110 protein-coding genes and 1 pseudogene are annotated in these 115343 nt (G+C 67.7%); 86 read left to right on the forward strand and 25 right to left on the reverse strand.

Annotated features, from left to right (window positions below):
- Positions 1–368: pseudogene (locus LOZ83_RS18685) on the forward strand (acetyl-coenzyme A synthetase); the annotation flags it as partial.
- On the opposite strand, the gene LOZ83_RS18690 reads toward LOZ83_RS18685, so the two are convergent.
- The 3 genes from LOZ83_RS18690 to LOZ83_RS18700 form a co-directional block, all read right to left on the reverse strand.
- Entirely contained in the window at positions 331–1446 is a 1116-nt protein-coding gene (locus tag LOZ83_RS18690; protein ID WP_236792120.1) for an FAD-dependent monooxygenase, read from the reverse strand. The pseudogene LOZ83_RS18685 and the gene LOZ83_RS18690 sit on opposite strands and share 38 nt — an antisense overlap.
- Before the next feature lie 10 nt (positions 1447–1456).
- Positions 1457–2926 (reverse strand): MFS transporter, encoded by a 1470-nt coding sequence (locus tag LOZ83_RS18695; RefSeq protein ID WP_236792121.1) that lies wholly within the window; start codon positions 2924–2926, stop codon positions 1457–1459.
- A gap of 106 nt (positions 2927–3032) precedes the next feature.
- Positions 3033–3698 (reverse strand): GntR family transcriptional regulator, encoded by a 666-nt coding sequence (locus tag LOZ83_RS18700; RefSeq protein ID WP_236792122.1) that lies wholly within the window; start codon positions 3696–3698, stop codon positions 3033–3035.
- 168 nt (positions 3699–3866) lie between these two features.
- Between LOZ83_RS18700 and LOZ83_RS18705 the strand changes: the two genes are divergently transcribed.
- The 20 genes from LOZ83_RS18705 (at position 3867) to LOZ83_RS18800 (ending at position 24145) form a co-directional block, all read left to right on the forward strand.
- Positions 3867–5006, forward strand: a complete 1140-nt coding sequence (locus LOZ83_RS18705; RefSeq protein WP_236792123.1) for an acyl-CoA dehydrogenase family protein — start codon at positions 3867–3869, stop codon at positions 5004–5006.
- Positions 5003–5998 carry an acyl-CoA dehydrogenase family protein gene (locus LOZ83_RS18710; protein ID WP_236792124.1) on the forward strand — a complete coding sequence of 332 codons (996 nt, stop codon included), beginning with the start codon at positions 5003–5005 and terminating at the stop codon, positions 5996–5998. The genes LOZ83_RS18705 and LOZ83_RS18710 overlap by 4 nt, the downstream gene beginning before the upstream one ends.
- An 11-nt stretch (positions 5999–6009) precedes the next feature.
- Positions 6010–6759 (forward strand): enoyl-CoA hydratase/isomerase family protein, encoded by a 750-nt coding sequence (locus LOZ83_RS18715; RefSeq protein ID WP_236792125.1) that lies wholly within the window; start codon positions 6010–6012, stop codon positions 6757–6759.
- Positions 6760–6844: 85 nt separating this feature from the next.
- Positions 6845–7933, forward strand: coding sequence for a YncE family protein (locus LOZ83_RS18720; RefSeq protein ID WP_236792126.1), 1089 nt, complete (start codon positions 6845–6847; stop codon positions 7931–7933).
- 46 nt (positions 7934–7979) lie between these two features.
- Positions 7980–8813, forward strand: a complete 834-nt coding sequence (locus tag LOZ83_RS18725; RefSeq protein WP_236792127.1) for a mycofactocin-coupled SDR family oxidoreductase — start codon at positions 7980–7982, stop codon at positions 8811–8813.
- 257 nt (positions 8814–9070) lie between these two features.
- Entirely contained in the window at positions 9071–10102 is a 1032-nt protein-coding gene (locus LOZ83_RS18730) for an ABC transporter permease (RefSeq protein WP_236792128.1), read from the forward strand.
- A gap of 1 nt (position 10103) precedes the next feature.
- A complete protein-coding gene (locus LOZ83_RS18735; RefSeq protein ID WP_236792129.1) occupies positions 10104–11624 on the forward strand; it encodes a sugar ABC transporter ATP-binding protein in 1521 nt (506 codons plus the stop codon).
- A complete protein-coding gene (locus LOZ83_RS18740) occupies positions 11621–12583 on the forward strand; it encodes a sugar ABC transporter substrate-binding protein (protein WP_236792130.1) in 963 nt (320 codons plus the stop codon). The genes LOZ83_RS18735 and LOZ83_RS18740 overlap by 4 nt, the downstream gene beginning before the upstream one ends.
- A 191-nt stretch (positions 12584–12774) precedes the next feature.
- Positions 12775–15180 (forward strand): xanthine dehydrogenase family protein molybdopterin-binding subunit, encoded by a 2406-nt coding sequence (locus LOZ83_RS18745; RefSeq protein WP_236792131.1) that lies wholly within the window; start codon positions 12775–12777, stop codon positions 15178–15180.
- A complete protein-coding gene (locus tag LOZ83_RS18750; RefSeq protein WP_236792132.1) occupies positions 15177–15995 on the forward strand; it encodes a xanthine dehydrogenase family protein subunit M in 819 nt (272 codons plus the stop codon). The genes LOZ83_RS18745 and LOZ83_RS18750 overlap by 4 nt, the downstream gene beginning before the upstream one ends.
- On the forward strand, positions 15992–16507 hold the full coding sequence (locus LOZ83_RS18755; protein ID WP_236792133.1) for a (2Fe-2S)-binding protein: 516 nt from the start codon (positions 15992–15994) through the stop codon (positions 16505–16507). The genes LOZ83_RS18750 and LOZ83_RS18755 overlap by 4 nt, the downstream gene beginning before the upstream one ends.
- A gap of 14 nt (positions 16508–16521) precedes the next feature.
- Positions 16522–17094: a cupin domain-containing protein gene (locus LOZ83_RS18760; protein ID WP_236792134.1), complete on the forward strand. Its 573-nt coding sequence runs from the start codon at positions 16522–16524 to the stop codon at positions 17092–17094.
- Positions 17095–17103: 9 nt separating this feature from the next.
- The gene (locus LOZ83_RS18765; RefSeq protein WP_236792135.1) at positions 17104–17913 is read left to right on the forward strand and encodes an SDR family NAD(P)-dependent oxidoreductase; all 810 of its coding nucleotides are present in this window, start codon (positions 17104–17106) and stop codon (positions 17911–17913) included.
- A 36-nt stretch (positions 17914–17949) separates the two neighbouring features.
- The gene (locus LOZ83_RS18770; RefSeq protein ID WP_236792136.1) at positions 17950–18576 is read left to right on the forward strand and encodes a GDSL-type esterase/lipase family protein; all 627 of its coding nucleotides are present in this window, start codon (positions 17950–17952) and stop codon (positions 18574–18576) included.
- Positions 18573–19559, forward strand: coding sequence for a hypothetical protein (locus LOZ83_RS18775; RefSeq protein ID WP_236792137.1), 987 nt, complete (start codon positions 18573–18575; stop codon positions 19557–19559). Before LOZ83_RS18770 ends, LOZ83_RS18775 begins: the two co-directional genes overlap by 4 nt.
- A 151-nt stretch (positions 19560–19710) precedes the next feature.
- Positions 19711–20991: a cytochrome P450 gene (locus tag LOZ83_RS18780; protein WP_236792138.1), complete on the forward strand. Its 1281-nt coding sequence runs from the start codon at positions 19711–19713 to the stop codon at positions 20989–20991.
- A gap of 27 nt (positions 20992–21018) precedes the next feature.
- On the forward strand, positions 21019–21213 hold the full coding sequence (locus LOZ83_RS18785) for a ferredoxin (RefSeq protein WP_236792139.1): 195 nt from the start codon (positions 21019–21021) through the stop codon (positions 21211–21213).
- A 36-nt stretch (positions 21214–21249) separates the two neighbouring features.
- Positions 21250–22014: an alpha/beta fold hydrolase gene (locus LOZ83_RS18790; RefSeq protein ID WP_236792140.1), complete on the forward strand. Its 765-nt coding sequence runs from the start codon at positions 21250–21252 to the stop codon at positions 22012–22014.
- Between the two features lie 58 nt (positions 22015–22072).
- Positions 22073–23332: an NAD(P)/FAD-dependent oxidoreductase gene (locus tag LOZ83_RS18795; protein WP_236792141.1), complete on the forward strand. Its 1260-nt coding sequence runs from the start codon at positions 22073–22075 to the stop codon at positions 23330–23332.
- Between the two features lie 117 nt (positions 23333–23449).
- Positions 23450–24145: a GntR family transcriptional regulator gene (locus LOZ83_RS18800; RefSeq protein WP_236792142.1), complete on the forward strand. Its 696-nt coding sequence runs from the start codon at positions 23450–23452 to the stop codon at positions 24143–24145.
- A gap of 6 nt (positions 24146–24151) precedes the next feature.
- Here LOZ83_RS18800 and LOZ83_RS18805 read toward each other — a convergent pair whose 3' ends face one another.
- The 4 genes from LOZ83_RS18805 to LOZ83_RS18820 form a co-directional block, all read right to left on the reverse strand.
- On the reverse strand, positions 24152–25417 hold the full coding sequence (locus LOZ83_RS18805; RefSeq protein WP_236792143.1) for a CaiB/BaiF CoA-transferase family protein: 1266 nt from the start codon (positions 25415–25417) through the stop codon (positions 24152–24154).
- Between the two features lie 41 nt (positions 25418–25458).
- Positions 25459–25926, reverse strand: coding sequence for a thioesterase family protein (locus tag LOZ83_RS18810; RefSeq protein ID WP_236792144.1), 468 nt, complete (start codon positions 25924–25926; stop codon positions 25459–25461).
- Entirely contained in the window at positions 25923–27059 is a 1137-nt protein-coding gene (locus LOZ83_RS18815; RefSeq protein WP_236792145.1) for a zinc-binding dehydrogenase, read from the reverse strand. Before LOZ83_RS18815 ends, LOZ83_RS18810 begins: the two co-directional genes overlap by 4 nt.
- A gap of 77 nt (positions 27060–27136) precedes the next feature.
- A complete protein-coding gene (locus LOZ83_RS18820) occupies positions 27137–28063 on the reverse strand; it encodes an amidohydrolase family protein (protein WP_236792146.1) in 927 nt (308 codons plus the stop codon).
- A 100-nt stretch (positions 28064–28163) separates the two neighbouring features.
- Here LOZ83_RS18820 and LOZ83_RS18825 point away from each other — a divergent pair, with 100 nt between their 5' ends.
- The 5 genes from LOZ83_RS18825 to fdhA all read left to right on the forward strand — a co-directional run bounded on the left by LOZ83_RS18825 (position 28164) and on the right by fdhA (position 33887).
- On the forward strand, positions 28164–29102 hold the full coding sequence (locus tag LOZ83_RS18825) for a LysR family transcriptional regulator (RefSeq protein ID WP_236792147.1): 939 nt from the start codon (positions 28164–28166) through the stop codon (positions 29100–29102).
- 87 nt (positions 29103–29189) lie between these two features.
- The gene (locus tag LOZ83_RS18830) at positions 29190–30680 is read left to right on the forward strand and encodes an aldehyde dehydrogenase (protein ID WP_236792148.1); all 1491 of its coding nucleotides are present in this window, start codon (positions 29190–29192) and stop codon (positions 30678–30680) included.
- Positions 30681–30737: 57 nt separating this feature from the next.
- On the forward strand, positions 30738–32231 hold the full coding sequence (locus LOZ83_RS18835; RefSeq protein WP_236792149.1) for a CoA-acylating methylmalonate-semialdehyde dehydrogenase: 1494 nt from the start codon (positions 30738–30740) through the stop codon (positions 32229–32231).
- 22 nt (positions 32232–32253) lie between these two features.
- The gene (locus tag LOZ83_RS18840; RefSeq protein WP_236792150.1) at positions 32254–32634 is read left to right on the forward strand and encodes a carboxymuconolactone decarboxylase family protein; all 381 of its coding nucleotides are present in this window, start codon (positions 32254–32256) and stop codon (positions 32632–32634) included.
- A 32-nt stretch (positions 32635–32666) separates the two neighbouring features.
- Positions 32667–33887, forward strand: a complete 1221-nt coding sequence (fdhA, locus tag LOZ83_RS18845; protein ID WP_236792151.1) for a formaldehyde dehydrogenase, glutathione-independent — start codon at positions 32667–32669, stop codon at positions 33885–33887.
- Here the strand turns inward: fdhA and LOZ83_RS18850 are convergent.
- Entirely contained in the window at positions 33859–34749 is an 891-nt protein-coding gene (locus LOZ83_RS18850) for a helix-turn-helix transcriptional regulator (protein ID WP_236792152.1), read from the reverse strand. The two genes, fdhA and LOZ83_RS18850, sit on opposite strands and share 29 nt — an antisense overlap.
- A 58-nt stretch (positions 34750–34807) precedes the next feature.
- Here LOZ83_RS18850 and LOZ83_RS18855 point away from each other — a divergent pair, with 58 nt between their 5' ends.
- Positions 34808–36229, forward strand: coding sequence for an MFS transporter (locus tag LOZ83_RS18855; protein ID WP_236792153.1), 1422 nt, complete (start codon positions 34808–34810; stop codon positions 36227–36229).
- A 7-nt stretch (positions 36230–36236) separates the two neighbouring features.
- On the opposite strand, the gene LOZ83_RS18860 is transcribed toward LOZ83_RS18855, so the two are convergent.
- Entirely contained in the window at positions 36237–37382 is a 1146-nt protein-coding gene (locus tag LOZ83_RS18860; protein ID WP_236792154.1) for an acyl-CoA dehydrogenase family protein, read from the reverse strand.
- 181 nt (positions 37383–37563) lie between these two features.
- Here LOZ83_RS18860 and LOZ83_RS18865 point away from each other — a divergent pair, with 181 nt between their 5' ends.
- The 12 genes from LOZ83_RS18865 (at position 37564) to LOZ83_RS18920 (ending at position 53333) form a co-directional block, all read left to right on the forward strand.
- A complete protein-coding gene (locus tag LOZ83_RS18865) occupies positions 37564–38430 on the forward strand; it encodes an SDR family NAD(P)-dependent oxidoreductase (protein ID WP_236792155.1) in 867 nt (288 codons plus the stop codon).
- A gap of 148 nt (positions 38431–38578) precedes the next feature.
- A complete protein-coding gene (locus LOZ83_RS18870; RefSeq protein ID WP_236792156.1) occupies positions 38579–40333 on the forward strand; it encodes a sigma-54-dependent Fis family transcriptional regulator in 1755 nt (584 codons plus the stop codon).
- Positions 40334–40485: 152 nt separating this feature from the next.
- Positions 40486–41409, forward strand: a complete 924-nt coding sequence (locus LOZ83_RS18875) for an alpha/beta hydrolase (protein ID WP_236792157.1) — start codon at positions 40486–40488, stop codon at positions 41407–41409.
- A 10-nt stretch (positions 41410–41419) separates the two neighbouring features.
- Complete coding sequence (locus tag LOZ83_RS18880; RefSeq protein ID WP_236792158.1) at positions 41420–42187, forward strand: enoyl-CoA hydratase-related protein; 768 nt, start codon at positions 41420–41422, stop codon at positions 42185–42187.
- Positions 42184–43329, forward strand: coding sequence for an acyl-CoA dehydrogenase family protein (locus tag LOZ83_RS18885; protein ID WP_236792159.1), 1146 nt, complete (start codon positions 42184–42186; stop codon positions 43327–43329). The genes LOZ83_RS18880 and LOZ83_RS18885 overlap by 4 nt, the downstream gene beginning before the upstream one ends.
- A gap of 68 nt (positions 43330–43397) precedes the next feature.
- Entirely contained in the window at positions 43398–44438 is a 1041-nt protein-coding gene (locus LOZ83_RS18890) for an acyl-CoA dehydrogenase family protein (RefSeq protein ID WP_236792160.1), read from the forward strand.
- Positions 44439–44480: 42 nt separating this feature from the next.
- Positions 44481–45569 carry an LLM class flavin-dependent oxidoreductase gene (locus tag LOZ83_RS18895; RefSeq protein WP_236792161.1) on the forward strand — a complete coding sequence of 363 codons (1089 nt, stop codon included), beginning with the start codon at positions 44481–44483 and terminating at the stop codon, positions 45567–45569.
- On the forward strand, positions 45566–47227 hold the full coding sequence (locus tag LOZ83_RS18900; RefSeq protein ID WP_236792162.1) for an AMP-binding protein: 1662 nt from the start codon (positions 45566–45568) through the stop codon (positions 47225–47227). The genes LOZ83_RS18895 and LOZ83_RS18900 overlap by 4 nt, the downstream gene beginning before the upstream one ends.
- A 24-nt stretch (positions 47228–47251) precedes the next feature.
- The gene (locus LOZ83_RS18905) at positions 47252–48997 is read left to right on the forward strand and encodes a CocE/NonD family hydrolase (protein WP_236792163.1); all 1746 of its coding nucleotides are present in this window, start codon (positions 47252–47254) and stop codon (positions 48995–48997) included.
- Between the two features lie 7 nt (positions 48998–49004).
- A complete protein-coding gene (locus tag LOZ83_RS18910; RefSeq protein ID WP_236792164.1) occupies positions 49005–50603 on the forward strand; it encodes an AMP-binding protein in 1599 nt (532 codons plus the stop codon).
- 154 nt (positions 50604–50757) lie between these two features.
- The gene (locus LOZ83_RS18915; protein WP_236792165.1) at positions 50758–51234 is read left to right on the forward strand and encodes a (2Fe-2S)-binding protein; all 477 of its coding nucleotides are present in this window, start codon (positions 50758–50760) and stop codon (positions 51232–51234) included.
- Positions 51231–53333 carry a molybdopterin cofactor-binding domain-containing protein gene (locus LOZ83_RS18920; RefSeq protein WP_236792166.1) on the forward strand — a complete coding sequence of 701 codons (2103 nt, stop codon included), beginning with the start codon at positions 51231–51233 and terminating at the stop codon, positions 53331–53333. The genes LOZ83_RS18915 and LOZ83_RS18920 overlap by 4 nt, the downstream gene beginning before the upstream one ends.
- Positions 53334–53341: 8 nt before the next feature.
- Here LOZ83_RS18920 and LOZ83_RS18925 read toward each other — a convergent pair whose 3' ends face one another.
- Positions 53342–53968, reverse strand: coding sequence for a DJ-1/PfpI family protein (locus LOZ83_RS18925; protein ID WP_236792167.1), 627 nt, complete (start codon positions 53966–53968; stop codon positions 53342–53344).
- A 30-nt stretch (positions 53969–53998) separates the two neighbouring features.
- Positions 53999–54718, reverse strand: coding sequence for a TetR/AcrR family transcriptional regulator (locus tag LOZ83_RS18930; RefSeq protein WP_236792168.1), 720 nt, complete (start codon positions 54716–54718; stop codon positions 53999–54001).
- A gap of 116 nt (positions 54719–54834) precedes the next feature.
- Between LOZ83_RS18930 and LOZ83_RS18935 the strand changes: the two genes are divergently transcribed.
- Positions 54835–55740, forward strand: coding sequence for an SMP-30/gluconolactonase/LRE family protein (locus LOZ83_RS18935; protein ID WP_236792169.1), 906 nt, complete (start codon positions 54835–54837; stop codon positions 55738–55740).
- A 25-nt stretch (positions 55741–55765) separates the two neighbouring features.
- Complete coding sequence (locus LOZ83_RS18940; protein ID WP_236792170.1) at positions 55766–56752, forward strand: LLM class flavin-dependent oxidoreductase; 987 nt, start codon at positions 55766–55768, stop codon at positions 56750–56752.
- Positions 56753–56805: 53 nt separating this feature from the next.
- On the opposite strand, the gene LOZ83_RS18945 is transcribed toward LOZ83_RS18940, so the two are convergent.
- The gene (locus LOZ83_RS18945; RefSeq protein ID WP_236792171.1) at positions 56806–57525 is read right to left on the reverse strand and encodes an SDR family oxidoreductase; all 720 of its coding nucleotides are present in this window, start codon (positions 57523–57525) and stop codon (positions 56806–56808) included.
- Between the two features lie 105 nt (positions 57526–57630).
- Here LOZ83_RS18945 and LOZ83_RS18950 point away from each other — a divergent pair, with 105 nt between their 5' ends.
- A complete protein-coding gene (locus LOZ83_RS18950; protein ID WP_236792172.1) occupies positions 57631–58230 on the forward strand; it encodes a TetR/AcrR family transcriptional regulator in 600 nt (199 codons plus the stop codon).
- A gap of 7 nt (positions 58231–58237) precedes the next feature.
- On the opposite strand, the gene LOZ83_RS18955 is transcribed toward LOZ83_RS18950, so the two are convergent.
- The gene (locus tag LOZ83_RS18955; RefSeq protein ID WP_236792173.1) at positions 58238–58348 is read right to left on the reverse strand and encodes a nitroreductase/quinone reductase family protein; all 111 of its coding nucleotides are present in this window, start codon (positions 58346–58348) and stop codon (positions 58238–58240) included.
- Between the two features lie 176 nt (positions 58349–58524).
- Complete coding sequence (locus LOZ83_RS18960; RefSeq protein WP_236792174.1) at positions 58525–59298, reverse strand: IclR family transcriptional regulator C-terminal domain-containing protein; 774 nt, start codon at positions 59296–59298, stop codon at positions 58525–58527.
- Positions 59299–59464: 166 nt separating this feature from the next.
- On the opposite strand from LOZ83_RS18960, the gene LOZ83_RS18965 reads away from it, so the two are divergent.
- The 13 genes from LOZ83_RS18965 (at position 59465) to LOZ83_RS19025 (ending at position 72304) form a co-directional block, all read left to right on the forward strand.
- The gene (locus LOZ83_RS18965; protein WP_236792175.1) at positions 59465–59986 is read left to right on the forward strand and encodes a nuclear transport factor 2 family protein; all 522 of its coding nucleotides are present in this window, start codon (positions 59465–59467) and stop codon (positions 59984–59986) included.
- Between the two features lie 46 nt (positions 59987–60032).
- Positions 60033–61208 (forward strand): serine hydrolase, encoded by a 1176-nt coding sequence (locus LOZ83_RS18970; RefSeq protein WP_236792176.1) that lies wholly within the window; start codon positions 60033–60035, stop codon positions 61206–61208.
- A gap of 2 nt (positions 61209–61210) precedes the next feature.
- Positions 61211–62041, forward strand: a complete 831-nt coding sequence (locus LOZ83_RS18975; RefSeq protein ID WP_236792177.1) for a mycofactocin-coupled SDR family oxidoreductase — start codon at positions 61211–61213, stop codon at positions 62039–62041.
- Between the two features lie 26 nt (positions 62042–62067).
- Positions 62068–62886, forward strand: coding sequence for a cupin domain-containing protein (locus tag LOZ83_RS18980; protein ID WP_236792178.1), 819 nt, complete (start codon positions 62068–62070; stop codon positions 62884–62886).
- Complete coding sequence (locus LOZ83_RS18985; protein ID WP_236792179.1) at positions 62883–63857, forward strand: fumarylacetoacetate hydrolase family protein; 975 nt, start codon at positions 62883–62885, stop codon at positions 63855–63857. Before LOZ83_RS18980 ends, LOZ83_RS18985 begins: the two co-directional genes overlap by 4 nt.
- A gap of 20 nt (positions 63858–63877) precedes the next feature.
- Entirely contained in the window at positions 63878–64714 is an 837-nt protein-coding gene (locus tag LOZ83_RS18990) for a mycofactocin-coupled SDR family oxidoreductase (RefSeq protein ID WP_236792180.1), read from the forward strand.
- 14 nt (positions 64715–64728) lie between these two features.
- Positions 64729–66717: an acetoacetate--CoA ligase gene (locus LOZ83_RS18995; protein ID WP_236792181.1), complete on the forward strand. Its 1989-nt coding sequence runs from the start codon at positions 64729–64731 to the stop codon at positions 66715–66717.
- A gap of 59 nt (positions 66718–66776) precedes the next feature.
- Complete coding sequence (locus LOZ83_RS19000; RefSeq protein WP_236792182.1) at positions 66777–67886, forward strand: LLM class flavin-dependent oxidoreductase; 1110 nt, start codon at positions 66777–66779, stop codon at positions 67884–67886.
- 2 nt (positions 67887–67888) lie between these two features.
- Positions 67889–68842, forward strand: coding sequence for a 3-carboxyethylcatechol 2,3-dioxygenase (locus LOZ83_RS19005; protein WP_236792183.1), 954 nt, complete (start codon positions 67889–67891; stop codon positions 68840–68842).
- A 47-nt stretch (positions 68843–68889) separates the two neighbouring features.
- Positions 68890–69594 (forward strand): dienelactone hydrolase family protein, encoded by a 705-nt coding sequence (locus tag LOZ83_RS19010; RefSeq protein WP_236792184.1) that lies wholly within the window; start codon positions 68890–68892, stop codon positions 69592–69594.
- An 11-nt stretch (positions 69595–69605) separates the two neighbouring features.
- Positions 69606–70409 carry an alpha/beta fold hydrolase gene (locus tag LOZ83_RS19015; RefSeq protein ID WP_236792185.1) on the forward strand — a complete coding sequence of 268 codons (804 nt, stop codon included), beginning with the start codon at positions 69606–69608 and terminating at the stop codon, positions 70407–70409.
- Positions 70406–71167 (forward strand): 2-keto-4-pentenoate hydratase, encoded by a 762-nt coding sequence (locus tag LOZ83_RS19020; RefSeq protein WP_236792186.1) that lies wholly within the window; start codon positions 70406–70408, stop codon positions 71165–71167. Before LOZ83_RS19015 ends, LOZ83_RS19020 begins: the two co-directional genes overlap by 4 nt.
- A gap of 102 nt (positions 71168–71269) precedes the next feature.
- Entirely contained in the window at positions 71270–72304 is a 1035-nt protein-coding gene (locus tag LOZ83_RS19025; RefSeq protein WP_236792187.1) for an AraC family transcriptional regulator, read from the forward strand.
- A 1-nt stretch (position 72305) separates the two neighbouring features.
- Here the strand turns inward: LOZ83_RS19025 and LOZ83_RS19030 are convergent, their stop codons facing one another.
- The gene (locus LOZ83_RS19030; protein ID WP_236792188.1) at positions 72306–73616 is read right to left on the reverse strand and encodes a TetR/AcrR family transcriptional regulator; all 1311 of its coding nucleotides are present in this window, start codon (positions 73614–73616) and stop codon (positions 72306–72308) included.
- A 146-nt stretch (positions 73617–73762) separates the two neighbouring features.
- Between LOZ83_RS19030 and LOZ83_RS19035 the strand changes: the two genes are divergently transcribed.
- The 9 genes from LOZ83_RS19035 to LOZ83_RS19075 all read left to right on the forward strand — a co-directional run bounded on the left by LOZ83_RS19035 (position 73763) and on the right by LOZ83_RS19075 (position 84377).
- Positions 73763–75376 carry a hypothetical protein gene (locus LOZ83_RS19035; RefSeq protein WP_236792189.1) on the forward strand — a complete coding sequence of 538 codons (1614 nt, stop codon included), beginning with the start codon at positions 73763–73765 and terminating at the stop codon, positions 75374–75376.
- A complete protein-coding gene (locus LOZ83_RS19040; RefSeq protein ID WP_236792190.1) occupies positions 75373–75864 on the forward strand; it encodes an SCO family protein in 492 nt (163 codons plus the stop codon). The genes LOZ83_RS19035 and LOZ83_RS19040 overlap by 4 nt, the downstream gene beginning before the upstream one ends.
- A 49-nt stretch (positions 75865–75913) precedes the next feature.
- The gene (locus tag LOZ83_RS19045) at positions 75914–76303 is read left to right on the forward strand and encodes a tautomerase family protein (protein ID WP_236792191.1); all 390 of its coding nucleotides are present in this window, start codon (positions 75914–75916) and stop codon (positions 76301–76303) included.
- A 198-nt stretch (positions 76304–76501) separates the two neighbouring features.
- On the forward strand, positions 76502–77323 hold the full coding sequence (locus LOZ83_RS19050) for an IclR family transcriptional regulator (RefSeq protein ID WP_236792192.1): 822 nt from the start codon (positions 76502–76504) through the stop codon (positions 77321–77323).
- A gap of 70 nt (positions 77324–77393) precedes the next feature.
- On the forward strand, positions 77394–78971 hold the full coding sequence (locus LOZ83_RS19055) for a carboxylesterase/lipase family protein (protein WP_236792193.1): 1578 nt from the start codon (positions 77394–77396) through the stop codon (positions 78969–78971).
- Positions 78972–79127: 156 nt separating this feature from the next.
- Positions 79128–80471, forward strand: coding sequence for an MFS transporter (locus tag LOZ83_RS19060; protein WP_236792194.1), 1344 nt, complete (start codon positions 79128–79130; stop codon positions 80469–80471).
- A gap of 148 nt (positions 80472–80619) precedes the next feature.
- Positions 80620–81714 (forward strand): LLM class flavin-dependent oxidoreductase, encoded by a 1095-nt coding sequence (locus LOZ83_RS19065; protein WP_236792195.1) that lies wholly within the window; start codon positions 80620–80622, stop codon positions 81712–81714.
- A 44-nt stretch (positions 81715–81758) separates the two neighbouring features.
- Positions 81759–83075, forward strand: coding sequence for a M24 family metallopeptidase (locus LOZ83_RS19070; protein WP_236792196.1), 1317 nt, complete (start codon positions 81759–81761; stop codon positions 83073–83075).
- Positions 83076–83135: 60 nt separating this feature from the next.
- Complete coding sequence (locus LOZ83_RS19075; RefSeq protein ID WP_236792197.1) at positions 83136–84377, forward strand: flavin-dependent oxidoreductase; 1242 nt, start codon at positions 83136–83138, stop codon at positions 84375–84377.
- A gap of 13 nt (positions 84378–84390) precedes the next feature.
- Here LOZ83_RS19075 and LOZ83_RS19080 read toward each other — a convergent pair whose 3' ends face one another.
- On the reverse strand, positions 84391–84564 hold the full coding sequence (locus LOZ83_RS19080) for a hypothetical protein (RefSeq protein WP_236792198.1): 174 nt from the start codon (positions 84562–84564) through the stop codon (positions 84391–84393).
- A gap of 17 nt (positions 84565–84581) precedes the next feature.
- Here LOZ83_RS19080 and LOZ83_RS19085 point away from each other — a divergent pair, with 17 nt between their 5' ends.
- Positions 84582–85223, forward strand: coding sequence for a hypothetical protein (locus LOZ83_RS19085; RefSeq protein WP_236792199.1), 642 nt, complete (start codon positions 84582–84584; stop codon positions 85221–85223).
- Positions 85224–85240: 17 nt separating this feature from the next.
- Here LOZ83_RS19085 and LOZ83_RS19090 read toward each other — a convergent pair whose 3' ends face one another.
- Positions 85241–85807: a YbhB/YbcL family Raf kinase inhibitor-like protein gene (locus tag LOZ83_RS19090; protein ID WP_236792200.1), complete on the reverse strand. Its 567-nt coding sequence runs from the start codon at positions 85805–85807 to the stop codon at positions 85241–85243.
- A 65-nt stretch (positions 85808–85872) separates the two neighbouring features.
- Between LOZ83_RS19090 and LOZ83_RS19095 the strand changes: the two genes are divergently transcribed.
- From LOZ83_RS19095 to LOZ83_RS19140, 10 genes are all read left to right on the forward strand, one after another.
- A complete protein-coding gene (locus LOZ83_RS19095; RefSeq protein ID WP_236792201.1) occupies positions 85873–86334 on the forward strand; it encodes a MarR family winged helix-turn-helix transcriptional regulator in 462 nt (153 codons plus the stop codon).
- A gap of 75 nt (positions 86335–86409) precedes the next feature.
- Positions 86410–86616 (forward strand): hypothetical protein, encoded by a 207-nt coding sequence (locus LOZ83_RS19100; protein ID WP_236792202.1) that lies wholly within the window; start codon positions 86410–86412, stop codon positions 86614–86616.
- The gene (locus LOZ83_RS19105) at positions 86613–87278 is read left to right on the forward strand and encodes a response regulator transcription factor (RefSeq protein ID WP_236792203.1); all 666 of its coding nucleotides are present in this window, start codon (positions 86613–86615) and stop codon (positions 87276–87278) included. Before LOZ83_RS19100 ends, LOZ83_RS19105 begins: the two co-directional genes overlap by 4 nt.
- A gap of 52 nt (positions 87279–87330) precedes the next feature.
- Complete coding sequence (locus LOZ83_RS19110; protein ID WP_236793481.1) at positions 87331–88059, forward strand: GntR family transcriptional regulator; 729 nt, start codon at positions 87331–87333, stop codon at positions 88057–88059.
- Positions 88060–88195: 136 nt separating this feature from the next.
- Positions 88196–88975, forward strand: a complete 780-nt coding sequence (locus LOZ83_RS19115) for a hypothetical protein (RefSeq protein WP_236792204.1) — start codon at positions 88196–88198, stop codon at positions 88973–88975.
- A 4-nt stretch (positions 88976–88979) separates the two neighbouring features.
- Complete coding sequence (locus LOZ83_RS19120) at positions 88980–89597, forward strand: nitroreductase family protein (RefSeq protein WP_236792205.1); 618 nt, start codon at positions 88980–88982, stop codon at positions 89595–89597.
- Positions 89598–89751: 154 nt separating this feature from the next.
- On the forward strand, positions 89752–90468 hold the full coding sequence (locus LOZ83_RS19125; protein WP_236792206.1) for a GntR family transcriptional regulator: 717 nt from the start codon (positions 89752–89754) through the stop codon (positions 90466–90468).
- A 170-nt stretch (positions 90469–90638) separates the two neighbouring features.
- Complete coding sequence (locus LOZ83_RS19130) at positions 90639–91766, forward strand: extracellular solute-binding protein (RefSeq protein WP_236792207.1); 1128 nt, start codon at positions 90639–90641, stop codon at positions 91764–91766.
- A complete protein-coding gene (locus LOZ83_RS19135) occupies positions 91763–93472 on the forward strand; it encodes an iron ABC transporter permease (protein ID WP_236792208.1) in 1710 nt (569 codons plus the stop codon). Before LOZ83_RS19130 ends, LOZ83_RS19135 begins: the two co-directional genes overlap by 4 nt.
- 12 nt (positions 93473–93484) lie before the next feature.
- Entirely contained in the window at positions 93485–94597 is a 1113-nt protein-coding gene (locus LOZ83_RS19140; protein WP_236792209.1) for an ABC transporter ATP-binding protein, read from the forward strand.
- A 2-nt stretch (positions 94598–94599) separates the two neighbouring features.
- On the opposite strand, the gene LOZ83_RS19145 is transcribed toward LOZ83_RS19140, so the two are convergent.
- The 3 genes from LOZ83_RS19145 to LOZ83_RS19155 are packed head-to-tail and all read right to left on the reverse strand — an operon-like array spanning position 94600 to position 97440.
- Positions 94600–95145: a 3-phenylpropionate/cinnamic acid dioxygenase subunit beta gene (locus LOZ83_RS19145; protein WP_236792210.1), complete on the reverse strand. Its 546-nt coding sequence runs from the start codon at positions 95143–95145 to the stop codon at positions 94600–94602.
- 12 nt (positions 95146–95157) lie between these two features.
- Positions 95158–96507, reverse strand: coding sequence for a Rieske 2Fe-2S domain-containing protein (locus LOZ83_RS19150; RefSeq protein ID WP_236792211.1), 1350 nt, complete (start codon positions 96505–96507; stop codon positions 95158–95160).
- 39 nt (positions 96508–96546) lie between these two features.
- On the reverse strand, positions 96547–97440 hold the full coding sequence (locus tag LOZ83_RS19155) for a VOC family protein (protein ID WP_236792212.1): 894 nt from the start codon (positions 97438–97440) through the stop codon (positions 96547–96549).
- Between the two features lie 302 nt (positions 97441–97742).
- Between LOZ83_RS19155 and LOZ83_RS19160 the strand changes: the two genes are divergently transcribed.
- Both LOZ83_RS19160 and hcaB read left to right on the forward strand, forming a co-directional pair.
- Complete coding sequence (locus LOZ83_RS19160) at positions 97743–98591, forward strand: alpha/beta fold hydrolase (protein ID WP_236792213.1); 849 nt, start codon at positions 97743–97745, stop codon at positions 98589–98591.
- Between the two features lie 40 nt (positions 98592–98631).
- Positions 98632–99417: a 3-(cis-5,6-dihydroxycyclohexa-1,3-dien-1-yl)propanoate dehydrogenase gene (gene hcaB / locus LOZ83_RS19165; protein ID WP_236792214.1), complete on the forward strand. Its 786-nt coding sequence runs from the start codon at positions 98632–98634 to the stop codon at positions 99415–99417.
- A gap of 19 nt (positions 99418–99436) precedes the next feature.
- Here hcaB and LOZ83_RS19170 read toward each other — a convergent pair whose 3' ends face one another.
- Complete coding sequence (locus LOZ83_RS19170) at positions 99437–100678, reverse strand: NAD(P)/FAD-dependent oxidoreductase (protein ID WP_236792215.1); 1242 nt, start codon at positions 100676–100678, stop codon at positions 99437–99439.
- Positions 100679–100719: 41 nt separating this feature from the next.
- Positions 100720–101562, reverse strand: a complete 843-nt coding sequence (locus LOZ83_RS19175; protein ID WP_236792216.1) for an IclR family transcriptional regulator — start codon at positions 101560–101562, stop codon at positions 100720–100722.
- A 116-nt stretch (positions 101563–101678) separates the two neighbouring features.
- On the opposite strand from LOZ83_RS19175, the gene LOZ83_RS19180 reads away from it, so the two are divergent.
- The gene (locus tag LOZ83_RS19180) at positions 101679–102281 is read left to right on the forward strand and encodes a TetR/AcrR family transcriptional regulator (RefSeq protein ID WP_236792217.1); all 603 of its coding nucleotides are present in this window, start codon (positions 101679–101681) and stop codon (positions 102279–102281) included.
- A gap of 99 nt (positions 102282–102380) precedes the next feature.
- Positions 102381–102689: a bifunctional 3-phenylpropionate/cinnamic acid dioxygenase ferredoxin subunit gene (locus LOZ83_RS19185; protein WP_236792218.1), complete on the forward strand. Its 309-nt coding sequence runs from the start codon at positions 102381–102383 to the stop codon at positions 102687–102689.
- A 105-nt stretch (positions 102690–102794) separates the two neighbouring features.
- Here LOZ83_RS19185 and LOZ83_RS19190 read toward each other — a convergent pair whose 3' ends face one another.
- Positions 102795–103979, reverse strand: a complete 1185-nt coding sequence (locus LOZ83_RS19190) for an LLM class flavin-dependent oxidoreductase (protein ID WP_236792219.1) — start codon at positions 103977–103979, stop codon at positions 102795–102797.
- A 206-nt stretch (positions 103980–104185) separates the two neighbouring features.
- Positions 104186–104689 carry an NAD(P)H-dependent oxidoreductase gene (locus tag LOZ83_RS19195; protein WP_236792220.1) on the reverse strand — a complete coding sequence of 168 codons (504 nt, stop codon included), beginning with the start codon at positions 104687–104689 and terminating at the stop codon, positions 104186–104188.
- 101 nt (positions 104690–104790) lie between these two features.
- Here LOZ83_RS19195 and LOZ83_RS19200 point away from each other — a divergent pair, with 101 nt between their 5' ends.
- The 4 genes from LOZ83_RS19200 (at position 104791) to LOZ83_RS19215 (ending at position 109037) form a co-directional block, all read left to right on the forward strand.
- On the forward strand, positions 104791–105651 hold the full coding sequence (locus LOZ83_RS19200) for a PaaX family transcriptional regulator C-terminal domain-containing protein (protein ID WP_236792221.1): 861 nt from the start codon (positions 104791–104793) through the stop codon (positions 105649–105651).
- 69 nt (positions 105652–105720) lie between these two features.
- Positions 105721–106935: an acetyl-CoA C-acetyltransferase gene (locus LOZ83_RS19205; RefSeq protein WP_236792222.1), complete on the forward strand. Its 1215-nt coding sequence runs from the start codon at positions 105721–105723 to the stop codon at positions 106933–106935.
- Positions 106936–106973: 38 nt separating this feature from the next.
- Positions 106974–108404: an aldehyde dehydrogenase family protein gene (locus LOZ83_RS19210; protein WP_236792223.1), complete on the forward strand. Its 1431-nt coding sequence runs from the start codon at positions 106974–106976 to the stop codon at positions 108402–108404.
- A 51-nt stretch (positions 108405–108455) separates the two neighbouring features.
- Entirely contained in the window at positions 108456–109037 is a 582-nt protein-coding gene (locus tag LOZ83_RS19215) for a TetR/AcrR family transcriptional regulator (RefSeq protein WP_236792224.1), read from the forward strand.
- Between the two features lie 53 nt (positions 109038–109090).
- Here LOZ83_RS19215 and LOZ83_RS19220 read toward each other — a convergent pair whose 3' ends face one another.
- Positions 109091–109942 (reverse strand): SMP-30/gluconolactonase/LRE family protein, encoded by an 852-nt coding sequence (locus LOZ83_RS19220; RefSeq protein ID WP_236792225.1) that lies wholly within the window; start codon positions 109940–109942, stop codon positions 109091–109093.
- 473 nt (positions 109943–110415) lie between these two features.
- Here LOZ83_RS19220 and LOZ83_RS19225 point away from each other — a divergent pair, with 473 nt between their 5' ends.
- From LOZ83_RS19225 to LOZ83_RS19235, 3 genes are read left to right on the forward strand one after another with little or no spacing between them, the layout of a single operon-like run.
- On the forward strand, positions 110416–111675 hold the full coding sequence (locus LOZ83_RS19225) for an ABC transporter substrate-binding protein (RefSeq protein ID WP_236792226.1): 1260 nt from the start codon (positions 110416–110418) through the stop codon (positions 111673–111675).
- Positions 111676–111705: 30 nt separating this feature from the next.
- The gene (locus LOZ83_RS19230) at positions 111706–114528 is read left to right on the forward strand and encodes a branched-chain amino acid ABC transporter permease/ATP-binding protein (protein WP_236792227.1); all 2823 of its coding nucleotides are present in this window, start codon (positions 111706–111708) and stop codon (positions 114526–114528) included.
- Positions 114525–115259, forward strand: a complete 735-nt coding sequence (locus LOZ83_RS19235) for an ABC transporter ATP-binding protein (RefSeq protein WP_236792228.1) — start codon at positions 114525–114527, stop codon at positions 115257–115259. Before LOZ83_RS19230 ends, LOZ83_RS19235 begins: the two co-directional genes overlap by 4 nt.
- Positions 115260–115343: the final 84 nt, after the last annotated feature.

Genomic DNA, 115343 nt, shown 5'->3' on the forward strand with positions numbered 1-115343 from the left:
CCACCGAGGTCGAATCCGCCCTCGTCTCCCACCCCACCGTCGCCGAGGCCGCCGTGGTCGGCGCCACCGACCCGACCACCGGGCAGGGCATCGTCGCGTTCGTCATCCTGCGCGGCAACGCCGCCGACGGCGGTGAACAAGCCGTGCAAGACCTCCGCAACCACGTCGCCAAAGAAATCGGCCCCATCGCCAAACCCCGCCAAATCATGATGGTCGCCGAACTCCCCAAAACCCGCTCCGGCAAAATCATGCGCCGCCTCCTCCGCGACGTCGCCGAAAACCGCCAAATCGGCGACGTCACCACCCTCGCCGACTCCACCGTCATGGACCTCATTGTGCCGCGCCACGGGGCGCGAACGAATGACTGAAACCCTGACCCGAGTGGACGAGTTGCCGAGCCGGGTCCAGGCGCCTTGCCTCGTATCGGCGCAGTGCCTCGGGGATACTGCTGCGATTTCCTTTGCCGTCAAGCGCTTCGGCGAGGGCGAGAGCGTCTTGCGCCGACGCGCTGAAACCGCTGCCCGTCATCGGTGAGGGCAGGTGAGCGGCATCGCCGACAAGGCACACCCGCCCGGAGACGAGTCGCCGCGGCAGGTATTCACCGATCGGCGTGCCGATGACCTCTCGCCGGGAAATACATTCGAGGATGACTTCCCGCCACGGGTTGGGCCAGATTTCCCTGGCCTCGTCCGCGAGTTCGTCGAAAGTCGCGTCAGGAATGTCGGCGGATCGAAGCGAGCGCTGGACGATATCGTCGACCACGGCGCCACATTTGCGTAAAAGGTCGTTGCGGCCGGAGTCGTACCATCCCCAGCCGAGTCGCCGCCTGCCCGGGCTGACCGACCCGTCCGCTCCCGGCAGATAGTAGGCGTTGAGGCAGTAATCCCGTTCGTAGAGGATCGCGAGATCCGATGACCACGGCCGTGACCGGATTTCGCGCTCGTCGATCAGACCCAGCCAGATCACGTAGCCGGAAAAGGTCGCGTCGGGTGCTTCGGGGATGGTGTGGCGCCGCACGACACTCGCGTGGCCGTCGGCACCGACTACGAGGTCCGCGTGATGGGACTCCCCGTCGTCCGTCACGGCCCACGCTGATCGGCGGTCCTGACCCACGTCGGTCACACGGGCCGGCGAACGGTGGGAAATCCTGGGGTCGGCTTCCACGGCCGCGCGAAGGCTGGCGTGCACGTCAGCCCAGGCCTGGGCGCCTGACGGGACGACGGCTGCTCCTCGACCGGGACGCCGGCCTGTCAGGCGCTCCAGCAGCCCGTCGCTCACGGGTAGCGCGGCGCCGGTCCGGACCTTGCGGGTCGAACGCTCCAGCATCGTCACCCGCATCCCGATGCGCGACAGGGTGAGCGCGCTCATCAGGCCGGCCAGTGAGGCACCGACGACGATGGCGGAACCGCGGGTCCCGGGGTGCGATTCGTGCTGGTCTTCTGTCATGGATGACTTCCTAAAGTTGTTGTCCTGAAACGACTTCGGTGTGCTCCCGGGCCGGGCGCAGTGCCCAGGCGGTCAGGATCGCGCCGATGAGCGCGAGCACACCCAGGCCGATGACGACGATGTGCAGCGCGTCGGCGAACGCGTGACCGGTGGGCTCCGGCACGTGCTGGCCCTGCACCGCCGCGACAGCGTCGGCGGTCGAGGTGCGGGCCGCTGTGACCGAGATGAGGACCGCCGCGGTCGCGGCCACCGCGAGTGACTCGCCGGTGATCCGCATCGTGTTGAACATTCCGGCCGCCGCCCCGGCCTTGTCCACGGGGACCGTGCTCAGCGCCGCGTTGTCCATCACCGAGAAGGCGATGCCGACCCCGACGCCGAAGAGCAGGAGCGACAACGCGTTCACCCACGGTGAGGAGCCACGGTCCATCACGATGAGCCCGAAACTGCCCACCGCGATCAGGACCGGACCCGTGACCAGCAAGGTCCGCATCGACCACCGGGACGTCAGCCACCGGGCCGTCAGCGGCACGAGCAGCACCGGGACCTCGATCGGGATCAGCTCGACCGCGGCACGCCACGGGCTCGCGCCGCCGCTCTGCAGGAAGACGGGGAGGAACACGTTCAACGCGGCCAATCCGAACGTCACCGAGAACGGCATGCACATCAGCGCGGTGAACGCGGAACTACGGAACAGGCGGACGTCGAACATCGGGTGGCTGCTGCGGAGTTCGACCAGGACGAACGACCCGAGCAGCACGATCGTCGCCACGAAAGCCAGCAATGTCCACAGGTTCGACCATCCGGCCTCGCCGGCCTGGATGAACCCGAGCGACAGCACGAGCAGCGCGCCGCCGAAGCAGGCCATGCCGGGCAGGTCCGGCCGGGCCGCGGACGGGTCGCTGGACGGCGGTGTGTACCGGGAAGCGACGAAGGCGATGGCGGCTCCGGCGGCGATCACCACGAAGATCGACTGCCAGCCCAGTGGCGCGAGCGCGCCGGCGATGAGCGGCCCGGCAGCCGTGCCGCCACCGAAACTCGCGCCGAGCAACCCGAACACACGAACCCGCTGCGCTCCGGAGGTGGCGTGCGCGAGCACGGCCGAACCGGCGGACACCACGGCACCGGCGGCGAGCCCCTGGATGCCGCGCAGCACGTCGATGAGCACGATGCTGGGCGAGATGGCGATCAGCGCCATCGCCAGGCCGAACGTGGCGATGCCGGCGCGTAACACGAGCCGCCGCCCGAAGCGGTCCGCGAGGCTCCCGGTGGCGAGTACGGTCGCGGCGAAGATCGCGTTGTAGGCGTTCTGCACCCACTGGGTGCCGGCCGCCGAGGCGTTGAGGTCGGCCGCCATGTCGGGCAGCACGATCGCCGGTCCGGTCACGGCGAAAGGCAGGAAGAACGAAGCGAGCAGGACGGCGCCGAGCGACGCTCGGAAGGTGGCCGAAGAGATCGTCGGCGCGGGCGGATCGGAGACCATGTGTCCAGACTGGAAGATCCCGGCGCGGCTATTCAGGGCCGGTAGGTACGGCGGGTCGCGCGACCGGGGCACTCCTGAACCTGGGTACTCGCAAGACCACCCAGGTTCAGACGACCTGCGCGCTGTCGGGAAGCCGGGTGCGCCCCAGCCGGCGCACCACCGTCATCTCGGTCAGGTGGCGGTGCTCGTCGGAGAGCCGGACGAACCGTTCGTGGTCCCGGTCCTCGATCGCCGCGATGAGTCCGGCGTGCTCGCCGTACAGGCTCTCCGCGCGATCATCGACGTAAAAGATGAAGGCACGATAGAAGCCCGACATGTACCAGAGACGATTCACCTCGTCCCGGACCCGCGCGAGCGGTGAGGCTTCGAAGGCCGTGAAGTGGAAGTCCTTGTTGACTCGCTGAAAGCCCAGCGGGTCGGCCAGCGGATCGATCGTCGACAGGTGCTTGTTGAGCTCCTTCATCCGGTCGACGTCGACGAGCGCGAGTTCGGCCGAGCGGATCAACTCGGTCTCGAGGAGGCGCCGCATCAGGTAGATCTCCACGAGATCTTCACTGTTGAACCTGCCGACCGTGAAGCCGGTGTTGGGCCGATGGTCGAGGATGCCCTCGGCGTGCAGTTGCGCCAGCGCCTCACGGAGCGGGATGCGGCTGACACCCAGCGTGTCGGCGAGGTCCTTCTGCAGAACCTTCTGACCGGGCAGCAGTTCTCCGGAGAGCACCATGGACCGGATGCGGGTCAGGCATCGTTCGACGCCACTCTCGACTGCCATGAGCCTCCACCTTGGTTCGGCTTGAGTCAGCTCTCGTGCCGGAGTATATACCGATCTGCATACGCGATCGTGTCATGCGGCGGCCTGGACGGGCAATCTCCTGTGGTATAACTTCTGGCACGCACAAATGTATAATCATTGCGCTGGAAGGCTTGGGAGGAAAGCGAGTTGACAGCCAGGAAGGGCCACATCGCCGAGTTCCCGCCCACGGACCTCTCGCCGGCCGAACTGAGGTTCAAGCAGGAGGTCGCCGATTATCTCGATGAGCGGCTGCCCGTGGGCGGTTACCGCCGGAGCCTCGGGATCGCCGCTCTCGTGGACGCGAAGTTCTCCGCCGATCTGGGGGCGCGCGGGCTGATCGGCATGTACCTGCCGGCCGAGTACGGCGGGTCGGGAAAGACGGCCGTGGACAGGCTCGTCGTCGCAGAGGAGCTACTCGCCAGGGGCGCTCCCGTTGGGTACCACTGGATCGCGGACCGGCAGATGGGTCCCTCGATCCTCGCCAACGGCACCGACGCTCAGCGCGGCGAGTTCCTTCCGCGGATCGCGTCCGGTGAGCTGTCGTTCTCCATCGGCATGAGCGAGCCGGACGCCGGCTCGGACCTCGCCGCGCTGCGGACCAAAGCCGTGCGGGACGGCGACGACTGGGTCGTGTCGGGCAGCAAGATCTGGACGAGCGGTGCCGCCACCGCGACCCATGTCCTCGCGGCCGTGCGGACCGGACCGGGCAAGCGCGACGGAATCACGCAGTTCATCATCGACCTGCACCGGCCCGGCGTTCGGGTCGCACCGATCGAATTCATCGACGGCACCCGGGACTTCTGCGAGGTTCACTTCGACGACATGCGGGTTCCGGACGACTGCCGGCTCGGCGCGGTCGGACAGGGGTGGACCCAGAACACCGGTGAACTCGCGCTGGAGCGCGGCGGCGTCGACCGGTGGATGTCGCTGATGCCGCTGCTGGACGAGTGGTCCGGCCGCTGCGATCGCTCGGACCGCGCTGCCATGGAGTACCTGTCCGCCGTGTGCTGGGGTCTGCGTGGACTGTCGCTGTCGATCGCCCGCCAGGTGGACAGCGGCCATTCGCCGGTCGTGGAGGCGGCGCTGGTCAAGGAACTCGGCACCACCTTCGAACAGGAATGCCTCCGGTTCCTGAGCGACGCGTTCGGCGGCACACCGAAACCCGATGCCGCCGACGAGTACGAGGCACTGCTGGCCAAGGCGCTGCTGATCGCACCGTCGTGGACCATCCGCGGGGGCACGAACGAAGTACTGCGCACGATCGTCGCGAAGGACATCCGGTCATGAGCGAAACGACCATCTCGACCGGCGACCCCGAATTGGTGGCCCTCGTCCGGACGCTGAACCAGGACCTGGCCGAAGAGAACTCGCCGTTCAACAGCGAGCTGTGGTCGGCCATGTCCGACGCCGAACTCCAGTTGATCGGGATCCCGGAAGACGACGGTGGTCCCGGCGGCACGCTGTCCGACCTGGTGGCCACCGTGTTCGAGTGCGCCCGAGCCGCCGCGGCCATCCCCCTGGTGGAGAACTGGCTGGCGCAGTACCTGCGGGCGAAGGCTGGGCTCGGTATCCGGCCCGGGGTGTCGATCTGTGTCGGGCCCGCGGAGCTCGGGCGAACCGCGCTGTCGATCGATGGGCTCACCTGGGCGCCGCACGCCGACGAGCTCCTCGTGATCGAGGGGAGTGAGCAGGCTTCCGCCGTGAGGCCGGTGACGTCCTGGATCGCGGACGCGACCACGCGATACGACCTGGCCGGACAGCCCGCCCAGGACGTCGAGATCCCGCTCGAAGGTCTGGGGGAGCCGGGACCGGTCGCGCACGGCGAGTTCGTCACGGTGACCAACCTGCTGCGCGCGGCTCAGCTCGGCGGTGCGATCCGCGGCTGCTTCGACCTGACTCGGGGTTATGCGGCCGAGCGCCACCAGTTCGGTGTCCGGATCGATTCGTTCCCCGCGGTGCAGCAACACCTGATCCAGCTCGCGCAGGCGGCCGCCATCACCCGCGTGTCGGTGTTCCGCGCCGCCGCGGCGACGGAGGCCACCCAGGCGGCCAGGGCGGCTCGTCTCGTGAGCAACGAGTTCGCCCGCGTCGCGATCCGGTGCGCGCATCAGGTGCACGGCGCGATCGGCATGACCCGCGAGTACCACCTGGCGAGCCTGACCCAGCGACTGCACTGGTGGCGGCAGGCCGACGCGCACCTCGCAGCGAAACCACACGAAGGGCAGACGATGTTCATCGACGACGTATGGCTCGACACGGCCGAGGCGGCGCAGCGGTGAACCAGGTGACCATGACCCGGGTTGACCACGTGGCGGTGGTCGAGTTCGCCGGCGGGCCGGGCAACTACTTCACCGTCGAACTGCTGAACCACATCGCGGACCGCCTGGAGCAGGCCGCCGACGAGGGGGCACGGGCGGCGGTGCTGACTTCGCCGGGGCGGCATTTCTGCGCCGGCGCCGACTTCTCGTCGATCGGGTCTTCGGTCGAAGAACGAGGCGAGGTGGCTGACCGTACCTACGCCGCGGGAGCCCGGATCTTCAAGCAGCCGCTGCCCGTGGTGGCCGCTGTCCAGGGTGCCGCGATCGGGGGTGGGCTCGGCCTCGCATGCGCGGCCGATTTCCGGGTCGTCACCCCGGAAACGCGGCTGGAGGCGAACTTCACCCGCCTCGGCTTTCATCCCGGTTTCGGGCTGAGCGTCGTGTTGCCTCGCCTCGTCGGCCCGCAGAAAGCCTTGATGCTGCTGATGGAGGGGCGGCGGGTCGACGGCCGGGAGGCTGTGGGCCTCGGCCTGGCCGACCAGCTCGCCGACGCGGACGGGCTCATCGACGCCGCGATCGACCTCGCCGTGCGACTCGCCGCCCGCGCACCGCTCGCCGTCCAGGCCGTGCGCGCGACGCTCAGGCGCGATTTGATCCGCGACGTCGAGCAGGCGATGACGTGGGAAGCCGCCGAGCAGCGACGCCTGTGGGCCACGGAGGACGCGAACATCGGGCTCGAGGCCGCGCGGCGCCGGGAAACACCGAACTTCGCCGGGCGCTGAGCATTGACAGCGTCGTGTGCGTTTATGTATACAATGCTTGGTGTGTGCGGCGCCACATCTGATAGCTCGCGACAGGGAGGGCATCATGACCGCAACCGGGTCAGCCGGGAAGCTCCTGGTTTCCAGTTCCACGGCGAAGAATCTGGACTTCTTCGATCTCCGGACCGGTGAAAAGCTCGATACGATCACCGATCTGATCGCGGAGCCGCACGAAATGGCCTACGACGCCCGGCGGCGGCGCGCGTACATCGCGCACACCTATCGCGAGGGTGTCTACGACCAGGATGTGCCCAAGGGCCACGAGATCACCGTCGTGGACGTCGATACCCACCGGGTGGAAAAGGTCATCGACGCCGCGCCCTACTACGCTCCGCACGATGTCGAATACGACCCCGAGCTCGATCTGATCCTCACCGGAATCGAGGATTTCGAAGGCAGGCGCGGGGTGGTGCTGATCGACGCCGAGTCGCACGAAATCGTCGGCAATGTTCCCACCGAAGCCCGGAACTGCCATTGGCTCGCACTGGTTCCGGGACGGAAGGTGTTCGTGACGCACAAGGAGGCGCCGATCATCTCCGTCGTCGATCTCGTCAATCGCAGGCTCGAAGCATCGATCGAGGTGCCGGGTGGCGCGGAGGAGATCGACGCCTCGCCGGACGGTGACTTCGTGTACGCGGTCACGCCGCGCATGAAGGTGGACGTCGACCTCGGCGGAAGCGGGCATTTCTTCCGTCCGCGGCGCGATCCGTCGGATCCGGTGCCACGCCTGGTCAAGATCGACGTCGAGACGAACCAGATCGTCGGCGAGATCGAAATGGACGATTATCAGATCGGCCTGCGAGCCGGCCACGACGGAATGCTCTACGCGAGTTGCATGAACAACATGGAGCGGCCCGGAGCCAGCGTCGACCTGAAGACGTTGCCGCGCAACGACGGCAAGCTCAACATCGTCACCACGAAGGACATGTCCCTGGTGGGCTCGGTTCTCGTGGACGCGCTGCCGATGACGATCCGGGTGACTCCGGACAATTCCACGGCGTGGGTGGCGAGTCTCGCCACCGGGCGCGTGACGGTGGTCGATGTGCGGACGCGGCAACGCATCGATGATCTCGACAACAACGCGGGCGGGGCCTATGGCGGCACGCACGGGATGATCCTGTTGCCTCCGTCCTGACCGGCGACCCGCCCACTGATCAACCACGAGAAGAAGGAGCACACCGATGGGCCGCTTGGACGGCAAGGTGGCACTCGTAACGGGTGCGGCGCGCGGGCAGGGACGCGCCATCGCGGTGCGGTTCGCGCAAGAAGGTGCCGCCGTGGTCGCGCTGGACGCCTGCACGACGTACGCCCACATCGACTACCCGTTGCCCACCCCGGAAGACCTGGACGAGACGGCCGCGCTCGTCAAGGACGTGGGGGGACGGATCGAGACGGTTCTCGCCGACGTACGCGATGCCGACGCCGTGCAGTCCGCAGTCGATGTCGCGAAGGAGGCGTTCGGCGGCCTCACGACCGTGTGCGCGAACGCGGGCATCGGTGGCGAGCGCGGAAAGATGTGGGACACCCACGAGGACGTGTGGCGGACCGTCCTCGACGTGAACCTGCTGGGCGTGTGGAAGACGGTGCGGGCCGCCGTCCCCGCGCTGATCGAGTCCGGCGGGGGCTCGGTCGTGCTCACGAGCTCGCTTGCCGGGATCCAGGGGATCCGGCACACGTCCGCCTATGTGGCGGCCAAGCACGGTGTCGTCGGGATGATGCGCGCACTCGCGAACGAAGCGGGCGAATTCAACATCCGGGCCAACGCCATCCTGCCCGGCAACACGAACACGCCACTGCTCAACAACAAGGCCACCTGGCGGCTCTTCCGGCCCGACCTCCCGGACCCCTCGGTGGAGGACGTGAAGGAGACGATGCGGGGACTGGCACTTCTGCCCACCCCGTGGGTCGAAGCCGAGGACATCGCCAATACCGCGCTGTGGCTGGCCAGTGACGAGTCGCGTTTCGTCACCGGAGTCTTCATTCCCGTGGACGCGGGCTGGCACGTGCGAACCTGACCGCCCTGCGATAGAGGTGATCGCCCACGCCCCGCCGGGACAGCCGGCGAGGGCGTGGTCGTCGTTCCGGTCCACGAAGGAGCCGGCGAAGAGTGCTTCGCCGGCTCTTTCTGTTGCCGAGCAAAACCGCTCTTGACGTGACTGTAGTCACCTCCTACGTTATGCACATCATCACACAGAAAAATATGCAATCTGGGTGAGAGATGGCAGGGCGCCGGCGTGGCGGCCTGACCCGGGAACTCAAGGAGGAGTTGACCGTGAGCGAGGTGCGAGATCGCGCGATCGAAATCGGCGGGAGTGGCGAGAGCGGCCACCCGGGCAAGGCGTCCGTCGCGGCCTCCGTGCGGGCGAGGATCGGTGCCCTCCCGCCCTGGGCCGGCATCGTCACGGCCACCGTCATCCTGGTGATCGCGCTCTCCGCCTCGGAGCCGCTCTTCCTGACCTCGCGCAATCTGGAATCGGTGCTGACCGGGATGTCGCCGGTCCTGGTCATGGCGGCGGGCACCACGATGCTCATCACGCTCGGCTATGTGGACCTGTCCATCGGCTCCCTGATGGCCCTGTCGATGGTCCTGCTCGCCGGCATTTCGGGGCTCGGCTTACCCGGGATCGTCGTGGTGCTCGCGGTGATCGCGTTCGCCGGAGCGGCGTCAGGGCTGACGGCCGGGTTCCTGGTGGGCAAGGTTGGACTGTCCTTTTTCGTCGTGACACTGGGTTTGCTGACCATCTTCCGGTCGGCCGCCCAGATCCCGACGAAGGGCATCCCGCAGCCCCTGCGGGGTTCCGGTGCGGCGGTCGTGAACTGGATGAGCAACGCGACCCCGGGCGGCATCCCGGCCGCCTTCGCCATCGCGTTCGTCGTCGTCCTGCTCGCCGCCCTTCTCATGTCTCGCACGGAGTTCGGCAATGCGGTACGGGCAATCGGCGGGAACGCGGTCGCGGCCCGGCTGGCGGGCATTCCGGTCGGCCGGGTGAAGCTCCTGGTCTTCGCCCTGAGCGGGCTCACCGTCGGCATCGCCGCGATCCTCTTCGCGGGGCGCGGCGCGTCGGCGGACCCTAATGCCGGCGTCGGCTTCGAGTTGTCCGTCATCGCGGGAGTGCTGCTCGGCGGCTCTTCTTTTCAAGGCGGCAGCGGCACGTTCACCGGCAGCCTGTTCGGCGTCGCCTTCGTGGCGTTCGTCCAGAACGGCTTGGACCTCAACGGCGTGGAACCGTTCTGGCAGGGAGTTGTGACCGGTGTGGTGCTGATCGCGGCGGTCGGGCTCGAGCTGCTCAGGAAGCGGGCCTGACATGCTCGATCTCGAAGCCATCGACAAGAACTTCAGCGGTGTCCGGGCACTGCGCGGGGTCTCACTTCGGGTGGAACCCGGGGAAATCCGGGCCCTTCTCGGGGAGAACGGATCGGGTAAGAGCACGCTGGTCCGGATCCTCGCCGGTGAGGTCGCGCAGGACCACGGCAGCGTCCTCGTCAACGACGTGGTCCTGCCGCCACGGGACGTGCCCAGCCGCAAGGTGGCGTCCGTCGGTGTTGTCGGGCAGACCGCGGAGGTCTGCGCGGAGATGACGGTCGCCGACAACATGTTCCTGTCCGACCGGCGGCGCGCCGGCCTGCGGGGTCTGAAGTCCAGGCGGGCGGCCGCACGCGCCCAGAAGATCCTCGACGAGTGGGGGATCGAGCTGGACGCCTGTGCGCGGGTCGGTGATCTTTCGCAGGATCAACAGCACCTTGTGGAGGTGGCGCGGGTCATCGCACAGGACGCGAAGATCGTCGCGTTCGACGAGACGACCGCGTCCCTGACCGAGGACCACGTGCGGCGCCTGTTCACGATCATTCGGCGGATGGGCGAGCGGGGTGCCGCGATTCTGTTCGTGACCCACCGTCTGGTCGAGGTGTTCGAACTGTGCGACAGCGCCACGGTCCTGCGCGACGGCGAGCATGTGGAGACCGCGCCGGTCTCGTCCCTGGACACCGATCGCATCGTGCGGCTGATGGTGGGGCGGAGCATTCGCGACCAGTTCTTCCGGCCCGCCGCCGAACAGGGTTCGGTGATGCTCACCGTCGACGGTGTCATCGAGACGGCGAAGGGCGAGTCGTACCAGCTGCGGGTTCGCGCCGGTGAGGTTCTCGGTGTCGCCGGTCTGGTCGGCAGTGGACGGAGCAACCTGCTCGAAAGTATCTACGGGCTGCGGCGCCGGCAGGGAACGGTGACGTGTGGCGACCGCCGGGTGCGCATTGGCAGCCCGGCCGCGGCCATGGACGCCGGCATCGGATTGGTTCCCGAGGATCGCCGGCGCCAGGGCCTGGCGGTGGGTCAATCGGTGCGGCAGAACGCCAGTCTCCTCGACCCCGCGCGGCGCGGGCTCGCGCACGTGACGTCGTACGCCCGTGGCGAGCGGCATGTGACGACGATGCGTGAGCGGGTTCGCCTCAAGGCCCCCAATGCGCGGAACGCGGCGGGCACCCTGTCCGGCGGAAACCAGCAGAAGATCGTCCTGGGCCGCTTGCTGGAGGCGGCGCCCGGTGTGCTGCTTCTCGACGAGCCGACCCGCGGCATCGACGTCGGCGCGAAGCGGGAGATCTACGACCTGATCCACCAGCTGGCCGAACGAGGAACCGCCATTGTCCTCGTCGCCTCCGAGTTGCCGGAGCTGCTGGGTCTGAGCGACCGGATCGTCGCGCTGCACTCGGGTCGCGTGGTGGAGGAATTCCCGCGGGGCGTCGACGCCGTGGCCATCGGGCGGGCCATCACCGGAATTGGTCAGGTCGTCACCGACGCCGACCGAAATCCATTTTCGAGAGGAATGAAATGACTGGAAAACGGCATTATCTCGGCTATGCCGCATTGTCGGCCGCGCTGGTGGCCGCCCTTGCCGGGTGTGGATCGGGCGACGCGGCGAGTGGTGCGAACACGATCGCCTATCTGCAGCCGTTCGGGGCCGACCCGGCCGTGCAGTCGGTGACCTTCGGCGTGCAGTGCGCCGCCAAGCAGCATGGCGACAAGGTGCTCCTGTACGACGCCGCGCTCGATCAGAACAAGCAGATCAACCAGTTCAACACCGCGATGACCCAGGGTGCGACCGGGATCATCTCGCACACGGTGAACCAGGCGGCGATGTATCCCTCCTACGCGCGGGCGCACGACCAGAAGGTCCCCGTCGTCGACTTCGTGGGCGCCGACCACAACCCACCCAACGCGACCTATGTGGGTGAAGACCCGGCGGCTGTCGCCCAGGTGACGGTGGACGCGATCCTCAAGGCCATCCCCTCCGGCGCGAAGGCCGTCATGATCGGCGGGCCGCCCTCGGCGTCCGGTGTGACGCCGCGGCAGGACGCCTTCAAGGTGGCGGCCGAAAAGGCCGGGATCACGATTCTCGGCAAGGAAGACAGTCTCACCCTGACGCCGGACGACATCCAGAAGAAGGCATCCAGCCTGCTGCTGCAATACCCCACCGCGAACGTCATCTGGGGTATCACCGCGAATACCGCGGCAGTCGCGGGACAGCTGGCGAAGCAGCAAGGCATCCCGGTCGGAAACGGTGTGGTCAGTGTCGGCGCCGGCGCCACTGTGGACGTGGCCGACAAGGTCCGTGACGGCGCACTGACCATCATGGTCGACACCATGGGCTACGAGTGGGGTCAGGCGATGGTCGGGCTGCTGAACGACGCGATCGCCGGCAAGCAGATCAGCAATCCCGCGTTCAACTACCAGCCGTACACGAAGGACAACATCAGCACGTGGCTCGATCCCGCGAAACGGTGCGCATCCTGATCGCTTCGGGAACCACCCGGCACTCGGGTGGTTCCCGAAGCCTTGTGAGGCATAGTGAAGTGTGTACAATTACGCATACGTAATGCTTCCGGTGCACTGAACCCGGTTTCCTGCCGTCTAGCATGGATGCCGGTGCGACCTGGCGATCAAGGGAGACCACCGAGGTGGATGTGTTGCAATCCTCGAATAGCGTGACTCGCGTCGACGGCACCGCCGAATCAGGCCGCCACGAGGATCAGCCCCGCCGGCAGCACGGAGACCGGATCCTGACGGGCCGGGAGCAGTACCTCGACGACATCAGCGTCCCCGGCATGCTCCACGCGGCCCTGGCGCGCAGCCCGCACCCGCATGCGCGGATCGTTTCCATCGACGCCACCGCCGCTGAGGCGATTCCCGGCGTCGAGGTGGTCCTCACCGGGGAGCGCGCCGCCGGGATGGCCAAACCGGTACCGCATTTCATGGACCCCGGCTTGGCGGGCGGCCTCAATACCGCGGACTTCGGGGTGCTCGCCGTGGGCAAGGTCCGCTGGGTGGGAGAACCGGTGGCAGCGGTCGTCGCCGACTCACTGGCGACCGCGGAGGCGGCGGTGACCGCGATCGCGGTGGAGTACGAGATTCTGCCCGCCGTCTTCGAAGCCGAGGACGCGATGCGGGCGGAGGCTCCCCGGCTTTTCGAGCACTGGCCGGACAACGTCATCGGTCACCTTCCCAATACCGAGGGCGACGCGGACGCCAAGATCAGGGACGCCGAGTACCGTGCCTCGGCGCGTATCACGTCCGGACGGCATCAGCCGGTGCCCATGGAGACCAGGGGCTATGTCGGATCGTGGGTGACACCGGACCGGATCGAACTCTGGGCCGCCACCCAGAATCCCCATGTGCTGCGGACGCGGCTGGCGGACATGCTGGGGCTGTCCGAAGAACGGATCCGGGTCATCGCCCCGCGAATGGGCGGATCCTTCGGATACAAGTTCGTCGGCTTCCCCGAAGAGGTCCTGGTGTGCCTGCTGAGCCGGCTCACCGGGGCACCGGTGAAATGGATCGAAACGCGCGCCGACGAACTGCTGGCCGGCGGCCGCGAGTTCACCCACGACGTCGAGTTCGGTTTCAACGCCGACGGGGTTCTCGAAGGATTCAAGGTACGCAGCGTCGGAAACGTCGGATGCCTCGCGTCATGGAGCGGGTGGGGAATGGCCGCGCAAGGCTGCTTCACCTACCCGGGTGTCTACAAATGCGCCGACTACGCGGTCGAGGTCATTCCCGTCGTGACGAACAAGGCGCCGTGGTCCGGGTTTCGCGCCTACGGCAAGGAACAGGCGAACCTCGTGCTCGACCGGATCATGGACCTGATCAGCACGAAGCTCGGCATCGACCCCGCGACGGTCCGGTTCCGGAACTTCCAGTCCTCCGAGGGGATGCCGGGCTGGGTCCACAACAAGCACATCGACTCGGCGAACTACGCCGGGGCACTCACGAAGTTGCTCCAGTTCGCCGACTACGACGGGTTGCGCCGGCGGCAGGCCGAGGCCAGGAAGCAGGGCAGGCTGCTCGGCGTCGGATTGGGCTACGAACTCACCCCCGAGGGCGGCGAGATGTTCGACAGCCTGACCCGGGGCCACGACAGTGCCACGGTCCGGGTGCATCCCTCCGGCACCGTCACCGTCGCCACCGGCATCACCAGTCCGGGAACCGGCAACGACACCACCATCGCGTTCGTCGTGGCGCGCGAGTTCGGGATCGACCTGGACCGTATCGACACCATCCAGGGGGACACCGACCGCGCCCCGTACGGCTTCGGCATCATGGGCGGCCGGGCCGCCATGGCCGGCACAGCCGCCGCGGCCGACGCCGCCCGGGAAATCCGCCGGCACATGATCACGTTCACCGCGGCGGAATGGGGATGTGCCCCCGAGCAGATCGTGTTCGGCGGGGGCTCGGTCCGGGCCACCCACGACGAGTCGAAGTCGATGTCCTTCGAGGAGCTGGCCTCGTCGATCTACCGGCGCGGCTCGAACGGTTCGAGTCAGAGCGGCATCACACACGCCGACCTCGAAGCGACGAAGGTCGCCGGTCCGGACAACTTCCACCACGAACCGGACGAGCAGGGACGGATCAACTTCTATGCCTCCTATCCCTATTGCGCGGCCGTCGTCGTGGTGGAGGTGGACGGCGAGACCGGTGTCGTGACGGTCCAGGAGTGTTCGGCCGTTGACGACTGCGGTGCGGTCCTGAACAGCAACTTCGTCGACAGCCAGCTCTACGGCGCGCTGGCGCAGGGGATAGGCGGAACTCTCTGGGAGGACCTGCCTTATGACGAGACCGGCATTTCACAGGCACAAAGCCTGAAGGAGTACCTGCTGCCGCGAGCCAGTGACCTGCCGGCTTTCCGGGTGGCGCATCAGGAGACGCCGAGTCCCTTCACCAGGTTCGGGACGAAGGGGGCCGGTGACAGTGGCATCGGGTCGGGGATGGCTGCGGTGCTCAACGCGGTCAACGACGCCATCGCCCCACTCGGCGCGCAGATCCATCACCTGCCATTGAGCCCCCCGAGAATCCTGAACGCCATCAAGGCGGCGGGGGAGATGACGCACCCGTGATCCGCACACGCATGCGGTATCACCGGCCGCGGAGTCTTGAAGAGGCCAGCCAGGTGCTCCTCGAACACCACGGCAACGCTGCCGTCGTCGGCGGCGGAACGTTCCTGCTCCCGCGGATGACCCGTCATCTGCTGGAGTATGAGCACGTGGTGGATCTCAAGGATCTGGGGCTACGGCAGATCACGAGCACCGACGGCGAGATCGAGATCGGGGCCAGTGTCAGCTACGTCGATGTGCTGGAATCGGATCTGCTGCGGTCGAACCTGGCCCTGCTGCCGAGAATGGCCCGTGGCATCACCGGCGGCCGGCAGATCACCCAGCAGGGCACCCTGGTCGGTGCCGTGTGTTTCCATTTCCCCACGACGGATGCGCCGGGTGCTGTGTTCGCCCTCGACGCCATGGTCGACATCCACGGTCCTGACGGTCGTCGTTCTGTCCCGATCTCGGATTTCCTGATCGACGCTTTCGTCGTGGATCTGCGGCCCGGGGAGTTCGTTTCGTCGATGCGGTTCGCGCCACAACCGTCCGGTGGTTACTGCAAAGTCAAGCACAGCACCGGATCCTGGCCGATCGTCACCGCCAGCGCCGTTCCCGGACCGGGCGGGAGCGTTCGGATCACCCTGGGTGCCGTCGAGTCCCTGCCGGTGGTGGTGACGGTCGAGGACCCGCTCGACCGGACGGAGCTGAAGCACCGAGTGGACAGCGCCATCACCGCACCGTGGTCCGATGTTCTCGCGCCCGGCAGCTACCGCGCCGACATCGCGGCGGCCGTCGCGCGCCGGGCGGTCGAAGACCTCATGGGAGTACCGAAATGACGACAACAGAGCCCGACGACGAGGTCCCGACGCGCACGATCAGGCTCCGGGTGAACGGCCGCCAGCGCCGGGTCACGATCGAAGACCGCCAATTGCTCGTCGACGTGCTTCGCCATGAGTTGCATCTGACCGGTACGCATGCCGGTTGCTACAACGGCGACTGCGCGGCCTGCACCGTGCGCGTCGACGGCCGGATCGCCAAGTCGTGCCTGCTGCTGGCGGCCAGTGTGGACGGTTGCGAGCTGCGGACGATCGAAGGCATCTCGCCGGAAGGCGAGCTGGGGGACATTCAGCAGGCCTTCTGGGACTCGGACGCGTTCCAGTGCGGATTCTGCATCGCGGGGCATCTCTTCGCGATCGAGGATCTGCTCGAGTCCAACCCCGAGCCGTCCGACTCCGACGTCCGCCAGGCACTGACGGGAAACCTCTGCCGGTGCACGGGTTACACGAACATCGTCAAGGCGGCGCAACTGGCCGCACAGCGCCGCCGTGACGCGGTCGAGCACACATGAGAAAGGACGCTCCAGTGAGCAGCACCCCAACGGAAGGCCGAGGTCTCAAGCCGGTTCGGCGGGTCGTCACCGGTCTCGACGCCGAGGGCCGGTCGACCGTGGTGAGCGACGAGATCTGCCCCTTCAGCTTCGCGTTCCCCGGCATCCCGGACTACGGGGCGACGGATATCTGGCGGACGCCGGTGCCCGCCGACAACTCGGACCCGGCCGAGCCGTGCTACACGCCGTTCGAAGTCGAGCCCGCCGCGGGCGGGCTGGTCTTCCGGGTCTCGCAGTTCCCGCCGGACGAATTGTTCGTCGCGGACTTCGACCGGGAGGCCGCGTGGGGTGCCATGCCGGGGACCAAGCATGTAGCCGAGGGCGCCACGTTCGGGAACGGCACGATGCACGTCACGACGACCGTCGACTGCGCGGTCATCATCTCCGGCGAGATCTATGCGCAGCTCGAAGACGGCGAGGTCAAGCTGAGTGCGGGGGACACGCTGGTGCAGCGTGGCACCGTCCACGGGTGGAGCAACCGCAGCTCCGAGAACTGCGTCATCGTGTTCGTGCTCATCGACGCCGGGCTCGCGGCCCGCCAAGGCTGAGGTCGATCGATGACGACTTTGAGCGTTCCCGTACTGCCCGTGAGCTACGAGGGCAAAGTGGTGCTCGTGACGGGCGCCTCTCGGGGGATAGGACGCGTGCTGGCCAAGGGATTCGCGGCCTCCGGCGCCAAGACGGTGTTCGTGGCCCGTCGCGAACCGGAGCTCCGCAGCCTGGAGAAGGAGATCGCCGATGCGGGGCAGGACGGTCGCGGCCTGGTCGCGGATCTCGCCCATCCGGCCGGCGTCGAGGCGATGCTCGAGGCGGTGCGCAAGGAGTACGGGGATGTCGACGTCTTGATCAACAATGCCGGCATCGCCGGCCCCATGGCGCCGATCGAGGAGACCTCGCTCGAAGGCTGGGAAGAGACGCTGGCCGTCAATCTCACCAGCGTCTTCCTGGCGATTCGAGGCGTCGTGCCATCGATGAAGAGCAGGGGTGGCGGTTCGATCCTCAATATCGGCTCCATCAACGGCAAAACCCCGTTCGCCAACCGGTCCTCGTACGCGTCGAGCAAGATGGGCATGATCGGGCTGACCCGGACACTGGCGCTGGAACTCGGGCCGAGCGGCATCCGCGTCAACTGCATCCTGCCCGCCAACGTCGCCGGGGAACGGGTCGACGAGATCCTTGCCGCGCAAGCGAAGGCAAAGGGCGTCACGGTCGACGAGGCCCGGGAGCAGGTCCTCGCGCTCTCACCGCTGCGCACCCAGGTCGCGCCCGAGAGCATCCTGAACACGGCGCTGTTCCTCGCTTCCGACTACGCGCAACACATGACTGGACAGGACATCAATGTCACCGCCGGCATGCTCATGTCCTGAGACGCCGGCCGGCGACGTGAGGGGAGACAGGCGAGCGTGACCCACCGCGACGTCCGGATCTGCGTCTTCGGCGACTCGTTCACGGTCGGGGTCGGCGATCCGGCCGGCCTCGGCTGGGTCGGCCGCCTCGCCCGGCAAACCCGGGACGACGTACTGCTCACCACTTACAACCTCGGCGTGCGTGGAGACACCTCAATGCACCTGGTAACCCGTTTCGACGGCGAATTGACGCGGCGCCTTCGCACGGACGTCGAGACGAGAGTGGTCGTGTCGTTCGGAGTCAACGACACGTTGCTTCACGACGGCGCACCCACTGTGAGCACGGATGAGTCTTGCGCCGGTCTCGAAGCCTTGATCGACACGACGGCGCGTCGCCGGCTTCCGTTGCTGGTCGTCGGACCCACACCGGTCGCCGACGAGGACCACAACGCTCGAATAGCACACTTGAGCGCCCGGCTCGACGAGGTCTGTCGCCGGCTTGCGACGCCGTTCGTCGACGCCTACGCGACCTTGATCGGCTCGGCCGCCTGGATGACCGAGGTGCGCCGCGGCGACGGCGCCCATCCGAACGCGTCCGGCTACCAGGAACTGGCCGATCTGCTACTCCCCGGCTGGTCCCGGTTGCAGGACTCATTTTTCCCGGAAAAAGGCAGGAATCGATGACGGAACCACACCTGCACGCAGGCGGGCACACGTTCACCTGGCAGGAGGGCTGGGCCAAGCCACCCGACGGCCCGCTCGGCGACGTGGGCTGGGCACACCACGCCCTTGTCGTGACCGGAGACGGCCGCGTGATCGGTGCGCAGTCCGGAGGGGCCGCCGTGTGCTTCTATGCCCTCGACGGTCAATTGCTCGGCTCGTGGGAGTCCGGGCTCACCGAGATCCACGGCATGGCGCTCGACGGCGACCGGCTCTGGATCGCGGACCCGGCACTCAAGGCGGTGCCCGACGGCGCCGGTGGCTACGAGGCGGCCACACCGGGCGCGCACGGTCTCGTCGCGTGCTTCGACCTCGACGGCCGGCGCCTGCGTGATCTGCCACTTCCCGATCACCCCGCGTACGCGGAGAACCGGTACCAGCCGACGGCGGTCGTTGTCGCCGACGACGGCGCGATCTGGGTTGCCGATGGTTATGGGCAAAGCCTTGTGCACCGGTACTCGCCCGATGGCACGCTCACCCTCACGTTGACCGGCGAAGAGGGCGTCGGCCGTTTCGACTGCCCGCACGCGCTGTTCGTGGACCATCGCACCGACGTGCCGCGGCTGTACGTCGCCGACCGGACGAACGCCCGGCTGCAGGTTTTCGGCTTGGACGGCGCGTTCCTGCATTCGGTGACGGACGGCCTCAATTCGCCGAGTGCGATGGTCACCTACCACTCGCAACTGGTCGTCGCGGAACTGCAGGCGCGGCTGGCCGTGTTCGACATCGACGATCGTTTGGTGGGCCATCTGGGGGAGGACGACGCGGCGGCGGACCGGCCGGGCTGGCCCAATGCCGTCGCGGCCGACGGATCCATCGTGCGCCCCCCGGGACTGCGTCCCGGTGAGTTCAACAGCCCGCACGGGCTGGCCGTGGACGCACGCGGCGATCTTTACGTGGCGGAATGGCTCGTCGGCGGGCGCATGGTGCGCCTGCGCCGAGACTGACACCCGCCGAGCCCGCTAATGAGTTACAGCAGCGTGTGTTGACAGTCACAAGTTGTGTATGCATTATTGGATGCTACGGACGTGGGCGTCTCATGTGTGCAGGCAGAGACGCCACCAAATGAGGAGCACAGCGTTGACGACCATGAATGTGATGACGTTTGCCAGTGGTACCCCCGACCGGCCCTACGACCCGGTCGATCTCTCGTCGACGGCGTTCTGGTCCACCACGATGGACGAGCGGGAGCGCGCGTTTTCGCAGTTGCGGAAGCGGGGCACGCTGACCTGGCACCGTCCACTCGAGGACCAGGTGTACGAGGTTCCGGACGACTACGGGTTCTGGGCGGCCACCACCTACGACGACGTCGTCGAGATCACCAAGCGCAGCGGTGACTTCATTTCCGAGGCCGGGATCCTGCTGGAGAACCTGACTCCGGAGATCCTGGAGATCTCCACGTCCATCATCCAGATGGACCCGCCGCGGCACACCAGCATGCGGCGCCTGGTTTCCGCCGCCTTCACGCCCAAGCAGATCAAGCGCATCAACGACCGGATCACGGCCAACGCCAGGACGGTCGTCGACAACCTGCTCGCCAAGATCGACGAGGGTGGCGGGAGCGCGGACTTCGTGGCCGAATGTGCCCAGCTGCTGCCGATGCACAACATCAACGACATGATGGGCGTCCCCGACGGTCTGCGGCAGCAGGTCACCGCCGAACTGAACATCGCGAATGGCTGGGGCGACTCGGAACTGGCCGGGATGACCAAGGACCAGGTCGTCGACCGCATTTACCAGGCGGTGAGGCACGTCAATGACGTCGCGGTGTCGCTGGCCGCCGAACGGCGTGACGACCCGCAGAACGACCTGATCACCGCGCTGGCACAGGCCGAGATCGACGGTGAAAGGCTCACCGACAAGGAAATCGGGTCGTTCTTCCTGCTGATGGTCAGCGCCGGCAACGACACCACCCGTCAGTCCACCAGCCATGGCCTGCGGGCATTGACCACGCACCCAGAACAGCGGGAGTGGTTGCTCGAAGACCTCGAGGGCCGCATTTCGACCGCGGTCGAGGAGTTCGTGCGCTGGGCCACGCCCATCATGACCTTCCGCCGTACCGCGGCACGCGACATCGACTTCAAGGGCGCGCAGATCCGCCAGGGCGACAAGGTCGTCATGTTCTACAGCTCGGCCAATCGCGACGAAACCCGCATCGACCGCCCGCACGAGTTCGACCTTTCCCGCCATCCCAACCCGCACATCAGCTTCGGCGGGGGAGGGATCCACCACTGCCTGGGCAACCAGCTGGCCCGCTTCCAGCTTCGCGCCCTGTTCACGGAGCTACTGACCCGGGCTCCGCAGCTCAAGGCCGGCGACCCCGAACTGCAGCCGGGCACGTTCTTCCACGTCGTCAAGTCCATGCCGGTGTACCTCTGAGGCTCCGCGAAGGAAAGGAAAAGCGTCATGCGCATCGAACTCGACGAAGGCAAATGCTGTGGGCTGGGCATGTGCGAAGCGGAAGCCCCGGACCTGTTCGAGGTGCAGGACGACGGGTCTCTCGCCGTCCTCAATGCGCGGCCAGGGCCGGAGCAGCTCGAGCGTGCCCGCGCCGCCTGTTCGGCCTGCCCGGCCGGGGCATTGCAGCTGGTCGAGGCCTAGCCGGGACCACCGAACCAGCATCCGGAGCGAGAACGCATGCACTCTGTCGTGACCGGACCGGTCGCCTCACACGGGACCCTGCTGCTGCACGGAGCGGGAGGCGCCCCGGCGGCGAACTTCCCGTTCCAGGCCGAGCTACCGGGCCGGGTGGTCGCCCCCTATTACCCCGGCACGGGGCCGGTGCCCGTCGCGCCGTCCGTTGACGTCGACAGCCTTGTCGCGAATGCTTTGAGCGCGGCCGACGACGCGGGACTGGCGACGGTCGACGTGGTCGGCTACTCGCTCGGCGCGGCCGTTGCCGTGCGGCTCGCCGCCCGCCGTCCGGACCGCGTCCGGCGCCTGGTGCTCGCCACCGGGTTCGCGCAGGCGAGTCCCTCGCTGCGGATGGCCTGCGCCACTTGGCTTTCCTTGCTGGAGCGCGCCGGCGACGTGGAGCAGGCACGGGCCGTCGGCCGGTTCCTTGCTTGGGTTTCCTCGAGTGAGCAGCACTGGCAACGGGCCGGCCTGGATCCGGACGAGGTGGCGTCGTTGATCGCCGCGGACATCCCGCCCGGGACGGCCGCGCTGGTGGACCTGATCCGCCGTCTCGACGTTCGTCCCGATCTCGGGCAGGTGCGGGCGCCGACCGTGATCATCGTGCCCACGGGGGACCGGCTCGTGCACCCCGCCCACGCCGAGCAGCTCGCGGCGGGCATCGCCGGGGCACGGCGGGTGGAGGTCCGCGCGGGTCACAATCTCGGCTGGGAAGCCCCGGACGAGTTCCGGACCGCCATCGCCGAGCACCTGGCCGGTACCGGGTGAGGCAGCGGATCTTCCCACTCGTGCTCGATCGGCAGGATCCGAAGGGATTGTCTTGGTTATGAACGACCTGGTTGTGGTCGGCGCGTCGCTGGCGGGCCTGCGGGCCGTCGAAGCCGCCCGCGCGGCGGGTTTCGGCGGCAGGATCACGTTGATCGGCGCCGAACCGCATCTTCCTTATGACCGGCCACCGCTGTCCAAGCAGTTTTTGGACGAGGTGGCCGCGGGTGCCGACGAACCGAGCACCGTCTTTCACGACGAGGCCCATTTCGTCGACGAGCTGGGGGTGACCCTGAGGCTGGGCGAGGCCGCCACGGCGCTGGACCCGGCCGGCCGGCGTGTCATCCTCGGCGCCGATACGGTCCCGTATGACGCCGTCGTGATCGCGACCGGCGCGCACGCTCGAACGCTGCCGGCAGGCCGTGGGCTGGCCGGTGTCCACGCGCTGCGCACCGTCGACGACGCGCACTCCGTCCGGCGGGCGATGGACACCGCCGAGCGCGTGGTCGTCATCGGCGCCGGGTTCATCGGCTCGGAGGTCGCCGCCTCGGCCCGCAAGCGGGGGCTACCGGTGACCATCGTCGAAGCCCTGGCCACCCCGCTGGTGCGTGCGGTCGGTCCCGAACTCGGCCTCGCGATCGCTCAGCTGCATGCCAAGCACGGCACCGACCTGCGCTGCGGTGCCGGTGTCGAGCGCCTGCTCGGCGAGGAGAAAGTGACCGGCGTGCGGCTCACCGACGGCACCGAACTGCCGGCGGACCTGGTCGTCGTCGGTGTCGGCGCGGACCCGGCGACCGGCTGGCTCGAGGGTGCGGGACTGACCCTGGACAACGGCGTCGTGTGCGACGAGTACCTGTGTGCCGCGCCGGGCGTCTACGCGGCCGGCGACGTCGCGAGGTGGCACAACCCGCTCTTCGGCCGGCTGCAAAGGCTCGAGCATTGGACGAGCGCCGCCGGCCAGGGCGAAGCCGCGGCCCGGAACGCGCTCGATCCGGAGAATGCGAAGCCCTATTTGACGGTGCCGTACTTCTGGTCCGACTGGTACGACAGCAAGATCCAGTTCGTGGGCATTCCCGACGCGGACGAGACCCGGGTGGTCGACGGGGACGTCACCGCTGACCGCCGGTGGATCGCGCTCTACCGTCAGGGCGACCGGATCGTGGGCGCACTGGCGGTCAACGGCCAGGCCGACATCATGAAGTACCGCAGGCTGATCAGTGAGCGCGCGAGCTGGCAGGACGGTCTGGACCTCGCCGAACGGCGCAGGCGATCGCTCGCGGCCAAGTCGGCGGAAGCGGTGGGGTCCGCCACGCGTTCGTGACACCATCGCGTCGACCGCCGTACCTCGAAGGCCTTCCGTCACCGCGAATGCAATAATCGTGACGCGCACGGGCCGCATCAGGGAGACTGCGGCGCAGGTCGACAGGTGAGGTTAGTGATGAACAGCCCGAACAAGGGAACCGCTGAAACGGCCGGATCCGGCGTCGACAAGAGTCTCGAGCAGATCCGGTCGATGGTTATCTCGGGTGAGCTATTGCCGGGCGAAAAGGTCCAGCAGTCCGCGCTGGCGGAACGTCTCGGTGTCAGCCGCATTCCCGTGCGCGAGGCCTTGTCCAAGTTGCATTCCGAAGGCGTCCTCGATCACCGGCCCAATACCGGTTATACGGTGGCGCGCTTCAACAGCGAGGACCTCTCCGAGATCTACCTGATGCGGCGGCTGCTGGAGACGGTGCTGCTCAAGTCCGCGGATCTGGCCCAGGTCGACCTGCGCACGCTGCAGGATCTGCACAAGAAGATGATGACCGCGGCCAAGAACCACAACCCCGACGAGTTCCAGCACTGGAACAAGAAGTTCCACTTCGAGATCTTCACCGCCTCGCCGCTGCAGGTCGTGCTGCAGGAACTGGAGCGACTCTGGTACATGTCGGGTTTCTATCGATCGATGTACCTCTACGAACCGGAGACCACGTCGATCACGATTCAGGAGCACCAGGGGATCATCGAAGCCGTCAAGGCCGGTGACGTCAAAGCCCTGATCAAAAGGAGCGACGCACACCGGTCACGGGCCGAACGCATCGTCGTGCAACGGCTCGGACGCAGCCGGACGCCGCACAACCGAGCGCGCCAGGCCTGAGCCGAATCACGAGGTCGACGACCCCGCCACCTGTGCCCTCGCGCGGATGACCGGATCGGCGGCTTCGATTTCGGTCAGCTCGTCGATCACATCCTCGGTGTCCTGCCCGATCAGCGGTGCCGGGCGCGGCTCGGCGAAATCGCCGGCGCCGAACCGTGCCATCGCCGGAATGACCCGGTAGGTGCCCGCGACGGGATGCGTGGCGGTCGGGAGTTCGTCGACCAGATCTTGGAGCGTGAGCACCCGCGTCGCCGGAATACCGATATCGCGGCAGTATTCAAGCCATTCATCCGTCGTCCTGAGCGGAGCGATCTTGCGGATGTCCCGGTAGAGCGAGTCGGAGTTGCGTAACGCGGCACGCTGGTCGACGTACCGCTTGTCGTTGTCGTCGCGAATGCCGACCTCGGTGAAGATCGCTTGATAATGCTTCGGCAGGTACGGAAAGAGATGAATCTGCCCGTCCTTGGTCTTGTGCGGCCGCCTTTCCGGGGACAGGACCCGCGGGTAGCCCGCGGCCGGGAGCCCGTCGTAGCTCACGGGCGGCACGCTGATCGCGCCCGACCCGTGCTCGGTCAGCATGAAGGCCGAGGTGGCCTCCTGCATGGCGACTTCGATGTGCTCGCCTTCGCCGGTGCGGGCATGACGCACGAGTGCGGCGGTGACGGCCTGCGCGATGACGAGCCCGCACACCTTGTCGGCGAAGATGGTGGGCATGAGCGCCGGTCGTCCCCAGACGCGTTCGATCATGTCGGAGACGCCGCTGGCCGCCTGGATGATGTCGTCGTAGGCCGGTTCGGTGGCGCGGTCACTGGCCAGCGGAAAGCCCTGTGCCTGGCAGTACACGAGGTCGGGCTTGAGTTCCGCCAGGGTGTCGTAGTCGATCTTCAGCCGGGTGAGCACCTGCGGGCGCATGGTCGTCACCACCACGTCACAGGTCCTCACGAGCCGGTGGATCAGGTCAAGGCCTTGGGGGGACTTGAGATCGAGGTCGACCGACCGCTTGTTGCGGAGCAGGTTGAGTGAGATCCCGGAGAGTTCGCTGTGCGGCCCTGGGCCCATGACACGGCTGGTATCGCCGCCCTGGGCTTCGACGAGGATGACGTCGGCACCCTGATCGGCCAGTATCTGCGTGCTCAGCGGTCCCATGACGACCCGTGTCAGGTCGAGGACTCGGACACCACTGAGCGGTCCGGTTGGCATCGCACTCGATCCCTTCGTCAGGAATGATCCCAATTTCAGATACACTAACGTATACGCGGGTGGATGCACCATGGTTTGCGCGGACGCTCGTCGTAGCGCTTCCCGGTTACCCGCTAGGAAAGATGCCGCTGCAGGGCATCGGAGACGACGTCAGGAATGGCGGTCGGCCGGCGTGTGACGGCATCGACGTACACGTGCACGAACCTGCCGAGCGCGCGCGGGCCGGATTCGATTTCGCCGGTCTCGTCCTGCACGAAAGCGGCGACCTGGTAGACGACGCTGCTGTTTCCCCGGTGGGCGAGGCGGATGCCGATGTGCACCTGGTCGGGAAAACTGATCTGGGCGAGGAATCGGCACGAGCTTTCGACGACGACTCCGATCGCGGGCAGCAGACGCGTGTCCGTACCCGTCGCTTTGATCAGCCAGCCGTTGACCGCCGAATCGAAAAGGCTGTAATAGACGACGTTGTTGAGATGCCCGTACACGTCGTTGTCGGCCCAGCGGGTCGGAGTGGGGTACAGAATAGGGAAAGCATCCCGGGTCGGAATGTCGTCCGGGCGCGGGTCCCGCACCGAGGTCATCGACCGCTCCACTCGGGCTTCAGTGTTTGACGCAATGCCGTGCCATCGGCGAGGGCCTCGAACGCCTCGTTGATCATCGACAGGGGAAGTTCGGCGCTCTTGAGACGATCGACCGGTAACCGGCCGGCGCGCCAGAGCGAGATCATGGCCGGAATGTCGCGCTGTGGCTGGGCCGAACCCATGTACGAGCCGAGGATGCGCCGGTTGGTGGCCACGATGCTCAACGCCGGCATCGTGAACGTCGCGTCCGGGTGTGGAAGGCCGACCGCCACGGTCGCGCCGCCGCGTCCGGTCGCCGCGTAGGCCGCTTCGAGGACCTTGGCCGATCCCGCCACCTCGAATGCCCAGTCGACACCGCCATCGGCGTACCGGGCAAGGTACGCGGCGGCGTCCTCGGGAGCGCAGGCGTGCGTGGCGCCCAGTTCGAGCGCGAGGGTCTGCTTCGCGGGAATCGGGTCGATGGCGATGAGGGGGTTGGCGCCCGCCGCGGCGGCCGACATGACCGCGGCCTGCCCCACGCCGCCGAGTCCGAAGACGGCGACGGAGTCGCCGGGGCCCACCGACGCCGTGTGTGTCACCGCGCCGAACCCGGTGAGCATCGCGCAACCGAAGAGCGCCGCGATGTCGTCGGGTACGTCGTTGCCGACGACCACCGCCGAGTTGCGGTCGACGACGGCGTGCGACGCGAACGCCGAGACGCCCAGGTGGTGCCGGATGGACGACTCGTCCGGCGCGCGGAGCCTCGAGCCGCCCCGCAACAGTGTGCCTTCACCATTCGCCGCGGCCGCTGCCGTGCACAGCGCTGGACTGCCCGCGTTGCAAAACTGGCAGACGCCGCATGAGGGCACGTAGACGAGAACGACTTTGTCACCGACTTTCACGTCGTGCACACCGGTCCCGATGTCCACGACCGTGCCGGCGGCTTCGTGTCCCAGCAACATGGGCAGCGGCCGGGGGCGGTTGCCGTCGATCACCGACAGATCGGAGTGGCACACCCCCGCGGCGCCGATGCGGACGAGCAGCTCACCGGGCTGGGGAGGATCGAGCGACACGCTTTCCAGGGACAGCGGACGGCTGGCAGTGTAGGGACGGGTCGCGGGTGCCTCGCGGAGGACGGCGCCGATCGCTTCCAAGTGACTCTCCTCGGCCGACGGATACTGCCTGGGTCGCGCACGAGCGGCGCAACTTTGCATACATGATTGTACGCATATCAGGTCAGCCCGGCACGGACCGCGTTGCCCCCGAGGATCGCCCGCCGCTCGTTCTCCCGCAGCGTACTGGTGCGGATGTCGTCGACCGCCCTGGCCAGCCGTCCGCGTTGCGGATAGTCCGAGCCGAGCATGATCTTCTCGGCCGTCACGGTTTCGACCGCACACCTGAGCGCGGGCGGGTGGAACGAGCAGGTGTCGAGCAGGCAGCGCTCCCGCAGGTAGTACGCGCAGTCTTCGCGTGCTTGCCCGGTCCCGCTGAGATCGATCAGCCGCTGTGCGACATAAGGCAGGACACCACCGAGATGCGGTACGACGAGAGTCAGGTCCGGCACTCGGTCGAGCAGGCCCGACAGCATCATCCGGGCGACGACGGCCGATGACTCCAGCATCATCGCCAGGCTGCCGCCGAGGGTGAACCCGTCGAAGATCGCGTGGTGGGCGAGGTCGCCGAACTGTGGATGCACCTGCAGCGGCAGGCCGTAGGAGGCGATCGCCTGATGCACCGGTTCCGCCGCATCGAGGGCCGGGCCGGTCGTGTTGGCGAAGGCCACCACGCCGCGGACAAGTGGGTGGTCGCGCACGCGTTCGAGTTCGGTGACGCACGCTTGCGGATCCGGGTCCCCGAACGGGAGACAGACCATCGCCCGGAACCGATCAGGGCGGCGATCGGCGCCGGCCAGCAGCTCGTCATTGGCGCGACTGAGGAGTTCCCGGTAACGAGGCAGGTCGTCGCCAGGATCCAGGAGCGGTCCGGGCGGTGGCATGGAAAGCACGGCGACGTCGACACCGGCACGGTCCAGCTCGCCGACGCGGTCGTCGAGCGTGGTGACCTCGCCGCCCAGGTAACCGTGGACTTCCGGGCGCTCCGCGACCGCCGCGGCGAGCATCGTGGGCGGCGCGTAGTGCTGGTGGGTGTCTACGATCATGCATACCTCCGCGTCTCAGGTCGGAGTGTGCAGGACCGCGTCGCGCTGCGGTACGCCAAACCCCGAAGGTAGCCTATAGACGCGATCTATAGGAGGATCGATGACGGACCCGGGACCGCTGCGCAACCTCAATCTCAACCTCATGTCCCATTTGGACGCGCTGCTGACCTTTCGCAGTGTCTCCAAGGCCGCGGACCATCTCGGGCTCAGCCAGCCCACGGTGTCTTCGGCGCTGCAGCGACTCCGGCGTCACTTCAAGGACGAACTCATCGTCCGGGACGGCCCGAGACCCGAGCTGACACCGTTGGCGGCCGAGTTGCTACCGCTGGCGACCGCGGCCCTGGGCGCCGCGGAACGGCTCTTCACGAGTACCACGATTTTCGACCCCCGGACTTCCACCCGCGAGTTCCGGCTTGTCGGTGGCGACTACTGGGTCGCCTCCGTGGGGGCCGCGTTCGCGGCGTCCGTCGCCGCCTCCGGCTCGCGCGTCCGGATCCGGTTCGGCAAACTCGGCTCCGGCCAGGCTGGCCGGATTCTCGACGTGCTGCGCACGGTGGACGGCATCCTGGCGCCGCATGGCGACTTCCGGGACCTGCCGCACGTGGACCTGTGCTCGGCGGAGTGGGTCTGCCTCGTCGACTCCGCCAATGCGCGGGTGGGTGACGAACTCACCCGCGCCGATCTCGCTTCGCTGCCGTGGGTCGCCGTCACCGGCGATTCCGGGCCGAACGCGCCGTTGTGGGAACCCCTTGCGCTGCGGCGGCTCCGGCAGGCCGGGATCGAGCCGAACATCGCGGTCGTCGTCGACTCCTATCTTGCCGTGCCGTGGTTCGTCGAAGGCACGGACCGGATCGCCATCGTCCACAAAGGAATGCTCGAGCGCTTCGGCGAGCGCAGGCGCCTGCGCGTTATGCGCTGCCCAGTCGACCTGGACCCGCTGCTGCTGGCGTTGTGGTGGCATCCCCAGTTCGGCGAAGACGGCGGCCATCGCTGGCTGCGTACCGAACTGCGCTCCGTCGCCGAGGGATTGCCGGTATAGATCGCGCCTAAGTGGACCATCGGCCGTTCGCCGTTCCGGTGCGGCACCGGCTGGGGACACGCTGGGGCCGACACCAAAGGAGGCGCCATGACCGCAACCCCGACCCGGCAGCTGATCCGAGTGCGCTGGTCGTCGACCAACGACGAGGACGCTTTCGACGTCCAGAACCCGGCGACGGGCGAGACGATCGCCGTCGTCCAGGGCGCGGGCCCCGGCGAGGTCGACGCGGCGGTGCGGGCGGCGCACGCCGGCCACCTGAAGTGGAAGGAGCGCCCGCCGCTCGAACGCGGCCGCTACCTGCATCGCATCGCCCAGGTCGTGCGAGAGCACGCTGACGAAATCGCGGCACTGGAAACGAGCGACAACGGCAAGCCGACGACGCAGGCGCGCAGCTTCGATCTCGAAGCCGCGTCCGGGCTCTTCGAGATGTATGCGGGCATGATGGCGGCGCATCCGAGCGCGGCCACCAACAATGGACCGCTGCTCGACATCACCACGCTCGAGCCGTACGGGGTGATCGGCGCCATCGTGCCGTTCAACTGGCCGCCGAACCACACCGCCGGCAAGATCGCGCCGGCGCTCGCGATGGGCAACGGCGTCGTCCTCAAACCGCCGGAGCAGGCGCCGCTGTCGGTGCTGCGCATGGTCGAACTCATCCAGGAGGTCCTGCCCGACGACGTCGTGCAGGTCGTTCCCGGCCGCGGACCGGTCGGCGCCGCGGTGGCGCGCCACCCGCTGGTCCGGAAGATCTCGTTCACCGGGTCGCCCGAGACGGCCACCGCCGTGCTGAAGACCGCCGCGGACAATCTGACCCCGGCGCTGCTCGAACTGGGCGGCAAGAACCCGTTCGTCGTGTTCGACGACGTCGATCTGGACGAGGTCGTGCCGTGGATGGTGGAGGCGGCTTTCTTCAACCAGGGGGAGGCCTGCACGGCGGCCTCCCGTCTGCTGGTGCACGCGAGCATCTACGACGAGGTGGCGCGGCGGCTGGGGGCGGCGGTCTCCCGCCTGCGTGTGGGTGACGGCGCGAGCCCGGACACCCACGTCGGGCCGATGGTCACCGAAGCCCAGCGGAAGCGGGTACTGAACTACCTCGACATCGGGGTGGCCGAAGGGGCCGTCATCGCGGCACAGGCCGGCCTGCCCGATGACCCGCGCCTGTCCGGCGGCTACTTCGTGCGCCCGACCCTGCTCACCGGGGTCACCCCGGACATGCGGGTGGCGCAGGAGGAGATCTTCGGGCCGGTCACGGCCATGATCCGGTTCGAAGACGAGGCCGAGGCGATCAGCATCGCCAACGGCACCGCGTTCGGTCTGGTGGCGAGTGTCTTCAGTCGCGACAACGGGCGCGCGATGCGGGTCAGCAACGCCATGCGCTGCGGGATCGTGTACGTCAACCACTACAACCGCAAGTCGGTCGGAGTTCCCTTCGGTGGCGTCGGCGCGAGTGGGTACGGCCGGGAACACGCCCTGGAGACCTTGGGGGAGTTCGGGTTCAGCAAGAGCCTGCGCATCCCGAACGGGCTCGGTGAAATCCCTTCCTGGCCGCCGTCGCACGAGGTCGTCGCTGAGTCCTGATTGCCGTCCGGCCAGAACGTATACTAAGATGGATACACCCGACGCGAAGGAGCGGTTGTGCCGACCATCAAACATTGGATCGCAGGCGAGACCGTCGCCGGCGAATCCGACCGGCGGGCCCCGGTCTTCGACCCCGCCACCGGCCGGCAGCAGGCGGAGGTCCTGCTCGCGTCCACTGTGGACGTGGACGCCGCCGTCTCGGCCGCCACACAGGCCTTCGAATCGTGGTCGCAGACTTCGCTCAGCCGGCGGTCCCGGATCTTGTTCTCCTTCCGCGAATTGCTGGCGCAGAAAGCCGGTGAGTTGGCGGCGGTGATCACGAGCGAGCACGGCAAGGTGCTCAGTGACGCGCTCGGTGAGGTGCAGCGCGGCCAGGAGGTCGTCGAGTTCGCCTGTGGGATCCCCGCATTGCTGAAGGGGGAGTACTCCGACCAGGTGTCGACGAACGTCGATGTGTTCTCCTATCGGGAACCGCTGGGTGTCGTCGCGGGCATCACGCCCTTCAACTTCCCGGCGATGGTGCCGATGTGGATGTTCCCGATCGCCATCGCCTGCGGGAACACCTTCATCCTCAAGCCGAGCGAGCGTGACCCGTCCGTATCGATGATGATCGCCGAGCTCTGGAAGCGGGCCGGGCTGCCGGACGGCGTCTTCAATGTCGTTCACGGCGACAAGGAAGCGGTCGACGCGATCCTCGATTCGCCGGGCATCGCCGCCGTCTCGTTCGTGGGGTCGACTCCCATCGCCAAGTACATTCACGAGCGGGCCTCCGCCACCGGAAAGCGCGTGCAGGCGCTCGGGGGCGCCAAGAACCACGCCGTCGTCCTGCCGGATGCCGATCCCGAGTTCGTCTCCGATCACCTGTCCGCCGCGGCGTTCGGTTCCGCGGGCGAGCGGTGCATGGCCATCTCCGCGGCGGTGACGGTGGGCAGTTCCGCGGACCGGGTACTCGACAGCCTGAGCCGGAAAGCGCGCGAAGTTCGTGTGGGTGCCGGCAGTGACACCGGCAGCGACATGGGACCTGTCGTCACTCGCGCGGCCCAGCAACGGATCCTGGGTCTCATCGATCGCGGCGAGGAGCAGGGCGCCAAGGTCGTTGTGGACGGACGAGGCCTGAGCGTGGCCGGGTATCCCGAGGGTTTCTGGGTCGGCCCGACCGTTCTCGACGGTGTGACCACCGGAATGGACGTCTACCGCGAAGAGATCTTCGGGCCGGTGCTGTCCGTCGTCCGGGCCGAATCGCTGGACGAGGCCATCGCTCTCGTCAACAGCAATCCCTATGGCAACGGAACAGCCATCTTCACCTCGAACGGCGCGGCCGCGCGGCGCTTCCAGCGTGGCGTTCGCGTCGGCATGATCGGCGTCAACGTCCCCGTTCCGGTGCCCATGGCGTACTACTCCTTCGGCGGCTGGAAGGACTCCCTGTTCGGGGACAAGCACGTCCACGGCCCCGAGGGCGTGAGCTTCTACACGCGCGCCAAGGTCGTCACGGCACGGTGGGAGAGCACCGGCACCACGGAGGCGAGCTTCGCCTTCCCCACGAGCAGCTAATCAACGAGAAAGTGCGGCGACTGTGGACGAACTGCTGAGACGGCGCACGAAGGAAACGGCGCACACGCTTTTCCACACCTTGCGGAATGGCGTCGGGTTCGAGACCTGGAAGCGTTTCGACAAGGACCTGGCGCGCGAGCTGAGCATGTTCTTCACCGGCAAGCTCTACAGCCGGAACGTCATCTCGCAGAAGGAACGCGAGATGTGTGCGGTCGCCTCGCTCACGGTGCTCAATCGCCGGAACGAGTTGCGTGCGCATGTCCACGCGGCGCTGAACGTGGGCGCCACCCGGCAGGAGGTGGCCGAGGTGATCTTTCAGCAGGTGACCTATGGCGGGATGCCGGTGGTCGTGGAGGCGCTCGAAGTGCTGAAGGCCGTGCTGGACGAGTGCGGTGACTGGTAGGCCGTTGTCGGAGAGCGAATAGGAGTGCGCGCATGACCAAGAACAGGGCAGTGGCCTACCAGGGTCCCGGAGTCGTGGAAGTGGTCGACACGGAGTTTCCGGCGTTCGAACTCAAGGACGGGCCCGGGGTCAATCCCGCCAATATCGGGCGCAAGGTCAACCACGGCGTCATTCTCAAGACGGTCGCCACCAACATCTGCGGCTCGGACCAGCACATGGTGCGCGGGCGCACGACCGCCCCGGTCGGCCTGGTGCTCGGGCACGAGATCACCGGCGAGGTGGTCGAGGTCGGTCCCGATGTCGAGTTCCTCGCTGTGGGGGACATCGTGTCGGTCCCGTTCAACATCGCGTGCGGGCGCTGCCGCAACTGCAAGGAGGGCAAGACCGGGATCTGCCTCAACGTCAACCCGGACCGGCCCGGCAGTGCCTACGGCTACGTCGACATGGGCGGCTGGGTCGGCGGCCAGGCGGAGTATGTTCTCGTGCCGTACGCGGATTGGAACGCCCCGAAGTTCCCCGACCGCGATCAGGCATTGGAGAAGATCCTCGATCTGACAATGCTTTCGGACATCTTCCCGACCGGCTTCCACGGCGCGGTGACTGCCGGTGTGGGTGTCGGGTCCACTGTGTACGTCGCGGGAGCCGGCCCGGTCGGTTTGGCCGCGGCCGCCTCCGCCCAGTTGCTCGGTGCCGCCGTGGTGATCGTCGGGGACCTCAACGAGGACCGGCTCGGGCAGGCCCGCAGCTTCGGTTGTGAGACCATCGACGTCGGTGCCGGTTCTGTTCCCGATCAGCTCGAAGCGCTATTGGGAGTGCCTCATGTCGACGCGGGAATCGACGCGGTCGGTTTCGAAGCGCGGAGCCAGGGACACGGCGCCGGCGCCGTAGAGGCTCCCGCCACCGTCCTCAATGCACTGATGGCGGCCACCGCGGCCGGTGGCGCCATTGGCATCCCGGGTCTCTACGTCACCGACGATCCCGGTGCCGTCGACGAGGCGGCCAGGGCCGGCGCCCTCTCGCTCAGCCTCGGCACCGGCTGGGCGAAGTCACTGTCCTTCACCACCGGGCAATGCCCGGTCATGAAGTACAACCGGCAGCTCATGATGGCCATCCTGCACGACAAGGTGGAGATCGCGAAGGCGGTCAACGCCAAGCCGATCCCGCTGGAAGACGCGCCGCGCGGATACGCGGAGTTCGACGCCGGTGCCGCCACCAAGTACGTGCTCAATCCCAACGGGTATCTGCCGCTCTGACCGAACTCGCGGGCCGTTCAGCGGCGATCATCGAGCCGAGCAGATCGAGCGCGTGTGCCGACGGCGAACCCGGCTCCGCGGTGTAGGTGACCAGCATCTGACCGGGCGAAGCCGGTGTCGTCCACGCGACATAGGTGAGATCGATGTCGCCGAGTTCGGGATGCCGCATGAGGTTGAGACCACTGGACTTCTCGAAGACGTGGTGCTCCGCCCAGAGCCGGCGGAACGTCTCACTGCGCACGGCCAGTTCCCCCACCAGCGCGGTCAGCGCGGGGTTGTCCGGGTCCTCGCCCGCGGTCATCCGCAGGATGCCGACGGTCCCGCGCGCGGACTCCTCCCAGTCGCGATGACGGGCCGCGAGTTCTTCGTCCAGGAACAGCAACCAGGCGTTGTTGCGTTCGTGATCAGGCCGGGCGGCGAAATCCGTGAACAACCCGCAAGCCAGGTCGTTCCAGCCGATGACCTGCATCGTGCGCGTCATGACGAGCGCGGGCACAGTGAGGGTTTCGAGCAGGTTCCGGGCCGGTTCGGACACCCGTTCCTCCACCACGCGGCGCCGCGCACGGCGTCGCGGATGAGCCAAGTGGTACAGGTGCTGCCGCTGGGTGTCGTCGAGCTGCAGGACGCGGGCGATCCCTTCGAGCATCGACTCCGACGGCCGTCCCCCTCGGCCCTGCTCGAGCCGCACGTAGTAGTCGGTGGACAGCCCGACCAGCGCGGCGACCTCCTCGCGGCGCAGCCCGGGAACGCGCTGGCGGCCGGTGTCGGGCAGTCCCGCGGCGGCCGGCGAGACAGCGGCTCGCCGCGCCTGCAGGAACTCGCCCAGCTCGGACTTGGATTCCGTCGGTTCGGACTTGCTCATGTATCCATAGTGCCGCGAAAACGTCGATCGAGGGTGGGCCTGTGAGTACCCAGGTTGTGTGAACACCTTGATCGCCGCTGGTATGTGTATACTAATCTGTACTCAAAATGCGAGGTCATGGAGACACATGAAGACGCCGGTGATGACCGCTCGTCAACGAGTGATCGGCGTACTTCTCCTCGGCGCCAGCTTCATGTTGTCCGTCGACTTCTCGATCTTGAATATCGCCTTGCCCGTGGTGGGGCACGCCGTGGGTCTGGGCATCCACGATTTGTCGTGGGTGTCGACGGCGTTCGCGCTTCCCGCGGCGGGGCTCGCTTTGCTGTTCGGGCGTCTCGGTGATCTGTTCGGTCGCAAAGGAATGTTCCTGACAGGCCTTGCGATTCTGGCCGTGGCGTCCCTGCTGGGCGGTATTGCGACCAATCCGGTTCTGCTCCTGGGGGCTCGCGCCCTGCAGGGAGTCGCCGCGGCGGCGACGGCGCCGGCCGCCCTGTCGCTGCTGATCACGAGCTTCACGGACAAGCGCCTGCGGGCACGAATGCTGGGCCTCAACGGCGCGCTGCTGTCCGGCGGCTTCACGGTGGGCGCGCTCGCCGGCGGCCTGCTGGTGGGAACGTTGAGCTGGCGCTGGGCCTTCCTGATCAACGTCCCCGTTGCCATCGCGATTCTCGTGGTGGCCCCGTTCGTGGTGCCGGCAAGCCGGGCGCCCGAAGGTGTACGGCTCGACGTCGCCGGTGCCGCCTCCGTGACAGCTGGGCTCTTCGCTGTCGTCTTCGGTATCACGGAGCGTTCTCTGCCCTCGCTCGCGGCCGGGATCGTTCTGCTGATTGCCTTCTTCTGGATCGAGCGGCGCGTCAAGGCACCGTTGGTCGCGCTCGATCTGCTGGCACGACGGTCGGTCAGATGGGGCAACCTCGCGGTGCTGACGATCTTCTCCATGGAAGCCGGCCTGATCTTCCTGATGACGCTGTACTTGCAGGACGTTCTCCACTTCGGCGCGCTCACGACGGGCCTCGTCTTCGGCGTCCCCGGTCTCGCCTCGATCGGGGCCGGCATCCTGGCCGGACGGATCGTCGGCAAGCGCGGTGCGCGACGAGTGCTGCTGACGGCACTGGCGGTCCAGGGTGGGTTCACCGCGCCGCTCGTCCTGCTCGGCCACGCGTCGGGGTCGTTGTGGCTGCTGATCCCGGCCCTGTTCGCCGGGTTCTTCGGGCACATCACGTCTGTCGTCGCCGCGACCGTGACGGCCACGTCCGACGTGCCGGATTCCGACGCGGGTCTGGCCGCCGGCCTGGTGACCGTGAGCCAGCGAGTCGCGACCGCGCTGGGTGTGCCCGTGCTCGGTGGGGTGATGGCCATCCGGAGCGATCTTCTCGACGGCATCCACCTTTCCGTTGTCGTGGATGCCTTGCTGACGCTGGCGGTCATCGTCATCGTGGGTGCCGGCCTCAAGAAGGCTTCGCCCGACAGTCCACAATAGAGCGTGCTCAGGTGCCGTGGGCGAGATGGCGCGCGATCACCAGGCGCTGGATCTGGTTGGTACCTTCGAGAATCTGGAGCGCCTTGGCCTCGCGCATCTGACGCTCGACCGGGGAGTCCTTTGTGTAGCCGAAACCACCGTGCACCTGCACGGCGTCGGTCGTCACCTTCATGGCCGCGTCGGTCGCCAGTAGCTTCGCGATCGCCGCCTGCTGAGAGAACGGCAGGCCGCGATCGCGACGCCGGGCCGCGTCGAGCATCGCTCCGCGAGCGCCGGCGACCGCGGCCGCCATGTCCGCAACGAGAAAGCCGAGGCCCTGGTGTTCGATGATCGGCTTGCCGAAGGTTTCCCGTTCTGTCGCATAGGCCACCGAGTGGTCCAGGGCCGCCTGCGCGAGCCCCACGGCAACGGCGGCGATGCCCAGGCGGCCGCTGTCCAATGCCTCCAGCGCGATCTGCAGTCCTCGGCCTTCTCCACCGACCAGCCGCTCGGACTCGAGCCCGACCGCGTGGAAGTCGACCGTCGTGGTGGTCGAGCCGGACAAGCCCATCTTGCGCTCCGGCGGTTGAACGACGAGGCCTGGCGAGTCGGCAGCGACCAGGAAGCAGGAGATGCCGTGCGAACGGTCATCCGAGGTGCGCGCGAACACGGTGTAGAAGTCCGCCTCGCCGCCATGGGTCACCCACGCCTTGCTGCCGGTGAGCTCGAACCCGTCCTCGGTGCGGCGGGCCCACGACCGCATCGCGGCCGGGTCGGAGCCGGCGTGTTTCTCGGAGAGGCAGTAACCCCCGAGTTGCCCGCCCGACAGCATGCCGCCGAGCCAGCGTCCGGACTGGGCGGGCGTCCCCCAGGTGGCCAGCGGATAGCATGATGCGATGTGGACACTGAGCCCTAGACCGACGCTGGCCCAAGGTCCACTGATCTCCTCTAGTGCCTGCAGATAGACCTCGTAGGGCTGGCCCGCTCCGCCGACCTCCCTGGGGTACGGCATGCCCAGGAAACCGAGTTCGCCCAGCCGTCCGAAGACATCCCGGAGCGACTCGGATTCGGACTCCTTCGCGGCCCGTGCGCGCAACTCCTCTTGGGCGAATCCGCGAGCCCGGTCCACGATCGTTTCGGCTTCGGGCGTCGGCAGAAGTCTCTTTGCTGGCACGGAAACGATGCTAGTGGCAGTGCGCGAAACAATCGCCGATCGCACCGATTCTGTCCAAGTTTGAGACACACGATCCTTCCGCGTCGCACCTATCATCCTCAGCACGGTCAATGAAGTGGAGCAAGGTATTCGACGCAGAGAGGCGGCGGGTATGGCGGGTCAGCTAGCAGGAAAGGTTGCCGTGATCACGGGCACCGGAAGGGGCATCGCGCGGAATGTCGCCCTTAGGTACGCCAGTGAGGGCGCCAAGATCATTGGTTGCGATCTCAACGAGGAGACAGCCGCGGAGACGGTCGAACTGGTCCGTAAGGCCGGGGGAGAGATGGAGGCGCTGTACCCGCTCGATCTGACGGTCGAGGAAAACGCGCACCGGCTCGCCGAATTCGCCGCCGAGACCTATGGCGGGATCGACATCCTCTACAACAGCGCCGCGCAGTTCCGGATCGGGACGATCGAGGACATGTCGCTCGAGGACTGGAAGTTCTCCCAGGACAATGTGCTCACGCTCCATTTCCTGGTCACCAAGCACGTGATTCCGCACATGCGCCGGCGTGGCGGTGGCTCGATCGTATTCGTCGGTTCGACGACCGGCATTCTCGGCGCGGGTTATCCCGGCAATCTGAGCTTTCTCCTGTCGTACTGCTGCGCGAAGGCCGCGATCCTGCGCATGACGGTCATCCTCGCCAACGAACTGTCCGAGATCGGCGTCCGGGTCAATTCGGTCACCCCCGGCGCGGTCGGCACCGAAGCCGGGCTGGTGTTCTACGGCGAACCCGGCACGGAGAGCCGCCGCGTCTCGGAACTCGGCACGCTGGTGCCGAGGCTGGGCGAACCGGACGACATCGCCAATGCGGCGCTCTTCCTCGCGTCGGACCAGGCGTCCTGGGTGACCGGTCAGAACCTCGTCGTCGACGGCGGTTTGGTGGCCTCCGGCGGGATGGGCCCGGCCACGGCGGAGAACAAGGCGGCGATGGCGCCGATCATCAAGCAGTTCTCGGTGGTCGACGACCAATGGAAGACGAGCGGCGAGCCGAAGCCGCGCGTCTGACCTCCCCGGGAAGCGCTCACCCAGAGTGACGTGTGCCGCTCTGGGTGAGCGGGCTCGTGGGCCTTGACCTGGAGCGGACGCGCGTGCTTATGTCGCGGAGTGTTCGTGACCTGAGACAGGCCAACGAAGGTCTGCGGGGTGGTGGATGATGGCAAGAGCAGCGACGCAACAACGAGCGATCGAGCTGGCGCGCAGGCGTTTCCTCGCCGGCGAAAACGCGGACGGCAGCGTCCGGGACACGATCTTGCGCTCGTGGACGCGCTGTGTGGCTGCCGGCGTCAACCCGACCGGACCGATGGAGCTGCCGCATCGCGGCGCCGTGGACCCGGACAGCGCGCTCCTGCGAGCGGTACGCAGCGTGGTCGAGCCGATCTTCGCCGAGATGCGGACCGACGCCGTCGCGGTGCTCGTGAGCGATGCGCAGGGCCGGCTGCTGGGACGCTGGGCGAGTGCGCGGCGCCTGCTCGGGGCGCTCGACAGTGTGGCCGCGGCACCTGGCTATGACTGCGGCGAGCAACTCGCGGGGACCACGGCGCTCGGCACCGTCCTGGAGGAGCAACATCCCGTCGCCGTCCGGGGAGCGGAACACTTTTCCGAGGTCTACCGTGAGCTCTCCGCGTTCGGGGCGCCGATCATCCATCCCGTCTCCGGCACCTTGGAAGGCGCGATCGACTTCGTCTCGTCCACGAACGAGGCGTCCGAGTTGATGATGCCGCTCGCCATCCGCGCGGCCGGTGAGATCGGGACGCACCTGCTCTCCGGCTATGCCGCCGCTGACCGGGCGCTGCTCGACGGCTATCTCCGCGCGGACCGGCGCGGCTACCGGCGCCCGATCATCGCCGTGAACGATCGTGTACTGATCGCGAACCCGCTGGCGACCGACCTCCTCGCCGGGGTCGACCGGCAGCTGCTGCAGGAGAAGATCGAACGTGCCATGGCGGACGGCCGGCGGAAGGTCGTGCTGTGCGACGGTGAGCCGCCGGTCTACGCGACCATCCAGAAGATCGAGACCGCCGACAGTGTGGCGGGAGCTGTTGTCCAGCTACGCAAGGCGGAAGACGAGCCGTCGCGACGGTCACCCCGGCCGGCCGAGTCGCGGATGTCGGCAACGCTGCCCGGGAAAAGCGTGGTGTGGCGGCGATTCGTGCAGGAAGCCGCACACGCGGCCGAATCCCGGCAACACACGCTACTCGTCGGCGAGTCGGGGTCGGGAAAACTCACCAGTGCGCGACGGCTCTGCTCGGTGGCGAACGGCAATCCACCTCCGGCACTCGACGTCGCCGAGGCCATCCGCCGGTCGCCGAGGTCATGGCTCACCGAACTCGCCGAACGGGCCTCGAACGGCTCTGCGCCTCTGGTGCTGACCCATCTGGACAGAGTCGACGAGCGCGCGCTCGCCGCGCTCTGCTCCTATTTGGACGATCTCCGCGATCCGGCCTGGATCATCGGGACGTTCGGCATCGATGCCCGCCGTCCGTCTGCCCCTGCCTCGCTGACGGCCCGCTTTCCGCATGTCCTCCAGGTTCCTCCGCTGCGCGACCGGCCCGAGGACATCCCGGAACTCGTCGACACCATTGCGGCCGCCGGAAACCGTCGCGTCGACGAGGCCGTCAAGCGAACTCTGTCGTCGTTCGACTGGCCCGGAAACATCCGTCAACTCGAACGCATAGTCAAGGCGGCTTGCCGGGCCGGCGGTGGCGCCCCGGTCCGGCTCGATGATCTGCCTCTACAGTTCAGAACTCCCAAGCACAGGCGAACGTTGTCGAGGCTGGAGCAGGCGGAGCGGGACGCGGTCATCGCGGCCCTCCAGGCCACGAACGGCAACAAGAAGGCCGCCGCCGCCGATCTCGGGATCTCGCGGGCGACGCTCTACCGGCGTCTGGTCGTGCTGGATCTCGTGTAGCACCAGGCCCGATCACGCCTGACCCCGGTGAACCTTCGTGTCCAGTGATGAGACACTCGTACCCCTTCTGGCGCACCTATTCTTTGGTCAGCGAGGGCCTCAGCGCCCCGAATCGACACTCATCCAAGAACTGCGCCTGAAGGGACATTGTGTTGGAGCGGAGGATCGAGTTCCAAAGCGAGGGAGACACGATCGTCGGCACCCTCTACCGGCCGGACGGCCGCGAGGGGCCGTTGCCGACCGTGATCGGTGCCGGCGGCTGGTGCTACACCAAGGAAATCGTGCTCCCGCACGTCGCCAGGATCGCCGGGCGGGACGACGTGCAGTTCCTGGCCTTCGACTATCGCGGCTTCGGCGAGAGCGGGGGAGCGCGCAGGCAGCACATCGATCCGTGGGCCCAGATCCAGGACTACCGCAACGCCGTGACCTTCGCGGAGCGGCTGGACGAGGTCGACGAAAACGCACTAGGCGCGTTCGGTATCTCCTACAGCGGCGGTCACGTCCTGATCCTGGCGGCGGTCGAGCCGCGCCTCAAGGCCTTCGTGTCCGTGCTCCCGGTCGTCGACGGATACGCCACCCTGAAACGCTGCCACGGCGAGATCGACTTCCGCCTTCTGGAGAACGATCTTCTCCAGGACCTCCGGGACCGCTTCGACGGAAAGGGCGGTACGAAGGCGATGTCGTCGCCGGCACCGCACGAGGACCGGCCGACCTGGCCCTATCCGCAGGCGTACGAAGTGTTCAAGGTGCTCAAGGAAACGGAAGCGCCACTGCACGAGCACTGGAGTACCGCCGAGTCCACGCAGAACCTCCTCGCCTACAGCGTTTTTCCCTACCTGCCGAGGATCGTCGAGCGCTCGGTCATGATGATCGTGGTCTCGGGCGACAACATCACCTCGATCGACCTCGAAGTCGAGGCGTTCAACCGCATCCCGTCGCCGGACAAGTCGCTCAAGATCCTGCCCGCGGCGGGCCACATGAGTCTCTACTCGGATCGCCGTGACACGAACGTCGCCGCGGCACACACGGCCGAATGGTTCAAGCGCACATTGTCGCCGTCCTGGGAAACCGTTTGAGGCGCCCACGATGACCGGCTTCGAGTATCTGAAATTCACCGTCGCGGACAGGATCGCGACTGTACTGCTCGACCGTCCTCCGGTGAACGCCGTGACGCAGGAGATGTATCGCGAGATCACCGAGTTCTTCTCCACCGCCGGCGAGCTTGCCGACGCGATCGTGCTTTCGGGGGCGGGTAAGCATTTCTGCGGTGGTAACGACCTCGGCGAGTTCGCCTCGTTGACCCCGGACAACGCCGATGCCCGGATGAAGATCGTCCGGACGGCCTTCTTCGCGATCCAGGATTGCCCCATTCCCGTTGTGGGAGCGGTCAACGGCACCGCGGTGGGTACGGGTTTGGCGATCGCGGCGTCGTGTGACTTCGTGATCGCCGCGGACAACGCGCGACTCGGCGTGCCCGAGATCGGGGTCGGCGTGATGGGCGGAGCGCGGCATCTCGCTCGACTGGTGCCCGAGCCATGGGTGCGGTGCCTGTATCTCACAGGAGACCCATTGCCCGCGACGGCGCTCAAGGATCTCGGCGGGATCGTCGAGGTGTGCCCGCCGGAGGATCTGATCGAGACCGCACTCGAGTGGGCGAAGCGGATCGTGCGCCACAGTGGCGCCGCGATCCGGATGGCGAAGCGATCTCTCAAGGAGATCGAAACCATGGACATCAAGGACGGGTATACCTACGAGCAGGGACTGACCCGGGAGTTCTCCGGGCATCCCCACTCCAGGGAGGCCGTCCGCGCTTTGCTCGAACGCCGCCCGCCCGAGTTCGGGCCGGTCACATGACGCCGCCGGCATTGGAGGCGTATCGAGCGAGCGCGCGAAGCTGGCTCGCCGCGTCGGCACCGCCGCCTCTTCCGCAGGACTACCGGCTCCGGACCGAGGCGCTCCGCGAGTGGCACAGCACGCTGTACCGGTCGGGCTGGGTGGGCATCGACTGGCCGCGGGAACTCGGCGGGCAGGGGCTGTCGCTCGAGCATGCCTTGATCTTCATCGAGGAGTCGGCGCGCGCCGGGGCTCCGCAACCCTTCGGCGCGATCGGCCTGCATGTCGTCGGCCCGACTCTGCTGCGGTACGGGACCGGTGAGCAGTTGGCGCGCTTCGTGGAACCCCTCTTGTCGGGTAAGGAGATCTGGTGTCAGGGTTTCTCCGAACCGGACGCCGGCTCGGACCTGGCGTCGTTGCGAACGCGCGCCGTCCTTGAGGACGACGAGTTCGTGCTCACCGGCCAGAAGATCTGGACGAGCTGGGCGGATGACAGCGATTGGTGCGCCGTGCTCGCGCGAACAGATCCCGATCGTGCCCAGCACAAGGGCATCAGTTACCTGCTGGTGGACATGAAGACACCCGGGGTCACGGTTCGCCCGATCACCCAGATCACCGGCGACGCCGAGTTCTGCGAGGTCTTTTTCGAAGACGTGCGGGTTCCACGCTCGAACCTCCTGGGGCCGCTGCACGGCGGCTGGGAATTGGCGATGCACACCCTGGGCCACGAGCGCAGTGGATACGCCTTGCGGCGCCGTGCCGAACTTGAGGTGTCCTACCGGAATCTGCTGGACGCGATCCGGCTGGGGGATTCTGGTCCTGATGTGGCCGTGCGGATCGGCGCCGCCTACGTCACCCTCAGGGGCCTGTCGGCCCTTTCCCGTCGCGCCGTGCGGCGAGCACGAAACGGCGAGGTGCCTTCGCCATTGGACTCGGTCGACAAGCTGGCCCTCGCGAAGGGCGAACAGCAGCTGTTCGGGACGGCGCTCGATCTGCTGGGCGCGCATCGCGCGGCTCCGCTCACTGAGGGCACTTCGCTCGACGGAGAGCAGATCGTCAAGGACTATCTGCACGGCCGGGCCGCTTCGGTCTACGGCGGATCTGAGCAGATCCAGCTCACGATCGTCGCGGAACGTCTTCTCGGACTGCCGAGGATGAGGTGATCGAGATTTCCGCAAGTGACTTCGCGAAGGAGTTCGAGGCGGCGGCCGCCCGGCTGCTGGACGTTCAGATGGCCCGCACCCCGATTCGCGAACAGCTGGAACAGTCGGGCTGGAGCGAGCCACTGTGGACTTCGGTCGTCGACGCGGGCTGGCTGGATGTCATGCTCCCGCAGCACCTCGGGGGACTCGGTCTGGGGATCGGCGACGTCTCGGGGATTTTCACCGCCGCCGGCCGATACCTGTTGCCGGGCCCGCTCTTCGACAATGCCGTCGCCGTACCGCTCGCCGTGGGGCAGGCGACCAGAGACAAGCACTTGACGAACCTGATCGCCGGCAGGAAGCGAATCTCGCTGGCTGACGGCGCGGCCAGTGGCCAGGCCGGCGACAGCAGGCCGGTTGTTCGCGACGGCCGTCTGTTCGGGTCGGTCGATCTGGTCCGGCTCGGGGGTGCCGCCGACCATTTTCTGGTGGTCGTCGAGGAGCCGGAACCGACGCTCGTGATGGCCGATGCCGGCATGCCGGGAGTGAGCCTGCACCGGCGCCGGACGTTCGACTCCGCGGCGGAGCACGCGCGGATCGTTTTCGACGGTGCCGAGTTCGAGCCGCTTTTCGAGAACTGTAAAGGCGATACGGCGCGAGCGGCGGCGGTCGTCGCGGAACTGCGTGACGCCGCACGTCTGTTGTTCTCGTGTGAGATAGCGGGGACCGCGCGGCATCTGCTGGACAGTGCCGTTCTCTATGCGAAGGAACGAGAACAGTTCGGCCGGCCGATCGGAGCCTTTCAGGCCATTCAGCATCTCCTGGCCACTCTGGCGACCAGGCAGATAACGCTGGAGGCGGCCTGCGAGCAGGGGCTCAATTCATGGGATTCGGAACCCGCTAGCCGTTATGTCGCCGCCACCACGGCCAAGGCGATCGCGGCCGAGGTCGGCCGTGTGGTGGGGGAGGGCGCTCTTCAGGTGCACGGCGGCATCGCCTTCACCCGCGAATTCCCGCTCCACCGATGGCACGTGCACGTTCTCGGCCTGCAAGGCCGCTACGGCGACCAGCACACGATCGCGGCGGAACTGGGGAACCTTCTCGTCGGCAAGGAATTCGCGTTGTGGTAATTGATCGAGTCGAGAACTCTACAAGGGAGTGGAGGAACAATCGTGATCGAGTTCGGCTTGTTGTACGACTGGCGCAACCCGCCGCGTCCGGAATGGTTCACCCCGTGGCCGCAGTTCTACCGGGAAGGCTTCGAGCACATCGCCGAGATGGAACGCCACGGTGTGGACATCATCAGTTTCGGCGAGCATCACGGGGATGTGGACGGCTTCAATCCGCACATCGTGGAATCGCTGGTGATGGCGGCGGAGCGGACCAGCCGGGTGTCACTCGGCACGAACATCATCCAACTGCCCTACTACCACCCGGTGATGCTCGCCGAACGGCTGGCGTTCGTCGACATCATTTCCGGCGGCCGGCTGAAGGCATTGGGGCTGGGCCAGATCGGGTCTCCGTGGGACGTCGAGATGGAAATGCTCGGCGTGAACACGAAACACCGGCCGAGCCTGCTGGAAGAGGGGCTCGAACTGCTGCACCGCTGCTGGACCGAAGACGAGCCGTTCGACTACGAGGGAAAGCGGTACAAGGGCAAGTACATCACGATAACGCCCAAGCCGTTGCAGAAACCGAGTCCTCGCATGCAGGTCATCGGTGTGAGTGAGCAGTCGGCCGACCGCGTCGCGCGGATGGGATTCGATGTGGGCGGGCCCGGCGGCTTCTTCGACGGCTTGACCTCGAAGGAGCGGTGGGACGCCTGGTTGCCGATGTGGCAGAACGTGTGCGCCCGCCACGAACGCGACCCCGACGATGTGACCATCTCGGTGTTCGGGCAGTGCTTCGTCACCGACGATCCCGAGCGTGCCGCCGCACTGCACGGCGACGCGGTCGAATACTGCTTGACGTGGGAGTCGCGACCCTCGACCCACGTGTACTCGGACGAGAGCCTGCGGCACGGCGGTGACAAGGGACTGATCACTGGTCTGGACCTGCGGAAGACCTTCATGACACCGGAGGAGGCGATCGCCGAATTCCGCGCCACCCACGAGAAGCGGGCCCCTGACCAGTTCCTGCTGATCGCGACGCGTCCGGGGATGACGTGGGAACAGGCTGCCGAGTACCACGGCAACTTCATCGACAAGGTCCTTCCCCATCTGCAGGACCTGCCGACCCGTCGCTCCTCGGGCAGTCGATGACCGCGATGCCGGCCGGGCGGACGAGGGCCCGGACAAGATACGCCGAAGAGGGCCATTTGACCGGCGAGCTGCTGGACCGGCAGCTCGAACAGGCAGCGGCGGCGTGTGGTTCGCGGACGGCCATCGTCGATGGTGCGCATAGGCTGACTTACCACGAGATGTTCCAGCGGGTCGAGAGCCTGGCGCATGCCTTGCGGGGCCGGGGAATCGGGCCCGGTGATGTCGTCTCGTTCCAGCTGCCGAACTGGTGGGAGGCGTCGGTCGTCCACTTCGCCACGATCCGGATCGGTGCGATCAGCAATCCGCTCGTCCCGATCCTGCGGCATCGGGAGCTGCGGTTCATGCTGCAGCAGGCAGGCTCGAAGATCGTGTTCGTTCCCTCGACGTTCCGGGGGTTCGATCACGCCGCCCTGGCGAGCAGGCTCTGTGACGAGGTGGCCACTCTCGAAGCGATGGTGACAGTGCGAGGTGCGCGCGACCAGGCGCTGACGTTCGACGGCCTGCTCGGTGAGGGGACACGGTTAGCGGAGTCGAACGGTGGGGGAGAGCCTGCCCCGGTGAGGTCCGCGGACGATCCCGTCCTGCTGCTGTACACATCCGGCACGGAATCCCGGCCCAAAGGCGTCGTGCACAGTCACAACGGCCTCGTGTACGAGAACCGGACCATGATCGAGCGGTACTCACTGTCCGAGCGGGACGCGGTGTTCATGCCGTCGCCGGTGACGCATATTTCGGGCCTCCTCTACGGAATCCACCTTCCGGTCGCACTGCGGACGAAGGTCGCCCTGCTCGATCAATGGCGGCCCGAGCAGGGTCGTGACCTCATCAGAACCGAGAACTGCACGTTCACCGTGGGCGCCACACCGTTCCTCAGCGGCCTCGTCGACGTCGGGCCGGAGAACGGCGCCGGCACTTCGCTGCGCTATTTCGTGTGTGGTGGGGCGGACGTGCCGCCACAGCTAATTCGGCTTGCCGACGAGAAGCTGAAATGTGTCGCGGTGCGCGCCTACGGTTCCACCGAGTTTCCGACGCTGTCCGCGGGTGGCCCCGGTGACTCCGTGGAACGCCGTGCGACCACCGACGGGCAGATCCTCGGCGCGGCTGAGGCACGCGTCCTGACCGGCGACGACACGGTGGCGCCACCGGGTGTGGTCGGGGACCTGTACGTCCGTGGCCCGGAGGCCTTCCTCGGATATCTGGACGCGTCGGACACCGACGCGACGATCGGCCCCGACGACTGGATCAGCACCGGTGATCAGGCCGTCATCGATGCCGGCGGTTACGTCCGCATCACGGGCCGGACGAAGGACATCATCCTTCGCGGCGGCGAGAACATCAGCGCGAAAGAGGTCGAGGAGATCCTCGGCGAGCATCCGGCCATCCGGGAGGTCGCCGTTGTCGCGATGCCCGACAAAGTGCTCACCGAGAAGGCGTGCGCCTTTGTGGTGCCCCGCCCCGGCGCCACGCTCGACCTCGGCGAGCTGGTCCGACACCTGGAGTCGACCAATACGGCGCGCCAGAAATTCCCGGAGCGGCTGGAACTCGTCGAGTCACTTCCCAAGACGGCCAGCGGAAAGGTCCAGAAGGTGGTCCTCCGGCAGATCGTGAAAGAACGCCTCGCCGCGGAGCAGCGAGCCGCATTGAGCACTGACAGTTGATCCGACCCACGATAAGGGGAAACGATGAATCAGGGGCCAGAGCCGGCCGTCGAGATGAGGATCCTGCACGACGAGCCGATTCCGATGGACGACGGCATCGCATTGCGGGCCAATGTGTTCCTGCCCCCGGCCGATGGTGCGTATCCGGTGGTCCTCGCGGTCACGAACTACGCGAAGGATCTCCCTTTCTGCCAGGGTTACCCGGACGCCTGGGAAAACGCCCTCGAGACCGCGCCCGAGCTCGCCGAGCACACCTCCGGTAAATACATTTCCTTCGAGGCCGTCGACCCCGAGAAATGGGTGCCGCACGGGTACGCGGTCGTGGTCGTGGACGCGCGTGGCATTGGGAGGTCACCGGGTGTCGTCAACAGCTTTTCGCCGCGGGAGGCGCAGGACTATTACGACGCGATCGAGTGGGCGGCGGCGCAGCCATGGTCCACCGGCAAGATCGGCACGATGGGAATGTCCTACCTCGCGGTGTCCCAGTGGCTCGTCGCCGGCCTCCAGCCGCCGCACCACGGCGGGATGATCGCGTGGGAAGCGTGGAACGACATGCTCCGCGGACTCAGCTATCACGGCGGGATTCCCTCCACGTTCTATCGAAGCTGGTCCAATTCCCAGGTGCGGTCCGTTCAGCATGGTCTGGGCACACGCGGATACCGCAACCAATTCACCGGCAGGCTCATTTCGGGTGACGTGGAGCTTTCCCAGGAGGAACTGGACGCGAACATCGTGGACCCCTATGTGCAGGTGATGGAGCATCCGCTCGACGACGGTTTCTACGACCAGCGCCGGGCCCGGTGGGACAAGATCACGGTCCCGCTGCTGTCCGTGGGCAGCTGGGGCTCGGTGGGCGTGCACCTGCGGGGCAACTCGGAGGGTTTCATGCATGCCGCGTCGACCCAGAAGTGGCTGGTGATGCGCCAGTCCCAGGGCACCTTCGCTGGTATGTACACCAACGAGGGGGTCGAACTGCAACGACGGTTCTTCGACTTCGTGCTCAAGGGCGAGGGCGATTTCGCGCTGACCCAGCCCAAGGTGCGGCTCGATATCCGTAGCGCACGGGACGAGGTCCTGGAACAGCGCGCCGAGAACGAGTGGCCGCTGGCGCGCACGGAGTGGACGAAGCTTTACCTCGACGTCGGCAATCTCGAGCTGACCGAGAAGCAGCCCGATGAGGGGACCGCGAACTACCAGGGATTCAGCAAGCAGGGCCTGACCTTCCTCACTCCGCCGATGGAACGCGACACGGAGATCCTCGGTCCGCAAGCGGCCAAGCTGTGGGCTTCCTCGTCCACCACGGACGCGGACCTCTTCCTGAGCCTCAGGCTGTTCGACCCGGACGGGCAGGAGGTCCTGTTCCACGGCATGGCGGACCCGCAGGTGCCGGTCACGAACGGCTGGTTGCGGGCTTCGCAGCGCAAACTGGACGAGTCGAAGACACTCCCGTTCCGTCCTTACCTGAGTCACGACACCGTCAGGCCGCTCTTTCCCGGCAAGGTCTATGAGCTCGATGTCGAGATCTGGCCCACGAGCGTTGTGGTGCCACAGGGCTATCGGCTCGGTCTGATGGTCGCGGGTGTGGATTTCGATCACGGCCGTGAGTCCGTCATGTGGGGCAAGTCGGGCCTCGAATTGCGCGGTTCTTCGATCTGGCCGCACGTCGACCCGCTCCGCCGGCCGGCAGCCGTCTACGACAACGAGGTGACCCTTTACGGTGGCGGTAGCCGGGCGTCCTATTTCCTCGCCGCGATCGTTCCCCCGAAGTAGGCGAGCGATGGTTGGTGACGAGTTCCGTGCTCATCCGTCCGGCCTCCCCGGTGCCTGCGTCGCGGAGCTGCTGTGCGATCGGCATGACGCGGATTCCGTGGCGTTCAAGGTGATCACCCGGGACGGTTCGACGGTCGACGTGACGTTCGGCCGGCTCCGGGAACGCTCGGAGCGCCTTGCGGCCGGCCTGGCCTCGCTCGGGGTCGGCCCAGGGGACCGGGTCGCGACGCTGATGTCCAAGGGCGTGGATCTGGTCACGACGCAGCTCGCGGTCTGGCGGCTCGGCGCGGTGTATCTGCCGCTCTTCACCGCCTTCGGCGCCGGGGCGATAGGTGATCGCCTCCGTCAGGCGAACGCCAAGGTGGTCGTGTGCGACGAGCCGGAACGCCACAAGCTCGAACAGCCGTCGTGGACGGTGGTGAACACGGGGGAGGTCGTTCGCGACAGGGACGTCCGGTTCGCCGATCTGCTCGGCTTTCCCGCCGCCACGGCCCCGGTGGCTGTGGGACCGGACGGCACGATGATGGTGTTGTATACCTCGGGCACCACCGGCACGCCGAAAGGTGTGCCGGTGCCGGTCCGGGCACTCGCTTCGTTCGAGTGCTACTTCCGTTACGGGCTGGGCGTTTCGGATGACGACGTCTACTGGAACGCGGCCGATCCGGGCTGGGCCTACGGACTGTATTACTCGATCATCGCGCCGCTGCTGGCGGGCACGTGCTCGATCCTGGTCTCCGGCAAGTTCGCCGTCGAGGACACCTGGCGGATGCTGTCCGAATACGGCGTGACCAATTTCGCCGCCGCGCCCACGGTCTTTCGAGCCTTGCGTGCGTCGACCGGTGCCCACGGAGCCCTCGCCCTGCGGCGCGTGTCGAGCGCCGGCGAGCCCCTCAATCCCGATGTCGTGGAATGGTCGCGAAGGGAATTGGGGGTGGCGATTCACGACCATTACGGTCAGACGGAGCTGGGCATGGTCCTCGGCAATCACCATCATCCCGCCGTGCCGGGCGAGATCAAGCCCGGGAGTATGGGGCAGTCGCTGCCCGGCTGGACGGCAGAGGTGCTCGCGAATGACCGGGACGTGGTTCTCGGCGCGGGCCGGCTCGGCCGGCTGGCCATCGACGTGGCCGCGAGCCCGCTGATGTGGTTCGACGGGTATCTCGACCGGCCCGAGGCGACAGCCGAACGATTCAGCGCCGACCGCCGCTGGTATCTGACGGGAGACCTCGCCCAACGCGACGAGGAGGGCTTTTTCTTTTTCTCGTCGCGGGACGACGACCTCATCATCATGGCCGGTTACCGGATCGGTCCGTTCGACATCGAGTCGGTGCTCATCAGTCATCCCTTGGTCGCGGAGGCCGCCTGCGTCGCGGCGGCCGATGACCTCCGGGGCGAGGTGATCGAGGCCTTCGTCGTCCTGCGAGCGGCGGCCGAACCGTCCGGCGACCTGGCCGAGGATCTCCAGGAACTGGTGCGGAACCGATATGGGGCGCATGCGTACCCACGCCGGGTGCACTTCGTCGCGGACCTGCCGAAGACCCCCAGCGGCAAAGTCCAGCGGGCGGAGCTCCGCAACCGGACGGCGGCCCGGCGGACGTCGGGTTGAGTACGCACACTTCTTTCCGCGTCGGCAGGCGGACTGTTCCCCGCCGCCGCCGAACGCATCGCCGTGGCCGACCTTCCGGTATAGATTGCGTCGAAGTCCCGCATCGGCCGTTCGCGGTTTCCCGTCCGCAGGCGGCTAAGGCACGCTGGTGTCCATGGCAGAGGAAAAGACGCTGACGGTCAACGGGCAGCGGCGCGCGTTCACCACCGAGGACGACACGCCGCTGTTGTACGTGCTGCGCAACCATCTCGGGCTCAAGGGGACCCGGTTCGGCTGCGGGCTCGGGTTGTGCGGCGCCTGCCTGGTGCTGGCCGACGGGCGCACGGTCTATTCCTGCGACACGCCGGTCTGGTCGGTGGCGGACAAGGAGGTCACCACCGTCGAGGGGCTCAGCGCCCCGGACCGGCCGCACCCCGTGGCGCGGGCCCTGATCGCCGGGCAGGCGGCGCAGTGCGGGTACTGCATGTCCGGCATCGTCGTCGCGGCCGCGGAACTGCTCGCCGGGAACGACGATCCCACCGAGGACGAGGTCAGGGCCGCCCTCGACCGGAACCTCTGCCGCTGCGGTGCCCACAACCGCGTGGTGCGGTCAGTGCTCGCCGCAGCCGCCGAACTGCGGGAGCGGCAATGACGCTTTCCCCGTCCCTGCAAGCGAATCCGCGGCTCGCTGACTGGCTGCGGTTCGTCCCCGGCATGGTGGAGGTCCGCTCCGGCAAGGTCGAGCTCGGCCAGGGCGTGCTCACCGCGCTCGCGCAGATCGCCGCCGAGGAGCTGGACGTGCCGGTGCACCGGATCCGGATGGTCCCGGCGGACACCGGCCTCAGCCCGGACGAGGGCTACACCGCGGGGAGCATGTCCGTGCAGCATTCCGGCGCCGCCATCCAGGTCGTGTGCGCCGAGGTCCGAGCGCTGTGCGTCGCCACCGTGGCCGCCGGGTGGGCAGTGCCCGCCGACGCCCTGACTGTCCAAGATGGACAGATCCACGGGCCGGGCGGGCGAGTCACGAGCTACTGGGACTTGGCCGGTGACGCGCTGCTCGACCAGCCCGCGAGCGGCGCGGTCCTGGTGAAGGCGTCGGCGGACTACCGGATCGTCGGCACCGACGTGCCGCGCCTGGACCTGCCGGGCAAGTTCACCGGGCGGGCAAGGTTCGTGCACGACGTGACGCCCGGCGAGTTGCGGTACGGCCGGGTCGTCCGGCCACCCGGGAGAAGCGCGCTGCTGACCAGCGTCGACACCGCGGCAACGCTGGCGATGCCCGGGGTGGTGACCGTGGTCCACGACGGCGGTTTCCTGGGCGTGGTCGCCGACCGCGAGGAGGTCGCGGTCCGCGCGGCGGAGCGGCTGCGCCAGGACGCCACCTGGGAGCGGCAGCCGGTCCTGCCGGACGAAGACCAGCTGTCCGGTTTCCTCGTCGAGGCGCCGTCCGAGACGGCGACCCTGGCCGAGCACGGCGAATCCCCGTCCGGCGCCGTCCGGTCGCTGCACGCCACGTATCACCGGCCGTATCTGGCACACGCGTCGATCGGCCCGTCGAGTGCGACCGCCAGGACCGACGGCACGCACCTGGAAGTATGGAGCCACAGCCAGGGCGTGCACTTCCTGCGCCGCGAGCTCGCCAAGGTGCTGGGCCTGCGGGTCGAGGACGTGACCGTACGGCACGTCGAAGGCGCCGGCTGTTACGGACACAACGGCGCCGACGACGCCGCCATGGACGCCGCACTGCTGGCGCTGGCGGTACCCGGCAGCCCGGTGCAGGTGGTGTGGTCGCGCGCGGACGAGCTCGGCTGGGCACCGTACGGACCGGGGGCCGTGGTGCGGCTTTCGGCGGAGGTCGGCGCCGACGGATCGGTCCTGTCGTGGCGGCACGAGATCTGGGGCAGCGGCCATCTCGGGCGGCCGGGTTTCACTCCGGTGCCGGGCTTTCTGGCCGCGAGTCACCGCAAGGGCGGCGTGCCGATCCGTACCGCGCCGGAGGCGCCGCTCGAGTTCGGTGGCGGGGCCGGGCGGAACGCGGTGCCCGGCTACGACTTCCCGGCGTACCAGGTGGTCAACCACGATCTGCGGGAGATGCCGTTGCGCACGTCGTCCCTGCGCTCGCTCGGTGCGCATGTGAACGTGTTCGCGGCGGAGTCGTTCATCGACGAGCTCGCCGCGGAGGCCGGCCGCGACCCGGTCGAGTACCGGCTCGCGCAGCTCGGCGATCCGCGGGCGCGCGCCGTCGTGACGGCCGCCGCCGAGCGGGCCGGCTGGACGCGATGGTCCACATCGGACAGTACGGGGCACGGGATCGGGTACGCCCGCTACAAGAACAGCGGTGCCTACTGTGCCGTGGTCGCCGAAGTGGAGGCGGTCGAGGAGGTCCGGGTGCGGAGGCTGGTGATCGCCGTGGACGCGGGCCTGATCATCAACCCGGATGGTGCGGTGAACCAGATCGAAGGCGGCGCGATCCAGGCGACCAGCTGGACGTTGAAGGAACGGGTGCGCTTCGACCGGTTCGCCGTGACGAGCCAGGACTGGGAGAGCTACCCGATCCTGCGGTTCTCCGAGGTGCCCGCGGTCGAGGTCGAACTGCTGCCCGGTAACGGCAATCCGCCGCTCGGCGTGGGTGAAGCGGCGCAGGGCCCGACGGCGGCGGCGATCGCCAACGCCGTCTACGACGCGCTCGCGGTCCGGGTCCGCTCGCTACCGCTGACCCCGGAGCAGATCGTCGCCGCCATGCCCGGCTGACCCGAGGATCACGAGCGGCGCCACACGGTGCCGCGCTGTTCGTACTCCAGCACCGACTCCACACCGGCGGCGACCGCGGCCCCCAGCTCGCGGGTGACCAGCCAGAGCGCGAGATCCAGCCCGGACGTCACGCCGCCCGCGGTGATCAGGTCGCCGTCGTCGACGACGCGGGCGTTGACCACCTGGGCTCCTTGGCCGGCCAGGTCCGCCGTGGCGAGGTGGTGAGTGGTGCAGGGACGGCCCTTGGTCAGGCCCGCGGCGGCGAGCACCATGACACCGGTGCAGACCCCGGCGATCAGGACCCCGGCTTGGTGCGCGCTGTTCAAGTCTTCCAGGAGAGCCTCGTTCTTGATCACGGCGTTGACGCCGGGGCCATCCTTCTTCGCGTAGCCACCGCCCGGGACGATGAGGAGGTCCGCGGCCGCCGGATCCCACTTCGCGGGCACGGCGAACTTCGTGCCGAACGTGCCGGCGACCTCGCCGGGCCCGCCGAACCTGGCCAGCGTCAGCTGGACCTGCCCACTCCGGTGGCCGGCATGGCCGAGCACGGCGACAGGACCGACGACGTCCTGCTCCTCGACGCCGTCGAACATCAGGATCTGGACCCGTAGCGGTCCGGATCGGGGCTGAGCCATGAGGCGCCTTCCTGTCGTTGAGCTTCCGCCTCAGCTGTCGTGTGGGATGCCCGCGAAGTTCCCGGCGGGGGAGGACGAGCCCAGCATCCGGGCGGCAAGCTCGGCGTAGGACTCGCCGAGGACCTCGGGCGAGTCCGCGCCGTCGAGGCGGTACCAGCGCACCAGATCGATGCCGAGCGACAGGATCGCGCGCACCGCACGGTCGATGTCGGGCACATCGAAGACGCCTTCCCGGACTCCGCGTGCCACGGCGGTCTGCAGCGTCGCGGAGAACTGCTGCCGAAGGCCGAGAATCTCGCCGAAATGCGCCGGCTCGAGTGCTGCCAGTTCGTACTGGCAGACCCTTGCCACGGTGTGGTGGCGTGCGTGCCACGACACGTGCCGGGCCACCAGTTGCCGGAGGTGGCGCCGCGTGTCGCCGTCGTCGTGCTGGGCCGTCAGCGCCGCGAGGGCGCGCTGGTGACCGGTCCGCGCGATGTGGAACAGAACGGCTTCCTTCGACGGGAAGTGCACGTACAGCGAACCGGGACTGAGGCCGACGACGGCGGTGATGTCACGGGTGGTGGTGGCGTGAAAACCCTTGCGGGCGAAGCACTGCACCGCCGAGGACAGCAGCGCGCGAGCCACCGGGGAGGTGTCCTCGCCCCAGAACTCGTCCGGGATCGATTCGGGGCCGAGGTTGGTCGTGAGCTCCATCGCGGCCGACGCCGGGTATCTGCCGCCGCCGCGCCGGCGCTCTTTCCCTGACATCGAAGCTCTCTCCTCGACTTGACACGTCCCGGCCTCGCGGCCATGGTAACTGTGCGCTCAGTTAGTTGGCGCGAAGACCTGCCGAACTGTCGACGACGACGTAAGGAGAGGTCGCGATGGGATCAGGACCCGCGACCAGGCAACCGACCCTCGTGCTCGAGGGCTTCTCTTACCTCGAGTGCCCGAGATGGCACGACGGCCGGCTGTGGGTGTCGGACTTCTATACCGAGAAGGTCGTGGCGATCGACGGCCGCGGTGGCGCCGAGGATGTCGCCGAGGTTCCCGGACAGCCGTCGGGCCTGGGGTTCCTGCCCGACGGGCGCCTGCTCATCGCGTCGATGCGCGACCATCGCGTCCTCGTGCGCGACGGGTCGGGGCGGCTGGAGGAGCACGCGGATCTGTCCGGCGTGGTGTCCGGGGTGCTCAACGACATGATCGTCGACGACCACGGACGCGCTTGGGTGGGCAACTTCGGCTTCGACCTCATGGGCGGCGCTCCACTGCGCGACACCACGCTGACCCGTGTCGATGCGGACGGGAGCGTTTCCGTCGCCGCCGAGGACCTGAGGTTTCCCAACGGCATGGTGATCCTGCCCGGCGGGGTGCTGGTCGTCGCCGAGACCTTCGCCGGGCGGTTGACCGCCTTCGACATCGGCGAGGACGGCGAGTTGAGCGGGCGGCGCGTGTGGGCGCAGTTCGGGCAGGCCCCGCAGACCGACGACGTCGGAGAGGCGGTGCAGGGCCTCGAGGTGGCCCCGGACGGTATCTGCGCCGACGCCGAGGGCGCGATCTGGGTGGCCGACGCCGTGCACAACCGCGTCATCCGGGTTCAAGAGGGTGGCCGGATCCTCGACGAGATCGACGCCGGCACCGGGGTCTTCGCCTGCATGCTCGGCGGCGACGACGGGCGGACGTTGTTCCTCTGCGCGGCGCCGTCCTTCGCCGAGCACGAACGACGTCCGGTCCGTGAGGCCCAACTCCTCGCGGTCGGTGTCGAGGTCCCGCACGCCGGCCTGCCCTGATCCGACGAGTGAAATGGAGGGGCCCATGGAGGTCTCCTGCGCTTTCCCGACCGCACTGGATTCGCCGGACAACATCGCCCTGGCCGAAGAGCTCGGCTATAGCCGGGCGTGGGTCTACGACACGCCCCAGCAGAGCCCCGATGTGTGGATGACCCTCGCGCTGGCCGCCGAGCGGACCGAGCGGATCGGCCTCGCCCCCGGTGTGCTGGTGCCCAGCCTGCGGCATCCGATGGTCAACGCCGCGGCGACCGCCACCCTCGCCGCGCTGGCGCCCGGCCGCGTCGCGGTCGCCTTCGGCACCGGGTTCACCGGCCGCCGTGCCATGGGATACCGCGCGATCACCTGGTCCTATATGGACTCTTACATCCGGGCCTACCGCGGTCTCCTGCGGGGCGACGTCGTCGAGTGGGAGGGCGCGCAGATGCGGATGCTGCATCCGGATGGGCACGCCCCGGCCCGGCCCGTCGACGTCCCCATCCTGATCGGGGCGCTGGGGCCGAAGGGGCACCGGGTGGCCAAAGAGCTCGGCGACGGGCTGTACGTCACGCTGCAGCTGCCCGAGTTCATGAGCGAGTACTCGTGGGTGCCCTATCTCGTGTGGGGCACGGTGCTCGACCAGGGCGAAGGCACCGACAGCGAGCACGCACGCCAGGCCGCCGGCCCCGGTTGGGCCTTGGCCTATCACGGCGCCTACGAGTTCGGCGGCTCCTCGGCGGTGCGCGCGCTCCCGGGTGGCACGGAGTGGATGGACGTGGTGGAGCAGACGTCGCCGGAGCAGCGGCACCTCGCGGTCCACACCGGTCACTGCGTGGAACTGGGGGAGGCCGACCAGGCGGCGTGGAAGGCCGGCGGCCACACGATGTTGCGGGACGTGACTATGAGCGGGACCCGCGGACAGATCCGGGAGCGGCTGGACGAGGTCGCCGCCCAGGGCGTCACCGAGATCGTCTTCCAGCCCTGCGGGCCCGATATCCGGGCCGAGCTGGAGAAGTTCCTCGACGCGGCGAGGTAGTGAAAGGGCTGCCAGGGTCACGCGACCCTGGCAGCCCTTTGCTGTCAGAGCTGTCAGAGCTGGACGAAGCGGGCGCCCCCGTCGACCTCGACGATCGTCCCGGTCATCGACGTGTTGGTCGCCAGCAGCGCCACCGCCCCGGCGATCTCGTCCGCGCTCGACACGTGACCGACCGGCAGGCCCGCCTCCGCGGCGGTGAACCAGGCGATGCGGTCCTGCTCGGGCATGTCGTTCCACCAGGGCGTGTCGACCAGGCCGGGGGCCACCGCGTTCACCCGCCGCGGGGCGAGTTCGACGGCCAGCGGTCGCACCAGTGCTTCCACGGCCGCGTTGAGCGCGCCGATGCCGGCGGTTCCGGGCATCGCGGCGTGCGCGCTGATCGCGCCGACGAGTGTGATGGACGCTTGCTTGGCCAGGTGCGGCAGGGTCGCCTGCAGCACCGTCATCGTGGGCCAGAACTTCGCTTCGAACGCTCGCCGCAGTGCCGCGAGGTCGAGGTCGGCGAGCGTGCCGGCGCCCTCGGATCCGGCGAGTGTGACCACCAGAGCGTCGACGGGCGCGAGGGCGGCGGCCAGCTCGGCGACAGCCGCCGGGTCGTTGCCGTCCACGCGGTGCGCGACGAGTTCCGGAGCAGTGTCGGCCACCGCGGCGACCTTCGTGGCGTCGCGGCTCGCGACGTGCACTGTGTCGCCGCCGGCCGCGAGCCGCCGGGCAGCGGCCAGGCCGATGCCGGACGTGCCTCCGACGACGAGTGTGGTCCGGGTTGTTTCCAAGGCAGAAGCTCCTACGAATCGAAACGGTTCGGTTCGATATTGAGCCTATCAGGGTGCGGGGGTAAATCGCTACGACCCGTCTCGAAACCGGTAGCATGTGCTGGCATGGACGCAGCCGAGGACACTGAGCTGGCGCGGCGCAGGCCGGGCCGGCGACGCAGCGAGGACAGCCGGGACGCGATTCTGCGGGCCGCCGCCGAACTCGTCGTCGAACGGGGCTATGCGGCGGTCTCGATCGAGAAGATCGCTCAGCGGGCCGGGACCGGCAAGCAGACGATCTACCGCTGGTGGCAGTCCAAGGGTGACGTGTTGATGGAGGCCCTCGCGCGCAAGGCCGAGGTGCACATCCCGCTGCCCGACGAAGGCAGCTGGCCCGCCGACCTGCGGCGCATGCTGGAGGACAGCTTCGCCCTGGCCCGGGCACCGCAGCTCGGCGAGCTGCTGCGCGCCCTCATGGTCGAAGCGCAACTCGACTCCGCTTTCGGCGCACGCTTCCGCACGGAGTTCCTGGAGCGCCGCCGCGCCGCTCTCGCCACACTCGTCGAGCGCGCCCGCCGGCGGGGCGATCTGCCCGCCACCGTCACCGCGGGCTTCGCGGCCGACGTGGTGTTCGGTGTGCTCTGGTATCGGTTGCTGGCGGTCCCGCAGCCCTTCGACCGCCGCCTGACCGACCGCCTCGTGGCGCTGCTGACCATCGCCGCGTAGTGCCGTCTCAGGAAGCTTCGAGCAGGACGAGCGGAATCTCCCGCGTCGTGCGGACCTGGTAGTCGGCGTACTGGGGAAAGGCCTCGACCGCGCGACGCCACCACAGTTCCCGCTCCAACTGGGATTCGTCGGTGCGCCACCCAGGAAAGCCCGCCAGGTATTGGCCGTGGCTGGTTTCCCTCTGTTTTGTTGCTGCGTAACGAGATTCAGCGCAGCGTGCGTTATTCGCATGAACGTGCGCTGACCGCATTGGGGTTGTCACCGATAGCCGCCAGCGTCAACGGGGAACCGGTGTCAGTTGAGTACGGCGAGATCCGACTCGATGCGCTTCGCGGTTTCTTGCAGGTGCGGCAGAAGGTCGCTGACGAGCTTGCGTGCGGAGTATGCGGCCGCGAGGACGCCGATCGAGATGGCGGCGACGACCTCGTCGTGCCGATCGTGTACCGGCACGGCGATGGTACGCAGCCCCATCTCGAGCTCCTCGTCGCCGAGGGCGTAGCCCTGATTGGCCACGGTGGTGAGCCGCTTGCGCAAGGCCGGCTTCTCGATGATCGTGTACCGGGTGACCGGCGTCAGTTCCACGCGCTCGAGATAGGCCTCACGCGCTTCGGCTGCCTGCGCGGCGAGCAGCACGTGGCCGAGCGGGCTCTGGTAGGCCGGAATCCGTAGCCCGACCCGGACATTGATGCTCACCAGGCGCCGGGCCTGCACGCCGGCGAGATACACGATCTCATCGCCGTCCAGGACGAAGGCCATGGACGTCTCGTGGATCTCGCTGGTGAGCTGGGCGAGGTGCGGCTGGATGACATCCGGGAAGTCCACTGTGCCCAGATAGGCCTGAGCCAGTTCGAGAACTCTGGGCCGGACAAAGAAGTTCGTGCCGTCGACGCCGATGTAACCGAGCTCGGCCAGGGTGTGCAGCAGGCGCCGCGCGACGGCGCGGTCCACGCCGACTTCCCTGGCGACGTCCGAGATGGACAACCGCGTGCGGTCCTCGCCGAAGCAGCGAAGGACGGCCAGTCCGCGGTCGAGCGACTGGACATAGGGGCCATCGCCCGCGCGAGCCATGCGGTTCTCCCTCTCGACCTTCGTCCCCGGGTGTCCGGAAATGCTACCGCACACCGGTGCGCATTCTGCCCCGCTCCCCGTTGGCTTGTTGACACGCCTTCCGGCCACGTGACAGTCTGTGCGCTAACAGCTCAAGCATGCGTTATCCGCACGAAGGAGTGCTGGTGTGACCGAGAGTCCCGCGTCCCGGCTCGCTGACCGGATGCAGATCCAGGACTGTCTCCACCGCTATGCCCGGGCGGTCGACCGGCTGGACTACGACGGCATCGCGGCGTGCTACTTCGAAGACGCCACCGACACGCATGGTTCGTACGTCGGCCCGGTGGCCGGGTTGGTGGACGACATCCGGCGCCGGCACGAGACGATCGACGCGGCGCAGCATTTCGTGACAAACGTGCTCATCGATTTCGATGGCGACGACCGCGCGTTCGTCGAGTCCTATTGCCTCGCCTTCCTTCGGCAGCAGGGCGTCGACGGCTCGCCGTCGCAATCCGAGGCGATCACGCGGTGCCGGTACGTGGATCGCTTCGAACGGCGAGACGGGCGTTGGGCGATCGCCGATCGGGTCGTGGTGTTCGACGAGTCGGTATCGGTCGAAGTCGTGGACGCGCGTCGCGAGGACTGGGTCGCCGCTCAGCGCGACAAGTCCGATCCCGTCTTCTGGTGGGGACGTACCCCGCGGCCGTGACCGGTATCCGCCAGCCAACTATCCATACGAGAATGGGAAGACCGCGATGGCTGTTCAAGGCCGCTGGGAAGAACGATTCGCCCCACTCGCGCAGATCCTGGAGAAGAACCTCGCTTCGGGGGCCGACGTCGGGGCTTCGGTCGCCGTGATGCTCGACGGCAAGCCGGTCGTCGACCTCTGGGGTGGCTGGGTGGATCAGGCGCACACCAGGCCGTGGGCGCGGGACACGATCACGAATGTCTGGTCGAACACCAAGACGGTGACGGCACTGGCCGCGCTGATTCTCATCGACCGCGGCGAGTTGGATCCCTGCGCCCCGGTGGCGACCTACTGGCCGGAGTTCGCCGCGAACGGCAAGGAAAAGATCGAGGTCCGGCACATCCTGTCCCACACCTCGGGGGTGGCGGGCTGGGACCTGCCGGTCACGATGGACGACGTCTACGACCCCGAGAAGTCGGTGGCGATGCTGGCCGCGCAGGCGCCGTGGTGGGAGCCCGGCACGGCCGGCGGCTACCACGGGCTCAGTATCGGCCATCTGGTGGGCGAACTCGTGCGGCGCGTGACGGGACTGAGCCTCGGCCGGTTCGTCGCGCGGGAGATCGCGGCCCCGCTCGGCGCCGACTTCCACATTGGACTCCCGGAGTCCGAGGACCCGCGGATCTCCCCGCTGATCCTGCCGCCGCCGGGGCCGGCTTTCGACGAAGCCCTGGCCGACATCGACAAGGACAGTGTCGGCTACAAGGTCACGGTCGCGGGGCTGGCCACCGACCCGGCGACCACCTGGGACGTCCGGTGGCGCCGATCGGAGATCTGCGGTGCCGGCAACGGCCACGGCAACGCGCGATCACTCGCCGCCATTCAGGCGATCGTCTCGCACGGCGGCGAGTTCCAGGGCGTCCGGCTGCTGTCGGAAAAGACCTGCGACCTGATCTTCACCGAGCACGCCAAGGGCCCCGACCTCTATCTGGGGTTGCCCATCCGGTGGGGTGTCGGATACGCGCTGTCCTACCCCGAGGCGTTTCCGTACCTGCCGGACGGCCGGGTGTGTTTCTGGGCGGGCTGGGGCGGCTCGATGGTCATCAACGACCTCGACCGGCGGATGACCTTCGCCTACATCATGAACAAGATGGAACCCGGCGTGCTCGGCACCTATCAGGGAATCGTCGGTGGCCTCCGGAGCGAGGAACTGATCAGGGCGACTTACGCGGCATTGGAGGAATAGCAATGGGAAATCTGGCGAACAAGGTCGCTCTCATCACCGGCGGTGCCCGTGGGCAGGGGCGCGCACACGCGGTGGCCCTGGCGAAGCAGGGCGCCGACGTCGTACTGGTCGACGCCCCCGGACCGGTGGCTTCGGTCGGTTATGGGCTGGGCACGGAATCCGATCTCAGCGACACGGTCAAGCTTGTCCAGGAGCAGGGCCGCACGGCGCTCGCCATCCAGGGCGACGTCCGCAACTCGGCCGATCTGCGGCACGCCGTCACGAAGACGCTCGAGGCGTTCGGCCACCTGGACATCCTGCTCGCGAACGCGGGCATCGTCACCTACGGCCAACTGTCCGAAATGGACGACCAGCAGTGGCAGGACATGATCGACATCAACCTGACCGGCGTCGCGAACAGCATCCGCGCCGTGCTGCCGCACATGCTCGAACGTTCCTACGGGCGCATCGTCGTCACCGCGTCGCAGTCATCCCGGCGTGGCATGCCGAACCTGTCCCATTACTGCGCCGCGAAATGGGGGCTGATCGGACTGGTCAAGACCGTGGCTCTCGAAGTCGCGCCGTCGCTGGGCATCACCTGCAACGCGGTGCTGCCCGGTGGGGTCGACACGCCGATGATGCGCCACGACGAGGTGTACCGGGTCTTCGCGCCCGAACTGGACTCGCCGAGGGTCGAGGACCTGGAGGAACGGCTGCGGCGGTTCAACCCCATGCCCACCGCCTGGATCGAGCCGAGCGACATCTCGCACGGCGTGCTTTACCTCGTGAGCGAGGAGGCGCGTTACGTGTCGGGGGCGACACTCGACATCGCCGCGGCTTTCAACGCGTCCTGACCCGTACCCATTCAGAAAGGCTAGGCATGAACCAGGCGACGAACTGGAAGTCCGGCTGGACCGCGGCGAACCCGTTGGACATCAAGACAATGCTGACCGGCAAGGACGACGGAACGTGGGTCACGGGGCCGGCCGCACGGTATCGCGATCTCGGTCTCGCCGAAGCCACCGGTGATCTGCTCCGCGCACGGCATGTTCGTGGTGGCGTGGCGACCGGCTGGCAGTTCCACGACCTGGATTTCCAGTGGTTCTTCGTGCTGAACGGCGAGCTCGAGATCCGCACCGAGGACGGCCGGGAGCTCACCCTCGGCAAGGGTGCTTCGGCCTACCAGCCACCGTTCTGGCGCCATCAGATCCATTCGGTTTCCGAGGACTACGAGGCGATCGAGGTCACCGGCCCCGCGGACTTCGGGACCGTGACAGGCCAGGACGCGGCCAAACCAGCACGCGCCGCGGAGTTCGCGCACCTGAAAGGGATCTACACCTTCGACGAGCCGCAGGAGTACGTCCGCGGTGATGGCCCCCGCGCCTGGTCGCTGTACCGCGATCTGGGCACTCGCACGCCGACCGACGGCAGGGTGCACATCCACATCATCAAGCTCGACACCGAGCAGCCGTCTCCGCAAGGTGGCACCGGCGAGCACCATCACACGATGGCGCAGTGGTTCATGCCCATCCGGGGCTGGATCGACATTTCCGCCGAGGGGCAACCGGATCGGCGGCTGCATGCCGGCGACTTCATGATGCTGCAACGGGGTGCGGCTCACAACGCCTTCGACGCATCGCCGGACTACATGACGCTGGAATTCTGTGTACCGGCCGACTACGAGACGGTGGCGCGGTGATCCTGGCGACCCTGTGGGGCGGTGGAATCGACGGGACCCTGGTCGTGGTGAGCCGCGATCGCCGCCGCCTGGTGATTCCACCGCGTGGACCCCGGACGATGCAGCAGGCGCTGGATGAATGGTCGTTGTGGGAGCACGCGCTCGAAGACACGTTCGGAGAGCTCGACGACGAGCGTTACGGCTTCCCGGTGGAGCGCGCGAGGTTCGACGCGCCGCTCCCGCGTGCCTTTCACTGGGCGGAGGGCAGCTGCTACCTCCAGCACATGGAACGTATCCGGGGCAGCCGCAGCGAAGCCCTGCCTGTCGAGCATCTCCGCCGGCCGATCGTCTACCAGAGCGGCAGCGCGCGGAACATGGCCCCGCGTGGTGATATCGCGCTGCCGGACCCCGCGTGGGAGCTCGACCTCGAAGGGACGGTGGTGGTGATCACCGGAGCGATCCGCGGTGCGGCGAGTGAGGACGAGGCCGGGAAGGCGATTCGACTGGTGGGCATCACCAACGACCTGACTTACCGGAAGCTCTTGGTCGACGAGCGGCGGCAGGGGACGGGGGTCTACTGGTCCAAACCGGGTCGCGCCTACGCGCCGTTCGTGGTCACCCCGTCGACCCTCGACACCGCGTGGACCGGCGCGAACCTGCGCGCCGCCCTGCGTTGTGAGGTGAACGGAGACGCGCTCGGTGCACCGCGATCGGACCAGGACATCACCTTCGAATTTCCCCGGATCCTGGCGCACCTGACGGCAACCAGGCCATTGGTGCCGGGCTCGATCGTCGGTACCGGCACCGTCTCCAACGCCGATCCGGCGGCCGGCTATGCGTGTATCGCCGAGAAACGCGCCGTGGAGATCGCCAAGGACGGTGCGGCGACAACACCGTTCCTCGGCACAGGAGACACCGTCGGCATCGAGGCGCTCGGCGATGACGGGACCTCCCTATTCGGGCGGATCGAGCAGACCGTCGTCGCGGCGTGAAACGAAGGAGCCCAGTAGGAATGCCCAGGTTCGACGGACGGGTCGCGCTCATCACCGGCGCCGCTCGTGGTCAGGGCCGCGAGCACGCGGTGCGGTTCGCCGAGGCGGGAGCGGACGTGGTGCTCGTCGACGTGCCGGCGAAGGTCGAGTCGGTGCCCTACCCGCTCGGCACCACCGGCGAGTTGCACGAAACCCTTGCCCTGGTTGAACAACAGGGCCGGCGGGCGCTCGCGATCGAGGCCGACGTGCGCCGGATGGAGCAGCTGAGGGCCGCGGTGGCGCGTGCCGTCGAGGAGTTCGGCGCGGTCGACATCCTGGTGGCCAATGCCGGCATCGTCACCTATCGTCAGCTGTCCGATATGGACGATCAGATGTGGCGGGACACCATCGACGTCAACCTCACCGGGGTGGCCAACGCCATGCGCGCGGTCCTGGGCCACATGCTCGAGCGGCGCTACGGGCGGATTGTGGTGACCTCGTCGCAGGCCGGTCGCCGGGGCGTGCCGAACCTCGCGCACTACTCGGCGTCGAAATGGGGCTTGCTCGGGTTGGTGAAGGCGGTCGCGCTAGAAGTCGCGCCCACGCTGGGGATCACCTGCAACGCCGTGCTGCCCGGAGCCGTGGACACACCGATGATGCACCACGACGAGGTGTACGCCGTCTTCGCGCCCGATGTCCCCACACCCTCGCTGGCCGACCTCGAAGACAGGCTGGCGCGGCTGAACCCGATGCCGATCACCTGGCTCGAACCGGGCGACATCTCACCTGCGGTGCTGCATCTCGCGAGCGAGGAAGCGCGGTACATCTCGGGCGCGGCGATCGACGTCGCGGCGGCGTTCAATGCGAGCACTTCGTGACCGGGCGGGCCGGAATGACGACCCCTCGGGTGCTGTGGCGGCCGACGCCGGAATCGATCACCGCGACCCGGCTCCACCGGTTCGCCACCTGGGTCTCGCGGCGGCGGGGGATCACCTTCGGCGACCCCACCGACTACGACGCCGTGTGGCGCTGGTCCGTCGACCATCTCGACCAGTTCTGGGGCGACCTGGCGGCCTGGACCGGTGCGCTACCGGAGCCGACGGGACCCGTCCTGGCGAACCCGGCCATGCCGGGCGCGGTGTGGTTCCCGGACGCTCATCTCAACTTCGCCGAACAGGTACTGAAGAACGGCAGCGAGCGATATCCCGCTTTGGTCGTGGTGGACGAGAATCTGGAGACCGCGGAGGTGCCGTGGGCGTCCTTGCGTGGTCAGGTGGGCGCCTTCGCCGACACCTTGCGGGGACTCGGTGTGCGACGAGGTGACCGCGTGGCGGGCTACCTGCCCAACGGACCCGAGGCGGTGGTCGCCTTGCTCGGCGCCGCCGCGATCGGTGCCGTGTGGACGGTGTGTGCGCCCGACTTCGGTGCCAAGGCCGTGCTCGACCGGCTCGCTCAAGTGGAGCCCGCTGTCCTCGTGGCCGCCGACGGCTACCGATTCAATGGGAAGGAGTACGACCGCCGAGACCAGGTCATGGAAATAAAGGCGGCGTTGCCCACGCTGCGTGCCACCATTCTCGTGCCGGTCCTGCATCCTGCCGATGACCGCGACGGGACAATGCCCTGGCAGTCCGCGGTCGCGGATGAGCGGCAACCCCGGTTCGACCCGCTGCCGTTCGACCATCCACTGTGGATCGTTTATTCGTCGGGCACGACGGGGCTGCCCAAGGGCATCGTGCACGGCCACGGCGGCATCGTGCTCGAACAGGGGAAACAAGCCACGCTCCACAACGACATCGGCCCCGGCGACCGGTTCTACTGGTACGCGTCGACAGCGTGGATCATGTGGAACATCGCCGTTTCGGCGTTGCTGTCCGGGGCGACCGTGATCATCCACAACGGCAGCCCGTCCTATCCGGCGCTCGACGCGCAGTTCGCGATCGCCGAGAAGACCGGGATCACCTACCTCGGAACCAGTGCCGGCTATCTCAGCGCCTGCGAAAAGGCAGGTCTGGAGCCACGAGACCGGTTTGACCTTTCCTCGCTGCGCAGCATCGGCTCAACAGGCTCACCGCTACCCGCGTCGACGTTCGAGTGGGTCTACCGCGCGGTCAAATCCGACGTGTTCCTCAGTTCTTCCTCCGGCGGCACGGATATCGCGAGCGGCTTCATCGGCGGCACCACCTTGCTTCCCGTGGTGGCCGGTGAGCTGCAGCGACCGATGCTCGGGGTCGCCGCCGAAGCCTGGGACGGCAGCGGTCGGCCGGTCGTCGGTGAGCTGGGCGAGCTGGTCGTCACCAAGCCGATGCCGTCCATGCCAGTGGGGTTCTGGGGAGATCCGGACGGCGAGCGCTACCGGTCGACGTATTTCGAGCCCTGGCCGGGCGTGTGGCGGCATGGTGACTGGCTCGAGATCACCGGCCGCGGCACCTGCCGGATCATGGGCCGGTCCGATTCGACACTCAACCGCGGCGGCGTGCGGATGGGCACCGCCGAGATCTACGCAGCGGTCGACACGATTCCGGAAATCGCGGACTCGCTCGTACTCGGCGTGGAGGAGGCGGACGGCACCTACTACATGCCGTTGTTCGTGCGGCTCGCGCCCGGCGCGGACCTCACCGATCAGCTCGTCACGGCGATCCGCGAGGCCATCCGGACCAAGGCGAGCCCCCGCCATGTGCCCGACGAGGTGATCGCGGTTCCCGCCATCCCCCGCACCCGCACGGGCAAGCGTCTCGAAGTCCCGCTGAAACGCCTTTTCCAAGGCATGGACCCGGAAAAGGCCTTGAACGCCGCCTCGCTCGCCGATCCGTCCTCGGTGGAGACCTTCGTCGCGCTCGCCAGGAACCGGTTGCGCGATAGTGCGAAAAGTGGACTGGGTTGAGCGAAGAACGGCTCGTCCGGCCATGACGCCGCGCTCTAGCGTCACTGACATCGATCCGAATGTCAGAGTGGACGGAGCATCCCGTGGTCAAGTCATGGCTTTTCGAGATTTTCAGCTACCCGTACGATCCGGACCCCGCGAAGTTCGATCCGCGGCTGTGCAAGGAGCTGTACGACTGGAAGCTCGAATCCTGGGTCGCCGCCGAGGAGCTCGGATTCGACGGGGTTTTCTTTTCCGAACACCATTTCACGCCGTACAGCATCAGCCCCTCGCCGAACCTGCTCGTGGCGACGCTGGCCCAGCGGACCAGCCGGATGAACATCGGGGTGATGGCCAACATCACCGCCTTCCACAACCCTCGCCGCCTGGCCGAAGAGGGCGCGATGCTCGACCACCTCACCGGTGGCCGGCTCGAGGTCGGCATGGGGCGCGGAGTCGACGAGCCCGAATTCCTCCGCGAAGGCATCAAAATGGAAGAGACCCGCGCACGATTCGAGGAATCGGTCGCGCTCATCCAGGCCGCTTGGAAGCAACCCACCTTCACATTCAAGGGTGAGTTCTACAATTACGACAACGTCGGCATCTGGCCCCGGCCCCTGCGACCCAATCTGCCGATCTGGGTGACCGCGCTGAGCCCGCAAACAGTGAGCTGGGCGGCCAAACAGGGCTTCAGGTTCACCTCGGTCTTCTCACCGACCGACAACATGCGGTCCGTTTTCGAGGGGTACAAGAAGGCGGCCGCGGAGGCCGGCCGCGACGCGGAGGCCGGCGATATGGGGGTGTGCCGCAATGTGGTCATCGCGGACTCCGAGCAGGAGGCGCGCGATCTCGCGGAACCAGCTTTCGACGCGTTGTTCGCGGCCTTCAAGGAAGCCGCGGTCTTCCACGATCTCGACAACGTGCCCACCGGCTACGAGCACTACCAGTCCTTCTTCCGCCCCTTCGCCGGAGAGAGCGTGTCGTTCGACGCGCTGATCGAGATCGGGGCGATCTGCGTCGGAACGCCGGAGACGGTCCGCGACCAGATCGTGAGCCAAGTGGAGACGATCGGCTGCGGGCACTTCCTCAACTGGGGATCGTTCGGCAACCTCACCAAGGAGCAGACGATGCGTTCCTACCAGCTGTTCGGTGAGCACGTCGTGCCCGCCCTGCATTCGCTGAACGTGTAACGATGGCCGCCGAGCTGGCCCTGGTCTGCACATCGCACACCCCACTGCTGCGGATCGCCGACCCGGGCGAATCCGTCGCGCGGCGGGTCGACGAGGCGCTGCACGGCGCCCGGGAGTTCGTCGATGCGTTCGACCCCGATCTGGTCGTGATCTTCGGGCCCGATCACTACCAGGGATTTCGTTACGAACTGATGCCGCCGTTCTGCGTCGGCACGGCGGCGACCGCGGTGGGGGACTACGGCACCAGTGCCGGTGAGCTCGACGTACCACAAGCACTCGCCGACGAGCTGATCGCGCATCTTCTGGCGGCCGATCTCGACGTCGCCATGTCCGAGAAAATGGTCGTGGATCACGGTTTCACCCAGCCGCTGGACATCTTGTTCGGTTCGAGCGCCGCGAAACCCGTACTCCCCGTCTTCGTCAATTCGGTTGCCGAGCCGCTGGGGCCGATGCGCCGGATCAGGCACCTCGGCACGGCAGTGGGGGAGTTCGCCGAGCGACTGGACGGCAAGGTGTTGCTTATCGGCTCAGGTGGGCTGTCCCACGATGTGCCGGTCGCGCGACTGCGAGAAGCCGCACCGGATGTGGCCGCCTATCTCGTGTCCCAACGCCGCACCCCCGCTGAACAACAGGCGCGCGAGGAGGCGGTTTACCAGGCCGGGCAGGACTTCGCGCGCGGCGAGTCCACGCTCCTGCCACTGAACCCCGGTCTCGACAGGCAGATCCTCCAGCAGTTCGAGCGGGGCGACCTTTCCCAGTTCGACACGATGAGCGTCGAATGGCTCGGCGCCCAGGGCGGCAGCTCGATTCACGAGGTGCGGTCGTGGCTCGCGGCACACGCCGCGCTGCAGGTGGCCGGACCCTATCGCACCGAATCTTCGTTCTACCAACCGATCCCCGAATGGATCATCGGTTTCGCGGTGACCACCGCGCGGCCCCGAGCAACGATCAGGTGAGAATAATGGTGGAGAAAGAAATGGTCGTCCAGACCAATGACGGGCCCATGACTGTCACGATTCGTCATCCCGATGGGGGCGGCCCGTTTCCCGTCGTGATCGTCTATCACGACGGACCGGGGCTGCGTGCGGACATCCACGATGTCACCCGCACCTTGGCGGACGCCGGCTATTACGCCGTCCTGCCGGATCTCTATCACCGGCTCGGGCGGCAGATTTCCTTTGACCTGGCCGGAATCGGCCAGGGGCCGGGGTCGCCGGAGTTCGACCGGCTGATGGCGGCGGTCACGTCGCTGGGCGATGACATGGTGCTGGCCGACACGGCCGCGGTGCTCGAAGCCACCGCGACGGACACCGCCGCCGGCCCGGGCGCCAAGGCCGCGATGGGGTTCTGCATGGGCGCGCGGTTCACCCTGCGCCTGCTCGCCGCCGACCCCACTGGGTTCGCCGCCGGCTCGGCTCTTCATCCGTCGAATTGCGTCACGGACGATCCTGACTCGCCGCACCGCAGCATCGGCAAGATCTCCGCCGAACTGTTCGTCGGCCTCGGCGCGGCGGACACGCTGTCGCCGCTGGAGCTGAACCAGCCGCTACGCGACGAGCTGGGCGCGCCGTCGGTGAAGGCGACTGTGGAGGTCTTCGACGGCGCCGACCACGGGTTCATGTTCCCGCAGCTACCGGCCTATCAGCAGCACGCGGCGTCGGTCTCGTGGGACCGCACCCTCGACCTGTTCCGCCGAGCACTCGCGTGAAAACGCAGGAAGTGACCACTGGTGCGGACACGACGCACCTCGTGACGGCGGGAAACGACCACGGCGAGCCGTTGCTGCTGCTCCACGGGACTGGGCCGGGTGCCACGGGAGCGCTGAGCTTCCAGCCACTCCTGCCGAGCCTCACGGCGTACCGGTGCCTGATGCCGGACTTGGTCGGGTTCGGGCACAGCAGCCATCCACAGACCCTGGCCGCGGGTCCGGGACCATGGTTCGCGCGGCGCGTCGAGGCAGTACTCCAGCTGCTGGACGAGCTCGGGCTGGACCGTGTGCACGTGGTCGGGCACTCCTACGGTGCCCGGGTGGCGCTGGAGCTGGCCATCCGCGTACCCGAGCGGATCCGTCGGGTCGTTCTGCTGGCGGCAGGTGGGACACCGGTCAAGGCGAACCTGCGGAAACTGACCGGCTTCTACCAGAACCCGAGCGAGGCCGCGATGCGCGCGCTGGTGAGCGCACAGTTGTCCCATGGCGATGTCCCCGGCTTCGACGACTACGTCAGGCAGCGTTTCGCCGTCGCGGCCAGGCCCGAGGTCCGGCGGTCGTTCGAGGCTGCCATGGCATCCGGAGAGCCCGCGCCGGTCTACGACGAGCCGCTGCTCGCCGCCGTCCCCCATGCGGTGCTTGCGGTACATGGGAAAGACGACGCGACGATCTCGCCGGCCGCCAGTCTCTTCCTGGCAGAGCACCTTCCGCACGCGGACTTGCACCTGTTCGCCGATTGCGGGCATCTGGTGCAGTTCGAGGTTCCCGCTCGGCTCGGCGCCCTGATTCACGAGTTCGTGGCGGTGGGAGCGTGATCAATGTGAACGAGCTGGCCGCAAAGCTGAGCAGAGCAGCCGCGGACCGCGAGGTGATCACCCAGCTTTCGATCGAGCACCCCGAGCTCGATCTGGCTACGGCCTACCAGGTGCAGCGCGAACTGCGCTCGGCCGCGGGCCCGCTTGCCGGGTGGAAGCTGGGCGTGACGTCGCGGGCCAAACAAGCCCAGGTCGGCCTCACGAACCCGATCTACGGCTTCCTCGCCGCCGCGGCCGCGCTCGACCTGGGTGAACGACTGGACACCGCGCAGCTCATCCATCCGCGCTGCGAGCCCGAGATCGTGTTCATCCTCGGCCGCGACCTCGACGGCCCGCACGTGACCGCGGCGAATGTGCTCGCCGCGTCGGCCAGTGTCGCCGTCGGGATCGAGGTGCTCGACTCCCGCTACGCCGACTACGAGTTCACGATGACCGACGTCGTCGCGGACAACACTTCGGCAGCCCGGTACGTCGTCGGCACGCCGGTGAGCCCACGGGACATAGACCTTCGTTCGGTCGGGGTCGTGCTGGCGAAGAACGGGACGGTCGTGGCCACCGCGTCCGGTGCGGCTGCCCTCGGTCATCCGGCGGCGGCCGTCGCGTGGCTCGTTCGGCAGCTCTCGACAACAGGGGAGGGCCTGCGAGCCGGCGAGATCGTGCTTTCCGGCGGCCTGACCGCCGCGGTTTCCGTCGGGCCCGGTGATGTCGTCACCGCGTCGATCGACCGGCTGGGCTCGCTCGACCTCGGCTGCGACTGAACATGTTCGGACTTCGGCTCAGGCGGTTCGTTTTCCGGACTGCCCGCGGTGGGTGGCGGGCACTATGGTGTGACGAAGCTGCCGAGTGGAAGGTACTCGACGATGACGTCGGAAAGCCTGCTGCGCACGAAGGATCTCGATGAGGCGTGCGGGTTTCTCACCAGTGTGTACGCACCACACCACATTACGGCGCTGGACAGTGGCCGATTCGGATTCAGTTTGCGGGTGCTCAACGCCGAGCGGCTGCGGATCGGATACAGCAATTTCACTTCCGACGTCCGGCTCGACGTCCCGCCGCCGTCCTTTTATGTGTTCTGCTACGCGCCGGTGGGATCCGTCGACGTCACGTCTGGGCACCAGTCCGCCTCGGTTTCCCGTACCACCGCGGCGGTTTTGACGCCCAACGCGCCCTGGCGGTTCGAACGCTGGACCGACGACAGCACACTGATGGCGATGCGGATCGACCGCGCCGACCTGGAGGACGATCTGTCCGCCATCCTGGGGAGACGCGTCGTCGAGCCGATCACCTTCGGCGACAAACTGGACCTCACAAAGGGACGGGGCGCCGATTTCGCCCGTGTCCTCCGGCTCCTGCAGGACGATGACGGCCAGCCGAGCGAACTGGCGCGGCAGCATCCGGTCATGGCATCCCATCTGGGACAACTGGTCCGGTCGGCGCTGCTCATGTCGCAGCCGCACAATTACTCGGACGAGCTCTACGAGGATCGGCGTTCGTGCCTGCCCACCGCGATACAACGGGTCGTCGATGTCATCGAAGACGACCCGATGCGCGTGAACAGCGCGCCTGAGATCGCGCGGATCGCCTGTATCAGCCTGCGAGCGCTCGAAAAGGCATTCGTCCGGCAGTTCGGCATACCTCCGATGGCTTACCTTCGCCAGGTCCGGCTCGCGCGCGCACGGAACGAGCTCATCCACGGGGACCCTGATGTCCTCACCGTTTCCGCGGTGGCGCTCCGCTGGGGATTCGGCCACCTGGGTCGTTTCGGCGCCGCCTACCAGGAGCGGTACGGCGAGCCACCCTCGCACACATTGCGACGCGGAACCCGCGGACTCGAATTCGTGGTTTCGCGACCATCATGGTTCGAAATGGGGTCGTCCGAAACCTACCCGCGATGACTCAGCGGCTCCGCTCGCGCACCCGGTGCGCGACCTCGCGGCCGAGTTCGTCGATTTCGGCGATGGCGTCCGGGTGGCCCGCCGGGTCCGCGGTGAAGGCGAATTCCCACAGGGCGCCCGTGATCTCGACGTGCAGCTCGTGGTCGAACAGGTCTCCGGCGGGCTCGACGAACCGGGCGACGGCGTCGCGCTGGCGGGCCGCGGCCACCCGCCGGTAGTACGTGTGCATTTCCTGGAGCGTCTCGGAAGCCCGCCGGTCGAACCACAGCCGCCGGAGGCCGGGGTGGCGCGCAAAGAACTCGCGGTGCGCCGAGACGCTGTGCGCGACCAGCGTGTCCCAGTCGTGGGGTGCGGCGCGGACGGCCTCCTCGCCGACGGACAGGAGTTCGTTCATGAACTCGTAGGCGACGGTCGCCACGAGCGAATCCAGATCGTTGAAGTACCGGTAGACGGAGGCGGGGGAGGCGCCGGCGGCATCCGTGATACCGCGGATCGTGACGTTCACGCCATGCGGCCCTTCGGCGTCGATCAGCGACGAGGCCGCCGCGAGGATCTCCGCCCGTCGCTTCCGTCCCCGCTCCTGTGGCGGCTGTTCCGGCCGCCAACCGGGGAGGACCACGGCCTCCACATCCCGTACGTCTGGCTGCTCCGCGGGAAGAGGCACGGGACCGGGAGCCGCGATCCCGAACCGGCGGTGGAGGAAACGCCCGGCCAGCGCGCCTACTTCCGTGATCACCCGCGGATCCCCGGCGTCGTCGAGTTCGAAGGCGAGCTCCCAGAGCACGCCGACCATCTCGAACAGCATCGCGTAGGTCAGCGGATCGTGCGGCGCCGTGGTGAAGGCGCCCATCCTCTTGCGCAGCATCTCGGCCAGCTTCGCGCGGAAATCGCGGTGGATGGCGACGACCTTCTCGGTGGCCCGCCGGTCGAACCACAGCTCGCGCAGACCCGGGCGCGCCGCGAAGTAGCCGCGGTAGGTGGCCACGACGACGTCGAGCAGCTCGTCGATGGAGTCCATCGGCTCGCTCGTCGCGGCCTCGACGACGGCGCTGAGGTCGTCGCCGTACTCGGCGGCCACGGCGGCGATGACCGAGTCGACGTCCGGGAAGTAGTGGTAGATCGACGCCACGGGCGTGTCGGCCGCGCGGGCTATGGCACGGAGTGTGACCGCTCGCCGCCCCTTCGCGCCCATCGAGTCGATGAGGTCCGAGGCGGCTCGGATGATGTGCGCCCGGCGCGTCCGTCCACGCTGTTGAGGAGGCAGGGCCGGTACCGCGGAAGGCAGTGGCGGACGCCCCGCGGGAGTTGACACCACTCGATGCTATGGCGCGGCCGGACGGGGTTGCAACCGACGCGCCGTCACCTTAAAGTCGAACATGCATCACGTTCGACTTCGTGCTTGACGAGGCGTCGCGCGGTTCGGTCGTAGACATCAACGCTGATCTCTGAGGAGCGGGCATGACGAGCACTATCGAGGGCGGTCTCAGTACCGGAGGAGCGCCGGGCCTCGTGCAAGCGCCGCTCCTGTCGGATGAGCAGGTCGGGCACATCCGGCACGTCGACAACCTCTCGCGGCTTCCCCGCGGGGATTGGCGTCACATGGCGGGGCCGCTGCCCTTCCAGGAGGACTTCAGCGCTTACCGCTACCAGCTCGGGTATATGAGTCTGGCGATGGCGTTGGCGCACTATCACCAGTTGCCGGCCGCGCCGGCGGTGTTCAAGGGGCAGCTGGATCGGCTGATCGGGAAGATGCTCGAACCCGACGCCTGGTCGTACTGGCGGGACACCAGCACCCAGGGCGGCTACGGGCCGTTCACCCTGCCCCGCCTGCCCAGCCGTACCGATCCGGTCGCGGTGGACAACATCATGTACAGCGCCTATCTGCAGGTCATGACGCTGATGTACACGATGTTGTTCGACGACCACACCTACGAGCAGCCCGGGTCACTCTCGTTCAGTATGCGACCCGTCCTGTGGGGCAAGGATCGCCACGAGCGGTTCGAGTATGACCAGCGATCCCTCAACGAACGCATCTACTGGAACATGGTCGAGAACGGCTACCTCGGCGTCGCCTGCGAACCGTTCTGCGTCTTCCAGGTCTGCAACCAGGTCCCCATCCTCGGTTTCCGCCTGCACGATCACCTCTACGGCGGCGACGTCGCGACCGAGGTCACCCAGGGCTATCTGAAGGCGTGGGAGCAGTTCGGGGGTGGCGTCAACAAGAACGGGCACTTCGCGAGCTACATCGTCCAGCGCAACGAGCTGCTGCCCGAGGACGTTCTGCTCGATCGCGACTCCGCGTGGACCGACGGCTGGCTCGGCATGCTGATGAACATGTGGCGACCCGAACTCGTCCGGAGCGTCTACCAGAACAAGATCGAGCAATGGCTCGACCGGGGACGGGACGGCCTCATCTCGGTCCGCAACCTCTCGCGCCTCCCCGGCAGCGCCGACCTGGTCGAACTCGGCACGCTCGGCGAGATCGGCTGGCTGGCGGCGTGGGCGTCGGAGATGGGCGATCGCGAGGTCGCCGACGGGCTGCTCGGTCACGCGGACACGTTCATGAACCCGCAGTGGGAGAACGGCGGTCTCTACTACCCGCGCCGGGACGAGACCTACGACGACGCCGGCCACTTCGTCGCCGTCACGCCCACCGTCAGCAACGCCACCTTCCCCTACGCGCGCCTCAACGTCGCCGACGGGTTGCGGACGCTGTTCGAACGTCCGTGGGCCGACGGCGAGCGTTCGAGGCCCGCGCTCACCGAGGTGCACCAGCAAGTCGACGTCCGCCGCGCCTGGTACCACGAGGACACCCGCTGCCTGCAGCTGGCCGTCAGCCCCATGCACGGCCTGTCGAGTGCGACGACGGACCTGGTGATCTCGCGTGTCTGGGACCGGGGTCCGTGGGTGCTGGCGGTCGACGGCGTCACCGTCGCCCGAGGCGACGAGGGCCGCGTCGAGGCGACTCCCGAGGGGCGCCGGCTCCAACCGGAGCGCGTCGGCGACGGGTTGCGAATCTCGCTCGACCTGCGTGGCCGCGCCGACGTCGAGATGATCTGGAGCGCCGCGTGAGCGCCCCCGTTGTGCCGCGATACGCACTCGTCGACCACCACGGTCGCGATGTCACGGAGCAGGACTTCCTCGGTCGCTACCAGCTGGTCTTCTTCGGCTTCACCCACTGCCGCATGGTCTGTCCGCGCGCCCTGACGAAGCTGAGCACCGTGCTCGACGACCTCGGGCCGCTGGTCGACCGGATCCAGCCGCTGTACATCTCGGTGGATCCGGAGCGCGACACGCCCGAGGTGATGCGCGCCTTCCTGGAAGAGAACTACCCGCGGTTCCTGGGACTGACGGGTAGCCCGGAGGCGGCGGAGGCTGCTCGCTCCGCCTTCCGCGTCTACGCCGGTCGCGGCACCGACCCGGAGGACCCGGAGGGATACGCGGTGCCACACACCGCCCTGACCTACCTGCTCGACCCGGCGGCGACCTACCTCGCGCACTTCCCGGACGTCCTCGACGCCGACGACATCACCGCCCGGATCCGGGAGCTGGTGCGGTGAGCGGCGGGACCCATCCTCGATTCGAGTACGACACGTTCGGAGATCGCTGATGCCCTACTACCAATTCACGGTTCCCGCCGGCGGGGCGACGCTGCGGTACAAGGCCGAGATCGCCGCCGCGGTGACCAAGGTCCACAGCGAGGTCACCGGTGCTCCCGGCACCTACGTCCACTGCTCGTTCGCCGAAGTCCCGCCGGGCAGCATCTTCGTGGCGGGCAAGCCGGTCACCGGGCCGCGGATGGTCGGGCTCATCCGCGACGGCAGGTCCACCGAGGTCCGGGCGCGGCTCCTGCACGGCATCGCCGACGCCTGGTGCGCGATCACCGGCGACGCCAAGGAGGACCTCGCCCTGTTCCTGCAGGAGATCCCGGGCGCGAACGTGATGGAGGACGGCGTCATCCTGCCGGAGGTCACCGAGGAGCCGGGCGCCATCTACTGAGCCGGGCGCGTGCCCGCTGCCGTGGCAGTGTCCACAGTGGACCTGCTCGCCGGGGCACGCGGATCGGGCCAGGGGTTCGACGAGGTAGGGTACGGTCGCGCCGCTGTCGAGCCCCGTCCTTCTCCAGCGTGGAAGTTCTTGACGGTGGAAGCCGGTCGGGGCAACAATTGAGCTCGTCCCGGAACGGCAGGATCTGCAATGACGCTGGATGCATTCGAGTACCACAAGCCGAGCTACCCGATCGATTCGGTCGACAATGCATTGCGAGCTATTCACATACTCCGCGACTTCGGTTCGACCCGGGTGTCCGACGTGGCGAGGATCCTGGGCGTCGCCGATTCCACCGCCCACCGGATCATGTCGATGCTCGTGTACCAGGGTTTCGCCGTCCAGGACGACCAGCGCCGCTACTGCGCCGGCCCGGCGATGAGCACTCCCGTCATCGTCTCCGACTGGACGCGGGTGACGCTCGAACTGGCTTACCCGGTGCTCGACGCCCTCGCGGCGGAGCTCGACGAGAACGTGTGCCTGGCGGCCCGGCTCGGCGTGCACACCCGCGTTCTCTTCTCGGTCGGGCCGCACGACGGAGACCACGTCCCCGAGCGCACGGGCAACGTGCTGCTCGCGCACCTGAGCGCGGCGGGCCGCGCGCTGCTGGCGCTGCTGCCCGAGGCGCAGATCGAGAACCTGTACCGCGGCCAGGCCGCCGAGGCCCGTGGCTTCAGCCTCTCCGACACCGACTACCGCATCCTGCTCGACGAACTGGAGGACACGCGCCAGCGCGGGTTCTCCCGGTGCTCCGAGACCATCAACCGGGGGATCTCCGGCATCGCCGTGCCGGTCACGTCGCCGCACACGCCTCCCGTGGCCATAGTCGTCACCACGCCTCCGGCGCGCCTGCGCGGGCTCTACCAGGATCCACGGAGGCTGAACCGGATCTTGCAGGCGCGCGACGACGTCAGGGCCGCGCTGGCCAGCGAGACCACTCACGCCGAGCAGGTGTCGGAGCTGATCGCCTGACCTGCGCGCCGTCTCTTCTTCAGAGCAGAAGAGACGCGTCCGGACCGCCGTCTCGTGCCAGCATCCCTGTGTGCACGAGGACGTCAGCGTCGACAGCGGCACCGTCAGGGGAACACTCCTGCCGGATGCCAAGGTCCGCCGTTTCCTGGGCATCCCGTACGCCGCCCCGCCGACCGGCGCGAACCGCTGGCGGCCACCGCAACCCGTCGTGCGCTGGGCGGGGGTGCGGGATGCGATGGAGTTCGGACCGGCGAGCTGGCAGCTCGCGCCGCCCTCGCGATCGCTCTTCTCCGGCCAGGAGTCCGACTTCAGCGAGGACTGCCTGACCCTCAATATCTGGACCGGGCTCGAGGGTGACCAGGACCGGCCGGTCCTGGTGTGGATCCATTTCGGCGCCTTCACCTTCGGCTCCGCGGCCAATCCGCTCTACGACGGTGCCCGCCTGGCGAGCCAGGGGATCACCGTGGTGGGCATCAACCACCGGCTCGGGCGGCTCGGGTTCCTCGCGCACCCGGAGCTCTCGGCCGAGACCGAGTACGGCGGTTCCGGGAACTACGGACTGATGGACCAGATCGCGGCACTTGAGTGGGTGCGGCGCAACATCGAGCCGTTCGGCGGCGACCCCGGCAACGTCACGCTCGGCGGTGTCTCGGCGGGCGGCGACAGTGTCCACAAGCTGCGCTGCTCGCCGCCGGCACGCGGGCTCTTCCACCGCGTGATCGCGCACAGCGGGCCGGGAGTCGCGCCCGCGATCGACGGTCCGGGGAACCCGGCGTACGCCTCGACCCTGGGGGCGGCCGAACAGGCGGGCATCGAACTGTTCGCATCCCTCGGAGTCGACTCGGTCGACGACGCGAGGAAGGTCGATCCCGAGGTGATCCTGCGCGCGGATCTTCCCCGGACGCGCGGCGAGTGGATCTCCGATTTCGCCCCTGGCGGCTTGAGTATGCATCGGTTCGACACCGGCTACCCCGTCATCGACGGGTACGTGCTCACCGAACCCGTGCCGCGCTCGTTCGCGGAAGGACGCGCGGCGGACGTTCCTGCCATCCTCGGGAACGTCACCGATGAGCAAGCCGGCGCCCGTTACCTGCCGACCGTGGCGGCGTATCGGGAGTACCTCACGGAGAAGTTCCGCGACCTCGCGGCAGAGGCGTTCGCGCTGTATCCGGCCGCGGACGACACCGCGGTGAAGAGGGCGAGCTGGTCCCTCGCCGGCGACGAGATCTTCACCATGTCCTCCTGGAACGCGGCAATCCTGCACAGCGAGAACCTGACGTCGCCGGTCTGGCACTTCCGGTTCGCGCGGGAACCGCCCATTCCGGCCGGTTCCGAGGTGCTGGAGGGGGCGGAAGCGGGCGCTTTCCACACCGCCGACGTGCTCTATCTGTTCGGAACGTACGCGAATCGTGACTGGGCCTGGACCGGCGCGGACCGGGCGCTGGCCGACCGCATCCAGCGTTCGTGGATCTCCTTCGCCCAGTCGGGGGACCCCACCAATGGGGGAGAGATCGAGTGGCCCGCCTTCGACACCCGGTCGCCACTCACGAAAGTGTGGAACCTCGAGGACACCGTGGAGGACATCATGGACCGTCGCAAACTCGCCTTCTGGCGCGCCTACCGATCCGGGCCCGGGTTCGCCGGCTGAGCGGGCCACGGACGGTTTTCTTCGAGGAAGAAGTTCGCGCCACGGCCGCGCGCGCTGCGGCATAGTCATTCGACGCAGGCCGCATGACAAGCCGCGCGGATGATTCGGGTTCACCCGTCAAGTCATGAGTCCGAATGAGTTCAAAGGAGTACTCACATGGCTCGAGTCCCTACCGGCGCCGACAGTCTCACGGCATCGGCCACCACCCACCCCCGCCGGCAGATGCTCTCGCTCGCCGCGGTGGGCAACGTGTTCGAATGGTTCGACTTCACGGTGTACGGGTTCTTCGCTCCACAGATCGCGGCGACGTTCTTCCCGTCGACGAACCCCCTCACCGGACTGCTCTCGACCTTCCTCGTCTTCGTCATCGGCTTCCTCGCACGACCGATCGGCGGGCTGTTCTTCGGCCGGCTCGTCGACAGAATCGGCCGGAAGTCCGTCATGCTCACCTCGATGCTCCTGATGGCCGCGGGCGCGTTGCTCATCGGTATCGCGCCGGGGTACGCGACCGCGGGTGCGCTGGGCGGGATCGTCGTCGTCATCGGCCGCCTCTGCCAGGGGCTTTCCGCAGGTGGAGAACAGGGCTCTTCGGGGATGTTCCTCGTGGAATGGGCCGGCCCGGGGCGTCGAGCCTTCTACGGAAGTTTCCTCAACTCGGTCGCGACCACGGGTGTGCTGATGGGTGCCCTGTTCGGTGCCCTCCTGACGACAACCCTGGGGAAGGAGACGGTCACCGCCTGGGCATGGCGGATACCCTTCTTCGTCGGCGCCGCGCTGGCACTGGTCGTACTGTTCCTCCGCCGCAGTCTCGAGGAGACGCCCGTCTTCCGGGAGGTCCAGGCGGCGCACAAGTCGGTGCAGAAGGCGGAGGCCGACGCCGAGAAGACCACCAAAGCCACCAACCGGATGGGCAACGGCGGCGTCTTCATCGTCGTTATCGGCCTGTGTGCGCTGTGGGCGACCACGACCTTCATCACGCTGGTGTTCACGCCCACCTTCGCGTTCTCCATCGTCGGGGTCAAAGCCTCCGGCTCCCTGTGGGCCGTCGTCGTGGGTGCGGCGTTGACGTCCCTGCTGATTCCGTTCGGCGGGGATATCTCGGACCGGATCGGCCGGCGCCCCGCGATCTTCTTCTCCGCGATCGGCTACCTCGTCCTGGCCCTCCCGCTCTTCGCGCTGATCACGACGACCAAGGCGTTCTGGGCGGTGCTGCTGCTCGAAGTGGTGATGGCGTTCTTCTCGGCCCCGATCCTGGGTGTGGGCGTCGCGACCATCGTGGAACTGTTCACCGGGCGGCACCACGGTCTGCTGGTCTCGTTCAGCATGGCGGTGGGTGTCACGATCTTCGGCGGCTTCGGTCCCTACATCTGCACGTGGCTGATCAAGGTGACGGGTCAACCGCTGTCCATCTGCTACTGGATCCTGTTCGTCTCACTGCTCACCCTCGTCGCCACCTTCTTCATCCCCCGTGATCTGCACAAGCGAGAACTCGGGCAGTGATGTCGTCCACGTCTGTCCTTTCCGGACTGGTCCGGCGGCACCGCTTCCTTCCTCCAGAACTCCGGCAACCGCCGGCCATAAGGTATGTACCGTTCGAAGCGCACCGATTCACGCGCAGTACCGCAACGCCACGCAACGGAGAAACTCGATGCTGAGCCACAACAAGTTCCAACTCGGGCTGTTCGCCTCCAACTGCTCCAACGGCATGACCATGACCAAGGCGCCGGAGCGATGGGAAAACACGTGGGAGAACAACGTCCGGGCGGCGCAGCTCGCCGACGAGGCGGGCCTGGAATTCATGCTCCCCGTCGGCCGGTGGAAGGGCTACGGCGGCGAGACCGACAGCCAGAAGAGCTCGTTCGAGACCATCACCTGGGCGACCGGACTGCTGGCCGTCACCAAGAACATCTCGGTGTTCGGGACCGTCCACGTCGCACTGATCCACCCGGTGTTCGCGGCGAAGCAAATGGCGACCGCGGACCACGTCGGCCGTGGGCGTTTCGGGCTGAATGTGGTGGCGGGCTGGAACGCCGCCGAGTTCGGCATGTTCGGCGTCCCGCTGATGGCTCACGAGGATCGCTACGCCTACGCCGAGGAGTGGCTCTCGGTCGCCAAGCGGATCTGGAGCGAGCCGGAGCCGTTCGACTACAATGGACAGTTCTTCCAGCTCAAGGACGTCCAGGGAATGCCCGGTCCGTACCGGGGCGAGGCCCCGCTCGTCATGAGTGCCGGCTCGTCGCAGGCCGGCAGCGCGTTCGCGTTCCGCAACGCGGACTGCCTCTTCATGGTCATCAACGACCTCGACAGCATGGCGAAGCAGGTCGCCGATCTGCACGCGATGGCAACCGACCGGAAGTTCGGGGTCTTCGCGAGCAGCCATCTCGTGTGCCGGCCGACCCGCAAGGAGGCCGAGGACTACTACCACTACATCGTCGACGAAATGGGCGACTGGGCGGCGGCGGACTACATGGCGAAGGCGCGTGAGACCGGGAAGTCCATCGAGAAGGAGACGCTGCAGCAGAAGCAGATGAAGCGGCGCTTCATCGCCGGCTCCGGCACCTGGCCGGTGGTGGGCAGCTACGACGACGTCGTCGAGACCTACAGCCGGTTCAGTGCGGCCGGACTGCAGGGCGTCGCGGTCGGACTGATCAACTACATCGACGAGTTCCCGCATCTGCGTGACGAGGTACTGCCCCGCATGGAGCGAGCGGGGCTCCGGGAGCCCGTACGCGTCACGCGTTGAGAGCAGGAAAGCACGCCGGCGATACCCAGCAAGGAGATGCACTGATGCCTGTCCCGACCAATCCGCCGTACCCGGCCGTCGCGTTACCGCCCCACGCGAAGCCGACCACGGTACCGATGCAGTTCATGCCGACTTTCTCGCTGGCGGAACGCGATTCGCGATGGGACACGCTTCGCAAGAAGATGATCGTCGCCAAGATCGACTGTCTGGTCTTCCTGGGCAACGACATCTACTACGACATGGGAACGGCCAACCTCCGCTATGTGTTTCATGTCGGCGGGAAGATCGCGCCCTACGGGGCCTTCTTCCTCGACCGGGAACCCATTCTGTGGAACTCCGTTCCCCACATGAACCGACCGTACAACTTCAACCTGTCCATTCAGGACTGGGTGTCGGACATCCGCATCTTCGACGGTATTCCGGTCATCGCGGGGGAGCTGCACGACCAGGGCTACGACCGGGCGCGCATCGGGCTGGTCGGGTTCTCCTCAACCCTCGCCCCACTGACCCTGCTGCAGGGTGAAGTGAACACCCTGAAGGCCGGGCTGCCGATGGCGGAGTTCGTGGACGCCAGCTGGATCCTCGAGGACATGAGGATCATCAAGAGCGAGGAGGAGATCTCCATGCTCCGCAAGGCCGGCGTGATCGCGCGGAAGACGATCGACGCCCTGCTCGAGGTGGCGAAGCCCGGGGTCCCCGAGGCGGAGGTCTTCGCCGAGATGATCCGGACGCAGGTCGCGAACGGCGCCGAGCCCAACGTGTTCAACCTGTTCAACTCCGGCCCGGTGGAGCATCCGGAGACGGAACTGTGGCATCTGCTGCACGGGGTGGAGCAACCGCAGATTCCTTCCATGCGCCCGCTCGCGTGGGGCGACATCATTCTCACCGAGTACCACACGAAATACGCCGGGTACTCGTGTCACACCGAGTACACGGTTCATCTCGGGAAACCTCCGCAGCGGTTGCTCGATCTCTATGAGGTTTCCCTGGAATGCCTCGACATCAGCCGTGAGGTCCTCAGGGAGGGCGTCACGCTCGGCGAGGTCCTGGACGCAGTGCGGGCGCCCGCGGACCGGGCGAAGCTGGACTGGGTCGAGCTCGGATTCCACGCGATGGGCCTCGCCTCACCGGAGACCCCGACGGTGGTCTACCGCGACGGGTACGGCTCCGACGCGCTGAACGGGCACAACCTGCGGAACTTCGTCCTGAAGGACGGCATGTGCTTCGGCAACAACATCGACCTCCACGATCCTTCGTGGAAGGTGGATGTCGGCACGATGTTGTCCGACTTCATGGTCGTGCGGAAGGATTCCGCGGAACTCCTGGTCGAAACACCGAGGGAGCTCGGCGTCGTGACCTAGGGCGGTGGAGGCGATCGAGGCACACTCCCGCACGACGGACAGCTCGAGGAGACACACACAATGAGAATTGCCATTGCCGGTGGTGGAATTGGCGGGCTTACCCTGGCCCTCGCGCTGAACCGGCGCGACCCCGGCCTGGACATCGACATCTTTGATTCCGTCCCCGAGTTCAAGCCGCTCGGGCTCGGCATCAACCTGATGCCCCATGCCATCCGGGCGCTGGACGAGCTCGGCCTGCGTGACCAGCTGGCGGCGGTCGCCGTGGAGGCGCGCGAATTCGCGTTCTTCACCCACCACGGGCAGCTCGTGCACCGCGAGCCCTGCGGTTTGTTCGCCGGTTACGACTACCCGCACTACTCGATCCACCGGGGCGAACTGCACACCATTCTGTATCGCACGGTCTGCGAGCGGATCGGGGCCGACCATGTGCACCTGAATCACCGGTTCACCGGGCTCGAGCAGGACGACGACCAGGTCCGCGCGAACTTCGCGGACGATCAAGGGCGCGCCCACGAGACGTTCACCAGTGACGTCCTGGTCGGTTGTGACGGCATCAATTCAGGTGTGCGGAAGACCTTTTACCCGGACGAAGGGGAGCCGCTCTTCCACGGCATCAACATGTGGCGCGGTGTCACGAGGATGAAACCGTTCCTCACGGGTGCGAGCGCGACCCGGATCGGCGCGCTGTTCCTCAGCGGGAAGCTCGCCGTCTATCCGATTCGCAACTATACGGACGGTTCCGGTGACCAGTTGGTCAACTGGGTCGCCGAGGCGGTGACCGACGAGCAGTCCCCGTGCGACTGGAATGCCCGCGGCAACCTCGACGACTTCCTCCCGATCTTCGAGGACTGGACGTTCGACTGGCTGGACTGCCCGAAGATGCTGCGCGGCAGCGACTTCGTCCTCTCCTATCCCATGGTCGACCGCGACCCCGTGGATCGATGGACATTCGGACGCGTGACCCTGCTGGGAGACGCCGCGCATCCGATGTACCCCCGTGGCGGGAACGGTGGCGCGCAAGCGATCCTCGACGCGAGGGCGCTGGCGCAGGCACTCGACGAAGGCGACGATCCGCGTGACGCGCTCCGGGAGTACGAGTCCGTCCGCCTGGAGACGGTCAACAGGATTGTGCTGACGAATCGTTCGGCTCCGCCCGACAAGATTATCGAAGTGGTCGAGCAGCGCACGTCCGGCGAGAGGTTCGACCGGATCGAGGACGTCATTTCGGCGGACGAGATCAAGCATATTCACGAGGGATACCAGCGGGTCGCCGGATTCGACAAGCAATCGGTCGCGAGGTAGCGGTTCGGTTCCTTCATTGATCAGCGGTCGCGTCCTCGGGTGGTGTTCCGGCGAGGCGGGCCTGCAGCCGTTGGCGGATCTCGTCGGGGGTGTAGGCACGGCGGCGGCGCTCCTCACGAACGATCACCGCTCCGGTGGCGGCGACTCCGACGAGCCCGGCCAGGCCGACTATCTTCCAGCAGCGCATCTGCCTAGGCTAACGCTGTGCCGGGCACCGAGCTGGATCTCGACGAGGCCGTCGCCATCACGCGCACCGGCGACCTGTGGTTGTTCCGCGGGCGTACCGCGGCCGACCGCACTATCCGGGTCGTGACGAACAGCCCGGTCAACCACGTCGGCATGTCCGTGGTGATCGAGGACCTCCCGCCGCTGATGTGGCATGCCGAGCTGGGGGCGGCCCTGCCGGACATCTGGTCGGGCAGCCACCATCGGGGCGCACAATTGCACGACCTGCGGCGGGCCGTTGTCGTGTGGGCCGAGAAATACCAGCAGCGGGTCTGGTTGCGGCAGCTCCATTATCCGGTCGGCCGGGCGATGGAGGACGCCGCCCTGCGGACGATAGCCCGGCTCGACGGCACCCCGTTCCCTTCGACGGCCCGCCTCGCCTCGCGATGGCTGTGGGGACGGCTGCCGTCCCGGAAACGGACCAAGAACGACCTCGACCTGGAGACCGCCTATTGCGCCGAGATCGTCGCGATCACGTATGAAGCCATGGGATTACTGCCGCGCGGACGGCAGCCCAACTGGTACGACGCCGGACGCTTCTGGAGCGGCGACCGGCTCGACCTGATCGAGGGCGCCGAACTGGGTGGCGAGATCGCGGTGTCCATGCCGGGCCCGGCCTGAGGCTCCCGGTCGCCGGGCTAGCGGATTTCGTAGGTTCCGTCCAGCCGGGCGCGGCCGGTGATGTGGCCCGCGATGACGGTGATCGCGTCGTCAAGGGTGAAGCCGGTCGGCAGCTCGGGGGCGCGGTCGAGGGCGAAGAGCTGGAACACATAGGCGTGGGGCCCGTGTGACCGGATCGGCATGGGACCGGCCCAGCCGCGGTGGCCGAGCGCGCCTTTCCCGTGCCGGAGCCCTGGAATCGGGCTGGGATTGGCGAGGGCGTTCTCCGGGATTCCGCGCAGCGACGGGTTGATGCCCACGGTGAGCGCATGGGTGGCAGGCGTCCTGCGGGGCGCGTCGGGATCTTGCACGACGAGCACGAGTTCAGCGGTGCCGGCCGGTGGCTGCGTCCAGGTGAGGGCGGGGGAGATGTTTGCGCCGAACAGCCTGCCGCGGTGTTGTTCCGGTATGGCTGCCCCGTGGTCGAAGGCGGGGCTGGTCAGCGTGAAGTTCTCCGGGGCCTGCAGGTCGGGGCGGGCCCAGACGAGGGTGTGCTGGCCGGCGCGCCGGTTACGCAGTGCGATGCCGAGGGGATTCGCGGGCATGAATTCTGCTCCTCACTGTGGCGCCACCCAGCGGTCGCTCACTTCTTTAGGTATACTAAAGAGCTATGCGGAAGGATGCAACCGACGGGCGGTCAACCGAGGCGCAAGAGGCCGACCTCGGTGGACAGGTGCGCTCCGCCGTCGGACGCCTCTACCGCCGCTTCCGCAGTGAGCGCCCCGAAGGCAGCCTCGGCGACGCGGCACTGGCCGTGCTCACCCGCCTCCACAAACACGGACCACAGACCCTCACCGAACTCAGCGAGCACGACCGGGTCTCCCCGGCGTCCATGAGCCAGACCGTGAACCGGCTGACCTCGGCCGGCTACGCCGTACGCGCCCGCGACCCGGACGACGGCCGCAAAGTACTCTTCAGCGCCACCGCGGGAGGCCACGAACTCGCCGGCGCCGCCCGGGCGCAGCGCAACGCCTGGCTCGACGGACAGCTGCGCGCCCTCAGTGCCGAAGACCGCGCCGTGATCGCCCGCGCCGCGGCGTTGTTCACCAGCATCGCCGACGCGGACTCCTGAGGACCGCGACGTACTTCCACGGAGGAGGCCCTGACCAACGCCGTCCGGCACGCCGGTCCCGGCACCACCGCCACCTTGCTCGTCGACTACCTGCCCGAGGCGCTGCGCGTGGTGCTCACCGACGACGGCGCGGGCGCGGCCCAGCCGGCGCCCGGGGGTGGCAATGGCCTGCCCGGGATGCGGGCCCGGGCCACCGCCCTCGGCGGCGCCCTGCACGCCGCGCCGGACGGGACCGGGTTCCGGGTCACAGCCATCCTGCCCACAGCGGAGGAACGGCCATGATCAGCGTCCTGCTGGCCGACGACCAGTCCCTGGTCCGCGCCGGCCTGCGCGCCATCCTGGAGACCGCGCCGGACATCCGCGTGATCGGCGAAGCCGGCGACGGGGCCGCGGCGGTGGCGGGTGCGCGACAGCTCCGGCCGGACGTGGTGCTGATGGACATCCGCATGCCGGGTTCGGACGGCCTGGAAGCCGCGTGCCGGATCGCCACCGACGACCGGCTCGCCGCCGTGCACGCGGTCATGCTGACCACGTTCGACCTGGACGAGTACGTGCTCGAGGCCATGCGCCTCGGTGCTGCCGGCTTCCTGGTCAAGAACTGCGAACCGGAGGAGCTGCTCCGCGGCGTCCGGGCAGCGGCAGGTGGCGACGCGTTGTTGTCCCCAGGCGTGACTCGCCGCCTCATCGCCGAATACGCGGCCCGCGCCAAACGCCCGCCCACCGTGACCGCGAAAATCGACACCCTCACCGGCCGCGAACGCGCGGTACTCGCGCTGGTGGCCACCGGCCTGACCAACGACGAGATCGCCGAACGCCTGGAGATCAGCCCACTCACGGCCAAAACCCACGTTTCCCGCACGATGCTGAAGCTGGGCGCCCACGACCGCGCCCAGCTGGTGGTCATCGCCTACGAGTCCGGAACGGTCCGTCCCGGCTGGTCCTGACGCGTTTCGTTCAGGAAAGGCTCGTCGGTGGGGAGATATGGTATTGGGTACAGTGCTTTTGTTCGGTGTGGTCGCCGAGAAGGGTGGGGTTCGGTTCATGTCGGAGGCCGGTGGGCTGGCGCCGCTGACGGAGCGGCCCGAGAACCTGACGAACATCGTGTTCGCCGCCATTCGGGACCGGATCGTCGATTCCTCGCTCCCGCCGGGCAGTTCGGTCAGCGAGGCGATGCTGTCGAAGCAGCTCCAGGTCAGCAAGACGCCCGTCCGCGAGGCGTTGCTCCGGCTGCGGCACATCGGCCTGGTGGAGTCCACCTCGCGCGGGTTGCGAGTGGTGCAGCCGTCGATCGCGGGCATTCGCGACGCGTTCGAGTTCCGTGCCGGAATCGAGGCCATGGCAGGGCGTTACGCCGCCGATCGTGCCACCACCGAGCAGCACGATCGGATCGTCAAGATGGCAGCCGACTCCCTGACCGCCGCCCGCGACGGGCGGCGGGGGGATTTCCTCAGCCACGACCAGGACTTTCACCTCGCCGTGGCGCGGGCCGCGCGCAACGAGGTGCTGTTCCAGGCGGTCGAGAATTCGATCGTGCTGACCCGCGCGCTGCGCTGGCGCGATGTCCACGTCGACCGCGACTTCGTCCCGGACGCGCACGAGCACGTGGCCATCGCCGATCTGATCCGGGCCGGCAGCCCCGACCTGGCTTCGGCCAAGCTCGCCGAGCACATCCACCGCATCATGCTGATCCTCCTGGACGTCTACCCGGGCGAGGCGGACCAGTAGGTCCCGCCGAAATCGACGACCTGACCGCCCATGACCGGCAGGAAGGTTCCGTCGTGCGGGACGGTTCCGGGCATCGTGGCGGCGCTCGCGTGCCAGTCTTTGTGCTGGCGTCGAGTGTCCACATGAGAGGGTGCAGATGAAGTCGTATTGGCTGGTCACAGACGGTGCGGGTGGATCGCGGATCGAGGCGCTCCCGTTGCCGTACGCCTACGTCGGCCCCACCGCGACCGACGCGGACCGGCACCGCATGCCGCCTCCCGAACTGGCACGGGAAGTGCGCGCGGTCCGCTCGATACGATCAGCCGGCGGCGGCGTGGCTGCTGGGGGAACCGCCGTAAGGCGCCTGCTGTTCCTGGTTTCGGGATCGCTCACCGTCGCCACCGCGGACATGACAGCGGTACTGGACCCCGGGGACGTCCTCTTCGTCGATGACCTCGCTTCGAACAAGCACACCCTCACCTATCGCGGAGACGCGCGGGCGCTCGAGGTCGAGGTGACCGATTCCTGGACGCCGCAAGGATCCGTGGCACCCGTGCTCGCCGACGACGCCCGGCGAGCCGATGCCGATCCGCTGCTCCGCGAGATGTACGTGGCCGACGGTAAGGCGAATTTCCGTTCCCTCCCAGGGTTTTTCGAGGAATCGTCCGACACGGCGCGGCCGATCCAGGCGCTGTCGTTCGTGGGTCTGTCGCCCGACTCGTTCGGTGACTGGCACACCGAGAAGCCCATCAGCCTGGTCTTCGTGCTGGCCGGAGGTTTCGAACTCGAGGTGGGTGGCACCGGCGGCACGCAGGTCTTCCGGCCGGGCGACGTGTGCGTCGTGCGTGACCACGACGGGCAAGGGCACCGGACACGCACGCGCGGTGAGACCCGGTTCGCCGCCCTGGTGCTGGCCCCCGAATCCGTGGAGGGCTGAGCGCGTGGACATCTTCGAGGCCATGGAGACCTGCCGGTCGATCCGCCGCATGCGTCCGGATCCCGTTCCGGACGAGGTGCTGGAAAAGCTCGTGCACTACGCGACCCGCGCGCCGAGTGCCGGAAACACCCAGCTCTGGCGCTTCCTGGTCGTCACCGACCAGCGGGACCGGACCTGGTTCCGCGACATGCTCGTCGACGCGGTCGGTCCCCGGCTCGCCACGATACCGGCGGAAGACGATCACTCGGACGCCGCACGGAACGCGCGACGGTACCGCCGTTTCATCTTCGAGTTCGACAAGATCCCGGCATTCATCATCACCGCCGTGGAGAACGCGTTCCCGTCCAAGGAAAACCCCGACCCGCAGTTCATGTGGTCGACCGTCTACGCCGCCACCCAGAACCTGCTGCTGGCCGCGCGCGCGATGGGACTCGGCGCCGCGATGACCACCAACCACCTGGAGAACGAGCCCGCCGTTCGACAGCATTTCGGGATTCCCGAGGACTTCGCCCTGGGTGCGACCATCCCGCTCGGATATCCGGAAGGGCGGTATGGGCCGCTGACCCGGCGCCCGGCCGGCGAGGTGATCTTTCGTGATCGCTGGGGAAACACGGCCGCTTAGCGCCGGCCTGATCGAGCTGCCCGGCCCGCATCGCCCGAATGGCCTACTCATCTGATATATGAGATGTTAAACTTGGTGGCTACTTTGTTACGTTCTCGAAAGCCGGGCGGGACGCCCGGTCCGTAGCCACCGGATGGGAAGGCAGATCTGTTCCATGTCGAACGCGGGTACCGCGTCCGGGGCGCGGCCGGTGCTCGCTCCGCTGACGACGCGTCCGGAGAACCTGACGACCAGGGTCTTCACGGCCATCCGCGATCGGATCGTGGACTCGTCGCTGCCACCGGGTAGCGCGGTGAGCGAGGCGATGCTGGCGAGCCAGCTCCAGGTGAGCAAGACGCCGGTACGGGAAGCCCTGCTCAGGCTCCGGCATATCGGACTGGTCGAGTCGACCTCGCGCAGGTTGCGGGTGGTGCAGCCCTCGGCGGCCAGGATCAGGGATGCCTTCGAGTTCCGATGCGGTATCGAGCGGATGGCGGCGCGCTACGCGGCCGGCCGTGCCACGCCGGAGCAGCTGGGCCGGATCGTGGACCTGGCCGGCGCGTCGCTCGCCGCCGCGACGGAAGGCCGGGTCGCGGACTTTCTGCGGTACGACTTCGACTTCCATCTGGCGGTCGCGGAGGCAACCGGCAACGAGGTGCTGCTCCAGGCGGTCGAGAACGCCGTCGTGCTGACCAGCACCCTGCGGCGGCGCGACGTCCGCGTCGACCGGGACTTCGTCCGCGACGCGGACGAGCACGTCGGCATCGCCGAGCTGATCGCCGCCCGCAGTCAGGACCGGTCGGCCGGCAAGCTCGCCGACCACATCGACCGGATCATGCTCAACGTCCTCGAGCTCTTCGCCGCGGAAGCCCCGCTGACGAACAACCACTGATCGCGCCGTCGGTCCGGTGTCACTCGAATTTGGTCGTTGACCACATTCCATACGCCATATACCGTACGTCAATCAGTTGGTCCGCTCCTCTGAGCACTGCGCTTGGCCGGCGACGTGGCGAGGAACGACGGCAGTCCTTTCATCACTGAGCCGACGCTGAAGAGGTGTCTATGAGCACGTGGTTTTCCGCGCGTCATCGGGGTCTTCGACGCTCCGTTCACGTCGGCCTCGGGGCCGTTCTCGTGCTGGCCCTCGCGGCCTGCGGATCGAGCGGTTCGGCGGACCAGCCGGCGAAGAGCAGCATCGATCCGAACCTCGGCGGCGACGCGGCCTGGCAGCAGATCGTGGACGCGGCCAACGCCGAGGGGAAGGTGGTCTTCTACTCCGCGAACGACGAGGACTCGGCCACCGTCCCGCCCGCGTTCCACGCCGCATACCCGAAAATCCAGGTAGAGGTCCAGCACTTCGCCTCCGGCGCGCTCACCGCGAAGCTAGACGCGGAGGCCGGCAACACCGCGACGGGCGCCGACGTCGCGAGCCATTCTTCGCGCGTGTGGTGGCAGGCCAATGCCGCCCGCCTGACCCCGGCCAAGGGCCCGGCAATAGCGCGCTACTGGAAGGACACCGGGTTCGTCTACGCGAACGGGGCGTACACCCTGGTCGGCGGCAACCCCCTCGGCGCCGCGGTCAACACCGACCGCCTCGCCGCGCTCGGCGCCACCCCCATCAAGACCTACAAGGACCTGCTCCAGCCCGCCCTGCGCGGGAACGTGGGCGTCGTGCCCGGCGAGGGGTCGCCCGCCGCCGAACAGTGGTGGTACTACGCGGGTCAGGAAATGGGCGGTGCGAGTGGCTTGCAACAGCTGGCCGCGCTGCAGCCCCGGTTATACCGCAGCGGTACGACACCGCTGGCAACAGACGTCGCGTCCGGAGAGATCGCTGTCGGGTTCTACGCGACCCGGTCGTCGGTGACGGCGCTCGCCGACAAGGGGGCACCGGTCGCCTTCGTCCCCCTCGATCCGGTCATCTCGATCGGCGGCTACACGGGCATTGTCGGCAACGCACACCCGAATGCCGCGCAAGTACTGGAGAATTGGCTGCTCTCACCGGCAGGGCAGGTCGCGTTGGCCGGTGACGGCAACGCACTCACCCCGCTCGATGTGAGCGTGCTCGGGGCGGAGTCCGGTAACGCACGCCAGATCCCGAAGGGCAGCCACGTCACCGACGGGGTGCTCCTGCCCGAGCAGACATCCTTCTACCAGAACGTTTTCCTGCCGACCGTGGTCGGCAGGTCGTGACCGCCACGGCATCAGCCCCGCAGCGCGTCACGCTGGCCGCCGCCCGCCGGCCGGCCCGGCGGAGGGGCCTGGCCTGGGTCTCGCTGGCGCTGGTGATGGCTGTGCTGATCATCTGGCCGCTGGTCCGGTTGGAACTGCGTGCTTTCGACAATGGCGGCGACGCGTTCACGCGGATGGTGACCTATCCCGGGATCGGCCGGGTGTTCCTGAACACGCTCATCGTCGCGGTCGGTTCGGTGCTGATCGCGGTTCCACTCGGGACGGTGCTGGCGTGGCTGACCCTGCGGATGCCACCGGCCCTGCGCCGCGTGATGGCGATCTTGCCGATCGTGCCGCTGATGCTGCCGGCCGTGGCCAAAGTGGCCGCGTGGACCTATCTGCTCTCGCCGCGGACGGGTCTGCTCAACACACTCCTGCGCAGCTGGGGTCTCGGCTCGGGCGCCACCGGCCCGCTCGACGTGTTCACGATGACCGGCATCGTGGTCATCTCGGGGGTCACATTGACCTCCTTCGTGTACCTGTTCGTCCATTCGAGCCTCGAACAGCGCGGCGCCGAATTGGAGGCCGCGGCGGCCGCCTGCGGTGCCCGGCCGTGGACGGTGTTCACCACCGTCACTTTGCCCCTGCTGAAACCGGCCGTGATCTACTCGACCGGGATCGTGTTCCTGCTTTCGCTCGGGCAGTTCAGTGCTCCACTGCTGCTCGGGGCACCGAAGAACATCGACACCATCAGCACCCTGATGTACCGCGTCTCGGGTGACTATCCGGTCGACTACGCACTCGGCGCCGCGCTGGCGTTGCCCCTGCTGGTGATCGGCCTGCTCGTGGTGGTCGCCCAGCGCCGGGCATTGGGGGATGAGCGACGCTACGCCGCGGTGTCCGGACGGGCCCGGCAGGTGGGTGTCCGCACGAGCTGGTGGGCGGCGGTGCCGCTGGTGATCTACCTGCTGGTGGCCGTCGTGCTGCCGCTCCTGGCGCTGGTCGTGGTGTCGTTGTCACCGTACTGGTCGGGCCGGATCACCCCGTCCCGCTTCACGTTCGACGGGTGGGCCACGGCGTTCGCCGATCCCAGCACCCAGCAGGCCATCAGCACCACCGCGCAAGCCGTCGGGTTCACCATCGTGCTCGTCGTGCCGCTGGGCTATCTGGCCGCATTGGCCCTGCTGCAGCGAACACGCGTGCCCGCCCCGGTGCGCCGGGTGATCGACCTGATCAGCAGCCTCGCACTGAGCATGCCGTCGGTGCTGATGGGGTTCGCGCTGCTGCTCACCTATTCCACCCCGCCTTTCCGGTTGTACGGGACCACGGCGATGGTCGTGGTCGCCTATGTGAGCCTGATGCTGCCGCACGCCATCCGCCCGCAATTGACGTCGATGCTGGCCACCGGCCCGGAGTACAGCGAGGCCTCCCGGGTGGCGGGTGCCGGCCCGCTCGCGACGACCTGGCGGGTCGGCTTTCCGCTGATCCGCAGCGGGATCGGGGTGGCTGTGTCTCTGGTCGTCATCATGGTGATCCACGAGTTCGCGGTCTCGCTGATGGTCACCTCGCCGGGGCGCCGGGTGATCGGCACATTGCTCTATGACGCCACGAACTTCGGCACCGCGCCGCAGGTCGCGGTCATCGCCCTGCTGATGGTGGCCATCACGACGGTGGGCATCGTCGCCGCGCTGGTCGCCGGTGGTGCCCGCGCGCTGGACCGAGTCTGAGGAGGTACCACGATGTCCGAGGTGAACATCGAGAACCTGACCAAGGGTTTCGGGCCCGCCGTTCGCGCGATCGACGAGTTGACGCTCGACATCGCCGAGGGCGAGCTGGTCGTGTTGCTGGGCCCCAGCGGCTGTGGGAAGACCACGCTGTTGCGGTGTCTGGCGGGACTCGAGCGACCGGATTCCGGCCGGATCGCGATCGGCGGCGAAGAGGTCTTCGGTGGCCGGCGCGAAATCCCGACCCACCGGCGCGGGATCGGTCTGGTTTTCCAGAACTACGCGCTCTGGCCCCATATGACGGTCGCCCAGAACGTGGCGTATCCCTTGCGTGCCAAGGGGGTTTCGCGCCGGGCGCGAGAGGCGGCCGCGCGGGAGGCGCTCGCCCTGGTGGAATGTGAGACGCTCGTGGACCGGCTGCCGGCCGCGATCAGCGGCGGTCAGCAGCAACGCGTGGCGCTCGCCAGGGCGATCGTCGCGCGGCCGCGGCTGATCCTGTTCGACGAGCCACTGTCCAATCTAGACTACCGGCTGCGGGGCCAGCTGCGCCAGGAGATCCGCGACCTGCACCGGACGCTCGGCTTCACCGGGGTGTACGTGACGCACGACCAGACCGAGGCCATGCAACTGGGCAGCCGGGTGGTCGTGCTGCGTGAGGGGCGGATCGAGCAGCTCGCGCCGCCTCAGGAGCTGTTCGATCGCCCCGCCACCAGCTATGTCGCCCGATTCCTGGGGATCGGGAACGCCATCGCGCTGAGCCGGTCGGATGATCGGTGGGTGTTCGGCGACCCGGCGGTCGAAATCGATCTGCCCCACGTGCCCTTGCCGGCGGACAGCTGCGAACTGCTGCTCCGTGCCGTCGACCTCACGCTGGCGCCGCCGGGTTCCGAAGGTGGGGCGGATCGCGTTGTCGTCGAGGGGACGGTGCGGGACGTACTGTTCGGGGGCGACGTCAGCGAGTGGATCGTCGAGGTGGGCGGCGGGACCGTACTGACCGCCACAGCGGCGGCGCGAACGTGGCCGTACGCGGCCGGGGACCGGGTCGCGGTCCAGTTCGAACTCGACGACGCGCTGCTCTACGCGGGTCCCGATGGCCGGCTGGTGGAGCCGGTCGGCGCCGCCGCGTGACCTCAGAAGAAGTTGCTGAGATTCTGCGACAGCAGGATCGTCTGGTCGAGGAAGATGTGCCGGCGCGCGATGCGGAAGGAATTCTCGTGTCGCCGTAGCGTGTCTTCCCGGCGCCCGATCCACTGGTTCTCCTCGGACTTCAAGCGCGTCCGGTAGAGCAGGAAATGCGACTCGGCGACGAGTTCGGCCCCGTCGTCCTCGACGATCCGGATGTTGGTGATCAGGTGCCGGGTGCGCGACGGCGGGTCCTCGGCCCACGCCGTTCCCGTCGCCAGTTTGCGCACCCGGGCGTCGAGGGTGGCCTTGTCGTCGTCGAAGAACGCCATCTCGCCCGGTTTGGTGAACTCCTTGTGCAGTTCCCGCCGGGGCACCGTCCGGCGGATCGGCATGAAGTAGTGGGTGTCGTCGGTGAACAGCTCGATCCACTTCTCGTAGTGGTGCCTGTCGAGGAGCGCGGCTTCCTCGACGTAGAACCGCTCTACCCGGTACTGGAGCAGCATCTGGGCGAGTGTGGCCTCGCCTGCCGCGAGATCGTCCTGCAGCGTCATGATCGGTCCTTGTCAGAGATACTCGCCGGGGGTGGTTCGCTCGCGGAGATCGTCCCACGACGTTCCCTTGAGCCATTCCTTCCAAGACTGATAGGTCCACAGCTGGGCGTGCTCGTTGACCGGGGCCTCGATACGTGCGAACCCGCCCTCGTGCCGGATCTTGCCCCGGCCGAGCCCCATCTTGAGCTGCTGCGGGACGTTCTTGCTGATCGTCCCGTGCGTCTGGAGGGTGCTCTGTGACCAGTTCTCGCCGTCTTCCTGTTCGAGGAAACCGGCCGGCCCGAAGGAGTGGATCTGGGCCGACAGCAGTTCCTTCTGCTCCTCGGGCGAGGCGTTCTTCTCCCGGAAGGTGAACCACCAGACCTCGGTGACGCTCGGGCTGCGCGGTACGCGCAGGCTCAGCTGGGCGCCCAGAGTGATCCACGCGCTGGGAAAGACATGGGGGTGCCCGGCGACCTGCGCCCCGACGGGACCCAGCGCCGCCTGCGCTTCCGGCCGGTCGCGCCACGCGAAAATCTTGCCACCGGTCGCTTCCACGGCTTTGCGTGTCGGACCGGAGATCGCGTGCCCGTACTCCGCGACCATCACGATGTTGTCCAGATCGGTCGGCAGCCGCTGCACGCCGAGGCTCTTGCCCTCGTCCGTCTTCGCCCCGCCACTGTCCAGGCTCTCGGCGGTGGGAATCATCCCGACCGCCTGGGCCGAGATATGGGTGATCTGCGGGTGGTAGAAGTCGAAAGTGTTGTCGGCGGCGAACTTCCAGTTGGTGTTCAGCACGAACTTCTGGATACCGGGGACGACTTCGACCTCGCCGCGCTCGGCGATCATGTCGAGGCTGAGCCGGCCGGTCGGGCCCAGGAAGTCCGCCAGCGGGGGAGCCGTGGGGTCGAAGGTGCCGAACACGAAGCCCTTGTAGGACTCCAGCTGGGCGACCTGCCGCAACGGGTACTTCGACTTGTCGAGCTCGTCCCGGTAGAAATCGCGCATCCCGGGTACCCCGACCAGTTCACCGGCCAGGTCGAACGTCCAGCCGTGGTAGGTGCACATGAAGTTCTTGACGTTGCCCTCTTCGGCCCGGCACACGGCGTTGCCGCGGTGCGTGCACGTGTTCACCAGCGCTTTGATGCTCTTGTCCTTCTGGCGGACCACCAGGACGTTGTCCCGGCCCATCGGGGCCTCGAAGAAGTCGCCGCGTTTCGGGATCTGACTCTCGTGGCACAGGAACAGCCACGCGCGCGAGAAGATCCGCGTCATTTCGAGATCGAAGATCTCCGGATCACTGAAGATCCGCCGGTCGATCTCGCCGCGGTGCGCGTCCACGTACGTGTCGAGCTTGGCGGCCAGTGCCTCGTCCGCTGTCATTTCGTCTCCTGTGGTTCGGTGCGGGTGGCCTGGCGAAGATCACGCGCCGTGGTGATCGCGCTCGTGACCCCACCACTCGGACGATGTGTAGGTCACGACGGTCCACGTGGCGTCGTCGATCAACCGCCCGCCGGTCCCGTATTCGAGGCCGAACCCCGACGGCGTCTGCATGTAGAACGACAGCATCTCGTCGTTGGTGTGCCGGCCGAGCGTGGCCTGCATCGTCGTGTCCGCCGCCCGCGCCCTGTCCAGCGCACGCCCGACCGAATCGATGTCCGCCACTTCCAGCATAAAATGGTTGAGTGCCGTTCCGGTGTCAAGCGGCGCGCCGGCCGCCGCGAAGGAATGGTGCCGCGCGTTGACGTGCAGGAAGGTCACGTGAAATCCCGGCGCCGGAATGATGTAGTCACTCACCCGGAAGCCGAGCACGTCGATGTAGAAGGCCATCGTCTCTTCGGGGTTCTGGCAGCCGAACACCACGTGCCCGAGCCCGGTGTCTTTCCCGGACGGTTCCTTGGTGACGAACCGTACCCCGGCGGGGGAGACGAACGGGTCCTTGGGCACCAGCCCGCCGGCGAAGAACTCCACGTTGATCCCGGCCGGATCGGTGCAGGTGACGAGGCGGTGCGCACCACGCAAGCGGGCGAGTTCGGCGTCCTCCTTGCAGGGCACGCCGGCGGCTTCCAGATCCCGCACGATCCCGTCGAGGTCGGCGGCGGAGGCCACCTCCCAGCCGACGTAGTCGACCTGGTCCTTGCCCGGCCGGACGGCGATCCGGTGATGCCGCTCGTCCATCCGCAGGTACAGCACCGGTTTCCCGTCCTCATCCGCGCGGGTCACCTGCATGCCGACGATTTCACTCGCGTAGTGGGCCCAGGCATCCAGGTCGCTCGCGCCGATTCCGAAATACCCCAGTGCGCTGATCCCGGCCATCGGATCTCCTGTTCGTTGACTTGTCATCGCCGGTTCGCCGGCACGCCCAGCTCGCGACGCATGATGAGGATGCGTGACCTGGTTCACCGAGGGCCAAGACGATGTCCCGTCTGGCGGGACCGAACTGTGGGACGCCCCCGTGGCGCGGGGGCGCCCGGAAGAAGCGGGTTCCGTGCTGTGGAACGGAACCTCGGTGCGCCCGGCCGGCTTTCTGGTCTCATGGTCGAGCCCTCGGCCGGCCACGTTCCGCCGTGGGCGATGTGGCACCGAACCCGCCACCGTCCATTCTGGAAAGGCTGACCGTGACTCCGACCCCGACCTACGACGGAACCCGGAAGCTGATCGACACGCGCGACTACCGGATTCAGATCAACGACGCCGGCTCCGGCCATCCGGTCTTTCTGCTGCACGGATCCGGGCCCGGTGCGACAGGGTGGTCGAACTTCGCTCCGAACATCCCGGTTCTCGCGGAGAAATACCGCTGTGTCGCGGTGACGATGCCGGGCTGGGGCGAGTCGAGTCCGCAGTCACTGGAAACCGGACGGGACCAGAGCGCCGCGATCCTGCAGCTGATGGATGCCCTCGACATCGAGCGGGCCGCGTTCGTCGGGAACTCGGGCGGCGGCGGGATCGGGCTCGTCATGGCGGGGTTGTACCCGGAGCGCGTTTCCCACGTCATCACGATGGGATCCGGTGTGTGGGGCCCCAGCATCCTGGCTCCGGGAGGCCTTTCCGAAGGGATGCGCACGATATTCGAGGCCTACCAGGATCCCTCCGAGGCCAACTTCAAGCGCCTCGTCGAGGTCATGTGCTTCGATCCGAAGTTCGCTTCCGACGAGCTCGCGGCCGAGCGCGCGCAGGCCGCCCGGTTGTTCCCGGAGCATCTGACCAACTGGCTGGAGATGGCGCGCGCGGGTGTCGGCGCGGAAGAGATCACCCGTGCCGCGCAGGCGCTGCCCCGGTCCCCGGTGCCCGCCCTGCTCATCCATGGCCGCGACGACCGCACGGTGCACTACGAGACGAGCATGCGGGCACTCGCCCTCATCCCTGATTCGCGCATGGTGCTGCTCAATCACTGCGGTCACTGGGCGCAGCTCGAGCACGCGGACGAGTTCAACCGGCTCGTCGACGAGTTCGTCACCCACCACTGATCGCAGTAGCCGGATAGCCGACCGTCGACGGGGGAAACAGATGTCCGCGTTGCAGGGTATGTCGGTACTCCTCACGGGCGGTGCCTCCGGCCTCGGCCGGGCCATCCTCACCCGGTTCCTCGAAGAAGGCGCGAACGTCACGGTCCTCGACCGGGCGGCGGACAAGCTGAAAGAGGCCGAGGCGGACTACGCGCCCGCGCTGCAGGTGGTGCCAGGTGACGTGCGCTCGCCCGCCGACAACTCCGTCGCCGTCGCGAGTGCGGTCGCCACCTTCGGTGGCCTCGACGTGTTCATCGGCAACGCGGGACTGTGGGATTTCGGCAAGGAGCTGACCGATTTCGATCCCGACGGCCTGTCGCGTGCCTTCGACGAGCTGTTCGCGGTCAACGTCAAGGGCTATCTGCTCGGCGCCCGGGCGGCCCGCTGTGCGCTGCGCGCCACGGGCGGGTGCATGATCTTCACCCTGTCGAACGCGTCGTTCTTCCCGGCGGGCGGCGGTGCCCTCTACACCGCGTCCAAGCATGCCGGGGTGGGTCTGGTGCGTCAGCTCGCCTACGAACTCGCGCCCAAGATCAGGGTCAACGGGGTGGCCGTGGGAGGTATGCCGGGCGACCTGCGTGGCCCCGGCGCTCCCGAGATGGCGGACCGGTCGCTCGCCGACATCCCGGTCCAGCGGTACCTCCAGGACCACACGGCGCTCGGTGTCGCGGTGGAGCCGGAGGACTACGTCGGCCCGTATGTGTTTCTCGCGTCCCGTGGCGATTCCCGCACCGTCACGGGCTCCGTGTTCGATGTCAGCTCCGTCGGCATCCCCCAGCGGAGCTGACATCGGACGGCGTGTGGCGTCACGAGAGGTCGGCCGCGAGCTGCTTCGGGAGGCGCCGCAGATCGACCTCGGCGTCCAGCAGCCGGGCGGCCGGCACGTGCAGGCCGGACTCGATCAGCCGGCGCGCGGCCGCGACCTCACGGGCCGCATTGAGCCCCATCACGGCGCCTACCCGCTCGTCACGCATCCAGAAGCCGATGAACCGTTCCTGAGTGGCGCCGGCGCGCAGCACGAACTGGTCCGTCGCGCGAGGCCGGCCGAAGATCTGGAAGGTCAGGCCGAACTGATCCGACCACGCATAGGGGAGTGCGTCGAATTCCGTCGCGACTCCCACGGCCGAAGCGCCCACCGCCGCACCGTGTCGCAGTGCGACGTCCCAGTGCTCAATGCGGCCCCTGGTGTCCAGCGCGGGGTGCGGCTGGCTCGCGACATCGCCGGCTGCCGAAACCCACGGATTCGTCGTGGCGCCGAACCGGTCGACCACGATGCCGTAGCGGTCGACCTCGATACCGGCGGCCTCGGCCAGTTCCACCCGGGGGACGACGCCGACGCCGACGACCACCGTCGCGGCCGGGCGCCGGGATCCGTCGGAGAGGATCGCGGCCTCGACCTCGTTCGTCCCGACGAGGGCTTCGACAGTGGTGCCCAATACGAACCGGACACCGCGATCCTCGTGCAATTGACGGACGAGCTCGGCGATCGGGCGCCCGGCCACGCCGACCAGCGGCAGCGCGGCCTGCTCGACCACCGTCACGTCCAGGCCGCGATCGCGGGCCGCCGCGGCCAGTTCGAGGCCGATGAACCCGCCCCCGATCACGAGCAGCGGCCCACCGCTGGTGAGCCGCGACGCCAGCGCGCCCGCGTCCGCCGCGTCCCGCAGAACCATGACGTTCGCCAGGTCGGCACCCGGGATCGGGAGACGCCGGGCGCCGACACCGGTGGCCAGCAGCACGTGGCCGGCGGCGAGAATCCGGCCGTCGGCCAGTTCGACGGTCTGCCGTGCCGTGTCCAGCCGCCGCACACCGACCCCGAGGATCAACTCGAGGTCGTCGTCGAGATAGCTCTGCGCGGGAAAGATCGGCTTCAGGCTCGTGTCGCCCGTGCTCAGCAGGCTCTTCGAAAGGGGCGGCCGCTCATAGGGCTCGTGCGGATCGGAGCCGACGATCGTGATCGCCCCGTCGAAACCGGCCCTGCGCATCGCGAACGCGGCCGACACACCGGCCGCACTCGAACCGATGACGACCTGTCGTGACCTCTTCATGGAAAGTGTGCACTTCGCTCTCGTGTGGTGACGGTTGGCCGTCAGACCAGCAGTGGCCCGATCCGCGCGGACAGCTGCCGCGCGGTGTCGAGCATGGGCTTCTGGAATCGCATGACCGACTTGCCCACCGCTGACGTGGTGATCGACAGCGCGGCCACCGGCTCGTTCGTCCGCGGGTGCAGCACCGGGACCGCGAGGCAGGAGACGCCGACGAAGGACTCCTCGAAATCGACCGCCCACCCGTCCTGCTGGACCTGCTGGAGCGTGTTCTCCATCCGCTGGGCGCTGGTGATCGTGAACGGCGTGTACCTCTTGTACGTGGTCTGTGCGAGATCTTCGCGCAGCCGGTCGCCATCCCGGTAGGCCAGCAGGACCTTGCCGAGCGCCGTCACATAGGCGGGACGCCGGGCGCCGACCCAGGTCGCCAGTTTCGTGGACTTGTGGCCGAAGATCTTTTCGACGTACAGGATGTCGAGCCCGTCCGGCACGGCGAGGTGGATCGTCTCACCGGTCCGCGCGAAGAGGTCGCTCATGAAGGGCACGGCCTGATCCCGCAGCCCGTTCGGACGGCAGGCCTTGACGAGGTTGCCGAGTTCGAACATGCGCGCCGACAGGCAGTACCGGTCGCCGACGCGGGAAACGTATCCGGTGTCGGCGAGCACCGTCAGCAGCCGGTGCGCGGTCGACTTCGGGAGTCCCGCCTGAGCGCCCACTTCGGAGACACCGAGCACGGTTCTGGTGCCGAACGCGCCCAGTACGGCGAGCGCGCGATCGGCCATCGTGTCCGGCCGGCGGGCACCGACCGCGGTACCGCCCGTCGTGGTGGGCGGCGGTTCGAAGGAATCACTCAAGTGCTCTTCGTAGGCAGCTGAGGACGTGCTCATAGGGCGCTCCTCCGCCTCGTCGGTAAGGGGAGTAGTTGATCCGAAGACGTTCTCCGTTTTATTGTGAAGCTACGGTACGTAGCGACACTCCGTTTGGCAAGACGTGGGAGGAAGCCGTGGCGCGACAGGCGCGAACCAGGGCGCGCGGAGCTGATCGAGCCGAGCGATCGGACAAGCAGCGCAACCGCAAACGCATCGTCGAGGCCGCGGCGTCCCTGATCGACGAGCGTGGTGTCGACGTGCCCCTCGAAGAGATCGCCCGCCGCGCCGGCGTCGGCTCGGCCACCATGCACCGGCATTTCGGCAATCGGGCGGATCTGTTCGAAGCGGTCTTCGTGGGCGAAGCGGAGGAGATCGCGGCCAGGGCGCGTGCTCTCACCGCGGGCGGTGACCTGGCGCGCGCGCTGGGGAACTGGCTGCGCGAGCTCTACTTGAACGCGGCGTCCAGCCGGGGCCTGGCCCGGTCCCTGGCCGGCACCTCGGAGCAGGTGGGCCGGGACGGCCCGAGCTGCCTTTCGATCGTGCTCGACGGTGGCGCCGAACTCCTCGACCGCGCCCGCGCGGCCGGTGTCGTCAACGATGGCGTGGAACTCCAGGAACTGGTCGCGCTGGTACTCGGCGTCGTCCTGGTGATCGACGAGGGTGTCGGTGGCGACGTGAATCCGCAGCGGCTGGTGGAGTTGATCATCGGCCTGGCCGTGGCGCCGCGTCCGATCTAGTTTCGCCAGGCGGGACGCGGTGGGCCTGGCCGCCGCTCCGAAGTTACTACCGTCGATCCGGAGAAACCCGGCACGGTGAGGGAAAGGTGGTGCCGCGACATGGCATGGCTGCGAGCCTGCGGTCGAGACGAGATCGACGACGGTGAAGCGGCGCGAATCGAGACCGATCCGCCCGTCGCCGTGTTCAATGTGGACGGTGAGTTCTACGCGACCGCCGATACCTGCACGCACGACGAGTCCTCTCTCGCTGATGGCTACGTCGACGGCGACCGCGTCGAGTGCCCATGGCATTTTGCCAAGTTCTGCATCAGAACCGGTGCCGTTCTGAGCCTGCCCGCGACTGCCGGACTGACCACCTACCCGGTGAAGGTGGCCGGGGACGACATCATGGTCGACATGCCGGACTGACCCGCGGCGGGTTCGCGGGATGACGAACCGTCGAGCCGGGCCACGAAGTGCCCCTGCGCCGGAGCGAGTCCGGCGCAGGGCCGCTTCGTGTCTTCGTGTCGAAGCTCAGAGCCCGAGCTGGGTGGGTTCGTCGGCCGAGTCGAACGCGGCGGTCCCAGCGGTGCCGCGCATCGTTTCGTCCAGCGGTGCGTCGAGTTCGTGGAGACGGGGCAGGACCTCCGTGGCGAACAGGCGCAGCGACTGCTCCGCCTTTTCGGCCGGCATGGTCCCGAACTTGACGTTGAGCACGAACTCCTCGGCGCCGGTCTTGCGCTGAATCGCCTTCAGCTGTTCGAAGACCTGGTCGGGAGTTCCCCACGCCTGCGGGCGGGCGCTCTTCTCGATGATGGCCTCGTCGGTGGCCACCACGTCACCGAGCTTGGCGTACTGTTCGTACCCTTTCGTCTTACGGAAGCGGTCCGGGTCGTCGAACTGGTAGTGGTGCTTGCTGCTCAGCGACGACTCGAGCGAATGGCGTGCCATCAGGTCCCACGCTTCCGACTCGCTCTCGAAGCACGTCATCCGCACGACGACCGTGGGCTGGGTCGGGGTGAGGCCGTTGCCGACCCGGATGCCGTTGAAGGTGGACACGTCCGAGGCGTAGGCGTCCCAGCTCTTCTGATTGGTCATCAGCATGCCCAGGCCCGCGTTCGCGGCGATCGGCAGCGTCTCGGGGCTGGTCCAGGCAATGCGCATCCGGTCGAGAATGCGTTGCGGATTGCGGAAACTCGGCCGGATCGTGGTCTCCGGGATCTGGTAGAACTCGCCGTCGTGCGAGAACCATTCATTGGAGATCGCCTTGCGCAGCACCGCCAGCGATTCGTTGAAGCGGCCCCGGGCTTCGCCCATCGGCACGCGGAACGCGTCGAACTCGCGCACCGCGGCACCCCGGCCGACGCCGAGGGTGAGCTGCCGGCCCTGCAGCAGATTGTCCAGGACACTGATCTGGTCGGCGACGACCAGCGGGTCGTACCAGGGGAGTACGACGATCATCGTGCCGAAGTCCAAACGGCTGGTCCGGCCGGCCATGAACGTCAGGTGCTGCAACGCACCGCCGGTCATCACATACGGGGTGAAGTGGTGATCGATGGCCCAGTAGGAGTCGAATCCGAGCGGTTCGACGAGTCCGGCCAGGTGCAGTTCTTCGTCGTAGATCTCCTGGTCGCTGATCGCGGGCGGACCGGGTTTCTTGGCCAGGAACCGGTCCCAGTCCGTATAGTTCTGCCAGTTGAAATGGACACCGACCTTCATGGCTACTTCCTTCGGGAGTTGTGAAATGGTGGCGGACAGAAGTCCGACCGGCGCTGGTATCGGGCCATGATTGGCCACCCGCTTTGCCGGTGTCGAAATCCTGTTCCGTAGTACGGGATCAGGCGGGTGAGAGCTGATATATCGGCGATAAATGGTCGATGCCGGACATCGCGAGTCCTTCCGTCTGCCGGGCTTGCCGGGGGTGATCAGGCTGCCGAGGGCCGGGCCGAGTCGGCCCGGGAGAGTTGAAGCAGGGCCGGTAGCGCCGGCGCCCAGAACTTGCAGAACGTCGCGACGGCGGGCCGGGCATCCTGCTGCCCGCCGGCGAGATGCAGGGCCGGCGCCACCGCGATCGCGCCGGCGGCCGAGAGTGCCGCGGTCAGGCCGTCGGGAACGGTCCCGGCCGCCGCGGGCCAGCCGCCGATGACCACGGCGAACACCACTTTTCCGGCCAGCAGGTCGTTTCGCGCGCAGTGCTCGATCGCGAGCCGGGTGGCCTCGTCCAGGGTCGACGTGTGCGCGCTCGCGCCGATCACCACCACGTCCGCACCGGCCACGGCCTGGTGCAGGCGCTGCGAATCGGCCGGAAGGGCGAGCTCGCGAACCGGTGGCGCACCGGTCAGTTGTGTCGTGAACCCGCGGAGCGTGGCTGCCGGTCGATCGGCATGGCTCAGCATGAGCGTCGATGACGCCAGCAGTGCAGTGATCATCGTACCGATCCTCCTCACTTGCCCCACGAACGTAGCATGCCGGAGACGATCGTCATATACTTCGTACGTTCGGAGTGTCGCGAAGGTGGACTGGAGATGACGTGAACGCGCAGGCGAAGCGGACTGCCGAGGCCCGGGCGAAGCCGACCTATCCGGGCACCGTGTTCGCCGAGTTCCTCAGCATGTTCGTGCGGCCGAACGGCAACTGGGCCCCGGTATCGGCGATGGTCGGGCTGATGGGCGAGATTGGTTTCGACGAACCCGGGGTACGCGCGCTCATTTCCCGGCAGAAGAGCCGCGGCTGGCTGGTTCCGGAGAAGCGGGGGCCGGTCCGCGGTTATCACCTGACCGAGACCGCGCTGTCCGGGCTGGCCGAAAGCGACAAGATCGTGTGGCATGCCCGGGACGAAGCCCCCGCCGACGACGGGTGGGTACTCGTCACCTTCTCCGTTCCGGAATCGGTGCGGGCGAAACGACATGTGCTGCGTTCGCGGCTGGTGGCGATCGGCTTCGGTACCATCGGCCCCGGCACCCTGATCGCACCGGCCAGGATGCTCGGCGCCACGCAAACCGTGCTGTGGCAACATGATCTCGGCGAATTCGTCGACGTTTTCGTCGCCCAGCTGCCACCGGGGGGTGACGCCGCCGGTATCGTCCGCCGCGGCTGGGACCTCACGGGTCTCAACGACGAGTATCGCGACTTCGTTCGCGTCGAAAAGCCGATCAGGGCGCTCTGGGAGTCTCGTTCCACCGCGGCCGGTGCCGACCTCGACGCGGAGGCGTTCTGCGATTATCTGCTGGCCTTCAACCGGTGGCGGCGGTTACCACTGCGGGATCCCGGTCTGCCGCACGGGCTGATCGGTTCGAAGTGGGAGGGGCGAGCCGCGGGCGAACTGTTCGAGTGCTTGGTCGACCTCCTCGACGTTCGTGCCCAGCGCCATGTCGGGAGCTTCTGGCCATGACCGGCGCGTGCTAGTTTCAAAAGAGATTTGAAAATATTCTCGCCGTTGGCGTTGAAAAGGAGTGCATCGGTGCATGACGCGGTGATCTGCGAACCGATCCGGACGCCGGTGGGCCGCTACGGCGGGACGCTGGCCGGCCGGTCCGCCGCCGAGCTGGCGGCGACCCTGATTCGCGCATTGGTGGAGCGCACCGGGATCGCCCCGGACGTCGTCGACGACGTGGTGCTGGGACAGTGCAACCCGAGCGGTGAGGCGCCGGCGATCGGGCGTGTCGCGGCACTCGACGCGGGGCTCCCCACCGGCGTCCCGGGCACGCAGGTGGACCGCCGTTGTGGGTCGGGCCTGCAAGCGGTCTGCTACGCCGCGATGCAGGTGCGGACCGGCGTCGCCGACCTCGTGATCGCCGGCGGGGCCGAGAGCATGAGCCAGGTCGAGTTCTACACCGGCGGGATCCGGTTCGCCAAGGGCCGCGAAGCCATCACCCTGCACGACCGGCTGGCCCGCGCGCGGGTGACCGCCGGGGGACAGGACCATCCGGTGCCCGGCGGCATGGTCGAAACGGCCGAGAACCTTCGCCGGGAGTACCACATCTCCCGCGCGGAGCAGGACGAGCTGGCCCTGCGTTCACACGAGCGCGCGGTCGCCGCGCAGCGTTCGGGAGTCTTCGCCGAAGAGATCGTCCCCGTTCCCGTGGCTCAGCGAGACGGCTCCACGGTGCTCGTCGACACCGACGAACATCCGCGCGCCGACAGTTCCCTCGAGGCGCTCGCCGCGCTGAGGCCGATGCGGGCACGCGTCGACGACGGTGCGACGGTCACCGCGGGAAATTCCAGTGGCCAGAACGATGGCGCCGCGGTCTGTGTCGTGACGACACCGGAACGCGCCGCCGAGCTGGGTTTGCGGCCGCTGGCCCGGCTGGTCACCTGGGCGCTGGCCGGAGTCGAACCACACCGGATGGGCATCGGCCCGGTGCCCGCGACGGCGAAGGCGCTCCGGCTGGCCGGCCTCACGCTCGCCGACCTCGACCTCATCGAGCTCAACGAGGCGTTCGCCGCGCAGGTGCTGGCGGTGGCCCGGGAATGGGGTCTGTCCGAAGTGGACTGGGAACGGGTGAACGTGCACGGGTCCGGGATCTCGCTCGGGCATCCCGTGGGCGCTACGGGCGCCCGGATCCTGACCACGATGCTGCGCGAACTCGAACGGCGTGCCGGCCGGTTCGCGCTCGAGACGATGTGCATCGGTGGCGGGCAAGGGTTGTCCGCGGTGTTCGAGCGTGTGGGCTGACAGGTGGCATCCATGTTCTTCAAGGAAGGTATCCGGCTATGACGTCTTCGGAACTACCGGTCAATTTCGCGATGACGATCGATGGGGCGGCGGTGCCCGCGCCACAGACGTTCGACGTCGTGAACCCGGCGACGGGGCAGGTGATCGCGCAAGCGCCCGACTGCGCGCCCGACCAGCTCGACGCCGCCATGCACAGTGCCCAGCAGGCGTATCAGCTGTGGCGGCACGAAAAATCGGCCCGCCGTGACCTCCTGCTCAAAGCGGCCGACGAGGTGCTCGCCGCGGTCGACGAGATCGCCCCGATCCTGACCGCGGAGCAGGGAAAGCCGCTGGCCGACGCGCAGATGGAGGTCCGCAGCGTCGCGTTGTGGTTCCGCTACTACGCGAACCTGGAGGTCCCGGTCGAGGTGATCCAGGACGATGCCAAGGCGCGGATCGAGGTGCGGCGGCGCTCATTGGGTGTGGTCGCGGCCATCACCCCGTGGAACTTCCCCCTCAGCCTGGCGGCGTGGAAGATCGCGCCCGCACTGCGAGCCGGGAACACGATGGTGCTGAAACCGTCGCCATACACGCCGCTGGCCACGCTGAAGATGGTGGAACGGCTCGCGCGCGTGCTGCCGCCCGGCGTGCTCAACGCGGTGAGCGGCCGGGACCCGCTGGGCGCCTCGATGACCCAGCACCCGGTGCCGCGCAAGATCTCGTTCACCGGCTCGGTCACGACCGGCAAGCGGGTCGCCGAGGCGGCGGCCGGGGATCTCAAGCGCGTCACCCTCGAACTCGGCGGGAACGACCCGGCCATCGTGCTCGACGACGCGGATCCCGCGCGGATCGCCGACGGCCTGTTCTGGTCCGCGTTCCGTAACAACGGGCAGGTGTGTTCGGCGATCAAACGCGTTTACGTGCCCGAGGCGCTCTACGCCGATGTGGTGGACGCGCTCGCGGAGAAGGCACGTTCGGCCCGCGTCGGGGACGGAGCCGAGCCCGGCACGCAGCTCGGGCCGGTGAACAACGAGCCGCAGCTGACGCGGGTCGCCGGGCTCGTCGAAGAGGCGGTGGCTCGCGGTGCCGAGGCGGTGACCGGTGGCCGTGCCCCCGACCGGCCCGGCTACTTCTACGAGCCCACCATCCTCGCCGGCGCTTCGGATGGCATGCGGGTCGTGGATGAAGAACAGTTCGGTCCGGTGCTGCCCGTGGTGCCCTATCACGATGTGGAGGAGGCGATCGCCAGGGCGAACGGGACCCACTTCGGACTGTCGGGCTCGGTCTGGAGCGCGGACGGCGACCGGGCCGCCGAGGTCGCCGACCGGCTGGAGTGCGGAACGGTCTGGATCAACACGCACCTGGCCCTGCGGCCCGATCAGCCCTTCGGCGGGGCGAAGTGGAGCGGGCTCGGTGTCGAGAACGGACCGTGGGGCCTCTACGGATTCACGGAGCTGAAGGTCGTCCACCGCGCCGGCGTTACGTCCTGACAGGTGCGGGCGTCCGTATGATGTCGCTGTTCCCAGGCGAAACGGCGGGCGATGACGAAAATCCGGAGTCGGCAGCAGTTGATCGACGCTGCCGCGAAGGTTTTCGCCGAGAAGGGTTACGACGCGGCCCGGCTGGAGGACATCGCGGCGGAACTGGATGTCCTGCAGGGCAGCCTCTACTACCACGTCGGGAGCAAGGCTGCCCTGTACCGGCTCGTCCTGTTGCAGCGGTTCGAGACGATCATCGTCGCCATCGAGAAGATCGCCGCCGGCACGGCGAGCCCGGAGGACAAGCTGCGCCAGGCGATCCGCGAGCAACTGCGCTACCTCGCCCGCCATCGGTCCGAATCAGCGCACTGGTTCGACAGCCTGCCGGCCAACGACAAGGCGCCCGCGGAAGCGGAGGAGGACCGCGCTTTGCTGCTGCGCCTTCGAGAGAGCTGGAAGGCGATCATCCGCGAAGGCATCCGGACCGGCGCGATCCGGAAGAACGTTGACGCGTCGGTGGCGGTGCTGTCGATCCTCGGTATGACGAACTACGTCGCACGCTGGTACGACCCGGACGACAGTCGCACCATCGACCAGATCGCGGACACGCAGTTCGCCATGGTCTGGGACGGGCTGGCTGACTGACCCGTGTCTCCCCGGCCCGCGGTCGAGCGGGCCGGGGAAGTCGTTCCTCTTGTTTAACGCACCCGCACCGTTTCGATAACGGATGTGCAGGTGCGGTCGATGATCCGGGCTTCGCCACCGACGGCACTGAGGATGAACAGCGTTCCGCCGTCGTCGCCGCCGATCGCGCAGGCCAGCGGCATCTTGTCCCCGACGGTGACCGTGTCGGTGACCTCGCCACCCTCGAGCACCCGGCGGCACTGGAACTCGCGTGGCGACGCGGTCCAGATGCCACCGGCCGAGTCGGCCGCGATACCGTCGGCGCTGCCGGGGGACAGGTCGGCCCAGAGCCGCTGGTTGTGCAGCGAGCCGTCCTCGGCCCGGTCGAAAGAGGTCAGCCTCGCCGCCGGGAACTCGGCGACCACATACCGCGAGCCGTCGTCGATCAGGCAAGGACCGTTCGGCGCGTCCAGCCCCTCGGCGACGATCCGCGCGCTTCCGTCCGGCTCGACGAGAATGATGTTGCCGTCGCCGTCGAGCGGGCGCGGCTCGCGCGCGCCATGGGTGCCCATCGAGCCGACGTACGCCCGTCCCTGATCGTCGACGAGCATGTCGTTCAGCCCGCCGACGGCCAGCGCGGCCAGATCGGCGTGGACCTTGATGTCTCCGGGACCGTCGAGCCGCAGCACGGCCGGGTAGGTCATGTCGACCACGAGGAGCCTGCCGTCGGGGAGAAAGCCGAGGCCGCACGGCCGCTCGTCGCCCTCGAACGCGATGATCGTTTCCGCGCGGCCGGTTTCGTCCACGGCCATGACGCGCTGCGCGAAGATGTCGGAGAACCACAGCCGGCCGTCATGCCAGCGCGGGCTCTCCGCGAAGTTGAGACCGTCGAGCAGCGGGACCGGGGTTGTCGAATGCTCGTTCATCATGGTGCTCCGATGGTCGGTCCCGGCCCGCGAAGCCCTGCTCGGTCTCCGGGTTCTGCCTGACGGGACGGCGGTGTAGGTGATGGCGCTCATACGAGGGGATTGTGTGCTCACGGTGCGCGACGTCGACGACCTCGACGTCACAACCGGACGACTCGGTAGCGGCGGAATCGACAGTACCAGACAAGCAATATCTGATGTATCGTACGTCGATCCAGAGAGACGGCGCTTCAGGCCATGGAGGTGGCGCGACATGGACAGCCATGCTCAGCCGGCTGCGTGCCCACATGGCGCCCGGAGCGCCCGGTTCGCGACCGAAATTTTCAAATCTCGTTCTATTAAATTCTGATTTCGCCAGTGCGGTACGCCGATGCCATGTGTCAGGGTTGCCGCCAACTCCACCGCCGTCCGTCCACACAGTACGCATTCCGGACACGGCCAATTCGACTTCCAGGAAACCGAAAGGTGACACCGTGAGGACCTCCAAAGCCGCCGGTCTCATGACGGCCGGCCTTCTCGTACTCGCCGCGGCCGCGGCCTGTGGGAATGGCACATCATCCGGCTCGAGTGGGACCGCGGAGCCTCCGCAGGCCCCGCTCAAGCCGGCCTCGGCCACCGCCAGCCCGGTGCTGGTCGGTTTCCACAATCTCGAAGGCGGCTCGATCTCCCTGCCCGACTACCGGCAGGGATTCCAGGCGGGCATCGACTACGTCAACTCCGATCTGGGTGGTATCAACAGCCACCCGATGCAGATGGTCGACTGCAAGACCGACGGCACCCCGGAGTCCTCGGTGAACTGCGCGAACCAGTTCGTGCAGAAGAACGTGGTGATGGCGGTCCAGGGCGCGGACTTCGGTGCCGACGCCATGCTGCCGGTGCTCAAGTCGGCGGGAATCGTCGAGTTCGGCGGCTTCCCGCTGACCCCCGGCATGAACTCGGCGGTCGGTGACGCGTACTTCATGAACTACTCCGCGCAAGAGGGCTACGCGGCGGATGTCGTGCAGCAGAAGGCATTGGGCGCCAAAACGCTCGCCGTCGTGATGGTCGACGCCGCGGCGTCACACCAGTCGTACGACACCATCATCGCGCCCGCCGCGCAGAAGATCGGCGTCCAGACGAAGGTGTTCTACTATCCGAAGCAGGTCGAGTGGACCACGGAGGCGGCGACGGTCATGGCCGCCAAGCCCGACGCGGTCACCTTGTGGTCGGATGGAACCGCCGCGCTCGCCGCCGTGTCGGCGCTGCGCTCGGGCGGCTTCAGCGGCCAGATCGACGCCGGTGCGAACACCGAAATCATCGGCAAGCTCAGCACGAGCGTGCTCAAGAACGTCAACTTCAACGCCCCGGTCTATCAGACCGATTTCGCGTCCTTCCCGCCTGCCGTGCAGCAGGACATGGACATCTTCAACAGGTACATGAAAAAAGACGCGTCCAATGTGGTCAGTCAGGCGCAGGCGCAGCAAGGCTTCTACGCCGCGGTTCTCGCGGCCGACTCGCTGCGGCAGATCCCGGGTGACCAGCTGACCGCCAAGACCGTCCGGGACGGCATGGGCAAGGTCAAGGGTGAGCGGGAGATCTTCCGGACCGCCGGCTACGACTGCTCGACGCCCACGTGGCCGGGCACGACCGCCTGTGCGACCGGCGGGATCTACGCGACGCCGAACTCCGACAAGAAACTCGTCCCGCTGCCGAACCAGCCCGTGGACATTTCGTCCGTCCGGCCGGCCGGCTGAGAGCCGCGGACGCACCGAAAGGCCTGAGCTGTGAGCCAGTATCTCCTGTTCGTCGTGCTGGGACTGGGGGCCGGGGCGGTGTATGCCGCCCTGACCCTGGGCATCGTGGTCACCTACCAGGGCACCGGTGTCATCAACTTCGCGGCCGCGGCGATGGCGGCGGTCCCGCTGTACGTCTTCGACGACCTCCAGCAGGGCAAGCTGACGCTGCCGATTCCCTGGCTGCCCTCGTTCGACGTCGGGACCCCGCCGATCTGGGCGTCGGTGCTCATCGCACTGGCCGTCGCCGCACTGCTGGCGGTCCTCATCGAGGTCGCGATCTCGAGACCACTGCGGACGGCGCCACCCTTGGCGAAGGTCGCCGCCGCGGTCGGCATCATGCTGACCCTGCAGGCCGCCGTGGGGCTGACGTACGGAACCGAGCCACGGTTGCGGACCACCGTGCTTCCCGAGGGTTCACTGGAGATCGGGGGTGTGTTCGTCGCGGCCGACCGCCTGTGGCTGATCGGCATCGTCATCGTGCTCGGCGCCGGGCTGGCGGTCTGGTTCAAGAGGTCGCGGACCGGCCTGGCCATCCAGGCGTCGGCGGAGAACGAGCAGGCGGCGTCGTTCGCGCGGCTGTCACCGGCCACGCTCGGTCTGGTCACGTGGGTCCTCGCCTCGGTGTTCACGGCGCTCGTGATGATCCTCGCGGGTCCGGCCACCGGACCCCTTGACCCGTCGACGATGTCGCTGATGGTCGTACCGGCGCTGGCCGGTGCGCTCATCGCGCGCATGAGCTCCCTCTGGGTGGCGCTGGCCGGTTCACTCGCGCTGGGTATCGTCACGGCAGAGCTGCAGTTCTTGTCGCAGACGAAATCCTGGTGGCCCGAATGGGCCAAGCAGGGCGTCGTCGAAACGGTGCCGTTCATCGTCATCGTGATCGCGCTGTTCCTGCTCGGACGGGCGATTCCCACCCGGGGGGACGACGTCCGGTCCGGGCTGCCACCGGTGATCCTGCCGAAGAACCGCCCGGCCGTGATCGCCGTGCTGTGCGCGGCCGGGGTCCTGGTGCTGCTGCTGACTTCGGGGACCTACCGGTTCGGCGCGATCACGAGCCTCGCGGTGTCGCTGATCGCGCTGTCCCTGGTGGTGCTCACCGGTATGGTCGGGCAGATCTCGCTGGCGCAGGCGGCTTTCGCCGGGGTGGCGGGGCTGGTGGTGTCCAAAGTGGGCACTGGTATACCGTTCCCGTTCTCGATGATCCTGGCCGCGCTGGTCGCCGCGGTGGCGGGTGTGCTCGTGGGCCTGCCCGCACTGCGCATCCGTGGCGCGCAGCTCGCGGTGGTCACCCTGGCGGCGGCCCTGACGCTCCAGGACTTCGTGTTCGCCAATCCCCAGCTCGTCTCCGGAACCGTGAATGCCATTCCCGATCCCAAGCTCTTCGGGTTGAACCTGTCGGTGCGGGCTGGGCAGGACATCGCCCGGATCCCGTTCGGACTGATGGTGCTCGTGACCGTGGCCATCGCGTTCGTGCTGATCGCGAACCTGATGCGCGGCGGCACCGGACGGAAGATGCTCGCCGTGCGGTCCAACGAACGAGCGGCCGCGTCGATCGGTATCCGCGTCGCGGGGATCAAGCTTTCGGCCTTCGCGGTGTCGTCGTTTCTCGCCGGCCTCGGTGGCGCATTGATCGGATACAGCCGCGGGCAGTTGTCCGCGGACTCGTTCGGTGTCTTCGTCGGGTTGAGCTTTCTGGCCACGGGCTACCTCGCGGGCATCACGAGTGCCAGCGGCGCGTTGATCGCGGGAGCCTCGGCCGCACTCGGGATCGTGTATGTGTTCTTCGACAGCAATCTGCACCTCGGCAGCTATTACCCGCTGCTGACCGGTGCCTCGCTGATTCTGACCGTCTTGTTCAACCCGGTCGGTATCGCCGGAAAGACCCGGGCCGATTTCGACAGGTTCCTGGCGCGGCGGCGATCCCGCGCGGCGGCCGCCACTCCATTAGCTGCGCCCGTTGCCGAAATACCCGATCCGCCGGAATCCGTTGCGCGAGAGATCGGTGAGATCGTGTTGCGCACGGAAGGCGTCACGGTCGACTACGGCGGTGTCCGCGCCGTCGATCAGCTCGGTATCGAGGTGCGGGCGGGCGAAATCGTCGGCCTCATCGGACCCAATGGCGCGGGCAAGACGAGTTTCGTCGACGCATTGACCGGCTTCACGAGGAGCACCGGCGAGGTTCACCTCGGCGAGCGGCGGCTGACGGGCAGCCCGGCGTTCAGCCGAGCGCGGCACGGTCTGGTCCGCACCTGGCAGGCCGGTGAACTCTTCGACGACCTGACGGTCGCGGGTAATGTCCGGGTCGCCGACGACGTCGGCAACGATGTCGCGAAGCTGCTGCGCGACTGTATTTTCCCGAATCCGGCGGTCTCCCCGGCGGTCGAGGACGCGCTCACGCTGATGTCCTTGGAGGACGTGCGCGACCGCAAACCCGGCGAGCTGCCATTGGGACGGCAGAAAGCGCTCGGCATCGCCAGGTCCCTGGCGATGCGGCCCAAGGTCCTGCTGCTCGACGAGCCGGCCGCGGGCCTCAACAGCACCGAAAGTGTCGCCTTCGGCGCGCACCTGAAGCAGATCGCGGCGACGGGCGTCGGTTGCCTGCTCATCGACCACGACATGCACCTGGTCATGGGTGTGTGTGACCGGGTCTACGTCATCGAGTTCGGCAAGCAGATCGCCGTCGGGACACCGGACGAGGTGCGTCGCGACCCGCGCGTGCTGGAGTCCTATCTCGGCTCCGAGCACCGGACACCCGACGACGACGAGAACGCCGACGAGGAAGCCAAGCCGGTACGAGGGATGGTGTCATGAGTCCGTTGATCGAGACCTCGAACCTCAGCTGCGGCTACGGGCGGGTGCCGATTGTCCGTGATCTCACCATTTCCGTGGAACCCGGCGAGGTCGTCTGCCTGCTCGGCCCCAACGGTGCGGGGAAGACCACGTCGCTGTCGACGATCGCCGGTGCCCTGCCGAAACTGTCCGGCACGGTGCGCGTGGCGGGAAAGGAGGTCACGTCGGCGCAGCCACATGTGGTGGCTCGCCGCGGGCTGAGCCTGGTGCCCGAGGGACGTGGCCTGTTCTACCGGCTCACGGTGGCGGAGAACCTGCGGTTGCGACGGCATCGCCAATCGTCCGTGGGGATCGGCGAGGTGCTCGGCCACTTCCCGGTGCTGAAGAACCTCCTCAATCGCCGGGCGGGGTTGCTCTCGGGCGGCGAGCAGCAGATGCTCGCGCTCGCGGGCGCCCTCATCGCCGATCCCCAGGTGATCATGCTGGACGAGATGAGCCTCGGCCTCGCGCCGGTGATCGTCGAACGGTTGCTCCCGATGGTGCGGACGATCGCCGATCAGCGCGGGATGGGCGTGCTGCTGGTCGAGCAGCATGTCCTGGCGGCCTTGAAGATCGCCGATCGCGGCTATGTCATGGCGCAGGGCCGGATCGTCGCGGAGGGGCCCGCCGCCGAGCTCCAGCGCGATGCCGAACTGATCGAAGCGAGCTACCTCGGCGACCGGAAGGAGGCCGACGCGCCCGGCGCCGCCTGAGCGTTCCGCGCTACGGGAAGCAACCCTGGGCGCTCCACGGGGTCGTCGGGCATCGTGATCACGGGGTGCTCGCGCCGCCGGCAA

It is taken from the genome of Amycolatopsis sp. GM8 (assembly GCF_021653975.1).
Lineage (GTDB): Bacteria > Actinomycetota > Actinomycetes > Mycobacteriales > Pseudonocardiaceae > Amycolatopsis_E.

Coding starts and splice junctions, on each gene's coding strand:
- LOZ83_RS18790 (WP_236792140.1), top strand. CDS start 21,250: ATGCACTCTGTCGTGACCGGACCGGTCGCCTCACACGGGACCCTGCTG.
- LOZ83_RS18850 (WP_236792152.1), bottom strand. CDS start 34,749: ATGAGCAAGTCCGAACCGACGGAATCCAAGTCCGAGCTGGGCGAGTTC.
- LOZ83_RS18910 (WP_236792164.1), top strand. CDS start 49,005: ATGGTTGGTGACGAGTTCCGTGCTCATCCGTCCGGCCTCCCCGGTGCC.
- LOZ83_RS19090 (WP_236792200.1), bottom strand. CDS start 85,807: ATGCCCGCGAATCCCCTCGGCATCGCACTGCGTAACCGGCGCGCCGGC.
- LOZ83_RS19010 (WP_236792184.1), top strand. CDS start 68,890: ATGACTGTCACGATTCGTCATCCCGATGGGGGCGGCCCGTTTCCCGTC.
- LOZ83_RS18775 (WP_236792137.1), top strand. CDS start 18,573: ATGACGGAACCACACCTGCACGCAGGCGGGCACACGTTCACCTGGCAG.
- LOZ83_RS18765 (WP_236792135.1), top strand. CDS start 17,104: ATGACGACTTTGAGCGTTCCCGTACTGCCCGTGAGCTACGAGGGCAAA.
- LOZ83_RS19080 (WP_236792198.1), bottom strand. CDS start 84,564: ATGCGCTGCTGGAAGATAGTCGGCCTGGCCGGGCTCGTCGGAGTCGCC.
- LOZ83_RS18905 (WP_236792163.1), top strand. CDS start 47,252: ATGAATCAGGGGCCAGAGCCGGCCGTCGAGATGAGGATCCTGCACGAC.
- LOZ83_RS19070 (WP_236792196.1), top strand. CDS start 81,759: ATGCCTGTCCCGACCAATCCGCCGTACCCGGCCGTCGCGTTACCGCCC.
- LOZ83_RS19235 (WP_236792228.1), top strand. CDS start 114,525: ATGAGTCCGTTGATCGAGACCTCGAACCTCAGCTGCGGCTACGGGCGG.
- LOZ83_RS19175 (WP_236792216.1), bottom strand. CDS start 101,562: ATGAGCACGTCCTCAGCTGCCTACGAAGAGCACTTGAGTGATTCCTTC.
- LOZ83_RS18960 (WP_236792174.1), bottom strand. CDS start 59,298: ATGGCTCGCGCGGGCGATGGCCCCTATGTCCAGTCGCTCGACCGCGGA.
- LOZ83_RS18975 (WP_236792177.1), top strand. CDS start 61,211: ATGGGAAATCTGGCGAACAAGGTCGCTCTCATCACCGGCGGTGCCCGT.
- LOZ83_RS18870 (WP_236792156.1), top strand. CDS start 38,579: ATGGCAAGAGCAGCGACGCAACAACGAGCGATCGAGCTGGCGCGCAGG.
- LOZ83_RS19210 (WP_236792223.1), top strand. CDS start 106,974: ATGACGTCTTCGGAACTACCGGTCAATTTCGCGATGACGATCGATGGG.
- LOZ83_RS18950 (WP_236792172.1), top strand. CDS start 57,631: ATGGACGCAGCCGAGGACACTGAGCTGGCGCGGCGCAGGCCGGGCCGG.
- LOZ83_RS19045 (WP_236792191.1), top strand. CDS start 75,914: ATGCCCTACTACCAATTCACGGTTCCCGCCGGCGGGGCGACGCTGCGG.
- LOZ83_RS18810 (WP_236792144.1), bottom strand. CDS start 25,926: ATGACCTCGGTGCGGGACCCGCGCCCGGACGACATTCCGACCCGGGAT.
- LOZ83_RS18740 (WP_236792130.1), top strand. CDS start 11,621: ATGACTGGAAAACGGCATTATCTCGGCTATGCCGCATTGTCGGCCGCG.
- LOZ83_RS19000 (WP_236792182.1), top strand. CDS start 66,777: ATGTCAGAGTGGACGGAGCATCCCGTGGTCAAGTCATGGCTTTTCGAG.
- LOZ83_RS18780 (WP_236792138.1), top strand. CDS start 19,711: ATGACGTTTGCCAGTGGTACCCCCGACCGGCCCTACGACCCGGTCGAT.
- LOZ83_RS19065 (WP_236792195.1), top strand. CDS start 80,620: ATGCTGAGCCACAACAAGTTCCAACTCGGGCTGTTCGCCTCCAACTGC.
- LOZ83_RS18805 (WP_236792143.1), bottom strand. CDS start 25,417: ATGGTGCATCCACCCGCGTATACGTTAGTGTATCTGAAATTGGGATCA.
- LOZ83_RS18930 (WP_236792168.1), bottom strand. CDS start 54,718: ATGTCAGGGAAAGAGCGCCGGCGCGGCGGCGGCAGATACCCGGCGTCG.
- LOZ83_RS19145 (WP_236792210.1), bottom strand. CDS start 95,145: ATGACGCTGCAGGACGATCTCGCGGCAGGCGAGGCCACACTCGCCCAG.
- LOZ83_RS19060 (WP_236792194.1), top strand. CDS start 79,128: ATGGCTCGAGTCCCTACCGGCGCCGACAGTCTCACGGCATCGGCCACC.
- LOZ83_RS19005 (WP_236792183.1), top strand. CDS start 67,889: ATGGCCGCCGAGCTGGCCCTGGTCTGCACATCGCACACCCCACTGCTG.
- LOZ83_RS18995 (WP_236792181.1), top strand. CDS start 64,729: ATGACGACCCCTCGGGTGCTGTGGCGGCCGACGCCGGAATCGATCACC.
- LOZ83_RS19185 (WP_236792218.1), top strand. CDS start 102,381: ATGGCATGGCTGCGAGCCTGCGGTCGAGACGAGATCGACGACGGTGAA.
- LOZ83_RS18700 (WP_236792122.1), bottom strand. CDS start 3,698: ATGGCAGTCGAGAGTGGCGTCGAACGATGCCTGACCCGCATCCGGTCC.
- LOZ83_RS18980 (WP_236792178.1), top strand. CDS start 62,068: ATGAACCAGGCGACGAACTGGAAGTCCGGCTGGACCGCGGCGAACCCG.
- LOZ83_RS18890 (WP_236792160.1), top strand. CDS start 43,398: ATGGCCCGCACCCCGATTCGCGAACAGCTGGAACAGTCGGGCTGGAGC.
- LOZ83_RS19035 (WP_236792189.1), top strand. CDS start 73,763: ATGACGAGCACTATCGAGGGCGGTCTCAGTACCGGAGGAGCGCCGGGC.
- LOZ83_RS19115 (WP_236792204.1), top strand. CDS start 88,196: ATGAAGTCGTATTGGCTGGTCACAGACGGTGCGGGTGGATCGCGGATC.
- LOZ83_RS19170 (WP_236792215.1), bottom strand. CDS start 100,678: ATGAAGAGGTCACGACAGGTCGTCATCGGTTCGAGTGCGGCCGGTGTG.
- LOZ83_RS18820 (WP_236792146.1), bottom strand. CDS start 28,063: ATGATCGTAGACACCCACCAGCACTACGCGCCGCCCACGATGCTCGCC.
- LOZ83_RS18785 (WP_236792139.1), top strand. CDS start 21,019: ATGCGCATCGAACTCGACGAAGGCAAATGCTGTGGGCTGGGCATGTGC.
- LOZ83_RS18915 (WP_236792165.1), top strand. CDS start 50,758: ATGGCAGAGGAAAAGACGCTGACGGTCAACGGGCAGCGGCGCGCGTTC.
- LOZ83_RS18710 (WP_236792124.1), top strand. CDS start 5,003: ATGAGCGAAACGACCATCTCGACCGGCGACCCCGAATTGGTGGCCCTC.
- LOZ83_RS18935 (WP_236792169.1), top strand. CDS start 54,835: ATGGGATCAGGACCCGCGACCAGGCAACCGACCCTCGTGCTCGAGGGC.
- LOZ83_RS19075 (WP_236792197.1), top strand. CDS start 83,136: ATGAGAATTGCCATTGCCGGTGGTGGAATTGGCGGGCTTACCCTGGCC.
- LOZ83_RS18925 (WP_236792167.1), bottom strand. CDS start 53,968: ATGGCTCAGCCCCGATCCGGACCGCTACGGGTCCAGATCCTGATGTTC.
- fdhA (WP_236792151.1), top strand. CDS start 32,667: ATGACCAAGAACAGGGCAGTGGCCTACCAGGGTCCCGGAGTCGTGGAA.
- LOZ83_RS18825 (WP_236792147.1), top strand. CDS start 28,164: ATGACGGACCCGGGACCGCTGCGCAACCTCAATCTCAACCTCATGTCC.
- LOZ83_RS19150 (WP_236792211.1), bottom strand. CDS start 96,507: ATGACAGCGGACGAGGCACTGGCCGCCAAGCTCGACACGTACGTGGAC.
- LOZ83_RS19190 (WP_236792219.1), bottom strand. CDS start 103,979: ATGAAGGTCGGTGTCCATTTCAACTGGCAGAACTATACGGACTGGGAC.
- LOZ83_RS19125 (WP_236792206.1), top strand. CDS start 89,752: ATGTCGAACGCGGGTACCGCGTCCGGGGCGCGGCCGGTGCTCGCTCCG.
- LOZ83_RS18990 (WP_236792180.1), top strand. CDS start 63,878: ATGCCCAGGTTCGACGGACGGGTCGCGCTCATCACCGGCGCCGCTCGT.
- LOZ83_RS18715 (WP_236792125.1), top strand. CDS start 6,010: ATGACCCGGGTTGACCACGTGGCGGTGGTCGAGTTCGCCGGCGGGCCG.
- LOZ83_RS19195 (WP_236792220.1), bottom strand. CDS start 104,689: ATGATCACTGCACTGCTGGCGTCATCGACGCTCATGCTGAGCCATGCC.
- LOZ83_RS19155 (WP_236792212.1), bottom strand. CDS start 97,440: ATGGCCGGGATCAGCGCACTGGGGTATTTCGGAATCGGCGCGAGCGAC.
- LOZ83_RS19105 (WP_236792203.1), top strand. CDS start 86,613: ATGATCAGCGTCCTGCTGGCCGACGACCAGTCCCTGGTCCGCGCCGGC.
- LOZ83_RS18735 (WP_236792129.1), top strand. CDS start 10,104: ATGCTCGATCTCGAAGCCATCGACAAGAACTTCAGCGGTGTCCGGGCA.
- LOZ83_RS18880 (WP_236792158.1), top strand. CDS start 41,420: ATGACCGGCTTCGAGTATCTGAAATTCACCGTCGCGGACAGGATCGCG.
- LOZ83_RS18920 (WP_236792166.1), top strand. CDS start 51,231: ATGACGCTTTCCCCGTCCCTGCAAGCGAATCCGCGGCTCGCTGACTGG.
- LOZ83_RS18940 (WP_236792170.1), top strand. CDS start 55,766: ATGGAGGTCTCCTGCGCTTTCCCGACCGCACTGGATTCGCCGGACAAC.
- LOZ83_RS19220 (WP_236792225.1), bottom strand. CDS start 109,942: ATGAACGAGCATTCGACAACCCCGGTCCCGCTGCTCGACGGTCTCAAC.
- LOZ83_RS18800 (WP_236792142.1), top strand. CDS start 23,450: ATGAACAGCCCGAACAAGGGAACCGCTGAAACGGCCGGATCCGGCGTC.
- LOZ83_RS19095 (WP_236792201.1), top strand. CDS start 85,873: ATGCGGAAGGATGCAACCGACGGGCGGTCAACCGAGGCGCAAGAGGCC.
- LOZ83_RS19050 (WP_236792192.1), top strand. CDS start 76,502: ATGACGCTGGATGCATTCGAGTACCACAAGCCGAGCTACCCGATCGAT.
- LOZ83_RS19215 (WP_236792224.1), top strand. CDS start 108,456: ATGACGAAAATCCGGAGTCGGCAGCAGTTGATCGACGCTGCCGCGAAG.
- LOZ83_RS18830 (WP_236792148.1), top strand. CDS start 29,190: ATGACCGCAACCCCGACCCGGCAGCTGATCCGAGTGCGCTGGTCGTCG.
- LOZ83_RS18885 (WP_236792159.1), top strand. CDS start 42,184: ATGACGCCGCCGGCATTGGAGGCGTATCGAGCGAGCGCGCGAAGCTGG.
- LOZ83_RS18970 (WP_236792176.1), top strand. CDS start 60,033: ATGGCTGTTCAAGGCCGCTGGGAAGAACGATTCGCCCCACTCGCGCAG.
- LOZ83_RS18755 (WP_236792133.1), top strand. CDS start 15,992: ATGACGACAACAGAGCCCGACGACGAGGTCCCGACGCGCACGATCAGG.
- hcaB (WP_236792214.1), top strand. CDS start 98,632: ATGTCCGCGTTGCAGGGTATGTCGGTACTCCTCACGGGCGGTGCCTCC.
- LOZ83_RS18725 (WP_236792127.1), top strand. CDS start 7,980: ATGGGCCGCTTGGACGGCAAGGTGGCACTCGTAACGGGTGCGGCGCGC.
- LOZ83_RS19130 (WP_236792207.1), top strand. CDS start 90,639: ATGAGCACGTGGTTTTCCGCGCGTCATCGGGGTCTTCGACGCTCCGTT.
- LOZ83_RS18720 (WP_236792126.1), top strand. CDS start 6,845: ATGACCGCAACCGGGTCAGCCGGGAAGCTCCTGGTTTCCAGTTCCACG.
- LOZ83_RS18690 (WP_236792120.1), bottom strand. CDS start 1,446: ATGACAGAAGACCAGCACGAATCGCACCCCGGGACCCGCGGTTCCGCC.
- LOZ83_RS18900 (WP_236792162.1), top strand. CDS start 45,566: ATGACCGCGATGCCGGCCGGGCGGACGAGGGCCCGGACAAGATACGCC.
- LOZ83_RS19140 (WP_236792209.1), top strand. CDS start 93,485: ATGTCCGAGGTGAACATCGAGAACCTGACCAAGGGTTTCGGGCCCGCC.
- LOZ83_RS18795 (WP_236792141.1), top strand. CDS start 22,073: ATGAACGACCTGGTTGTGGTCGGCGCGTCGCTGGCGGGCCTGCGGGCC.
- LOZ83_RS19025 (WP_236792187.1), top strand. CDS start 71,270: ATGACGTCGGAAAGCCTGCTGCGCACGAAGGATCTCGATGAGGCGTGC.
- LOZ83_RS18695 (WP_236792121.1), bottom strand. CDS start 2,926: ATGGTCTCCGATCCGCCCGCGCCGACGATCTCTTCGGCCACCTTCCGA.